Origin of the sequence: Pseudomonas sp. CFBP 13711, assembly GCF_014842265.1 — a bacterium.
GTDB lineage: Bacteria > Pseudomonadota > Gammaproteobacteria > Pseudomonadales > Pseudomonadaceae > Aquipseudomonas.
On sequence record NZ_JACYVI010000012.1, the window covers coordinates 1 to 115343 of the forward strand.

The following is a 115343-nucleotide window of genomic DNA, read 5'->3' on the forward strand; positions in this document are numbered from 1 at the left end:
ATTGGCAAGCATCGAGGAAGAGGCATCGAGGCAGCACGTGGCATAAAAAGTATGCGATTGCATACCAAAGTGGGGGTGTTACAGCACCCCCACCCCGCCAGACCGGAAAACGCAAAATGCAAGAGCTCTGGAAGATCGTCGGAAAGGATGGAGTGGAGCTGATCCAGATCACGTTTGAAGAGTCGCGCATCAACGTCCGGTACGGACCCGCAACAGGCTTCATGACGCGCTCAGAAGAGCCGGCAGAGGCCGCCATCAAAATCCCGAACCGGGAAACCGCAGAAGCGCTGGCACTGATCCTACGAAATACAACGCACCAGGTGTTCAAAAACGCCAAGGTAATCAGGGCCTAAAAGCGTCTCCGCCTTCGCTACGAACAGGGGCTTGCCCCTGCGGCCGGAGGCCTACCCATCGCAGCCTCAAGGAAATTGCCTCCGGGACCAACCACCGAGTGGCCTTGCGGGATTGGTCCGTTGCGGTAAAGCGGGTGATCAATGGAGGGCGTGGCGGCGGAGCTGAAAATTAGCCTAGTCCCGAGAAATTAGGTAACGGCATTTTGGTTACCAGAAAGGCGACGAGCGGTGTATTTATAGTAACGTTACCAGTATCTTATTATTGGTAACGTTACTATAATAGATCCATGGAAACCAAACATGGAGACGCCGAAATGATCGACCACACCGACAAACAAACACAACAAATCAACTTCGAAGCAAAGCGCGGCCGTGGTCGTCCGAAGACCGGCACCGCGATGACGCCTGCAGAAAAGCAAAGGGCTTACCGAGAGAGAAATAAAGGTAACGTTACTGATAGGTCGGGAGAGATAGAAGCGCTAAAGAAGGAAATCGAGGAGTTGAAAATCGCCCTGGGGAAGGAGGTGGTAGCGCGGAAAAAAGCAGAGGAGAAAATATTATTGGTAACGGAAAAGGGGGAAGAAGAACAGGGCAAAAAATACTGGCTGCAGCAGCGTCAGAAAGGAGAAAGGAAGTGGGTATACGTGAACAAAGAGTGCGGATTTACAGAGCAAAAGATAGCGAATGCGTGCATGAAGCATCTTGAGGAGTGCACCACAGTGGAGGGTCAATCGGCGTGGGAGTTCAGGGTTGTGAAAGGATAAAGCCTCGCATAATGAACGTTACATTAAATCCTTGCCGGGAGGCTGCGCAATTGTCCCGGCTGCGGAATAAACGTAACGTTACAGATATTATGCGTAACTGGATATTACTGTGCTGGGGCGGTGTGACGGAGAATCGAATGTGCCGCCTCTTGAATCCACTGTCCCTGGTCTTTCTGCATGCGGCCTGACTAGCGACGTCAACGCTTACCCTCGACTTCGGCGTTTCATCGATTGCCAGGTTCCCGGCCGTATTCATCACGATTACTGTTCGCTGCCGCTGCCCACCCTGCAAGGTCGGAATTTGAATTCACACGGGCACTTGATAAGCGTCACAACTGCCTGGCACCCGAATAACCGCCGGTGCTCGCATCAAGTGAGCGCCGATGTCTAACCGGCGCCGATGACTCGCGCCGCAGATCGCATCACAGGCTCGGCCCCTAGGACCTATCACAACGCGGTCCAACAACACATGCCTGATCACCCGGATTTAAAGAGCGAACCCGCGATACCCAGTCACAACAGGCCCAGCCGTCCCCAGCCAAAACCCAGGACAGCCCGCACGGTAAGCCAACGAAACCACTTAACCTAAGGCAGTCTAAAGTCGAACATTTAAGCTCGATTACGGCCGAGTATTCCCTGAAAGCCCCGTAATACTGGCCCTGCAGCCCATATACGCGAGACTGACAACGCCCGTACAGTCAGCAATACCGCCGCATTCACGCGCCAAAACTGGCCTAAACCTCGCAAAACCGCAGCCCAATTCAGAAACAACCAGCCCAATGACCTGAGATGCCCAAATCAGCCCACAAAAGCCAGAGAGATCCAGGCACCCCGACTAACACACCCCAACCCACAAATGCAATATCCGATAACTGTCAGACCCGGATATTGCATATGCACGTCACCTGCAGGATCATGCCGGCACCTCCCGCACTCACAGCCAGCGAATTCCATGCCCGCGCCGTCGTCACCCCATCCGCTGTTTGAAACCTACGCGAAGTTCGGTGAGCTGAACTTCAGTTCCTTAAAGGAAGAGCTTCCGGCGATCCGGGATTACCTGGAGCAATTCCCTGCTGAAACCCAGGCGATCGAAGGCTACCGCGCCGTGCGCAGCTTTCTCAAGTCCTACGCCGGCAACGAATCCACGTTCAATTCCTACCGGACCCACGTCGAGCGGCTGCTGCTGTGGACGATGCTCAAATCCAGAACGCCCCTCCTCGCCATGCGCCGCACCCAGGCTGAAAACTTTATGGAATTCTGCCTGGCGCCCGATCCGGCATGGGTCGGTCCGGTGGTCAAATCCCGCTTCACCCGCCTCGGTGCGCGCAAAAAAACCGCAACGGACACCTACGTGCTCAACCCTGATTGGCGGCCCTTCAGCCAAACCGTCGCCAAGGAAGAACGCAAGCGCGCGCAGGAAGAAAACCGGCCCGCTCTTCAGGACACGTATCGGCTGGCCCAAGGCTCTATCGCGCAGATCTTCGCGGTGTGCGGCAGCTTCTTTCAGCACGCGATCGATGAGGGTTTCTGCGAGCAGAACCCGTTTCGCGCGGTAAAACAAAAGAGCAAATACAAAGAGCGCAACACCGATAACCAGGACACGCGCATCCTGACCTCGCTGCAGTGGGATTTCGTGTTGGAGACCGCCGAGTTGCTGGCGGCCGAGGACGCTAAGTACGAGCGCACGCTGTTTATCGTGGCAACGATATTCGCCATGTACCTCCGCGTTTCCGATCTGGTGGGCCGCGATAACTGGAAGCCGACCATGGGCGATCTGCGCAAGGACGGCGCCGGGAACTGGTGGTATCACGTGGTGGGCAAAGGCAATAAAGCCGGCAAGATCAGCGTGCGTGACGATTATGTCGAGAATTACCTCAAGCGCTGGCGCCTGCACCAAGGCCTGTCACCCCTGCCCGGCTTCCGTGAAAGCACGCCGCTGATTGCCACTCAGCGTGGACGCGCCGGGTTGTCCGACCGGCATATCCGCGTCCTGCTGCAGGAAGTATTCGACCGCGCGTTGCAGCGCATGCAGGCCGAGCACTGGCCGGATGAAGACGTCGGTCGCCTGCGCGCGGCGTCCTTGCACTGGCTGCGCCACACCTCGGCGACCTTCGATGCGCCGCACCGCGACATGAAGGATCTGCAGGTCGATCTGCGGCACAACAGCCTCAGCACGACACAGAACGTCTACTACAACTCCGAGGATGAAAAGCGGGCGTATTCGGTCAAGCGTCTGCCCATGAAAGAGCGATCGTGATCGGTCATTCCCTGGGCAGATGCTGAAGGTCAGCGGTCAGGCTAACTGTTGAGGATTGCCTGATGAATATGCTCCAGCGGCATGATCCGCTGGGCAGCGTTGAGCTTGATGGCCTCCTTGGGCATGCCGAACACCACGCAGCTCGCTTCATCCTGGGCCACGGTGGCGCCGCCGGCGTCGAGCATCTCCTTGAGACCGCGCGCGCCGTCATCGCCCATGCCGGTCATGATGATCCCGGTAGCGTTCTTGCCGGCGAACTTGGCCACCGACCGAAACAGCACATCCACTGAAGGTCGATGCCGGTTCACCTGCGGGCCGTCAATCACCTGGGCGTGATAATAAGCGCCACTGCGATTGACCATCAGGTGCTTGCCACCGGGCGCGATCAAGGCCAAGCCTGGGAGGATTCGATCGTTGTTCCGCGCTTCGCGCACCTCGATCGCACAGATGCTGTTGAGGCGCTCGGCAAACGAGGCGGTGAACTTCTCTGGCATGTGCTGCACGATCACAATGCCCGGACACACCCTCGGCAGCGCCTTGAGCACCGCTTCCAGCGCCTGGGTTCCGCCCGTGGAGGTGCCGATGGCGACGATGCGCTCAGTGGTCTGCGCCATGGCGTGGCCACTGGCGGCAGGCAGGATTGCATCTGCAGTCAACTTACCGGCCGGAACTGGCAACGGCGCCGGGCTGGCGCTGCGCTTTCCCAGGTTCCTGACGTTGGAGTTGGCGGCAGCGCGTATCGCGGCCACCAGCTCGGCCGCCGATTCGATCAGGAAATTTTTCAACCCGGTCGTGGGTTTGGTGATGATTTCCACTGCGCCTGCCGACAACGCCTGCAGGGAGGTTTCCGCGCCTTTTTGGGTCAGCGAGGAACAGATGACCACCGGCGTCGGCCGCTCGCTCATGATTTTCTTGAGAAAGGTGATCCCGTCCATCCGCGGCATTTCCACGTCCAGCACGATCACATCGGGCCATTCCCGGGCGAGCTTGTCCATGGCGAAAATCGGGTCGGACGCGGCACCCATCACGTGGATATCCGGCGTGTCGCTGAGAATGGCCATCAGCACCTGACGCACCACGGCCGAGTCATCGACCAGCAGTACGCTGATTTTTTTGGTAGGCATCTTGTTGAAGTGTTCCCATTGGTTGGTGCCGAACCCAGACGTTGCCGTTCCACACGTCGAACATGATCGTGCGGTGACCGGTGCTGCCCATGTCCTGAGCAGTCAGGTGCAGGTGGTAACGCTCGGCCAGGGCCAGCGCCGCGCGAATATTCATACTGGCGACGTCCTGCGTGCGCGGGTCGCGCGGCTGATCGGGAAACATTCTGCCGCCGCCGAACAGCTTGATTTGGTAGTCCTGGACGTGAGTCCCATTGGCGAGGGCATGTTGAAGCAGCAACTCCAGCGCCTCGTCGCCATATCGGCCGTCCAGCGGCTGATCGTGACGCAGGCGCCCTGGCAGCATGAAGTGACACATGCCGCCGATCAGCCGTTGCGGGTGCCAGAACGTGATCGCCACGCAGGAACCGAGCAGTGTGCGCAAGCGCGTCGGGCGCGTCGCGAAACTGACCTGACCCGGGACCAATACCACTTCGGCGGCACCGACGGGCATTTTCATGGCTTGCGGTAAATCGATGGCGCCACCAGCTTCAGGGTGTCATTCACACCGTGGAGGCTTTCCGAGTGACTGATGATCAAGTAGCCACCGGGCTTGAGTAGCGGCAGCATGCGTGCGACGACCTGGGCCTTGGTCGGCTGGTCGAAGTAAATCATCACATTGCGCAGGAAGATCACCTCGAATTCACCGAGCGCCGGCAGCGCTTCGTTGAGGTTGACCTGGACAAAATTGACGCGGCTACGCAGGGTTTTGTCGATCAGGAAGGTGCCCTCCTGGCGCCCGATGCCCTTCAGGCAGTACTTGACCAGCAGCGGCTGAGGCAACGTCTCGGCACGCCCCATGGCGTAATGGCCGCTGCGCGCCTTCGCCAGCACTTGAGTACTGATGTCCGAACCCACCACTTCCCAAGGCGTGGTACCCAGACCTTCCGCCAAGGTCATCGCCAGGCTGTAAGGCTCCTCGCCCGACGAACTGGCCGCGCTCCATACCCGAAACACCTTGCCCGGCGCAGCCTTGGGCAGCACCTGCTGACGCAAAAAGTCGAAGTGCTTGGGCTCGCGAAAGAAATAGGTTTCGTTGGTGGTCAGCAAATCCAGGGCAACTTGCAGCTCGCCCTTGCGCTGGTCATTCATGATCAGCTTGAAATACTCGCCATAACTCTGCAGCTCGTAATGCTTGAGGCGCTTGAACAGGCGCCCTGCCACCAGCGCTTTCTTGGCGGGCGACAGGTTGATGCCGGCCGCGCGGTACAGCCAGCTCTGGAACTGACCGAACTCACGGTCATCAATGGAAGCGGTGTCTGCCATGTTCGGGCCTCAACGCGGGTCGAGATCAAGGGACGGTGCCTGACCGGCTTCGGCAAGGCTGGACATCTCATCGATGGACAGCACGTTGTCCACGTCCAGCACAATCACGAACTTGCCATCGACCTTGGCCATGCCGTCAATGAAATCCGATCGAATCCGTGCGCCGAAGCTGGGCGGCGGCTCGATCTGTGTGGACGGAATCTCTTGCACGGCAGACACGGTGTCGACCAGCAAACCGATGTCCTGCGCCTGCCCCTCCTCGGTGCTCGCCTCAATGATGATGACGCAGGAGCGTCGAGTGATCGCGGAGTTCGCCCGGCCGAAGCGCGCCGACAGGTCGACCACCGGCACCACCGCACCGCGCAGGTTGATCACCCCGCGCACGAAGGCGGGCATCATGGGCACCACGGTCAGGCTGCCGTATTCGATAATTTCCTTGATCCCCAGAATGCCGATGGCAAACATCTCGCCGCCGAGCATGAAGGTCAGGTACTGCGCGTCCTCATCCACCGCAACTGCGGTTTGCCGAGTGGTCGTCACTGCGCCCATGTCGTTCTCCCTGTAGGCCCGCATCGATTGGTGTGATCAGAAGCGGGTGAATTCCGATTCGTCCGGGGCACTGGCCATGCTGTACGCGAACGCTTTGCGCGGCGGCTGCGGTTTGACCCGAGGCGGCTGATGGCCCGGCTTGCTGCCGGAGTTGTCCACGTTGTTGCTTTGAGCGGCGGGCCGTGGTGTTGAATCCAGCACGAAGAAACTCATGGCCTGTTGCAGCTGTTCGGCCTGGCTGCTCATCTCTTCGGCAGTGGCGGCCAGTTCCTCGCTGCTCGACGCGTTCTGCTGGGTCACTTGGTTGAGCTGGGTCATCGCCGTGTTGATCTGCGCGACACCGGCGGCCTGCTCTTCGGAGGCCGCGCTGATTTCCTGCACCAGGTCGCTGGTCTTGTTGATGGACGGCACCATTTCACCAAGCAACTTGCCGGCCTTCTCGGCCATGTCCACGCTGCTGGAAGACAGCTCGCCGATTTCCTGGGCAGCCACCTGACTGCGTTCGGCCAGTTTGCGCACTTCGGCCGCGACTACCGCGAAGCCTTTGCCATGCTCACCGGCCCGAGCGGCCTCGATGGCGGCGTTGAGGGCCAACAGGTTGGTCTGGTAGGCGATGTCATCGATGATGCTGATGCGCTGGGCGATTTTTTTCATCGCCACGACGGTCTGTTGCACCGAATCGCCGCCTTCGGTGGCTTCCTTGGCCGCTTTGCTCGCCATGCCATCGGTCACTTTGGCGTTTTCAGTGTTCTGGTTGATGCTGGCGCTCATCTGCTCGATCGAGGCACTGGTTTCCTCGACACTGGCCGCCTGTTCACTGGTCGCCTGGCTCATCGATTGAGCGGTGGCGCTGACCTGCTCGGACGCGCTGGCCAGGTTGTCGGCGGCGTTGCGCACTTCACCGATGATGTGTCCCAGCTTGCCGACCATGTTGCGCATGGCGTTGAGCACCATGCCGGTTTCATCCTTCGTCCCCGGTGCGATAGGTGCACTGAGATTGCCTTCGGCCAACTGCTCGGCGGCGGTGGCGGCTTGTCTCAGCGGACGCGAAATGATCCGCGCGATAAACACGGCCAGGCCCAGGCCGATCAATAACGCCGCCACCAGCGCCACGATGATCGCCAGGCGGGCGCTTTCATACAGCGCCGAGCCCTTGTCACCGGCAGCCGTTGCGCCGCCGTCATTGAGCTCGACCATTTTTTGCAGGCGGTTGGTCACATCATCAAAGCGAGTTTTGGACTCGCCCCTCAGCAAGACGCGTGCCCGGTCTTCTTGATTCTGCCGAGACAGTTCGAGCACCTGATTGCTGGTTGCCAGGTAGGCGGCCCATGCGCTTTTCGCAGCGGCCAGAAGCTGACGATCTTCGTCGTTCGACAGCAACTGCTCATAGGTGCCCACGCGGGTTTCGAACTGCTGGCGGGACTCGGCGGCTTCCCGCTCAGCCTGGGCCTTCTCTTCAGCGACGTCGGTCGTTATGGAGCGGTACTCTTTCAAGCGATAGTTGGCGGCAAAAAAACGCATGCCTGCCGCTGCACGCATGGAAGGCATCCAGTTACCCCGGATGTCCTGGGCCGCCTGGTTGACGGCCCCCAGCTGATGGATGGCAAAGACGCCCATCGCCGCGGTGAGTGCCAGGACCACCAGGAATGAGCTGATCAACTTGGTGGATATTTTGAGATCGTAAAACCATTTCATCGTGGAGCCTCCAGGGTGTTGCGAATACGTCAGCGGGCGACGACGGTTGGCGAATAAGCCGCCTGGGTCGTGCGGGCTTCCAGTTGTACGATTTGGTTGAGCAATGCCGGTATGTCGAGGATCAGCGCCACCGCCCCGCTGCCCAATATGGTGGAGCCGCTGATGCCGCGCAGTGCGCCAAACAACTTGCCCAACGGTTTGATCACGGTCTGGAACTCACCGAGCAGGTCATCGACGACCAGCCCGGCCTTGTGCTCGGCGTAGCGGACTACCACCACATTCTGGCGTCGGCCGGCGCTGCCTTCGTGGCTGAAGTGCTCGCGCAGGTCTACCAGCGGCAACACCTCGCCACGCAAATCCAGGTAACCCTGGTCGCGGCTCGACTGGCGCTGGTATTCGTCCAGTTCGATGCATTCCTGAACCATGTCCAGCGGAATCACGTAGGTGGATGTATCGATGCCGACCAGAAACCCGTTGATGATCGCCAGAGTCAGCGGCAAGCGAATGCGCACCACGGTGCCCTCGCCCGGGCGACTGTCCAGATCGACAGTGCCGCGCAGCAAGGTGATGTTGCGCTTGACCACGTCCATGCCCACGCCACGGCCCGACAGATTGGTCACCGCCTCGGCGGTCGAGAAACCCGGTTCGAAGATCAGGTTGTAGATCTCCTGATCAGAGAGCACCGCGCCGCTGGCCACCAGGCCGCGCTCTTGAGCTTTCTCCAGGATTCGTTCGCGGTTGAGTCCGTTGCCGTCGTCGGCGATTTCGATGACGATGCTGCCCGAGTCGTGGTAGGCGTTGAGGCTCAGATGGCCCTTCCCCGCCTTGCCGGCAGCGCGCCGGGCCTCGGCGCTTTCGATGCCGTGGTCCATGGCGTTGCGCAGCAGGTGCATCAACGGGTCGCCGATTTTCTCGACAACGGTCTTGTCCAGTTCGGTTTCTGCACCGCTGATGGTCAGCTCGATGTCCTTGCCCAGCTCCTGGCTGATGTCGCGCACCACGCGGCGGAAGCGGTTGAACGTGTCGCCAATGGGGATCATGCGCAGGTGCAGTGCGCCATCGAGAATCTCCTCCACCAGTCCCGATACCGTCGAGGTCGCCTCTTGCAGAGGGTCGTTCTGACAGGAACGTGCCAACAGGCTGGCACCGGCGCTCGCGATCACCAGTTCGCCGACCAGGTTAATCAGCTCGTCAAGCTTGTCCGCATTGACGCGCACGTAGTTGCCGTCCCGGGCTTTCGGCTCACTGGCCGCCGGTAGCCGCTGCACCGAAGCCGTCAATGGGCCCTGCTCCACCTGAGCAACCAACTCGCTGCCGACGGACACCGCACCGATTGACGCCTCATCGATGGCCTCGATGCGCACTTCACAGTCGTCACGCACAAAGTCGAAGACTTCGTTGAGGGTGGCGTGGCTGGCGGTCGAGCGCAGGTCGATCTCGAAACCCAAATAGCAGCTTTCCGGGTCCCAGCTGTCCAGTGCCGGAATAGTGTCGGTGAGAGTCGTGACCTGCGTGATCTGCCCCAAGGTTTCCAGGTAGCGCAGGAACGACAGCGGGTCCATGCCATTGCGAAACACGTCCACACCGAAGCGCAGGGAGATATGCCAGAGCACCTCGGCTGACGTGTCGGCAGAGCCGGTTTCGGTGTTTTGAACGCCGGTGTCGGGGTTACTGTGCGGGGCCTGATAGGTGCTCAACGCCTCGCGCAATGCCGCTTCACGCTCCAGGGCCGCCGGCTGGAGCGTTTCGCCACGGCTGGCGACGACATTGATCAACTCCAGCATATGATCGCCGCACTTGAGCAGCACCGCGATCAGCCCGGTGTCGACTGCCACACTGCCGTCGCGCAGACGGTCGAGTACGTCCTCGACGATGTGCGTGAAGCTGACGACGGGGTTCAGGCCGAACAGACCGGCGGAACCCTTGATGGTGTGCGCGGCACGAAAAATCGCGCCGATGGCATCCTGGTCAGCAGGCTCGGTTTCCAACTGCAGCAGGGATTGCTCCATCACCTGCAGCAGTTCGTGCGCCTCGACAATGAATGTCTGCAATGCCTGGTCGAGATTGATGCTCACCTGGACCTTCCTTGTCTATCAATGAACGTGCAATGAACGTGGCGGGGACTGGTGTGGCGGGCGCTGGCTATGAGGCCGCTTTGCGGCACAGCTCAAGGGCCTGCGTGACCGCCACGCTCTGGCCGGTGACGCTTAACGCCGTGCCAGTGCTGTCGGCTTCACGCTGGATGACCGCGAGCAACTGCAGCCCCGCTCCATCCATTTCTGTGACCTGCGAGAGGTCGAGCTTCAGGCGTGGCGCCTCACCCATCTGCGGCAATAGCGCGCCCGCCAGCTCGGCGACGGAGTAGATCGTCAGCTCTCCGTCAATACTGACGCAGGTGCTGTCGTCGAGTGTTTCGATGGTGATCGGCATCGCAGCCTCCCTCGCGCAAGGATTCAGGGCAGGATCAGTTTCGACACCGCTGCCAGCATCTGCGCGGGCTGGAACGGTTTGACCACCCACGCCTTTGCACCCGCCGCCTGGCCCTCGGCCTTCTTCGACTCCTGGGATTCGGTGGTCAGCATGATGATCGGGGTGAACTTGTAGCTGGCCAGCTTCTTGACCTCCTTGACGAAGGTGATGCCGTCCATGTTGGGCATGTTCACGTCGCTGATGATCAGGTGCACTTTCTGCCCGGTGAGCTTGCCCAGCGCATCCTTGCCGTCGCACGCCTCGATCACGTCGTAACCGGCGCTTTTCAGGGCAATGCCTACCACTTGCCGCACGCTGCTGGAGTCGTCGACCACTAATACATTCTTCGCCATGAGGGGCTCCTAAAAGAAGGTGATGTCTTGAGAGTTCTGCTGCACAGGCGTCTCGCCACGGTGGGTGCGCCGCTGCTCGTCAGTGGCGTAGGTAGCGTCCATGCGTGCCAGCCACTGGCGGGCATCAATGGACGTCGCCTGATCCGGGGCTTCGCTGGCCTGGAGCAGGTGGCCATGCAAGTCGTCCATGTTGTCGCGCACGTGGCTGAGGATCTGGCTCACACGGTCCTGGAATTGCAGGTCGACCAGCACCTCGGTCATCTCGTCACCAATGCCCCGGCTTTCCTGCTTGAGCAGGTCCGCGGATTCGGCCAGGCGGCCGGTGGTGTTATGAAAACGCTCGAGCACGACTTGGATGCTGTTTTCTGACGCGGCCACCGATTGACTGTCCTGATCGGCGCTGCTGGAGGCGGCGTGCACCAATTGGGTGATGCCGTTATTGATGATGTCGACCTTGGCCGACATCTGCTGGCCGGTCTCGCTGGATTTGCTCGACAGGCTGCGCACCGCGTCGGCCACCACGGCAAAGCCGCGACCGGCTTCACCCGCACGGGCCGCTTCAATGGCCGCGTTGAGTGCCAGCAGGTTGGTCTGCGCGGCAATCGCCGCCACATCGGCGGCCATGGTGCGCAGTTCGCCGGTATACGCGGTGAGGCCGCGCACCTGGGCCAGGGTCTGGTCACGGCTGGTTTGAGCGGCCTTGAGCGAGTTGATCACCTGGCTCAAATCGCTTTCGCTGAGGGACAGCACTTCAAGCGCCCCGTCCGCGGTTTGCCCATCGAGTTCGCCGGCAGCGCGCTGGGAAGCCTGAACCGTTTCCTGCAACCGCGCTGCGATTCCGATGAAGCGATTGGTCAGATTCACAATCGCTTCTTCGGTCTGATACCGAGAGCTTTCCACTTGCCGGGCCCAGATCGGCATGGCGCCCAGCAATACCTCATCGAGTTGTACCCGCGAGGTCATGCCGTTGCTCGCCGCGTCTGCCTCTGACTGATCCGCTTGTGCTCGGGCAGTGGCTCGCAGCACCACGTCACGTTGGGAAACAGCACTCCACACCCCCGCGCCGAGGCCGACCAGAACCAGTGCCGCGCACGCGATGAGGTTAGGGAGAGAGGTCGACTGGAACAGTATCCAGGCGACGGCGGGCACGACCGGAACGAGGGTGAACCCGAGAAAGCGCCGAGAGCGGAGAACGGAAATGGGGCTGGATTGACGCTGGGTCATGGGTTCGATCCTTGAACAATGTTGCGTATGTAACTGACATCACGGTTATCTGCCCAGCGCGTCACAACTTGAGTCACCCCCCCTGCCTTCCGTCTGGTTTATGACTGTCGCGTGACCGGCTCGGCGACTTCACGGTAATTGATCACCTCATCCGTTGAACCTGCTGCATCTGCCTGACCGCCAGGCCTAGACCAAGGCCGCAGCTTTATCGAGTTCATGGTTGAGCGGTTTGGTTGAGGCCCCTTTTTTCAATTCAGGTGCCTTTGGATTCATATACTGAAATGTGCTCGACAATCGCTGCCAATGCCTCTGCCGGGGAATCAAGTGCGGTGTCTACGGTGAAGGGATCTGTATCCCAAGGCTCATAGTCATGGTTCATAACGGATTGCCAGGCAGGAGGCGTCAGCCCCAGGATATCGACCTGCCGGGTCTCCACCCTGCGCCGATGCTCCGTCATGTCGGAACAGATGACCTGAACATTCATCAGTGGCGCGCCAGAGCGAGAGGATACGTCGGTCCACGCTCTCCGGCTCTCCATCACGGGATTCACACAGTCGACAACCACCGTGCTGCCCAAACCAAGGTTGCTGGCCGCCAACTCGTAGGCGATCTGATAACCCGTGCGGCCCACATCCCGCGCAAATTCCGGCGAATCACGAAGGGCTTGTTCAATCGTATCGATGCGCACATAGACGGCACCCAGCGTCGCGGCCAGACCCTTGGCGAGGGTTGTCTTACCGGTGCCGGGCAAACCACTGAAGACGATGAGCATCTTAGACTCCCCATAGGATGTACTGAAAAAGCAGGCTAATTTACTCATATGAGGGATGCCAGCGCCGCCAGTGGTGTTCAAGATCAAATAAATCAGACCCTTTGAAGACAACATTTTGAGTTGAACCACCCATGCACATCCGCGCCGTTTTGTTCGACCTCGACAACACGCTGGTCCATCGCCGGCAAAGCATCGATGCCTACGCGGAAGTGTTTGTGCGCGAGTATGCATCGCACCTTGGCAGCCATGATCTTGCGCTGATCGCCGACCTGATTGCAGCTCAGGACAACGGCGGTTATCTATCAGCGGACAGTCCTCACCCCACTATCAGAATGGCTGTCGCATCAGCGCTGGTTGAACGCCTGCAATGGCGGCTACCGGTGGACGTGGCAGAGCTGGCAGCGCATTGGGTCGAGCTGTTGCCGGCGCAAACCGTCGAGATGCCGGGCGCTTGGACGCTGATCGACACGCTGCTGGGACACGGCATCACCGTCGGTATCATTTCCAACGGCACCCAGCGATCACGCGAGCGCACAGTCGCTCGCCTCCCCTTTGCACGGCACGTCACGCATCTGGTGAGCTCCGAGGCAGCAGGCTGTCGAAAACCCGATCCGAGGATTTTTCTGCAGGCGGCTCAACTGCTGGGGCTCGATGCGGGCGAATGCATGTACGTGGGCGATCATCCGATCAACGACGTCAAAGGCGCTGAATCCGCTGGCATGAAGGCAGTGTGGTTAAGCGGGTTTCACCCCTGGCCGCAGTCGGAAGCGGCGCCCGTCACTACCGTGGATGCATTGGTGGATGTTCTGCCGCTGCTTGAGCAGGCAAACAGCGGCGGTAGATTCACCCGCGCAGACCCGTCCTGATCGGTTTTTTTTCAAACAGAGCTCGCTGCCAAAGCTGCCCCACCCAGGAACTCCACATGACACTGACTGCCTCCGGCCTCATCGATCTCGCCCTCTCCAACCCGATCAACGCCCAACTGGTCGAGCGGCTGCCATCGCTGGGGCTCAACCAGACCCTGCTCACCGCAGGCTGCCTGTTTCAGGCGGTCTGGAATCGGCTATCCAACCGTCCCGCCGAATGGGGCGTGAATGATTACGACGTGTTCTATTTCGATGAGGACCTCTCATGGGAGGCAGAGAACCGCGTCATTGTGGCGGCGCAGGCGCTCTTTGAGGACTTGGACGTCAAAGTGGAGCTGCGCAATCAGGCGCGCGTGCACCTGTGGTTCGCAGACCGGTTTGGCTATGACTACCCGCCGCTCCAGTCCGCGAAAGAAGGCATTGACCGCTTCCTCATCTGCTCGACCTGCGTCGGACTGCACATCGACACGGGCGAGCTCTACGCGCCCCATGGCCTGGATGAGCTCGAACCGGGAATTTTGCGTATGAACCCGAACTTCCCGCAACCGGCGCAGTTCCGCAAAAAGGCGCAGGACTATCAGGCTCGCTGGGACTGGTTGCGCGTTATTGAGTCCGGGCCAGATTCCGGTCTCTAAAACGGTTCTGGTGACCCACGCCAGCGCATTGAATTGACGCCAGACTTGAGTAAAGCAAACCCCTTTAAAAAGGATGGCGTCAAATTACCGACTGCCAAGCGACACCTAAATCAACACGACGCCTAAAGGCGTCATATTCCCGACGAAATGCATCTCTGCCGCATTGCCTTCTGCCATCACCTCCCCTCAAAATCGCCGCACACCCGCTGTCCCGCGCCGTGATTTGCCAAAAGGAATGAGAGCAATGAAGAGCATCTTTGTGGTTGTAATGACTATGTGTTCCGGTGGGGAAGGATGTCTGGACGAGAGCCAGCCGACGGCGTATTCGACCCGAGCAGAATGCATGGAGAGCGTTGCCGTGATGCCGACCAGAAAGGGCATCAAATACCGCTGTTCATCGGTGCCCCAGGTGCTGATTACCCAGCAGCGCCGCGCGACCCAGAATCACCTGGTGACCAACTCCGCCGAAGCGTCTGTCCGCCCTTGAGCGACAACGCCGGGTCAGGGATAGACCCGGCCCGGCGCAGTGCATTTACATAGCCGGCTGACTCAGCCCGCCGCTACCACTGTGATTTCCACCAGCAAATCCGGCGCTGCCAGGCGTGATTCCACGGTGGCCCGCGCGGGTGCGTGCCCCTCCGGCGCCCAAGCGTCCCACACTTCATTCATGCCGGCGAAATTCGCCGCGATGTCCGACAGCCAGACCTGCGCGGTAAGAATCCGCGTCTTGTCCAGGCCGGCCTTGGCCAAGTAGTTGTCGATCTTCTCCAGCACTTGCGCCGTTTGCCCCTTGATGTCCAACGTGCGATCCGTTGCGGTCTGGCCGCCGAGGAAGGTAAAGCCGTTGCACTGCACGACGCGGCTCATGCGTTGGTTGGTTTCGATGCGATTAATTTCCAGCATGTGAACTCCTGATGGGAGGGAGGGTGTTAAGGGTTTATCGAACGACTAAATGGGCGCCGCTTGAAATATCGAACTGTGGCGTTTTACAACGGGCGTCATCAAACCGGCCGATGTCGAACGCCTCCAGCGAAATGTCCGAATGCTCGCCGAGGATCTGCTGCGCCAGGCGCTTGCCGGTGCCGGGGCCCATCTGGAAACCGCTGCCGCAGAATCCGAACGAATAACTGAGATGGCTGGCCTTGCGGCTCGCGCCGATCACCGGCAAATCATCCGCGGTAAACGCTTCGACGCCGGCCCAGACGCGATTGACACCCAGGTGCTTGAGGTGAGGAAACAGGTCGGTGACGGTCCTCGCGCTGATGCCAAGGCGGGCCAGGTCCACTTCGCCGTGGCGCGCCGGGAAATCCACGCTGCCAATCAGTTTGCCGCCGATCACCACCGTGCCATTGGCGAACTGCTTGAATGACAGCGAGCGACCGGTTGCCCCCAGCACCGGCGCGCAAAACGGCGCGACGCGGTGGGTGACCATCAGCATCAAGCCTTCGGGGTGGGCCGGCACCGATTCGCCGACTTGTTCGGCCAACTCCCGCGCCCAGGCCCCGGCGGTGATCACCAGATGCCCGGCGCTGAACACCCCGGCGGGCGTGGTGACCTGCCACTCACTGCCGCGTTGCTCGATGCGTTGGGCCGATGTCGTTTCAAGCACCTTCACCCCGAGCTTTTCCGCCGCCAGCCGAAAGCTCGTCACCGTTCTGTAGGGAATGGCATAGCCGTCATCCTTGACCCAGATGCCACCCACCACATGCCGTGCCACCGTAGGGATGATCTCGAACACCTGCTGAGCGTCGATCAGCACTTCATGGGTGAAACCCAGGCGCTGCAAGCGGTTGACCCGCTGTCGGCATTCGTCGAGTTCGGCGGCGGTTTCTGCGAGTTTGAGCTGGCCGCTGGGTACGAAGCCGCCGTCATCACCCAGCGTCTGCGCCAGGTCGTGCCAAAGGGCGCGGGACAACAGCGCCAGGGGGATTTCCGCATCGTGACGGCCGAGGGTGCGCACCCCGCCGGCGTTGACCCCGGACGCATGGCGGCCGCAGTAATCAGCCTCCAGCACTGTGACCTCGACGCCGCGCTGAGCCAGGTGCAACGCAGTGCTCAGACCGTGAATGCCGCCGCCTATCACCAGCACGTCGCTGTGCCTTGCCCGCGCCTCACTCACCGGCCAGCTCTCCCAACGTGATGGGCTTGATCGGCGGGCGAATGCGGTAGTAACCGACTTCTGCCGCCGACACGCCGCGGGCCTTGGCGATCACTTCGGTGACCGTCAGCCCGCACATCCGCCCCTGACAAGGCCCCATGCCACAGCGGCCGAAGGATTTGGCCTGATTGGGGCCGGCGCAGCCCAGGGCGACGAATTTGCGCACGTCGCCCGCCGTGACTTCCTCGCAGCGGCAGACGATGACCTCATCGGCGGGGATGCGGTTCGCTTCCTTCGGCTGATAGAGCGCATCGAGAAACGGCCGAATGCGCAGGTTTAACGCGAGCTTTTCACGCAGCGGCCCTGCCCGTTCATCACGCTGACCTGTATCGAACCTGCCCAGCCGTTGCGCAATGCCCAGCGCCGCCAACTCACCCTGCAGGGCCGCGGCCTGGGCACCGCCAATGCCGGCGCCGTCACCGGCGACGAACATCCCCGGCACGTCCAGCTCACCCCACGGGTCGACCACCGGGCTGAAGCACAACTGATCGACGTCCCAGACATGGCGTGCGCGCAACGACTGACTGAATTGGATGTTCGGGACTACGCCCTGATGCAACAGCACGCAACGCGCGTCGATCCGCTGAGCCTTGCCGGCCACGGTGAAGGTCAACGCCGTGGCGGCGTCCTCACCCTCGATCGCCAATTGCTCGGCGCCGGTGTGGTGCGGGATGCGGGCGCTGCGCAGGCTGCGCATCAACTCCAGGCCCTTGCGCAAATACGGCCAGGCACGCAACGCCGCGAACAGATAACGCCGCGCCCGCCAGTAATCTTCCGGCCGCGTGGTGTCGACCAAGGCCTTGATCGGCACGCCCGCGCGCAGGTATTGCCAGCCGAGCAGGTACAGCAGCGGGCCACAGCCGGCCAGCACCACCGGCTCGGTCGGGGCCAGACCTGCGCTTTTCAGCAGAATCTGCGCGGCGCCTGCGCTCATGACACCGGGCAAGGTCCAGCCCGGAATGGGAAACGGCCGCTCCATGGCGCCGGTGGCGAGCAACACGGCCCTGGCCTGAAGCGTGTGCAAGCGTCCGTCGCGCAGGTAGCTGACCTGATGATCCCGGGTCACCTGCCAGACCGCCGCGCCTTTTTCATAACGCACCGATGACGACGCCAGGGCCTGGGCCAGCACGTTGCCATGGGCGTAATCCGCGCCGAGGAGATCCCTCCGCGACAGTGGCGCGAGGGTAATGCCGCGATAAATCTGACCGCCCGGACTGCCCTGCTCGTCGAGCAACACTACCTGCAAACCGAACCCGGCCAGGGCCACCGCGCCTGCCATGCCGGCGGCACCTGCGCCCACGACGACCACGTCCACAGCGTCCACGACGCCGCCAAAAAGATCATTCATGACTGCACCTCGACGGTCTGCACACTGGCGGTTTGCACATCGGCGTTCTGCACATCGCCGGGCTGGAAAATCAGGTCCCGCGCGCCTTCCTGGGAGCGGATGCGCATGCCGTCCGCCACTTCGATCAGGCAGCTCTGGCGGTTGGGCACGCCGTCGATGTCCACCAGGCACTCGAAGCACACGCCCATCATGCAATACGGCGCCCGAGGCGATTCGCTCACCGGCGTCGCGCGAAAACGGTTGATGCCGGACATCAACAGCGCCGCCGCCACACTGATGCCCGCCGGCACCTCGAGGGTTTGATCGTTGAAGCTGAGGCTGACAGTCCGCGTCGACCTGACTTCACTCATGACCGGTTGAAACAGCGGATCAGTGCGCATGGGAAAACACCTTGTCAGTCAGGAAACGCTCGCCGGCGAATGCGCCGAGCTCGTCAGGCATGGCACCGCCCATGACCCACGGCGCGATGCGCAGGGCGTGGGCGGCGGCCAGGGTCACGCCGCTGTGGCAAGTCACCACGAAGGCGCCCGGGTGGCTGGCCGATTGCTGATAAATGGGAAATCCATCGGGGCTCAAAACGCGCAGCGCCGCCCAGGCCCGAATCAGCCGCACCTCACGCAGCAATGGAAAGGTCGCGACACCGCGCCGGGCGATGGCTTCAAGCACGTGGGTGGAGGTGCTGTCGTCGAACCCCACCTCTTCCATTGAGTCGCCCAATTGCACGGTGCCTTCGTCGGTCTGCCGAACGTGGACCGTCGGGTGATCAAGAAACGGCCGGACCCGCTCGCTGACCAGCACTTGGCCGCGGTTCGGCGCCACTGGCGCATGCAAACCCACTTGGCGGGCCAGCCCCGGATTGCCCAGCCCGGCCGCCAGCACCACCCGTGGCGCGAGGAAGCGTTGAGTGCCGGCAGTGACGCAAAACTCACCGGTTGCACCGTCGATGCGATCCACCTGAATGCCGCCGTAAAGCCGCGCGCCTTTGGCCTGGGCCGAGGTGTGCAGCGCGCGTAGCAGTTTCAGCGGATTGACGTGACCGTCCTGGGGCGTGTAACTGGCGCCCACCACGGACGGGCCGATCAAGGGCAAGCGCGCCTTGAGGTCGGCGGCGTCGAGCATCTGAAAGGGATAGTCGCCGAGGGCGTCCTGCAGTGTTTGCAGACGCGATTGCCGCTCGATCAGCTCCTCGTCGCTGAAGCACATATGGAAACCGCCCGGCTGCCTGAGCTGCACGTCCACCCCGCTGTCGGCCATCAGCGCCCGGGCGAAGTCCGGCCAGCAGCTTGCCGAAGAACGCGTCCAGCGCGAATAGTCCGGCAAATCGTGGCCCTTGCCCTGAACCCAGACCAGCCCGAAATTGCCCCGCGAGGCGCGAAACGCATCGTCACCCTGGTCCAGCACCACGGTGTCGGCGCCGCTGCGGGCCAGGCCGTAAGCGACTGCCGTTCCGACCAGCCCGCCGCCGATGACGATCACGTCCGAGTGAATGACGCTCTGTGTGCCCTGGCTCATTTGCCTTCTCCAATCAAGACCCGGTCCAATCCGACCATTCGGTCCAATATCAGCATCAGCAGCAAGGTGCCGACGATCAGCACCGTCGACACCGCCGTGATCAACGGGTCGATGGTCTGGGAAATCTGGTTGTACATCGCCACCGGCAGCGTCGTAGTACCGGGGGTGGCGACGAACACGGTCATGGTCAGTTCGTCGAAGCTCTGGATGAACGCGAGCATCCAGCCGCCGACCACACCGGTGCGAATCCGCGGCAGCACCACCCGGTAAAACGCCGTCCAGCGGCTGGCACCGAGGGACAGCGCGGCGTGCTCGATGTCCCGCTCAAGGCCGATGGTCGAGGCCAGCGTCAGGCGCAGCGCATAGGGCAGCACGACAATCACGTGGGTCAGGGTCAGCGCCCAGAACGAGCCGCCGATCTGCGCCAGGGAAAAGAAGCGCAGGAACGCGATGCCGAGCACCACCGAGGGAATCATCAGCGGCGACAGCAGAAACCCGGTCACCGCACCCCGGCCGGGAAAGTCATAACGGCTGATGGCCAGTGCCGCAGGAATCGCCAGCAGCGCGGCAATGGTCGCCGACGCCAGGCCGAGTTTGATCGACAGCGCGAAGGCGTCGAGCATGTCCTGGTTGTCCGCCAGCGCCCGGAACCAGCGCAGCGACAGGCCTTCGGTGGGCAGCGACAGGTAGCCCTTGCTGGTGAACGCCATGGCCATCACCACCACCAGCGGCGCGACGATGAAGGTGACAAACAGGGCATGGAACAGCAGCGAGAAAAATCCGTTCTTGTGCATGGTCGGCTACTCGAAGACTTGCTTGAACCGGCGCTCGGCCAGTTTGCTGCAACCCAGAATGATGATCAGATTCGCCAGCAGCAGAAGCATCGCGATGGCCGCGCCGAGGGGCCAGTTGAGGGTGCCGAGGAATTCGTCGTACGCTGCTGTCGCCACCACTTTCAGGCGCCGGCCGCCGATGATCGCCGGGGTGGCGAAGGCCGACGCGGCCAGGGCAAAGACGATGATCGAGCCGGACAGCACGCCGGGCATGATCTGCGGCAGGATGATCCGGCGGAACACCGTCAGCCGCGACGCGCCGAGGGACAGGCCCGCCCACTCCACTTGAAGGTCCAGCCGTTGCAGGGTGGCCCAGACCGCAATGACCATGAACGGCACCAGCACGTGGGTCAGGGCAATGACCACGCCGACCTGGGTAAACAGCATTTTCACTGGTTGGTCAGTGATGCCCAGGGCTTGCAGGGCATCGTTGATCAGGCCGTTGTTGCCCAGCAGAATCGCCCAGCCCAGGGTCCGCACCACCACGGAAATCAGCAGCGGTCCCAACACCACCAGCAGGAACAGCGAACGCCAGCGCGGCGCCATGCGCGCAATGATGATGGTTTCCGGAATGCCCAACAGCACGCACAACACCGTGACCGCCAGGGCCATGCCGCCGGTGCGCAGGAAGATCTCGTGGAAGTAATCGTCCTTGAACACTTCGAGGTAATTACCAAGGCTGTAGCTCGGCACCACGCCGTCCGTGTCGCTGAACAGGTTCAATGACAGCACGGCGGTCAGCAGCAAGGGCGCCAGCAACAGCGCGATGAACACCAGCAATGCCGGCCCGCTCAGCAGCCACGGTGCCACGCCCACCCGTTCGGCGTCATACCTGGCCATGGGTGACCTCCCGGTCCAGCAGGCGCAGGTCGTCATCCGACCAGTCCAGCCCGACCTCACTGCCCTCCTCCGGCGGCGGTGTGCCGAGGTTTGGCAGGGTCATGTGCACCAGGCCCAGGCGACTTTCCACCGCCATCAGCCACAGATTGCCGAGGAACACCCGCAGCCTGACGCGCCCGGAAAACCGCCCGCTGCCCAGCGCCACCAGACGGATTTTCTCCGGGCGGATGTAGACGTTGACGTCATTGCCCAGCGCGCGGTCTTCGTGGGGCACATGCATTAGCGTGTCGTGGACTTGCACGTGACAGCATCGGTCGTTGCGCAATTGCACGGCACCGGCGAAGGCATTGGTCTTGCCGAGGAAGGCCGACGCGAAGGGCGAATGCGGCCGCTCGTAGGCTTCGAAGGGCGTGTCGATCTGCACGATGCGGCCCTTCTGCATCACTGCGATGCGGTCGCTCATGGTCATGGCTTCGACCTGATCGTGGGTCACCAGAATGGTGGTGATGCCCAGCTCGCGCTGAATCGCCCGCAGTTCGATGTGCATCTCTTCGCGCAGCTTGGCGTCGAGGTTGGACATCGGCTCGTCGAGCAGCAGCAGGTTCGGACGGATCGCCAGTGCGCGGGCAATCGCCACACGCTGGCGCTGACCGCCTGACAGGGCTTTCGGGTAACGCTCACCGAGGCCCGCGAGGCGCACCAGATCCAGCGCTTCGTCGACGCGCTTGCCGCGCTCGGCCCTGGGCACGCCGCGCATTTCCAGGCCGAAGCTGATGTTCTGCGCCACGGTCATGTGCGGAAACAGCGCATAACTCTGAAAGACGATGCCCAGCCCGCGCTGCTCGGGCCGCACGTGGGTGATGTCGCGGCCGTCGAGGACGATCCGGCCTTCGGTGGGCTGCACAAAGCCGGCGATGGATTGCAGCGTGGTGGTCTTGCCGCAACCGGACGGGCCGAGCAAGGCGATGAACTCGCCGTGCCGGACTTCCAGGTTCAAACCGTCAATGGCCCTGAACGTGCCGTAGGTCTTGACGATGCCTTCAAGGGTGAGAAATGCCATGGGCGTGCCACGCAGGCGGACCTGCGTCTCCAGAAGGGTGCTCGGGAAGATCGGCGGTTACGTCGATCAGCGACTGTCGATCAGCGAAAGGGATCGGTAGATCGACCGCTATCGCTCGACGGTGCGGTTCCAGCGCGTGGTCCACTCGCTGCGCTGCTGATTGATGGTTTCCCAATCGACCTTGATCAGCGCGTTGACCTTCTCCGGCCCGTACGGCATGCGCGCGGCGACGTCATCCGGCAGCTTGACGGTCTGGTTCACCGGCGCAAAACCATTCTCCCGCGCCTGGATTTCCTGCACTTCAGGTGACAGCACGTACTGAATGAACGCCTGGGCCAGTTCGGATTGCGCGTTGGGGGTCACGCTGCACGCGGCGACCTGCAGTGCGATGCCGCCTTCCTTCGGGTAAATGAATTTGAGCGGGAAGCCGGTGCCCTGCAACGCCACGGCCCGACCGCTGCCGTACACCGCCATGACGATGTCGCCGTTCTGCATCATGCCGTCCATCTCGCCCGGCGCCGACACCCATGCCAGCACGTTGGGGCCGATTTCATCCTTGAGCGCCTTGAAGCCGGGGTCGATGTTTTTCTCGCCGCCGCCCCTCAGACGGGCCATTTCCACCAGCGTGTGCAGGCCGTAGGTGTTGGTCACCGGCGGCATGCCGAGCAGTTGCTTGAAACGCGGGTCGGTGAGGTTTTCCCAGGAATCCGGTGCCGCCCAGCCGCGCTTCTTGAACGCGTCTTCGTTGTAGCCGATACCGGTGGCCACCACGCCAATCCCCGTGGCTTCAGGGCTCAGCCGCGCCAACGGATAAAGGTCCTTGTAGATCGGCGCGTCGCTGAGCTTTTCGCACAGGCGCATCTGCAACGCCTGGTACATCGGGCCGTCGTCCATCATCGCGACGTTGATCTGCTGACGGCCCTTCTGCGCCTGCAGCTTGGCCAGGGTCTCCGTGGAGTTGCCGGCGACGTAGACGACTTTGACGTTGTGCTGTTTTTCGAAAGCCGGGATGACGCGGTTCTTGTACATCTGCTCGGTAGAGCCGCCGACCCCGGCCACGTACAGCGTGGTCTCGGCGAAGGCCGGCGTGCTGCCCATTGCTGCGAGCGTCAGGGCAAGGGCCACGGCACTGCGATGGAAGGGACGAAACGGTCGTGCTGCTGAGGGAAGGTCAAGGCTATTCACAGACTATCTCCGAAGTGCGTGGGGCAGATCGAACAATGCGTCAGTCGCTTCGGCGTGAACCGAGGCCGTGCATGCAGCGTGCATGCTCCCGGCGAATCCATCGCGGGGTGGCGCATCTTCATGTGCGCTATGGGTGGCTGGTTCGAGTATTGCGACGGCCCCTCCATATGGTCAAATACGGATATCCGCCTTAGTTATTCATATCTGATATGGAGCGCGCCGTGAACCTGAGACAGATCGAAGCCTTCCGCAGCGTCATGCGCCTGGGTTCCATGACCGCTGCGGCGGAGGTGCTGTTTACCTCGCAACCCAACATCAGCCGGCTGATTGCCCAGCTGGAACTGATCACCGGGCTGACCCTGTTCAAGCGAGCGGGCGTCAGGCTGATTCCGACCCAGGAGGGTCAGGCGTTTTTTCAAGAGGTCGAACGAGCCTACGTCGGGCTGGACAGCCTCAAGCTCTCGGCGAAGAACATCCGTAACCTGGGCACGGGGCGCCTGCGGGTGGCGGCGGTGCCTTCGACCGGGCTGAGCATGATTCCCCGAGTGCTGAAGGCGTTTACCGAGTCGCGACCGGAGCTGACGGTTTCCCTGCACGTGAACTCTTCGCCCACCGTCGAGCAATGGGTGAAGTCCCAGTTCTGCGACGTGGGGATTGTGGTGCACCCCGGCGATGTCGACAGTCAGCAGATCGAGTTGCTCAGTGAAGTGGCGGCGGTGTGCGTGCTGCCGGCGGCTCATCCATTGGCGAGCCGGAAAGAGATCACCTTTACCGACCTGGAGGGAGAGACCTTTGTTTCGCTCTGCCACGGCGACGGCACCCGTGCGCTGGTCGATGGCCTGTTCGAGCAGGCGGGCGTGGAACGGGTCATGACCGTGGAGGCGCAGTACAGCGCGATCAATTGCGAGATGGTGGCGCTGGGCATGGGCATCACCCTCGCCCACCCCCTGGTGGCCCGGGATTATCGCCATCGCGACATCGTCATCCGCCCGTTCGTGCCGCAGATCCTCTTCCCCACCTACGTCATGTGGGCCCCGGCCCAGACGCGGACAAAATTGTCCGAAGAGTTCGTTGATACGCTGAAAGCGTTCTACCGGGACATCGTTTTTTAGGGCTGAAGGGGATGCTGCTGAATATTAGTTTTGTAGGACCGGCTTCAGCCGGGAAGACGCTAGTGTGAGCGGCACATATTCAGCGGTGTGACATCCGGCGCCTTTCCGGCTAAAGCCAGTCCTACAGGGTGACCGCATATCCCTAGTAGGACCGGCTTCAGCCGGGAAGNCACGCTGTCACCCAACGTGGTACCGAGCGAGCCGTGCCCGCCGGCCGAGATGACGACGTACTGCTTGCCGTCGCTGCCCAGGTAGGTCGAAGGCGTCGCCTGGCCGCCCGCTGGCAGCTCCTTCTCCCAGAGCACGTCACCGGTGTTGATGTCGTACGCGCGGATGAAGTTGTCCGCCGTGGCGCCATGGAACACCACGCCGCCCGCCGTCACCAGCGGACCGCCGTGGGCGACCATGCCCATCGGGAAGCCGATGGGGAAGCGGCCCGGCAGGAAGCTGGTCTTGAGGTTTTGGGTGGTGCCGGTGCGGCGCATCCACTCGGTTTTGCCGGTGGTCAGGTCAACCCCGACCATGCGGCCCCACGGCGGCGCGATGCACGGCACGCCCAGCGCCGAGGCGAACTGCTTGATGCGAATCGCGTAGTCACCGTTGAAGTTCTCGTTCCAGTACGGCGTGCCGTCCTGGGTGAACAGCCGTTTCTCGGCGGTTTCCGGGGTGCGCTTGATCAGGTGATAGGTGTAGGCCAGACGCACCGGCGCGGCGATCAGAATCTGCCGATCCGGGTCGACCGCCACCGAGCCCCAGTTGAACGCCCCGATGTTGCCCGGAAAGATCAGCGACCCCTGCTCGGTACTCGGCGTCCATGGATTGCCGTCGTAGCGCAGCGTGTTATAGGTCGTGCGGCAGGACATCTGATCGAACGGCGTCAGGCCCCACATCGATTTTTCGCTCAGCGGTTCCGGGATGAAGTTGATCTTCGACACCGGCTGGGTCGGCGCGAAATGCTCGCCCGGCACGCCGCCCTGGGTCGACACCTTGACCTGATCGACCGGGAAAATAGGTTCGCCGGTCAGCCGGTTCAGCACAAAGATGTTGCCCACTTTGGTCGGCAGGATCAGCGCCGGTTGCTGGCTGCCCGCCTTGCCCACGTCCATCAGGGTCGGCTGCGACGGGTTATCACGGTCCCACAGGTCGTTGTTCGAGGACTGGAATTTCCACTTGAACGCACCGGTGTTCAGGTCCAAGGCCACCAGCGTGTCGCGGAATTTTTCCGTGTTGCTGTTCGGGTCGCGGTTGATGCCGAGCTCGTCCGGCGAGGCGTTGCCGAACGGCACAAACACCAGACCGTTCTTCATATCGGCGCTCAGGGTGCCCCACGCCACGGGTGTGTCCTGCGGGTAGGTCTGGTCGGCCGCGATGGGCTGGGTCATGGCCGGGTTGGCCGGATCGAAATTCCACACCAGTTGGCCGGTCACGGCGTTGTAGGCGCGGATCACCCCCGACGGGTTGCCGTCGTTGTAGCCGTTGTCCATCACCGAACCGCCGACGATGACCAGATCACCGGCAATCAGCGGCGCGGCGGTCTGCATCAGCGCGTGGGGACGGATCTCGCCCATGTTGGCGCTGAGGTCAACCACGCCGTTGTTGCCGAAATCGCTGCACAGTTTGCCGCTGTCGGCGTCGAGGGCTACCAGCTTCGCGTCAGTCGTGGCGGTGAGGATGCGTTTGGCGCACTGGCTCGGCGAGGCCTTGGCCGCAGCCGTTGCGGCCGGGGCGTAGTAACTGACCCCACGGCAGGTCTGATGCTGCTGCAGGTAGGAGCGGTTTTTCTCCGGCGCCCACTTCCAGTCCAGCTTGCCGGTTTCAGGGTTCAGCGCGTGCACTTCGTTGTGCGCCGTGCAGACATAGACCCGGTTGTTGACCTTCAGCGGCGTGGCTTCGAAGGTGTACTCGCCGGCGTCTTTGGCGGCATCGCGCAGATCGCCGGTATGGTATTCCCACGCCACGGACAGCTTCTTCACGTTACCGGCATTGATCTGGTCAAGGCTGGAGAAACGCTGACCGTCGTTGGTGCCGCCGTAGGCGACCCAATCGTTAGCGGCTTCGCCCGTGCTGCGCGCTGCCTGCGGGGTGTCGATCTTGCCCGCCACCGGGTACGGGTCGTAGAACATCACCGCCAGCACGATCAGCATCATCACGCCCACGGTGCCACCCAGAAACGGGTGAAAGCGGCGCGTGTCGCCCGGGTTCTGCGCCTTGTACAGCGGACGCACCACCCACGGCAGCGTCAGCCACAGACCCAGCAGCGCGAACAGGTCACCGCGCGGGATCCACTGCCATTTGTCGAAGCCGACCTCGTAGACGATCCAGATCAGAATCCCCCACATCAGCAGCGCATACACCGTCAGCGCCGCTTTCCTTTTCAGGATCAGCAGCACCGCCGAAGCCAATACCGCGAGGGCAATCATCGAGTACGCCGCCGAGCCGCCGGCGGCCACCAGTTGCGCCCCCATGTACAACAGGGCAATGGCGAAAATCGCCATCACCACCCCAGTCACTCTCAAGATCATTGTTGGTTTTCCGTGTTGGGGCCGGTGATGGCTCCGTGTGGGAAGTGGGCGAAAGCGGGACGTCCGAGCCGTCCGTTCGCAAGCGTTCCTGCGCATATTAGCGCCCACACTGCGCACCCCGGAAAACTTTGTTACAGCTGCGCGAGCGTCTAGCGCAGGGCTTGTGGCGCGCCTGAGCCGTTTAATAACTGCATCTGCTGACGATAATCGTCGGTGACCTGGCGTGCCTGGCTGCTGCTGTTGATGACCCGCGGCGTGATCAACACCAGCAACTCGGTGCGGTCCTTTGACTTGCTGCGATTGCCGAACAGCCAGCCCAGTCCGGGCACCCGGCCCAAGTACGGCACCGCGCTGACGCTCTCGCTGTTGTCCTGCTTGATCAGCCCGCCGAGCAACACGGTCTGCCCGCTTTGCGCAGCGACCTGGGTCGACACCGAGCGCGTGGAGATGCGCGGGTTGCCGTTCACCGTCACGGTGTCGTCGGCATCGCTGACCTGCTGCTGGATGTCCATGTACACCAGACCGCCCGGGTTGATGCGCGGGACGACGTTGAGTATCACACCGGTCTGCAAATACTCGACGCTGCTCAGAGTGGTGTCCGAGGTGCCGGTGTTGACGGTGGTCTGGCTGATGGGGATGTTGTCGCCGACCTGAATCTGCGCGCTTTCGTTGTTCATCACCACCAGCGACGGCGCCGACAGCACCTGGGTGCGGCCGTTGGTTTCCAGCGCGTGAATCGCCACTTGCAGGTTGGTGCTGACAAAGGAATAGAACAGCGAATCGGTCGAACCCAGACCGGCACCGCCTCCCCCCAGCGCACCCTGACTGCCGGCAGTGTTGGCGACCGTGGTGCTGGTGGAATTGCCGGCCAGGCGTCCGAGGTACCACTGAACCCCCTGATCGAGCTCGCCGGTCAGCTTGACCTCGAGAATCCGCGTTTCGATCTGCACTTGCAGCGGCGCATTGTCCAGACGTTTGATCGCCGCTTCGATCTCTTTCCACTGCGCAGGACGCGTGCGCACCAGCAGTTGGTTGCTGCTTTTCTGCGCCGAGATGCGGGTGGTCGAGTCCAGGCCTCTCTGCCCGTTGCCCGAGGTGGCAGTGGCCGATAACGTGCTGTCGTCGGAACCGCTGTCGATGCCGGTGTCCGCGTCTTGCTCCTGCTCGTCGTCTGAGGTCGCTGTGTTCTGAGTCCCGCCCTGGGACATGCCGCCTTGGCCATTGCTGTTCAAACCGGCGCTGCCACTCAATCCGCTACCTGAACCCAGACCGCCAGACGTGCCCCCCGTCAACGACGACATCGAGCGCGTGCGCAAACCCGGCGCGACCTTCGCAGCGCTCTCCTTTTGTACCGCGCCCGTGCCGTAGATCTGCTTGAGGTATTTCGCCAGGTCGGTGGCCTTCATGTTGCGCACGTCGTACACGTACAGCTGCGGCTCGTTGCCGCCGCCCTCATCGATGGTGCGAATCCAGGTGCCCACTTCGTTCAGGTACTCGGGCTGGGAAGAAAACGCCACGACCGAGTTGGTCCGCTCGATCGGCAGAAAACGCACCATCCCCGCCAACGGCATGCCGCTGTCCGGCCCGAACAGCTTCTGCAGCTCCGGCATCAGCTCGCTGACCGAGGCCCGTTGCAGGCCGAACACGCCGACCGACATGCCCTTGAGCCAGTCGACGTCGAAGGTGTCGATGGTCTGCTGATAGTTCGCCAGCTCCTCAGCGGTGCCCGCCAGGCTCAGCACATTGCGCGCAGGGTCCACCAGCAGGAACGCGTTCTCCCGGGCGAACGGCTTGAGCAGCTTCTGCATCTCGGTGGCGGAGATGTAGCGCAGCGGGAACAGCCGCGCCGACAACCCGGCAGAGGGCTGGGCCACGGCCATTTCCGGCACCAGCTTGCCGGCAATCGCCTGGCTGGCCGGAAGGATGACGTAGCGATTGCCCTGGCGAATCATCGCGTTGTCGGTCCACGACAGCAGGGTCTCCAGAATCGACAGCGCCTGCTGCGGATTGACCGGCCGGGACGTGGAGAAACTCACTTCGCCCTTTACCCCTTGGGCAATGGTGTAGCTCTCGTGAAGCATGTCGCCGAGGATGCTGTTGACCACCGCTTCGATGGGCTGGTTGGCGAAATTGAAGACGATGTCGCCTTCCGCCGCGCGAGGCGTTGCGGCTGTCGGCGCCGGTGTTTTCACGAAGCGCTGGGTGCCCCTGATGATTTGCCGGGTGCCGGTGCTTGCGGTTGAACTGTCCGCCGCATTGGTCTGTGGCTGGACGGCCATCTGCTCGCTGCGTGGATCGATCGGCCGACGCTGGCTTCCGGTTCCGTCCAGCGCCTCGCGCAGCATGCCGTTGTCCGGCTCAAGGGTCGTCGGCGCGGTGGTGCAGCCGCTCAAGGCAACGGCCGCCGCCAGGCACAGCAAGGGCGAGCGCAGCGTCGCGACGGGTTTGGTGCTGCGGGCACGGCGCAGGGAAGGATTACGGGGCAGGTTCATGGAGGTCTTCACGGGAAAGGGAAAGCGGTGGTGAGTTCGACGGCGCAGGCAATCGCAGGCGCCGGACAGTGAGGGTTTCGGTGCGCTCGCCGAGGCTAAACGTGGCGCTCGTCGGGCTGATGGCGCGCAGGGTCCAGCCGTTGGGCAACGGCCCGTTGAGGCGGACTTTCAGCGCCGGGCCGGTGGCCGGTTTGATGAATGCCAGCTGCACCGTGCCGTCGAGCAGCACGCCGGTCAGGGTCAGCCCGCTCAGGCTGGACGCTGTCTGATTGGCTGGCTGTTGCAGGTCCGGGCGGCGGTCGACGCTGAACAGCGGGGTTTGCCAGGCGTTGGCCAGACTCGGCAATGCCACGGGCGCTAACACCGGCGTTTTTGCTGCGACCGCCGGGCGATGAGCCGGTTCGGCGGGCAGCCAGTCCGCCGACTGCCAGGTGCCGTTGAGCACCAGAGCGATCAGCACCAGCAGGACAAGGGCGACGGCCATCAGCGCGCGCTCGGCCGTTATCGGGGATCGCATCATGGGGCGGCCTGCGCGGCGTCGGGTTGATCGGCAGTTGCCTTGGCCGCAACCGGCTGCAAATAGCCGCGAATCAGCAGTTGCACCGCCAGCCGCCCTGCCCCGCCTTTGCCCGGCGCACTGCTCGCGCGGCGCACGCTCATGTGATCGATGAACAGCAACGGCCGCTGATACTCCAGCCCGTGCAACACCGCCATCAGCGGCTCGATGGCGCATTCCAGGGTGACGCTGACCTTGACCTGGCGAAACGGCTCGCTGCCGTCCTGCTCCGGGGTGATCGGCATCCGTTGAGTGAGCGTGCAGCCGGCGCCGTTCGCGCCTTGGGCGGTGATGACGTCAGCGACGTGCTGCATGAGATCGGCGGCTACGGCGCTGAGGTCTTCGCCAGTCAACAGGCTCGCGCTGCTGGCCGGGTCCTGCGCGGCCGTTTCCAGCGCTGCGTTCAGGCTTTCGCGCTGCTGCAGCACGCCGGCGTAGCGCTGCTGTTGCGACTTGAGCTGCTCGGTCTCTTCGGCCATGTCCCGCAGCGGTGCGGCGAACCAGCTGTCAATCAACAGCCAGTAGCCTGCGCCGATCACCAGCGCGAGGACGATCAAGGCAGCGCCGCGACGTTCACGGGGTGTCAGTGTTCGGCCCATCGGTGGCCTCCTGATGCAGGCGTGCGTGCAGGGCAAAGCGTTCTTTGCCGCTGGCGGCGTCGGGCTGGATCACGCCCTGAAACTGCGGGTTTTCCAGGCTGCGGCAGTCTTTCAAACGGCTGATCAGCGCACTGGCACGCACGCTCTGGCCGGAAAACGACACGTCGTCAGCGTCGATTTCGAGCTGCTCCAGCCAGGTGTCGTCGGGCAGGCAGGCGGTCAGTTCACTCATCAGCGCGGCCATGGTCGGGCGCGCAGCCTTGTGCCGGTTCAGGTAATCGGCGGCGCCGAGGGTGTTGGTCAGTTGCTGACGCAGTTGCTGGACCTGCGCCACCTCGGCTTTCTGGGCTTGCACCGTGGCGCGCATGTCTTGCAGCCGTTGCTGACGATCGTGCAGCCACAGGCCCATCAGCGTCACGAGCAGCACGGCGCATGACCCGGCAAGCACACGACGTCGGCCCACGCCCCCGCGCGGGTTCACCGGACGCGCGGCGTCGGGCAGCAGGTCGATGCCCAGCGGCGTGCCGTCCTCTGCGCAGACGTCCACCCGTCGCGGCATCAAGCCGAGGGCGGTGCAGTCCGCCAGAATCGCGTTCAGGCGCTCGCGGAGGATGGCGATCAAGGTGACTTGCAACCACCCGGCGCTGCGGCCGTCCTGGCGCACCACATAAAGCAACTGGTCGCGGGGATACGGCGTGTATTTGTCCAGCTCATAGCCGACCACGGCGGTGAGATCCCGCGACGCCGCCGTCGGCAATTGCAGGCGATGAATCATCACCAAGGGGGTCGGCAGCATCAACACTTGCCGGGCGCCGGCCTGCACTTCGGGGCCGGGCATCGTGATCGGCCAGCGATGGGTCTGCACGGGTACCTGGGCGCTGAAGCGATGACGCAAACGCGCCGGCACGCAGCCGCGCAATTCCGCCAGCCACAGCTGCCAGACACGTTGCGCCACGCTGCCCTGCCAGCGCCGTTCAACAGTGGCCAGGTATGCCCGAAGCGGCCCAGGGACTGAAAAGAGTGAATTCATTCTTGCCAACGCAGCACCCGATAAGGCTGAGCGTTACCCTCCGATGGGGACAGTAGAACGGTGGTCTGAAGCCGGGCGACAACGCCATCCGGCAGTTGCGCCTGACTGTCGATGCTCAGCACGCTGCCAGGGTCGGTGCCCGTGGCTGTCTCTTGCGGCAGATTCAAAGCGCTGCGCAGCAACGCCGAGGCGAATGCGGCGTCCGGCCGCGACAGCCCGCTCCACAGCGTCACCTCCGGGGCCATGCGCTGGTAAAGGCGTTGGGTCATACCCGGGACCTGGCGCAGTTCCTCGATAACCCGCAACGGCGCAGCGCTGCCGTCGCGACGCGCCTGCAGCGCCCGGCCCAGGCGGGTCGCGTCGTCGCGATCGGCGCCGCAGGCCTGGGCGACCCGGGTGATGTCCTCGTTGCTGGCCGCATTCAGATCGAGCTTGCCGCGCTCGCTGCTGACGCTGACCACCATCCGCGCGTCGTCGAAGGCCAGCGGCACGGTGCGGCCGTCGGCGATCCAGCGCGGTCGGTGATTCAGGTCCAGCAACGACTGCAACGCCAGGTTCATCCCGGCCTGGGCCGCCAGCAGCGCCTGGGTGTGCTGCCGCTGCCATAACGCTTGTCGGGTTTCCAGCTGCACCCAGCCGGCCAGACCGCCGAGCAACAGGCTCAGCGTCGCCACTGCCCAAAGCACCAGCAACAAGGCCACGCCGCGCTGCCGATTCATTGCGTGGCTCCTGCAGATGCCACAGCGCCGGACGCCCCGCCGGACAGGTCCAGCCGCAGGGCGATGACTTCGCTGGGCCAGTTCACCGGGCCATCCATCTGCACGTCGACGCGCACGGCGCGGGGCAAACGGTTGGGCCACGGCCACTCAGCCAGCCAGCCGGTCGCCTCACCTTTTGGCGTCATGCCGCGATAGCTCAACGACAAACTGTTCACCCCGTGAAGCAACACCTGGGGCTCACCCCACGCGCGCAATACGTTGTCCTGGACCTGGGCGAAGGCGATCTGCAAGCGACGGTCCGCTTCCGGCCCGGACATCTCCAGGGTGTGCAGCTGAATGCCGCCGCCCAGGTTGCCCGGCAAGGTCGCGGCAAACTGCATGCGTTGCGCCGAACCCACAAAGAGCCCTGCGCCGGAATGGTCGTTTTCCGCCAGATCCAGCGGCAGCGCCTGGCTGATGGCCTGACGCAAAAAGCCCTGGGCCGCCCGCCGCTCATCCAGCCGTGAGGTGTAATGATCGGCCTTCACCATCGCCCGATTCGCCCCCACCAGCGCGCCGCCGACCAGTGTCAGCAGCACCGCCAGCAGGCTCAGTACGATCATGATTTCCAGCAGGGTAAAACCCGCTTGTCGTCTGCTCACTGGGCGCCCGCCCTGGAAGGACTGACCAGCCGCAGGGTGCTGAACCGCGCCTCACGCCGGCCTTCGCTGACGATCACATTCACCCGCAACATTCGCGGCTGGCCGGCGTCGGTGGGCAACGCCCAGACGTTCATTGCCCATTCAATGCCATCGTCCATCACGCCGTTGCTCAGCCCCGGTTGCAACACGCCGACGGCCTGATCATCCAGCACCGAACGCGCTGCCTGGCTGAGCCGGTCCTCGCGATCAACCTGCTGTAACGAGCGAGCGCTCTGCCCGAACGCCATCAGCAGCACGCCACTGCACAGGGCCATGACCACCAGCGCGGCGAGCATTTCCAGCAGGGTGAAACCAGCCTGACCGTTGCGAGCCTTCATGGCAGAGCACGGCTCTTGACGCTGCCGGTGAGCCAGCCGATGTCGATGCGCCAGCGCCGCTCACCCTGGAACACCAGCAGATTGCCGCCGCTGGAACTGCCATCCGGGTAGAACGCGACAGCTGCATTCAGATCCGCCGCCGTGTTCAGCTGCACGCCCACTTCAGCCGGCCATTGCTGGGGCCGTTTGCCGGGGGCCTGAAAGGTGCGGCGGTCGAGATCAAATGAAGTCTCCCGAGGCTGCCCGCTGATGATCGCCGCGCTGCGGGTCGTGCGCAGGGCCTGAACCATTTGCCCGAGCAACTGGCGGTCCGCGGCCTGCTGCAACCCCTTGTGCAAGCCAAACCCGACCACGCCGATGCCGATGCTCATCAAGACGATGACCACCAGCATCTCCAGCAGGGTAAAACCGCGGCTTGCCACAGGCGCGTTCATGCTCGCCGATTACTCCCAGTTGCCCAGGTCGGCGTTGTAGCCTTCGCCGCCGGGCTGGCCGTCCTGACCATAGAAAATCAGGTCGAACGGGCCGTGCTGACCCGGAAAGCGATAGCCGAAGGCGTGACCGAAGGGGTCTTTGAGGTCCGACGGCTTGGCGTACGGCCCGGCCCAGCCTGAGGCGTTGGCCGGTTTTTCGACCAGTTGCTGCAGGGTTTTCGGCGGCGAACCCAGGTCCAGGCCGTAGCTTTCGATCTTCATGCTCAGGCTCGCCAACTGCGCCTTGCCGGCGCCGTACTTGCCCTTGTCGACGTTGCCGCCGACCTGACGCACAACGATGGTCGCGACGATGCCCAGCAGCACGATGACCGCGAGCATCTCCAGCAGGGTGAAGCCGCGCTGGCGGCGGGTGACAGCGGTGAACGGCGTGGGGCGCATCGGTCTGGTTCTCTGATTGAAAGGATTCGGGTTTCAGATATTGCTGGTCAGGCTCATCAGCGGCAGCATGATGGCCAGCATGATCACCGCCACCAGCACCGCCATGACCACGGTCAGGCTCGGCACCAGCGCGGCGAGCATGCGGTCGATGCCGCGTTTGGCCTCGACGTCGAACACGTCGGCCACCTTCAGCAACATGGTGTCCAGTTCGCCGGCCTGTTCGCCGACCTCGATCATTTGCAGGGCCAGGTCCGGCAGCAGCGGTTGCTCGCCGAACGCACTGGCCAGCGTGCCGCCGCCTTTCACCGACTCACTGGCCTGCTCGACCTGTTGCTGCAGCGCGCGGTTGCTGCAGACTTGCCGGGCGATGACCAGCGCCTGCAACAGCGCCACGCCGTTGTTCAGCAAGGTGCCGAGGGTGCGCGCCAGCCGGGCCGCTTCGATGCGCTGCAGCAACGGGCCAATCACCCCCATGCGCAGCAGACGCCGGTCACGTCGCAACCGTCGTTGGGGATCGCGGGCGCGCAAGGCGATGACCCAGACCAGCGCAATAGTGCCGGCCAGCAGCATCAGCCCGAAGTCACTGAGGAACTGCCCGAGCCAGAGAATCGCCTGTGTGATGAAGGGAATCGGCACGCCGAGGTCGCGAAAGATCGGCACGAATTGCGGCACGACGTACGCGAGCAGCAGCGCCAGGGAACCGAGCACGCCGACCACCAGAAATGCCGGGTAGATCAGCGCGTTGATCACTTCGCCGCGCAACATCTGGCTGCGTTCCAGGTATTCGCTGAGCTGGCGCAGGGTGTTTTCCAGCGCGCCGCCGGCTTCACCTGCGCGGACCATGCTGATGTACAGCGGCGAAAACTGCCGGCCCTCTTCTTCCAGCGCCACGGACAGCGGCTTGCCGGCCTTGACCTGTTCGCGAATGCGCTCGATCAGTGCGCGGGTCTGAATCTGGTTGCGGGACTGGCCGGGTTGGCGCAGCAGAATGGTCAGCGAGCGTTCCAGCGGCTGGCCGGCGCCGAGCAGGGTCGCCAGTTGCTGGGTGAAGCTCATCAGCGCGGCGCCGCTCAAGGTTCCGCGACCGAGGGCCTGACGCAGCCCGCCAAGACTTGACGGGTCGATCTGCAAGACCATCAAGCCGCGCTTGTGCAGCAGGGCGACGGCCGCGTCACGGTCGGCGGCGTCCAGCAGGCCATTGTGTTCAGCGCCCTGGCCGTCCAGCGCGCGGTATTTGAACGGCGTCATGTCATTCGCCTCGGGTCACGCGCAGGACTTCTTCCAGCGAGGTAATCCCCGCCACCGCCTGACGCAGACCTTCCTCATGCAGCGTGCGCAATCCGGCGCGCCGTGCGGCCTGCTCCAGGGTCGAGGCATCGGCGCGGCTCATCAGCAGGCTGCGCAGTTCTTCGTTCATAACCAGCAATTCAGTGATTGCACTGCGGCCGCGATAACCGCCGCCGGGCGCATCGCTGCGCGGGCGGTACAAAAGAATCGGACGCGCGTCGGTGAAGCGCTCCAGCTCGTGTTCGTCGATCAGCGCCTGGGGGGCTTCGAAGGCCTCGCGGGTGAGCGGATCGAGGCGGCGCACCAGGCGCTGGGCGAGAATGCCGTTGACCGTGGAGGCGATGAGGTAGCTCTCGACGCCCATGTCCAGCAAGCGGGTGATACTTGCCGCCGCGCTGTTGGTGTGCAACGTCGACAGCACCAGGTGCCCGGTCAGCGAAGACTGAATGGCGATGCGGCAGGTTTCCAGATCGCGCATTTCACCGATCATGATCACGTCCGGGTCCTGGCGGACGATGGAGCGCAGCGCCCCAGCGAAGTCCAGACCGATGGCCGGCTTGACCTGGATCTGGTTGATCCCTTCGAGCTGGTATTCCACCGGGTCTTCGACGGTGATGATCTTGCGCTCGGCGGTGTTGAGCCGCGACAGCGCGGTGTACAGCGTGGTGGTTTTGCCGGAGCCAGTCGGCCCGGTCACCAGCAGAATGCCGTGGGGCCGCTCGAGCACCGTTAAAAAGGCATCCAGCCGCTCGCCGTCGAACCCGAGGCTTGGGAAATCGAAATTGATGGTCTGCCGATCAAGCAGACGCATCACGACTGACTCGCCAAAGCTGGTAGGCACCGTGCTCACCCGCAGGTCCAGCTCCTTGCCCTGAATCCGCAGCATGATCCGCCCGTCCTGGGGCAAGCGCCGTTCGGCGATGTCGAGGCGCGCCATGATTTTCAGCCGGGAGATCACCGCTGCCGAAGAACTGGACGGCGGCGCTTCGGCTTCGTGGAGCACGCCGTCGATGCGATAACGCACTTTCAGCTGGCTCTCGAACGGCTCGATGTGAATGTCGGAGGCCCGCTGCTCGACGGCACGCTGCAGGATCAGGTTGACCAGCCGAATCACCGGCGCTTCCGACGCCAGGTCCTTGAGGTGTTCGATGTCTTCGGGCGAGCCGTTGTGGTCGTCGAGGGATTCGATCAGCGTGCCGATGGCGCTGCGGCCCTGGCCGTAATAGCGCTCGATCAGGGTGTCAACGTCATTGCGCGAACCGATCGACAGCCACACCGGCACCTGGCAGCAATAGGCGATGGCTTCGAAGGTGTATTGCTCGCATGGGTTTGCGGAGGCGACGTGCAGACCGTCTTCGCGCCACGCCAGGGGCACCACCTGGAAATGCCGCATGAAGCGCTCGGTCAGGGCCGGCAAGGGATCAAGCATGTCGGCCGCCGCGTCGAGCGTCAGGAGTGGCGTCTGCAGCAGCGCCGCCCAGGCCCGGGCCATCTCGGTTTCCGAGACCAGCCCCAGGCGGGTCAGTAAAGCCAGCAGCCCGGCCCCTTCGGATTCGGCCATCAAGCGCCGCGCCCGCTCCAGATCAGCAGCCTTCAGCCCGGCGTTCGCCGACAGCCAGGCGCAGACCTGCTCGGCGTCCGGAATCTGCAACTGTCTGGCGTCGAGCGGGTTTAGGGGCATGGCGGTTATGGGTCTGGATGATGGATTAACTAATGAATACGGCGGCCATTTAATAACGCCCACGCGTTATAAGCCGTGAATGATTCATCCAACGGCTTTCAATCGGCCTGCGTTTAACTTGGGTACTTTTTAGTTGAATATAAATAAACGACTGAATGCTATTAACCGCCATAGCTGGCGACTGTGTATCGGCAACTAAGGCGGCTAGGCAGTCATCTGAATGGTCGAGGATTACTCAGCGCGGAGAGAGCTTATCAGCAAGCTAAACCTAATAGCAATTAGGTTTTCTACATAGCAATATAAATCATGTTTATTCGTGATTATTAGCAATGAATCGCCAACTATGTCTCTTAAATGAGAGATTTATTGCGGTAAATTGTGATTCTTAGTCTGCCACTTAGCACTCTGCCCTGCCCGGGAACCCTCCTGAACGCGCCTTTTCGATCACCGCTCGTCTAATTTAAAAATATTCTTGCAAACCCTGAACTAATCAGTAGATTCCGCAGACTTAACGTTCGTCCTGTTCTCACGGGGCGGGTTTGCGCGTTCCTATATTTTCCACACCCCATCAATCGAGAAACAATCGATGAATAGACCCATGCTGTCTGTTTGCAGCGTCGTGCTTTTCGGCGCCTGCAGTTTTGCTGCTGTTGCGGCGGACTCCACGACCACTCAAACGACGAACTCGGCAGAAACACTTCGCGTAAATGTTGAGAAACAGCGCGATCAGTTGTCCGGCGTCGACAAAGTGGCCGTTCCGACCACCCAAACCTCTTCCGCCATGCTCGATGCGCCGGTCGACACCGGTGACGCGCCGGTTCTGGTGCAGAAGCCATGACCGACCCACGCACCCCGCCGTCCGGCCACCGTCAGCGACCAGTGAGCGCATTCCCGATGTCAGCTTTCAAACACACCCTGGCCTTGAGCCTGCTGTCCCTTGGCGTGCTGCAAGCCAACCTGGCACTGGCGGCGGTCACGCCCGCCACCGGCAACGCCGTGGAAGCCCGGGTCAGTTCGATCCTCGACAACATGAATCAATCCGAGAAGATCAACTTCACCCGCGTCAACGACGGCCACATGATCCCGTCTTTGCTCAAATGGGGCATCAAAGGCACCGTCGCCTATGACTCCTCCATGGGCGTGCACGTCAACAACGCCACCTTTGGCGCGCAGTACCCGTCGCAGTCCGCCCTCGCGGCGACCTGGAGCATCAACCGCGCCAAGGAATTCGGTCTGGCGATTGCCTACGAGACGCGGATCTCCGGCGGTCAGCAAATGCTCTCCCCCGGCGTCAACCTGTACCGCACGCCGTACAACGGGCGCTCGGCGGAATACGCCAGCGGTGAAGACCCGTTCATCGGCGCCGTACTGGCGCCGGCCGTGGTCAACGGCATTCAGGCTCAGGGCATTCAGGCGAGCGGCAAGCACTACCTGGCCAACGAACAGGAAGCCAACCGTCAGGCCGTCAACGTGGTGGTTGACGAGCGCACCCTGCGCGAGCTGTACCTGCCGGGCTTCGAGTCGATGGTGAAGAACGCCAACGTCGCGTCGATCATGTGTGGCTTCAACAAGATCAACGGCGATTACGCCTGTGAAAACCATCACCTGATCACTGACGTGCTCAAGGGTGAATGGGGTTATCAGGGCACCGTGATCAGTGACTTCAACGCAATCCATGACGCGTTCAAAGGCGCCTGGGCCGGCACCGATATCGACATGCCGTCGGGCCTGCAATTCACCGAAGCCAACCTGATGCCGTATGTGTGGAGCGGCCAGCTGAGCCAGAACGTCATCGACGACAAGGTCAAACGCAACCTGCGCGCCATCGTCAGCTATGACTTCCAGGAAAACCTCAACACCGCCAAGACTCTGGACCACCCCGAGTACGGCCAGCGCGCATCGCTGAACACGGCGCGTGAGTCGATCGTGCTGCTGCGCAACGAGAACACGGCGGCCGGCAAGCCGCTGCTGCCGCTGGCGCGCGACGCGAAGATCGCGGTCATCGGTGACTGGGCCTATCAGGCGCCTGCGTCGCCGTTCGGCACCGCCAACTCACCGCCCAACAGCTACGTCACCGAGCTGAGCGGTCTGCAGCAACTGGCGTCCAGCAGCACCAACGTCACCTACCTGTCCGAGCTGAGCCTGAACCCTAAAGCCTCGGCCTGGTTTCAGCCTGCGGTTGGCAGCAATAACGTCAACAACGCCGGCGTGAAGGCAGAGTACTTCTCCAACACCAGCTTCTCCGGCAGTCCGGCCGTGACCCGCGTCGAACCTGGCGTGAACCTCAACTGGACCACCGGCACCAACGAAACCAACGCCGGCACCACCGCGGTGTCCGGTTTCAGCCCGACCCCGGGCGCGTTTTCGGCGCGTTACACGGCCACCATCAAGCCGACCGTTTCCGGCGCCCAAGTGTTCAAGGTCCGTGCGGACGGCCCGTACAAACTCTGGGTCAATGATGAGCTGGTCCTGCAGAGCGACGGTGCGCCGTACTCTGCCGACGTGGTCAACGCGCTGACGACATCGGGCAAAACCGCCGCACTGGTGGCTGGCAAGTCGTACTCGGTGAAGCTTGAGTACCAACGCATTCAGGGCAACTTCATCCCGGCACTGGGTGGCGTGACTGGCGTGCAGATGAGCTGGGCCGCGCTGCGTCCACCGAAGGACCTGTCGAAGTACGACGCGGTCGTCATCGCAACAGGTTCCAACTACGAGCACGAAGGCGAAGGTTCCGACCACGGTTTCGAGCTGCCTGACCAGCAAGCAGAGCTGATCAGCTTCGTCACCAAAGCCAACCCCAACACCATCGTGGTCATGCACGGCGGCGGTTCGATGGACATGCAGCCGTGGGCCAACAAGGTCGGCGCGTCGCTGCAAGCCTGGTTCCCGGGTCAGCAAGGCGGCCAGGCCCTGGCCGAGATTCTGTTCGGCAAGGTCAACCCGTCGGGCAAGCTGCCGATCACCATCGACAAGAAGATCGAGGACAACCCGAGCTACGCGTCGTACCCGGATCCGGCAGCCTACCGTGGCGACAATGCGCTGACCGAAATGACCTACAGCGAAGGCCTGTACATGGGTTATCGCGGTTATGACAAGAAGCACGCCAAGCCGCTGTACCCGTTCGGCTACGGCCTGTCCTACACCACGTTCGGTTACAGCGACCTGAAGCTGTCGACCAACGTCATGGCGCCGGGCAGCACCGTCGATGTCACTTTCAAAGTGACCAACACCGGTGACAAGGCCGGGTTCGAAGTGGCCCAGCTGTACGTCCACCCGAACAACCCGGCGGTCGACCGTCCCGAGAAGGAGCTGAAGGGCTTCACCAAGGTTTACCTGCAACCGGGTGAAAGCAAGACGGTAAGCATCCCGATCGACTCGCGCTCCCTGGCGTACTACGTCGAGAAGACCGACAGCTGGGATGTCGACGCCGGCAAGTTCAAGATCCTCGTAGGGCCGGACTCCGAAGACCTGCCGCTGGATCGCACCTTGATCACGCTGTTCCCGGAACACCTGACCACCCGCGACAGCAACCCGCTGCCGATGCCACTGCGCAAGGCTGTGCAGGTCAGCGCTTCGCAAACCTACTGAGTGGGTAACCCGGTCGGGTTTCCGGTCGGGATTCAAACAGTCACTTCAAGCTCAGGGACGAGCTTGAAGGTCGGCTTTCAAACGGCGCAGATAGCCCTCGAACACGGCCATCACGTCGACATCTTCCGGGGCCCTGAGCCACTGGATCTGCACACCGTCCATGACCGAAAAAATCTCCTGAGCGAGCGCCTTCACGTCGATGTCCGAGCGCACCTCTCCCGCCTCGATCAACGCCTGCAGATGCCCCCGCGCATGTTCGTGGGTGATGTGAAAGCGCGTCTTGTACCAGTCGAAGGCCGGATGGGCCTCTGACAGGCTTTCCGTGTTGAGCACCATCGCCGCCTGGCATTCGGCCGCGTCCTGGACGCTGAAGCTCATGCTCATCCGCACGAATTTGATGAACCCCTCCAGCGTCATCTCCATGGTCAGTTCACTGAACCGCGACACCACCCGCTGATCCCGACGCTCCAGTAGCGCATTGAGCAGCGCTTCCTTGTTCGGAAAGTGATGCAGCAGGCCGACGGTGGTGATACCGGCGAGCTGCGCGACGTCCTTCATCGACGCACTGGAATAACCATTGCGGGCGAAGATCAGCGTCGCCGCATCGAGCAAGGCAGCGCGACGCATTTCACCCTTGGGCGCACGGCGGCGTTTCGGCGAGGCCACCTCGGGCGAGTCATTCCCTGATTCGTCGTCTGTCATAACACCTTGTCTCGTTGATTCGGATAAAGCCTGACAGAGCCCGGCATTGGCCTGCTCACGCCACGGCCTGGGCAGCGCCCCGGCGCTGAAAAAACCGTCTGGCGGTCAGGGACGCGATTGTAATCGAAGTCACGGCGATCAATGCGTTACCGGTCAGCATGGCCGGGAACGCACCGGCCGCGCCGAACAGGTGAATCCCGCCGAGCACGAACGGCACCGTCCCCAGGGTCGCCCGCAGCCAGGCGAACAGTGCCACCAGCCATGGGCGGCCCAGGGTGACGAACATCGCGATGGCGACGAAATCCAGCCCGATCAGCGCCCACAGCCCGCCGCCGACGTGGCAGAACGCAAGAAAGATCGCCCGACCGGTGCCTTCCAGCTGATAGGTGTCCGCCAGCGGATTCGCCTCCAGCAACAGCACGGCCCAGACCAACAGACCGTAGACGATCACCAACTTGCGACTGAAGCCAATGGCCTTGGCCACACGGGCGTGTCGATGGGCGCCGATGTTCTGCCCCAGCACCGGCGCGAGGGCGCTGGGCAGGGAAAAGAACACGCAGTAGGCGAACTGCATGACCCGGTCCATCACCGACATGGCCGCCAGCGCCGACGTGCCATAGGCGCCGATCGACGAAACCAGATAGGTCAGGCCCACGGGCGTCGCCAGATTGCCGACCATCGCCGGCAAACCGACCTGCATGACCTTGCGCGTGTGCAGACGCAGCAGTCGCCAGCGGATGGAAAACGGCATCGCCAGGCGCGTCCGCAGCCAGTGAATGCCCAGGCCCAGGGACACCAGCGCCGACAGCGCATAGGAAATCCCCGCGCCCTCAAGCCCGAGGCCAAAACCGAAGATGAACAGTGGATCGGCCAGGGCCAGTGTCGCCGCGCCCGAAAGCACCACGCACAGGGCGCGGCGGCTGTCGCCGCCGGTTCGCAGGATCTGCGCCGCCATTTGCATGGCCGATTGCAGCACGCTGAACGGCAGGGTCAGCCAGATGAAAATCCGCGCGGCTTCGTAGGTGCTGGCGTCCGCGCCGAGCCAGCGAGTAAGCGGCACCAACAGCGCCAGTTGCAACGCCGCCGCCGCGCCCGACGCGATCACCACCATCAGCATCAAGTGAGTGACCAGCCGCGAAGACGCTTTCGAGGCGCGATGACCGATCCGCTCCGACAACACCGTGGCGGCGGCGATGATCAGGCCGCTGGAGACGGCGCTGTTGAGGAAGATCAGCACCTTCGCCACCCCGGTCGCCGCGAGCAGCATCGGATCGTGGAGCATCGACACGTAGAGCAGCGTGAAAATGTCCACCAGAAACACCGCGAGCAGGCTCAACGCGCTGGTGCTCGACATCACCATGACGTGCCGGGCCACCGAGCCTTCGGTGAAAACAGCGCGCGGGTGAGTCATGAACACTCCAGAAATGAACAGTGGCCGGGTGCGGCAGCGGGTGTGATTAAAGAGGTGCTGCCGGGACAGCGCGGGCACTTTATACGTTTGTATCCGCCGCTGCCGCACTTCTCGCATCCAGCAGCGCGTGGAAGTCCGACGTGGTTAGCGGATGACTCAGAAAATACCCCTGACCTTCCTCGCACTGCACTGCCTTCAGCAATGCCAGATGCTCGGCGGTTTCAATGCCCTCGGCCGTGACCGTGAGTGAAAGCGCCCGGCCCAGCCCGACAATGGCCTGCACGATGGAGCGGTCGCCTTCGCTTTCACTGAGGCGGGTCAGGAAGCTGCGATCGATCTTCAGCCCGTCGAAGGGGAACGTGCGCAGGTAACTCAACGACGAATACCCGGTGCCAAAGTCATCCATGGCGATGCGCACGCCCAACTGCTTCAGCGTCTGCATGACATCGAGCGCCCCCACGGCGTCCTCGATCATCACCCCTTCGGTGATCTCCAGTTCGACCCGCGACGGCTCGATCCCGGTGGCCTTGAGGGCGAACTGAATGCGCGCCGGCAGGTTGCCGCGCTTGAATTCGGCAGGCGACAGGTTGATGGAAATGAACAGGTGTTTCGGCCAGCGCGCGGCTTCAGCGCATGCCTGGGTCATGACCCAGTCGCTCAGGGGGATGATCAGCCCGCTTTCTTCGGCGATGGGAATGAAGGTGTCCGGCGGAATCAGACCGCGCTGGGGATGCTGCCAACGCACCAGCGCTTCGGCGCCGACCATCTTGCCATCGGAAATGCGAAAGCGTGGCTGGAAATGCAGACGCAGTTCGTTGTGTTTGATCGCATAGCGCAGGTCGCTCTCAAGACGCCTGCGCTCGATGATTTTGGCGTTCATGTCGCCGGCATAAAACCGCCAGGTGCCGCGACCGCTGGCCTTGGCCTCATACAGCGCGATATCGGCGTAGCGCAGCAGCTCGGCCGCCTCGCGTGCGTCGGTGGGTGCCATGGCGATGCCGATGCTGGCGCTGACGAATATTTCCTGGTCGTCGATCTGCACCGGGCGTTCGATGGACTCGATCAGTCGCCGGCACAGCGATTCGACTTCGTCCTGGGTCTGGGCGTCGCTGAGGATCAGCACGAATTCGTCGCCGCCCACCCGCGCGACCAGATCGCCATGGCGCACGCAATCGGACAGCCGACTGGACACGTCATTGAGCACGCGGTCGCCGGCGGCGTGGCCGAGCAGGTCGTTCACCGGTTTGAAGCGGTCCAGGTCGATGCTCAGCATCACCAGCGGCTGGTCAAGGGTCGGCAACGCTTTCAGTTTCCCGTCCAGAAACTCCTGCAAGCGGACCCGATTGGGCAGCCCGGTCAGGGCGTCGTGCTGGGAGAGAAATTCGATGCGTCGACGGGCTTCCACCTCTTCGGTGACATCGGTGGCCGTGCCACGGAATCCACCCGCCGTCATAGAACGCGCTGACAGGCGACTGATGCGCTCGCGGCCGCAGGTCTCCAGGTAGCGGCACTGAATGGTGATGTCAGGGCGACGGTTGGGGATCGCCAGCCACTGGGTCACCTGGCCGAGCTCGGTCTGCAGCAGGTCGTCCATCAGTGCCCCGATCCACTGCGAGCGGTGCAGGCCGGTGACGCTTTCGAAACGGTCAGAGAGGTAGGTGAACCGCCCTACGCTGTCGATTTCCCAGACCCAGTCCGAGCTGGCTTCGACCACGTCACGAAAGCGCGCTTCACTGGTGGCGAGGGCGCTTTCGCTTTTTTGCAGGGACGCGTAACTGTCATCAAGGGAGCGCGCGGCGGCGGTGGTGCGACGCAGGATGGCCCAGGTCATCAGGCACACCAGCGCGGCGGCCAGCCCGATCAGCGGCAAACCGAGGGCCAGCAAACGCTGGCCAGGCTTGGGTGGTGTCCAGTGCAAGGCGCCGGCGACGCCGCCCTCGCCCAGCGGAAAGATCGAGACCTGATCGCGCTCGTCGGCCGTTGCAACGTGCAACCCCTCTACGCCGTATTCCTTGCCCAGAACGGCCAGCTTGGCGTCGTCCAGCACATCGACGAAGATCAACACCGAGGGCGTCCGGCCATCAGGCACGACGCTTGGATCGGTGCCGGGGGTGATGGCGGCTGCAGCGACCAGCGCGGGTGTGCCGTTCAAGTCAATGAAAGCGGTAACCGGGGTTTCTGTCTCGGCGCCCTCCCGGGCCTTGGCCAGCAACGCGTCCTTGGCAGGGCCCAGCCACGGCTCGGCATCGACCTTTTCCAGTTGCCCTTCGACCACGGCATACACCGTGCGGCCGGTGTCATCGATGACGAACACGCCCTGGAATCCGAAATCGCTGAATAGCGTCGGCCCGATGTTCTGACGGACAAAAGCCCAGTCGGGGTCGACACTCAGGTGCAGGTAACGGTAGGCATCGCCCCAGAACGCATAATCCTTGGTCGTGACGGTCAGCGTTTTTTGCAGCGAGCGCACCGCCTTGTCGGTGTAGAAAGCGCTCTCGATCTCCTCGGTGTGATCGAGGTCATGGGCGAGGAACGCCAACAGGTAAGCGGCCAGCAGAAACACGCCTGCCAGCAGGAACACAAATTTGAACAACGAGCCCCGCGCCAAAGCAACGGTCGAGGGGCTGGCGGATTTGATGACATCGGGGGTGGGCTGGTTTGGCATGGTTTTCCGCAAGCTGAAGACCGGCAGGTCGCTTACGTCTGTATCGGCGGCGGTGTGGCAATGATGAGCTGCACCTGAGCACGCAGGCTGTCGTTGTCTTCGGTCAAAGCAGCTATCTGCTGGTTGGCGTGCGCTAATTGCTCATTGGCCAGTGCCACTGCTTTCGCCAGAGATTTACTGTCCACTTTTATCGCCGCCAACTGCTCCTGCAGCTGCTCACGGGCGCCGTCGGCTTTCGCGGTGGCCATCTGCGCCTCGCGGAGATCGGTGGCGAGGCGCTGGGTCTGGTCATGCTGATCGGCCAGCGCCCGGGCCTGCTGACGCATTTCGCCGAGCAAGCGTTCGTTGTCGCGGTTCAGGCGCGTGGATTCATCCTGCTTGATGACCAGTGTCTCCTGAAGTTTTCGCTGTTCAAGCTGAATCTGCTGAAGCTGGGCTTCGTGGCGACGCTGATCCTGCTCGCGTTGTTCCTTGATGGCCTCGCGGTAATGCTCCAGCGCCGCGCGGGCGTGCACATGCTTTTCTTCGAGGGACTGGATCTGCAGGTCTTTGTCCTGCACCCGCCGTTCAAGGTCCTGGCACTGCTGGCTCAGACCGGCATTGCGCGTCAGTTCCGACTGCCAGGAAGAATGGGTGGTTTGCAGCTGGGCGCCCTGCTCGGTCAACGCGGCGTGCTGGGATTCGCACTGGTGCCGGGCTGATTTCAGCTCCAGCTCAAGGGCCTCCAGTCGGGCCTCCCAGGCTATCCGCTGACGATCGAAGTCCGCCTGGGCCTGGGCGACGACCTCCTCGCCCTCCTCCGTCAGCCGATCAAGCAAGCTTTCAACCAATGATTTGAGCTCTTCGCCCATGCGCTCTCGGGACGACGCTTCGGCCGGCGCTCGGGTGTCCAGCTCTTTGAGATAGCGGGCAATGGTGGTTTTCGAACCGGTGTTGCCCAGTTCCACGCGCACCGCGTCGATGCTGGGGTAAGCGCCCTTGCTCAGCAATGCCTGTCGGGCCCGCTCCACTACCGCCTTGTTAATGCCACCGCGTGCCATGCCATCTCCTACAATTTCGTACCGTGTTACGTAACACGCTATTACAGGTCACGATACCAGTTAAAACGTTGTGTGGAAATGTTTCTGCCAGGAGCCGATAATAGTGCTTTATCGCTTTTCAGACGCTGACGTCGCGATTTGAGCCAGCAAAGCGCCCGTGTCACGCCGATCGAGGGATGTATGGAAAAGGCAGATCGATACCTGTCAGCAGGAACCCGCGCCAACACGCGCCGCAGCTACCGGGCGGCGATCGAACATTACGAAGTGGTCTGGGGCGGTTACCTGCCCACCACGGGCGACGGTATCGTGCGCTACCTCGCGGAGTACGCCGACAAACACGCCATCAGTACGCTGAAGCAGCGTCTGGCCGCGCTGGCCCAGTGGCACGTCACCCAGGGGTTTCCGGACCCGACTAAAACGCCCACGGTGCGACAGCTGCTCAAAGGCATCCGCGTCGTCCACCCGGCGCAAGCCAAACAGGCGGCGCCGCTGCTGTTGCGTCACCTCGAGCAAGCGGTGACGTGGCTGGAGAACGAGGCCGATGCCGCCTGGGCACGCGGCGACCACAAGTCATTGATGCGTCACCGACGCTCTATCGCTCTGGTGCTGATCGGCTTCTGGCGAGGGTTCCGCGGCGATGAGCTGGCCAGACTGGACGTCGGCAACACCCAGGCCCAGGCGGGCGAAGGCATCAGCTTTTATCTGCCTTACACCAAAGGCGACCGTCAGCATGAGGGCACCACGTTTCGCACCCCCGCGCTGAAGACGCTCTGCCCGGTCAATGCCTATATCAACTGGATTACCGTGGCCGGCCTGACCCACGGTCCGGTGTTCCGCCGGATTGATCGTTGGGGCAACCTGTCCATGGAAGCCATCAATTCCCACAGCCTGGTGCCGATGTTGCGGCGCATCTTTAAAGACGCCGGGTTGCCTGATGACCTCTACAGCAGTCACTCAATGCGCCGAGGATTTGCAACTTGGGCGTCCGGTAACGGCTGGGATATTAAAAGCCTGATGAATTACGTCGGCTGGAAAGACATTAAATCGGCGCTGCGTTATGTAGACCCGACCACCTCGTTTGGCGGCCTGGCATTGAAGCCTGCTTTGAATACCGCTTTGCAGCCTGCAGCCCTGGCCGAAACGTGACGGCCGTTGATGTTGTAAAGCGGCCTGCGCCATTTGAACTGCCAGCTTTGCAGTCAAGGCAGGAAAGAAGGCAGAAAAGTTTGCTGTTAGTACTGGCATCCATGCACCCACTCGCACTACAGTGTCCACGGTCACACCAGTCACCACCGTGCGCTCCAATGTTCGCCAGTGCTAACGCCGCACGTCAGTATCAACAAACCGAAACATGGAGTTCCAATGTCTAAACTTGCTGAATACCGCCAACTCGAACGTCACCTTGCCGATCAGCTCGCGGCCCTTGAGGCCATGAAAGGCGATAAAGGCCTGGAACAGGAAATCGAATTCGAAGGCAAATTGCGTACGCTGCTCGGCGAATACAATAAGAGCCTGAAAGATATTATTTCGATTCTGGATCACCCTACCGGATCCAAACAGGGCAAGAACGCTACTGCCCCCGAGAAGACCACTCGCAAAGCCCGCGCCGTTAAAGTCTACAAAAACCCGCACACCGGTGAAGTCGTCGAAACCAAAGGCGGCAATCACAAGACCTTGAAAGAATGGAAAGCCGAACACGGTTCCGACACCGTCGAATCCTGGGTTTCCTGATGGGTCTGTGAACGGGGGGATAGGTGATTAACCTTCGCTCCGTTGCCGATCTCCCGATGCCCGTGCCCGTCGCGCGGCATCGGTGATTCGATCATTGTTCTCTTGTTAGTCTGCAATTGCCAATCGCGCAATTGAATCGTTTTAACCTCTTCGCCTCACACGTCAGCCCGGCATTCGTCAGGGCTCCCTCACTGCTGTCTGCCGGAGTACTCCCGTGAAGAATATAGTTGCTGGCGTGCTGAATGTTTCATATCGCGACATGGGCCCAGGCGATGGGCCGGTTGTGGTATTGCTCCACGGATTTCCCTATGACATTCACGCGTACGACGACGTGTCGACGCAGCTTGTCCAGGCCGGCTGCCGCTGCATCGTGCCTTATCTGAGGGGATACGGCCCTACCCGTTTTATAGATTCAGCCACGCCCCGCTCGGGCGAACAGGCCGCATTGGGCGCTGACCTGCTGGCACTGCTGGATGCGTTGAATATCCCGAAAGCCCTTCTCGCTGGCTATGACTGGGGCGGACGCGCGGCGTGTGTGGTGGCTGCGCTGTGGCCGGAACGGGTGACCGGGCTGGTCAGTTGCGACCCGGGCTACAACATTCAGGACATCGCTGCAGCCAACACACCGGCGTCACCCGAAACCGAGCGACGGCTCTGGTATCAGTACTACCTGCACGGTGAGCGCGGACGCGCCGGCCTTGCAGCCAATCGAAATGGGTTCTGCCACTTGCTCTGGAAATTATGGTCACCAACGTGGCAATTTGCAGAATCCACGTTCACTGAAAGTGCGCAGTCATTTGATAACCCGGACTTTATCGACGTGGTCGTGCATTCTTATCGACACCGCTATGGGCTGGCGGCGGGCGATCCTGCCTGCGCGGCGATTCAGGAGAAGCTCGCGCAGAAGCCCCTGATCACAGTACCGACGGTGATTCTGGCGGGAGCAGACGATGGCGTCTCATCGAAACGCGGGGACAGTGCTGCGGTACGGGGCTTTGCAGGCGCAGTCCGGCGGCAGGTAATAGCGAAAGTGGGCCACAATGTGCCGCAAGAGGCACCGAAAGAGTTTGCTGATTCGATATTAAGCCTGGTGAAAAATCACTGAGCACCGGTCACTGTCAGACCGCCGCTCGTTCAGGATTGCTCGGCATTGCTTAGTTCAACAGCCGACTTGGCGGCTTCCACTTCATCTTCGAAATACAATACGGCGCCCTCGTCATCTTTGACACGGAAGACAGCAGTTGCGCCCGACTGCCTGTGTTCGAGGGGGATGTCTTCACCTTCCAGTCTGACAACGGCCACGGCCATGATGATTCTCCTGCGGTCAGCACTGACAGCAAACGCAGCCGCTCACGCTGGAACTGGCTTGCGTCGTTTATCAGCTTGAATATTCAAGGGCCCCACTCGTCACGCGCGGTATTCAGCGTAGAACCGGGGTTGCGGGTGGATGCGTGGAGAGCTGAACAGTTGTGCACTTTGGGATGTGACGGGGAGCGGACGGTATTCAAGATCAATCAACCGAACCCCATTGATATAGGGTTGCCCACACGGCAATGCACCAAAGGCGGTGGCCAGCACAATCTGCTCGGGATCAAACAACACGATGGTTTCCGCGCTGACGGCGTCCATGTAAAGCGAATAGGGGCAGGAAGCGTCGGGACAAACTTGATGACGAAGTTCGTTCAACACACGTAAGCGGCGGTAGACGACGGTGCCTTCACCCAACGATTTGCTGTACCAGGTATTCATTGCACTGCCCATCTCAATAAGCGTTATCAGTATCGACCCTGGGCTGAATCGATTCGTTCAACGGCAATAACGATGGACTGCGAGAACCTTACAGGCGGGCTTAGCGGCGGGCTTGAAACAGGGTGTGAATCTTGCCGATGACCTGGTCGATATCAAATGGCTTTTCAATCACTTCATCAAACAGGTCTGGCCGCTCGGCCCCCATGTACGCCTGGGCGCCACTCATGAGCATAATAGGCGTCGACATGTGCACGTCCCGAGACTTGATCGTCTCGGCAAGTTCCAGACCGGTCATGCCGGGCATCATGAAATCGGTGATGATCAAGTCGGGGCGCTCGCGATCAAGAATCTCCAGTGCCTTGCGCCCGCTTCCGGCCACCACAGTCTGAAAGCCCTCGTCCTCCAGCGCGAAGCTGAGGATATCGGCAATCAGGTATTCATCATCGATGATCAGAATGGTTGGCATCAGAGGGCCATTTCCCGGCGGGCCCACGATGTCGCGAGGGTCAGGCACCTGGTCAGGTAACTCAATGGTTCTGGCCATCCCCACGTTGCGAATCGCATATCTCAGACCTTCTTCATGGTGATTCCAGCGTTGCTCATCACGACTTCAAGTGGCGAGGGATCGTAGGCGTTGTCTCTGATCTTCAGAATAGAAACCTGGCGTTGAAGTTCAGTCCGATGCTGAACGAACTGGACGAGCAGCAGGTTATCGACCACGCCGGAGACGTCAGGCGCCGGGATGCTCGTTTGATCGTCGAACAACCGATGCGCTTCCCAGGAAGCCATAACCGTGACGCCGCGCGCGCGAAGCTCGCCGAGCACGGTTTCGAGAACGTCCGGCACCCGACGCTGATCGGTGGCCGCCCGACTCAGGGCATTGAGACTGTCGATGAAGACGCGCTTGATCTGCAGCCGCTCCACCCTGTCAAGCAGGTCGTAACACACCCGGTCGATTAGCCCTGCCGATGCCGGTGTCCAGACGACGTGCAGCGCGCCCGATGCCTGCAGCGCCGTGAAGTCCACGCCCAGAGAACGCGCTTTGGTCATCGCCCGTTGCGGAGATTCATGAAAGCCGAAGTACAGCCCCGGCTCCTGCGCAGAGCACTGGCTCAGAAACTGGATGCCCAGAGACGTCTTCCCGGCGCCTGAAGGGCCCATGATCAGCGTCACTGACGACCGGACCAGACCGCCACCGATGTGTGAGTCCAGCCCGCCAATGCCGCTGCTCAGGAGGGTGTGAGGGTGTTCGGGCATGGCACCGGTTCGGGTGAGCATGCATTCAAGACGCGGGTAAATGGAAATGCCCTGGTCGTTGATCTCGAATTCATGGGCGCCGGGGATCGCGCCGCTGCCCCGGGTCTTGCGCATTTTGATCCGGCGCACCGTACGGGAGCCGACCATGTCTTCGCCCATCTCGATCACACCGTCAACCATGGTGTGCTCGGGACTGCCATCGTCGAGTTGCGAGCTGGTGAGAAACAGCACCGTGCAGCCGGCGAAAGCGGCATGGCCCTGCAGCTCGGAGATGAATTGCTTGGTGTCCAGCGGCGTCTCTGCCTTGGAGCGTGCGTTGAGCAGCCCGTCCAGGATCAGCAGGCTGGAATGCTGACGACTGATCTCGCGGCGCAGCAACTTGACGACCTCGTCGAGACCGTCGTTCTCCAGCGTGTCGAAGGCGCTGACAAACTGGATGCTCTGGCCCACCGCCTGGCGATCGAAAAAGCTCAGCGTCGAGAGGAAATGAAACAGCCGGTCGTGAGGCTCGGCCAGCAGTGTGGCGAACAGCACGCGGCCGTTCTGCCGGACGTGATTGAACCCCAACTGGTTGGCAAGGATCGTCTTGCCCGACCCCGGGCGTCCCTGAATGATGTATGACGCGCCCGCCACGAGGCCTCCTTTGAGCAGTGCGTCGAAGCCCTTGATCCCGCTTTCAAGGCGTTTTAGCTGATTCAAATCTGCTCCCTCTCCTGATGTGCATCAGGCCTGAAAATACGCATTGCCCACGCGCGAAAGGCAATACAGTGGCGGGTAATCGCGGATCAGTCCAGCCCGTCGCACTGTTGCGGGTGACGGGGCATGCCGGGGCTGCGCCGGGATCCAACTCTACCCCCTGATCGGGGACAAAAAAAAGCCCGCTTTCGCGGGCAAAATCGATGGAGTCGTAGCGGATCAGGCAGCCCGGCCAGCGGACGCTTCTATTGCATCTAACTTAGAAGCCACGGGCCTTAATGGAGTCTTTCAACCCCTTTTACGGACTTCGGCAACAGTCCGGCTTTGAATTGCTGAACAAACAACGCGGTTCTGAATCCACGCCCCAGCGTTGCAGCTTCTGCTTCGAAGCGGGTCACACAGGATGTGAAGTCCAGCTGAGCGTTGTCGTTGAACAACTCGCTGGCTTCATTGGGCGTCGAATCTTCCAATAACTTGTTCATCAGAATCTCCATGTCGTATGTGGTCTTGATCACATCGCCGGGAGAGCCGCTACGTATCGGCCCTCCCCTTATCGCGCTACTCAGCTTTACCCTGAGCCAGACCCGAACCAAGGTCGGCGCCGGTCATCGGGTCCGCTTCCAGATCAGACTTCAGACGCTCCTTCATCATCGTCAGGGTGACCGAGTCGTCCTCGCTCAACGTGACCGAAGCGGTACCGTCACCACCATCGACTGCCGGCTTTGGATTCTCGACGTATTCGAAATCTGCGTCGCTGTTCCACGGGCCACGTACGTTCGGCTCGCCGTTGGACATGCTGAAGTAAGTGCGGGAGAACTCCGGCATGCCTGGCAACTTGCCTTGCGGGAAGTTCGGCTGAATCGAGTGCAGCGCTTTCTCGAAGGAGATCTGATGCGCGATTTCGCGGGTCATCAGGAAGCCCAGGGCGTCCTTGATGCCTGGATCGGTGGTCACGTTCATCAGGCGCTCGTAGACGATCTTCGCACGTGCTTCAGCAGCGATGTTCGAACGGAAGTCCGCCGTCGGTTCACCAATGGTGTCGATGTAGGCTGCGGTCCATGGCACACCGGCCGAGTTGACCAGCGGAGCACCACCGCCGTACAGCAGGCTGGTGATGTGCGAGTCATTGCCGGCGCCGTTGATGTCACGGTACAGCTCGCCCTCGGCTTGCACGCCTTCGGCGAGTTTGCCTTTGGCGCCCTTGTTGAGCATCACGATGATCGAGCCAATGATTTCAAGGTGGCTCAGTTCCTCGGTGGCGATGTCCAGCAACAGATCCTTGCGACCTGGATCTTCCTCAGCCAACGCTTGGGTGAAATAACGAGTGGCCGCAGCCAACTCGCCCTGGGCGCCGCCGAACTGCTCCAGCAGCAAGTTGGCCAGGCCCGGATTAGGCTCGGCGACGCGAACCGTGTATTGAAGACGTTTATTGTGCAGGAACATAGTCTTACTCCCTTCTCAGGCTAATTTCGTATCAGGGTTTTTAACGACAAGTTCAGCTTTCTATTGCGGTGATCTGTCAACTAAGCAGACCGCACAGATATAAAGAGACATCGCTGAAGATGTAATTCAGGAAAGCGGAAATAGACCCGACCAATGGTTTCGCGCTGAAAGTTTATAACGGTTGATAATGTGCCGACGGGCGGTTTCTCATTTCATTCGAGCTCAGATAACTACTGAAAGGCGACCACAATAGGTCTAGATCGGCGGGGCGTCACAAGGATCGACGGCATTGCGCCGTCGATCTCCCTGAATTGTTCTAGCGAGGCCCGTTGGTGACCCGCGCAGGTTGTTTCAGCTGGTAACGGCACCCTTTGGGCCACTGGCGATAAGCGCCGCACCACAGGCGGTTTTCATGCCGTCTAATGCGACGGGAATTCCGTCGACTGTGTAAGTGCTGCTCCCTTCGGCGATGGGGAAAATGCCTTTGCATAATGGGCAACTGACGTTGTGTCCCACCCCGGCGATGGGCTTGCCGTTCAGGTCGGTCTGCGGAATGGCCTGAAGCACGACGCCGCCGTGAGTGGTGAGGTCGCCTAGGCAGATGATGTCTTTCATGTTTTGAGGCTCGTTGTTGGTTTTAGTGATTGATGCTTTGATTGCGGTGATTCTGGATTTAGTTGTTTGGCTCTACCCGTCGTATTTCTGTCGCTATTAAGTTTAGAGAAATGACTTACTGACGAGTGGGCTGTATCGGGCGATAGTTGTTGCACTGGCCTGAGCTGCTCGTGGAGTTGCAACTAAGAACGCGTCTGGAACTTTGAATGCCGATACAGTATTACCAACTTCCATAAGGGATGCCGTGTTGATCTATCCAGGCTTGTGCCGCTGGATTGGGTGCACGGTAAAACAGCCCTTTTCCGTCCTGGTTGGGGCCAAGCGGCTCGACTTTAGCTTGATAGCGGCCCACTTCTTTGAAGCTCAGGCAAGATCCGCCTAGCCAAACTTTTACAATCCCGCCGGGTGCCATGCCGAGTGTGATCGTCTCTCGATAGTCTGTTTTCCATTGCTGATTCCACTGGCAGAGAACACGCTCCGGTCTAACCATCTCTTCACGGACCCACTGCGGTATCCGGATACTGATTTTGTAAGCTTGAGGCTCTACGAGTGATTGCCAACGCAGAAGGAGTTGGTCTGGTAAGTCGACGTTACTTATGGGTTTCCCGCCAGATGTGCCCTTGTGCCAACCCTCGGGCTTACGCGTGTAACCGGCGACGCCGGCATGCACGTTGAAAAAAACGTATCCCCGCTGATCGAGCACATCGACGCTTTCCACCCACACTTCCATATGCCTCGGCGCGGCTAAGCCTACATACCACGCCGGATAAGGCAGCTTGACAGGTGGAGGCACTGAGCCTCCCTTTGCACAAGCACTCAGGCTGATTAGCAATCCCGCTGCAAACACCAGACGTCTCATTCTGGATAGCCTGGTTGCGGACGGTTGAGATGCACATTCCTACGATTCAGCGGTGCTGGCTTGCTAAGTAAGAAGAGGCCTAGTGGAGTCCAGTGCGCGGACAGGTGGATGTACCGCGCTCGTAGCAACGCCTCTTCCTCAGATTCAAGTCGTACCAGCCGGTCCGTCATCACCCGCTGCAAAATTCGCTTGGCGATAGGCAGGAGCTCATCCGGTAACTTGAAGCGTTTATCCGTCTCGGTAATAACGTCGAATGGCACCCCATGACGCACGCCCATCTCACGCATGACACGCAATGCAATGAGGCTCAGTTCGCCATGCACCGGGCGTTCGAGTAGCACTGTTATCCAGTAGTCCTGTAGGACAGGCTCGGCTTTGCCGCGAGGGTTAGTTGCTGCAGGCCACGCCTTGACCGTAATAAGGCCCTCGCGGGCGACGCCTGATTCGCGTAATACTTTGGCGTCCGCCTCGGCAAGGCCCCACGCGGTATGGGATTCAACCCTTTGGCCGGTCGGAACGCTGGCCTTGCGGGGTCGTGTCATCCACAACTTTTCTCGCGCGCGTGGGGGATAACCCCCACCAACATCGGAGTGAGCGCCCGGCAGGCCTATCTGAAGGTGCGTGTGGTGCACTTGATTAAGAGAAAAGTCGGCGCGGTACTCGTCGAGCGCCTGAAGCTGGATAACCTGCCGCGCGCAGTCGGGTGGCAGGTAGAGATTAACGCCACGATTGATGTCATCGCCGGGACTAAAGTCGCCGCGCCAAGGCGTTGAGATGGCCGCGACCGTATCGAACAGACCGACGAAATTGATGCACACATCAGCGGCCGAATCGAAGCTTCTCAGCAGCCCCGCCAGGCCACCCCGAAGCAGTTCGTTGAATAGCCCGCGACCTGGTTTAAGGACTTCATTAGCGCAATGCCGTGCAGCGGCAGCGCCACGGCTGAAGCCAAAAATGTCGAATTCGATACTATGGATAACAATGCCGGGATTAGTTTCGTGGAAACTACTCAATTGCTTTGCAACCAGATCGGGAACCTGCTTTACCCTCGCTACTACGCCAGTTTCGCCTTGGCCAAGGCCCTGCCCGATCAAGATGGCATCCTTGCCACCGCTGCGGGTGCCTATACCGTCTACGTACGCCTTGATGTACGCGGTTTTGGCTTTAGCCGAAATACCATCCACCGCGTTGTCCGGGTACAGCTGATACAAATACGCCACATTACTCGGCGCATTCCCGTAACTGTTATTCGGCGCGCTGTTAAACGCGCTGCCGTCAAACTCCCCAAACCCATACTGCTTGCACGTCGCCGCAATACTCTCCAGCTCTTCACGGCTGAAACTGTCCAGATCCGATTGTCGGCATTGTGCGGTCGCCGCCGCATTACTCTGATTATTCCCCGTCCCATCAAAGAACAGCCCGATGCGCAGGGTGATGCCATCGGTGATTTTCTCTTCCTCTTCTTCCTCCTCAAGTGGCTCGGGCTGTTCAACCGGCGCAGCATTTTTAATCATGCTCCGTTCGTAGTGAATGTTGCCGCCGCTGAAGCTGGGCCAGAACTCGTGCAGTTCAGGCGGGATATCCAACAGTGGTGGCAAGGCCGGAAGTTCAACCTCCTGCGCGGCTTTCGGTCTGAAGTCGAAGTGCGCGGCTTTGATGAGATAGTCGCCCGCGGTGCCGGACTCGATGCTGCACCGCTCAATGGCGAGGTAGCTGCCGCCAGCATTGAGGACGATCCGCTTCTTCGCCGTGATGTGAATTTCATCTTCGGTGCTGGTGATGTTTATGCCCTGCCGAGCCAGCAGTTCCAGACGATCGTTTTGCGCCTGGATGCTCACCGGGCCTTCGTTGGAAATCAGCTTGAGGCCGATCTTGCGAACGAACAGGCTCAGGCCCTGGCCGATACCCATGAACATTTTTTTGACCACGCTGATATCGGCGTGGCCGCCAGCGTTGAGCATCAGGTTGTCTTGCGCGGCGAGTTGCAGGTGCTTGCCGCTGGTCAGGGCAATGCCGTCCGGAGCGCTGAGCAGCAACACCAAGGATTTGAGCGCGTCCAGATCCTGTTTGAGCAGATCGAGTTGAGCTAGGACGTCTGCTGTGTCTGCCTGGCTAAGGGCGGCATCCGCCGAGATCTTTTCCATCTGATCGCCGGCATTTTGCAAGCGACCCACTGCAGCACTCATGTCGAGCTGTTTACCCTGCGCTTTGGTCTGCCCATCCGCACTGATAAACACCCCACGCCCCGCCCGAATCGCGCCCCAGCCATCGGTGCGCAATTCAAAGCCTTCGCCGCGCTTATCCTTCTCGCTGTCGACCAGATGCCCAAGGTTCAGCTGGCTCTTGCCGCTGTGCTCGGTGCTGAGTTTGATGTGTTCCTTGCCGCGATCGTCTTCCATGCGCAGCTTGTTGTTCGCCGGGGTGCGCAGCACGTTGCGTTTGTAATCGCTGCGCAGCAGCGTCACATGGTCGGGATGGCGACTGTCATGAAGCGCGTGAGCGATATAGGGTCGATCCGGGTCGCCCTGCTCAAAGGCAATAGCCACTTCGGTCCCGCAGATCAGCGGCAGGTGCAGGCCGTGGGTATCCCCCGCGTAAGGCCGAGCCAACCTGAGCCAGAGACTTTCCTCACCCAACTTCCAGCTGTCGCGGTCAAACAAAAAGCTGACCTTGTAGCGGCCTTCGCTGTCGATGTGGCTATACGGATCGTTGGCCAGCGAACTGGTCACGCGCGCCGGAACAGTGCCCGCTATCTCAGGTTTGGCCAGCAGCGGCGGCCGAAAACACACACTTTCCGAATACGGAATCGCCTCAAAACTCAGCTCAAAACTGCGATCCCGCGCAGCGCGCAGCTTCAGTCGTGTAATCACCGCCCCCGGTTCAAACGCCTGAGGCGCCCCACCGGAAATCGCCAGCACCTGCGCCAATCCCAACGAAGCACTGCTGCTTATACCGCTCAGGCGCGTCTGATCATTCAGATACCGCTCATGCCGCAACCGGGCATAAAAAAACCCGCTTTCCCCGAGCAGATCCTCGTCCTGATCCAGTTTGTCGCCCAATACCCGGTACGGCTCCGCATAGTGATACGCCTCGCCATAAGTCGTCGCATCACCACGCGTCTGGTCCACATCCCCATCCAGCCACGCACTGGCATCCCGATGGTGATAAGCACGAAAGTGAACGCTCTGCTCCACAACCCCATGACTGACCTGCAGCCCCCAAACCCCATCCTGGCCGCTGCTGCCCAACCCGGACTGCGGCCGAAACGGCAAGCTCACCCGCGGCCGAACGTAATGCCGCTGGTCATCATGAAACTCAACGACCGCAATACCCAATCGCTCATCGTTGGTGAAGCGATACCAGATCCCCACCTCCGCCAACAGCCGCGAAATAAACGCCAGATCACTCTCACCGTACTGCATCACCTGCTCACGCGTCGGATAGTCCCGCACCAGCGTGAACAGAAAATCCTGCCCCTCAAAGTCATGCCGCGACCGCAAGATACTCTCGACAATCTCCGGCACCGACTGATGCTGATAAATCCGGAACTGCCGCCCTCGACCCAGCAACGCCAGGCGCGGCTGCAAAGTAATCTCGTATCTGGCTTCGTCAGCAGAACAGGAAAGCCGCTTGAAACCCGTCACTACACCATGCAGCGTTCGCAACGGTTCAACGGACGGGACCGGCAAACCACAAACCGCCACTGGCAACGTATGCGCCGCCGCATGCAGACTGAACTGCGCGTCCCGCCCCAACACACGTTCAGCCCCGATGTCCTGCTCAACCGAAGTAAATTCCACGCGATACACAAACGGCTGACTCAGCCGCTCCTCGCCCTCAAACGCAAGTACATCGAGCGCTACAGGAAAGCGATGAACAACAAGCTTATGGCGACTGTGATCGAAGAAAGGTGGCAATACGGTGATCATGAATGAGCGTCCCTGGCAGGATTAAGCGCCCCTGACCGGTCTGCAGAAAACCGGATCAACTCGTCCATGAGAGAGGGCTGAAGCGGGCGAAGATGAGGCATTTCAAAGTGTGACTCCAGAGGGGGAGACACGAAGGAGACGGTTCCAGCGGCATTTACGGAGTAATCCTACAAACCGCAAATCGACAGCAAACCCAGGCCGCCATTCTCTGGCACAATCCCCTCTTTTTTCGAGCAGGACAGGCCAGAACATGGATCTGAATAACGTTTTTCAGCGCTTGAACACCGGCAGCAAGAAGTGGAGCCAGTACCCCGAAGACGTGCTGCCGATGTGGGTGGCGGACATGGATTTTCCGGTGGCAGCGCCCATTGTGCAGGCGCTGAAGAACCGTCTGGAGCATCCGCTGCTGGGCTATTCCGTGCCCCAGCAAGCGTTGCGGGAAACCTTGGTCAAGCATCTCGCCAACCGCTACGGCTGGCAGATCGAGGCGCAGGATCTGGTGTTTCTGCCCGGGGTCGAGCCTGGGGTAAACATGGCGCTCCACGCGCTGGTTTCGCCATCCAGCGCGGTGCTGGTGCAGACGCCCAACTACTCACCGCTGCTGCACGCGCCGGCCAACTGGAAACTGCCGCGCATCGATCTGCCCTTCCATGCTGACGCCCAGGGTGAATACCCCACCGACGTCGCGGCACTGGAACGCGCGCTGCCTGACCATGGCGCGCTGCTGCTGAGCAATCCCCACAACCCGCTGGGCAAGGTCCTCGAACGCGACGAATTGCTGGCCATCGGCGAAGCCTGCGTGCGGCGCGATGCACTGATCATTTCCGATGAGATCCACGCCGACCTGCTGTTCGACGGCCGTCAGCACACGCCGATCGCTTCCCTGAGCCCGGAGATCGCGGCGCGCAGCGTGACGCTGATGTCGGCGAGCAAGGCCTGGAACATCGCCGGTCTGAAAACAGCGTTCGCCGTGGTGCAGAACCCCGAGCTGCGCCAGCGTTTCAATGCCGGGCGGCTGGGGCTGGTGGACAGCGTCAACGCCCTGGGCCTGGAAGCCACCGAAGTGGCCTATCGCGAAGGCGGCCCGTGGCTGGAACAGGTCATGGCGTACCTGCAGGACAACCGCAATTACCTGGCCGAGGCCATCAAAACCCGCTTCCCCGGTATTACGATGAACCTGCCCCAGAGCACCTATCTGGCGTGGCTGGATTGCTCGGGCCTGGGGCTCGAAAGCCCGCAGCAATTCTTCCTTGAGCACGCCAAGGTTGCGCTGAGCGACGGCCTGGAATTCGGCGAGGACTGTGGCCAGTTCGTGCGTCTGAACTTTGGCTGCCCGCGGCCGATGCTGGAAGAAGGCCTGGCGCGTATGGAACGCAGCCTGCGCAACGCCTGACGCCTTCCCGGCTAAAGCCGGTCCTGCATGGCCGTGCTTAGAAGTATTTCAGCCAGGCGATGTCCCGGCGTCGCGCCTTGAGCGCCGCGAACCAGCTCACTGCCGGCAACAGCACGACAGTGAGCACCGCGGCGCAACCCCACAGGCCCAGTACCGAGGTAAACCCGAAGTATTGGCCCTGGGTGTTACCCCAGATCGCGACCGCGCCGACATAAAGCATCTTCAGCACGTACAAGTGCAGCAGATAGAAAAACATCGGCGCGGCGCCAAATGTCACCAGCGGTCGCAGCCATGGCCTTCCCTCCTGCCGCTCAAGCCAGGCCAGCACCAGCAAGCCGATGCCCAGGGTCAGGCTGATGAACAACAGCGACGGCGGGTATTTGGTGACGTTGAGGACGCTCATCAGCGTGTGGGCCATGGTGTCACCCTCCACCCACGGCTTCTCCCCATAGCCGTTGATGCCGCGCAGGGCGAGAAACAGCGTCAGTGCGCCAAACCCCCAGGCGATCAGGTTGATCTCGCGCTTCTCCGCATTCGCGTCGCGGCCAAACCACGGCCCCGCGGCGTAACCCACGGCGATCACGCCGATCCACGGCAGCAGTGGGTACGAGGTGCGCAAGCGCACACTGTCGCCGACCTCGATCCAGCCGCGGTCATGCAGAATCGCCCACGGAATGTGCATCGCCGAGCCCACGGCAAAATGCACGTTGTCCAGCAGATTATGCCCGGCGATGATCGCCAGCCCCAGCGCCGCCAGCACACCGCGCGGCAATACCACCATCGCCGACAGCGCAATCATGCTCAGGCCAATTGCCCAGATGACCTGCAGGTAAACCACCGTCGGTGGAAACTGGAACGTCCAGGCGAAATTCACCAGGGTCAGTTCCAGCACGATCAACACCAGCCCCCGCTTGAACAGAAAGCCCGCCACCGCGCCCTTGCCCGCATGCCGTTCGCCGTACAGCCAGGCGGAAAGCCCGGTCAGGAACACGAACAGCGGTGCGCAGAAATGCGCGAGGGTGCGGCTGATGAACAGATCGACGCTGGTGTGAGCGACATCCATCGGGTCGCTGACCTGGTGGTGCAGAAAGAACGTCTCGCGGACGTGGTCCAGCAACATGAAGAGGATGATCAGCCCACGCAGGGCATCGATCGATTGCAGGCGGCCGGGGTGGGCGATGGACGTGGCGGGAGATTGCAGAGGGACAGACAGGGTTTGCATACGCAGTGGACTCTCGAAGCGCGATAACCGACAGGCCCATGTCAGGCCTGTAAAAAACGAGTTATAACATAACACTTCAAGGTGTCCTGCGCGCAACCAAAATCACGCGCAGGGTGTGGCCCGAACCCACCACAATGCCTCGTCACCGGTCATGGGCACCCTGCCCCGTCCGGTGACTCGGCTGTCGCGCAGATCAATAGCCGAGCGACAACCCCGTGCTGCGACGCGGATCGTTGGCGCCGTAGAAACGGTTATTACCCACTGGCTTCCCACCGAGCAAAGGCGCGCCAACGAGAATGGCGGCCAGATGATTGGCGTCCTGAGGTCCGGCAAACTTGTGGCCCCAGCTTTCCAGGATCTTTTGGGTGTCGGGGCTGACGGCGAAGGTTTCCAGGTTGGTGGTTTCCGGCATCCACTGTTGGTGGAAGCGTGGCGCATCGACTGCTTCCTGAATATTCATGCCGTAGTCGATGACGTTGAGCATGGTCAGCAAGGTGGCGGTGATGATACGGCTGCCCCCCGGCGTACCGACGACCATCACCGTCTTGCCGTCCTTGGTGACGATGGTCGGGCTCATCGACGACAACGGCGATTTGCCCGGGGCGATGGCGTTGGCTTCGCCCTGAATCAGGCCGTACATGTTCGGCACGCCGACCTTGGAGGTGAAGTCGTCCATCTCGTCGTTGAGGATCACGCCGGTGCTGCTCGCCATCACCCCAGCGCCAAACCAGTCGTTGAGGGTGTAGGTGACGGACACCGCGTTGCCCCATTTGTCGACGATGGAATAGTGCGTGGTGTTGTTGCCTTCGTGAGGCGCGACGCCGGGTTTGATGTTCTGGGAGATCCCGGCTTTCTGCGGTTCGATGGCGGCCCGCAGCTTGGCGGCATAGTCGCGGTCGAGCAGATGGCTGATCGGGTTTTTGACGAAGTCCGGGTCGCCCAAGTAGCTGTTGCGGTCGACGTAGGCATGACGCATGGCTTCAATCTGGTAATGCAGGCCCTGGGCGGAGTGATACCCCAATTCCTGCATCGGGTAGCCTTCGAGGATGTTCATGATCTCGCAGATGACCACGCCGCCGGAGCTCGGTGGCGGCGCCGAGACCACGTGGTAGCCGCGGTAATCACACTCGATCGGCGCCAGTTCGCGGGTCGCGTACTTGTCCAGATCCGCCTGGGTGATGATGCCCTTCCCCGCCTGGCTGGAATCGACGATGGCCTTGGCCACCCAGCCCTTGTAGAAACCGTCGCTGCCTTTGGCGGAGATTTCCTTGAGGGTTTTGGCGAGGTCTTTCTGCACCAGGGTGTCGCCGACTTGAAGCGGCTGGCCCTTGTTCAGGAAGATCGTGCCGAGGTCTTTGGCGTCGGCCTTGAACTCGTCGGTGGCGGTGCCGAGCAGGTCAACGTCTCCCTGCTCCAGGGCGAAGCCGTTTTCAGCGAGCTTGATCGCCGGGGCAATGACTTCGGCGCGTTTCTTGGTGCCGTATTTGCTCAGCGCCATTTCCATCCCGGACACCGTGCCGGGCACGCCGACGGCCAGGTGACCCTTGGAACTCAGGTCCGGCACGACGTTGCCGTCCTTGTCCAGGTACATGTTGGCGGTGGCCGCCAGCGGCGCTTTTTCGCGGAAGTCGAGAAAGGTCTTGCGCCCGTCTGCCAGGTGGATGGTCATGAAACCGCCCCCGCCCAGGTTGCCGGCGGCGGGATAGACCACGGCCAGCGCATAGCCCACGGCGACTGCCGCATCGACTGCGTTGCCGCCCGACTTGAGCACGTCAACGCCCACGTGGGTGGCCAGGTGTTGTGCGGTGACGACCATGCCGTTTTCAGCGGCAGCCGGGGCCACGGAAGCGGCGTGAGCGCAGGGCAGACCTAGGATCAGCGCTGTCGCAACGAGGGACTGGGCGAAGGGTTCGAACTTCATGGTCGGTTTCTCTTTTTCTTGTGATGGGGGGACAGCGTGGGCAGAGGGTGCCCCGCACTAAACTAGCGCATGGAGGGAAAGTTGCCAGTGAGCGTTAAAAACCCGGCAGGGTGAATGCCGGGCTCGGTGCGTGTGTAGGCGGACGGCAGCGCTGAGTCTGCTTCAGAACCAGCGATCGTTGCGCTTGCGGCCCTTGGTTAGGGACGGGAGGATCAGTCCCAGCAACAGGCCCGCGCCGGCGATGCTGCCGCCGTAGACCATGTAGCGCATGAGCACCTGATTGTTCTCGTCACCCAGTTTCGCCTGGGTGGTGCGCAAGTCGGACTGCGCGCTGGCCAACTGCGCGTTCAGGTCCTTGGTGCGGGCCTCAAGCTCGTCGACCAGTTTCTTGCGCGACTCCAGGGTTTCCTGCATGCCCTGAACCTTGGTCTTCCAGTCGTCGTCGATGGTCTTCAGTTGCGCGCTGAGGTCCGCGGCTTTCTGCGCCAGTTGCGGCAAGCGCTCGGCTTGCCCCGGCACGTCCTGCAGGTCAGCGGTGGGAATCCAGACGTCGCCGCCGGCGCTGCCGCGCACCTGGCTGTAGTCGCCCTGGGTATTGATGAGCTCGACTTTCTGCCCGGATTTCAGCGTGCCGACGATGCGATAACCGTCGGTGGGGCCACTGCGCACGTAAGTGCTGAGTGTGTCGCTGACCCAGCGGTCCTTGCTCTGCGTTTCGGCGTGGACCAACGGGCTGGCAACGGCAACGGACAACAGCGAGGTCAGCAGGCCGGCGTTGAGCAAACGGCGTCGAACGCCCGGCACAGGGGTAAAGCGAAGGGAGACATCGGAGGGAGAAATTGGCATGGATAATCTTCGACAAATTGAAAAGAAGGCCGGTGGGCGGGCCGCATGCAAGGGAATCACGCCTGGTCGGACAGCGACGAACAACGCGCTGCAACTGCTGGAATAGGCATCTGGCGCGGGCGAAATTCAGCCGGACGTCGAAGGCCGTGGCCCCAGCGTACTGCGCGCGCAGTGGTCAACAGACCATTCAAAAGATGTCAGGTTCAGTGGCGAGGGATGACATTCGTCCGGGAAAGGTCCCACAACCTTTGTCGGCAGGGCAGAAACGACTGTGGGAGCGAGCCCGCTGGCGAATGCTTCATCAGGCGATCAGGTCGACTGATAGAACGCTATTCGCGAGCACGCCCGCTCCCACAGGTTCACAACAGTGTGGCGGAGGAAATCAACCCTCCTGCTGCAGCTGCTCCACGGTCGGCTTGAGGATCACTACACCCAGCGGTGGCAGATTCAAGGGCAGCGAGAACGCCTGGCCATGGCTCTTGATGTCGTCGGTGCGCACGCCACCGCCGTTGCCGAAGTTGGAACCGGCATAGATCCCCGCGTCGCTGTTGAACAGCTCGGCCCACTTGCCGCTGAACGGCACTCCGACACGATAGCCTTCGCGCGGCACCGGTGTCAGGTTGGCGACCACCAGCAACGGCTCGCCCTCCTTGCTCCAGCGCAGGTAGGCATAGACGCTGTTACCGGCGTCGTCACCGATTACCCACTGGAAACCCTGTGGCTGGCAGTCCTGCTCGTACAACGCCTTTTCCGTCCGGTACAGGCGGTTCAGGTCGCTGACCAGCGAGTGCACGCCCTTGTGCTCGGCGTACTGCAGGAAATGCCAGTCCAGTTCGGTGTCGTGGTTCCACTCGCGCCACTGGGCAAACTCGCAGCCCATGAACAGCAGCTTCTTGCCCGGGTGGGTCCACATGAACGACAGGTACGCGCGCAGGTTGGCGAATTTCTGCCAGCGGTCGCCAGGCATCTTGTCGATCAAGGAATGCTTGCCGTGCACCACTTCATCGTGGGAAATCGGCAGCACAAACCGCTCGGACCAGGCATAGACCAGACCAAAACTCAGCTGAGAATGGTGATGCTGGCGATGGATAGGGTCCTGCTCGATGTACTTGAGCGTGTCGTGCATCCAGCCCATGTTCCACTTGTACGAAAAGCCCAGACCGCCCTGTTGAGTGGGCTGCGAAACCCCCGGCCAGGACGTCGATTCCTCGGCAATGACCAGCGCGCCCGGCGCTTCGATCGCAACCACGTCGTTAAGGTGGCGGAGGAAGTCGATGGCTTCCAGGTTTTCGCGGCCGCCGTAACGGTTCGGGACCCATTCTCCGGCGTTGCGGGAATAGTCGCGATACAGCATGGACGCCACCGCATCGACGCGCAGCGCATCAACGTGGAAGTTCTTCAGCCAATGAATACCGGAGGCAATCATGAAACCGTGGACTTCAGTGCGCCCCAAGTTATAGATCAGGGTGTTCCAGTCCTGATGGAAACCTTCATGGGGGTTGGCGTATTCGTACAGTGCAGTCCCGTCGAATTGAGCCAGACCGTGTGCATCGGTCGGAAAGTGTGCCGGCACCCAATCAAGAATCACGCCGATGTCGTTACGGTGGCAGGCATCCACGAAGGCGGCGAAGTCTTCCGGTGTGCCGTAGCGCGCGCTCGGTGCGAACTGCGACAACACCTGATAACCCCATGAGCCGCCGAACGGGTGCTCCATGATCGGCATCAATTCGATGTGGGTGAAACCCAGGTCCTTGATGTAAGGAATCAGGTTTTCAGCCAGCTCGCGCCAGTCGTACGGGCGATCCGGCTCGTCATCGCCGCCGTGGTGCCACTGCCACGAGCCGGCGTGCAGCTCGTAGATCGACAGCGGCTGATGAATGTCATGCTTTTCGCCCCGGGACTGCATCCAGTCGTGGTCCTGCCACTCGAACGTCAGCGGTGCAGCGACTTTCGACGCGGTTGCCGGCGGCAGCTGGGTGGCCAGGGCCATCGGGTCAGCTTTCAGCGGCAGAACGCCGTGCTGGCCGAGGATTTCGTACTTGTACGCTTCGCCCGGGCCGATGCGCGGGATGAAAATTTCCCACACGCCGGTCGGATGACGCAGGCGCATCGGGTGACGACGGCCATCCCAGCTATTGAAATCGCCCACCACGGACACTCGGCGGGCATTCGGTGCCCATACCGAGAAACGCACGCCGTCGACGCCATCAACATTCTTGACCTGTGCGCCCAGAGCGCTGCTCAGGTCGCGGTGGTTGCCCTCGGCGAAGAGGTACAAGTCCATTTCGCCCAACTGCTCGCCAAAGCTATAAGGGTCTTCGGTGATTTGCTCGCCGGTGGCCCACGAGATTTTCAGCAGATAGGGTTCGCGAACCGCAAAGTGGCCGGCAAAGAAGCCCGGTTTGTCGGACATGCTCAGCTCGCCGAGGTCACGTTCGCCGTCGCGCGAGAGCACGCGCACGGCCAGGGCATTGGGCAGATAGGCGCGGATCACCTGGCCTTCAGCGCCATCGCTGTGGGGGCCAAGCATCGAGAACGGGTCGCGGTGCTCCGCGCGGATCAGCGCGTCCAGGTCGACGGCGCTGGGCAATATTGCGTGGTTGCCGTTACCGAATTGGTCAGAGGCACTCATTTTCATTCTCCATCAGACAGGTCGAGAAGCCCGCGCAAGCCTTGAAGCGGAACCGACAACCATGTCGGCCGATTCTCGGCCTCGTAGGCCACTTCATAAGCGGCTTTTTCCAGAGTGAACAGCGCCAGCGCGGCCGCTTCACCCTTGGCATCTTTCCAGTCGTGACCCACTTCGACGGTGGCCTTGCGATAGCCGTCGAGGAAGGCCTCGCGCGCCTGCTTCAAATACGTCTCGGCCACTTGCTGGCGGGCGGTTTCAGCCTGCACCGACGTGTCGGCACTTTGCGCGTTGCGCAGGGCCATCGCCGCAGCGTAGTCGAACGAGCGCAGTACGCCGCTGACATCTTTGAACGGGCTGTATTTGGCCCTACGTTCCTGCAGCGGACGCGCGGGCTCGCCTTCGAAGTCGATCAGGTAGGCATCGCCCTTCACCACCAGCATCTGGCCGAGGTGCAGGTCGCCGTGCACGCGCATTCTCAGGCCGCCGACTGACTGCTTGGCCAGGGTCTTCACTTGGGCCAGCAGCGCTTTGCGTTTGCCCAGCAGTTCAGTGATGAGCTGCTGATCCTGGGCCTCTAGGGAGTCGCGGTGCTGTTCAAGCAGCTGCAAGGCACGCTCGATCTGCGCCGAAACGCTCTTCGCCGAGGCCTCGCTGTCCTTGACGCTGGTGACTTCGGTCTTGAAGTCCGGGTTATCCGTCGGGGCGCCGAGGATCACGTGCATCTCGCCCAGACGCTGGCCCAGCAGGCCGGCGAAGTCTTTCAGCTCGATCAGCGCATTGGCTTGCTGCTCCAGCGCCGACTGACCGTGGGCCATGTGATCGCGCACAGCGCGTTCGAGGTTGTTCTGGGTCCATTCCCACGCATCGCCCTGATTGCTCAGGTAACCCTGGGCGATCATCAGCAGGTTTTTCTCGCCCTGCCCGTCCACGCGCACGACTGCGCCCAACAGCGGCGAGATGTGCGGGTAGCCGGCTTCGGTGAGGTATGCGCCCATTTCCAGCTCGGGGTGAGTACCGGCCGCGACACGGCGAATCATTTTCAGCACCAGCTTCTTGCCGACCACCACCGAGCTGTTGGACTGCTCGGCCGAAAGGTAACGCACCTCGGCGTCTTCGTTCAGGCCCAGCGGCGCCAGTTGCGACGTGCTCTGGAACTGCAGCTCACCGTCCGGCGTCGCCAGCACGGTGTTGTCCTGCATGCCTTTGATGACGTTGCGAATGAACGGCTCGAGGGTAAACGCATCAGTGATCAAGCCGACCTGACGACCACGACGCACGCGGGACAGGGCCAACTGTTGCGGCAAGGCGCTGCTGATGTCGTCTTCTGGCAACAGGCCGAACGGCAACTGGTAGCGCACCGTTTCGCCACCGGAGGTGACTTCGATTTCGCTCAGCAACGCCGGCCGCACCGTGGAGCCGAAGCGCACGGCGTAGGCGATGTGGATGCTGTCGATCGCCGTGCCTTTGCCGGCGAACCAGCGGCGCTTCGGCAGATAGACCGACAGCGACTGCTGCTCCATGGTCTGGCGCAGGGGTTCTTCGAGCAATTCTTCCAGGCGCTGCTTGAGCACCAGGGTCGGGAAGTCCGGCATGCTCTGAGCCGGTTCAACGTGCCAGCTGGGCATTTGATTCTCCGCGGCCAGCAAGAACCAGTAGAAGCCGTACGGCGGCAACGTCAGCAGGTAATTGAGCTGGCCAATAGGTGGAAAGGCGCTGCCGCCGAGCATCTCGACCGGAACCGTCCCGGCGTATGGCGCGAGTTCAAGCTCGGCGGCCTGGGAGGCGGCCGAGACGTTGGCGACGCAAAGGATGATTTCGGTCTTGCCGTCCGGCCCGGTGTATTCGCGGGTATAGGCCAGGATGCGGCGGTTGCTCGGCGAGAGCATTTTCAGGGTGCCGCGGCCGAAGGCTTTCTGCTGCCTGCGCACGGCGAGCATGCGCCGGGTCCAGTTCAGCAGCGAGTGCGGGTCGTGATCCTGCGCTTCGACGTTGACCGACTGATAACCGTACAACGGGTCCATGATCGGCGGCAGCACCAGGCTCGCCGGGTTGGCGCGGGAAAAGCCGCCGTTACGGTCGATGGACCACTGCATCGGCGTGCGCACACCGTCGCGGTCGCCGAGGTAGATGTTGTCACCCATGCCGATTTCGTCGCCGTAGTACAGGGTCGGCGTGCCGGGCATGGACAGCAACATGCTGTTGAGCAGTTCAACGCGGCGGCGGTCACGTTCCAGCAACGGCGCCAGGCGACGACGAATGCCCAGGTTGATCCGCGCGCGACGGTCCGAGGCGTAGTAATTCCACAGATAATCACGCTCGCGGTCGGTGACCATTTCCAGCGTCAGTTCATCGTGGTTGCGCAGGAAGATCGCCCACTGGCAGTTCTCCGGGATTTCCGGTGTCTGGCGCAGGATGTCGGTGATCGGGAAACGGTCTTCCTGGGCCACCGCCATGTACATGCGCGGCATTAGCGGGAAGTGGAACGCCATGTGGCATTCGTCGCCGTCCTTGCCCTTGCGATCACCGAAGTACAGCTGAGTGTCTTCCGGCCACTGGTTGGCTTCGGCCAGCAGCATGCGGTCGGGGTAGTTGGCGTCGATTTCGGCACGGATCTGCTTGAGGACCTGATGGGTCTCTGGCAGGTTTTCATTGTTGGTGCCGTCACGCTCGATCAGGTACGGAATCGCGTCCAGACGCAGGCCGTCGATGCCCATGTCCAGCCAGTAGCGCATGACCTCGATCACCGCCTTCATGACCTGCGGATTGTCGAAGTTGAGGTCCGGCTGGTGGGAATAGAAACGGTGCCAGAAGTACTGCTCCGCGACCGGGTCCCAGGTCCAGTTGGACTTCTCGGTGTCGAGAAAGATGATCCGGGTGCCGTCGTACTTCTGCGGGTCATCGGACCAGACGTAGAAATCCCGCGCCTTGGAGCCCTTCTTGGCATGCCGCGCGCGCTGGAACCATGCGTGCTGGTCCGAGGTGTGGTTGATGACCAGCTCGGTGATCACCCGCAAGCCACGGTTGTGCGCCTCGGCGATGAACTTCTTCGCGTCGGCCATGGTGCCGTAGTCGCTGTGCACGCCACGGTACTCGGAGATGTCATAGCCATCGTCGCGGCGTGGCGACGGGTAGAAGGGCAGCAGCCAGATGGTGTTGACGCCCAGCTGGGCAATGTAGTCGAGCTTGGCGATCAGGCCGGGGAAGTCACCGATGCCATCGTCGTTGGAATCGAAAAACGACTTCACGTGGACCTGGTAAATCACCGCATCCTTGTACCAGAGCGGGTCTTCGATAAAGGCAGCGTTGCGGGGTTTCTTTGCCATGACCACATCCTTTGAATTATTGGTTTGTGGCTTTGATGCGCCAGATACCGAACGGCTGGTACGAAGGGTCCAGGCGCATGAACTGGTACTTGCCATACCAGGTCCAGGAATGCCCGGTCATCAAGTCTTCGCCCAGGGTGGCGGCATCGTCCGGCAGGCCCATTTCCCACAGCGGCAGCTCGAACGTCGCTTCCTGCACGTTGCGCGGATCGAGGTTCACGGCGACCAGAATGAAATTGCTGCCATCCGCCGTGCGCTTGCCGAAGTACAGGATGTTGTCGTTGTACGCGGCGTAGATCTTCAGGCCCAGGTGCGTCTGCAGCGCCGGGTTCTGGCGACGGATGCGGTTGAGCTGGGCGATCTCGGCAATGATATTGCCAGGCGCGGTGAAGTCACGGGGACGGATCTCGTACTTCTCCGAGTCCAGGTATTCCTCCTTGCCCGGTACCGGCGCCGATTCACACAGCTCGAAGCCCGAATACATGCCCCACAGACCCGAACCCATGGTCGCCAGCGCCGCACGGATGAGGAAGCCCGGACGACCCGAGTCATGCAGGAACGGCGGGTTGATGTCCGGCGTGTTGACGAAGAAGTTCGGGCGGTAGCACTCGCGCCATGGCGACTCGTTGAGCTGAGTGAGGTACTCGCTCAACTCGGCCTTGGTGTTGCGCCAGGTGAAATAGGTGTAGCTCTGGGAATAACCGACCTTGCCCAGGCGCGCCATCATCGCCGGCTTGGTGAACGCCTCGGCGAGGAACATGACTTCAGGGTGCTTACTGCGCACGTCGGCAATCATCCACTGCCAGAACGGCAGCGGCTTGGTGTGCGGATTGTCGACGCGGAAGATCTTCACGCCCTCCTTCACCCAGCCGAGGATCACGTCACGCAGCTCGGCCCACAGGCCCGGAATCGCGTCCGGCGCATAGAAATCGACGTTGACGATGTCCTGGTATTTCTTCGGCGGGTTTTCCGCGTAACGGATGGTGCCGTCCGGACGCCACGAGAACCAGCCCGGGTGTTCCTTGAGCCACAGGTGGTCCTGGGAGCACTGGATGGCGAAATCGAGGGCGATTTCCAGGCCATGCTCGGCTGCCGCGGCGACCAGCTCGCGGAAGTCCTCGCGGGTGCCCAGCTGCGGGTGGATGGCGTCATGTCCGCCTTCAGCGCTGCCGATGGCGTACGGGCTGCCCACATCATCGGGCCCTGCGGTGAGGGAGTTGTTCGGGCCTTTGCGGTGAGCGCGACCGATCGGGTGGATCGGCGGGAAGTAGAGCACGTCGAAGCCCATGTCACGGATCATCGGCAGGCGCGAGTGGACGTCCTTGAAGGTGCCGTGACGCTCTTTGTCGTCGGTGATCGAACGTGGAAACAGTTCGTACCAACTGGCGAACTGGGCCAGCTCTCGTTCGACGTCCAGCGGGAATTCCAGGCTGCGGCTCAAGAACGCGTGGTTGTCGGCCTTGGCCATGACGCTGGCGGCGTCACTGCTCAGCAGCAGCGCCACCTTGGCCTCGTTTTCAGTCGCCTCGCCGAAGCGCGTGATCAACGTGTCGAGTTGCCCACGTACCTCCAGCTTGCTGCGCTCGGCGGCGTGCACCAGGTGCAGGCGCCCTTCTTCCAGCTCCAAATCGATGGTCACGCCGGCGGCGTATTTCTTTTCCAGCTCGTAGCGGTAGCTGCCGAACTGATCGATCCAGGCTTCAAGGCGATAGACATAGCGGGTGAAGGTCGGCGGGGTGAATTCGCCGATCCAGCTGTCATTGCCCAGCTCGCGCATGGGCACCGATTGCCATTCTTCGTCGTCGATGGCCCGGTAGACGATACGTACGGCCATCTTGTCGTGGCCGTCCGCGTAGATTTTGCTGGTGACCGTGACCGGCTGACCGACAACGGCCTTGGCCGCCAGCTGACCGTTATCGATCACCGGCTGGGTGTCCTCGATCACGATCCGCGGCAGCTGCAAGGCTTGGGTCAGTGGGATAGGGTGGATAGAGTGGAGAACATCGTTGGCCAGGGAATCCGGGCCGTACGGCTGATCAGCAGTATCATTCATCGAGCATCACTCCTCACGCCCAGGGACGCCCACCGTGGGGCGCCCATTGCTTCAGCGTCTTTGTCCATAACATAAGAGAGAGCCACGGGATCAACGCATCCGGACGTGGCAGCATAGGTTCCGAACGCCAGCCTCGGGCAAAAGTTCAAACAGCTTGCATGACGTTTGATCAAGTCACCCCAGGGATAATGGCAGGCCATGGGCTCCGGCGTAACGGGGTATCCAGGCGGATTGAGTGAATCATTGCCAGGGCGCTGCGGTCGACATGTGTGCGTGCTGACGGGTGTGCTGCAACGTCACCTGACACGCCCTCTCGACGAACCCAAGGAAGCGAAGACCATGAGCATTCCCGTTCCCGCAGAAACGCCCGATCCGAACATCGACGACCCCGAGCTGCCGGTGCCCAAGCCCGAGGAGCCACCTTCCCCGCTGATGCCTCCGGTGATCGAACCGCCGGTGGGTGACCCGCCAAGCGGCGAGCCCCCGGCGATTCTGGATGACACGTTTCCTGAGTAATTCCTTGGCCCAACGCGGTGTTGTGGGACCGGCTTTAGCCGGGAAGCTTCTAGAGGGCTAGCCGCTATGTTGAGGGTGCGCCAACTGGCTTCTTCCCGGCTAAAGCCGGTCCCACTATTAATCGAGCGTCACACCCTCAATACCCCGGAATAACCGCCGGACTAAGGCTCCTGTGCATCGCCACCCGTCCTGCGGGCAGGGTCGTGTGCACGTTCTTCCGCCGACTCAACCCGCCTGACGATCATGGGCATCAGGCTAAAGATGCCCAGTGCCAGCACCGTACTCAAGACTGCCGTCATCTCCCTGCCCATCCCGGCCGCGATACCAATGGCCGCGGTCATCCACAAACCGGCCGCCGTGGTCAGGCCTTTCACCTGAGTGGCATTGAGCGCATCACCCTTGAGGATGGTCCCGGCGCCGAGAAAGCCGATCCCCGCCACAATGCCCTGCACCACCCGGCTCAAAGCAGCGTCGTCGGCACCGGCCATGCGCGGCACCAGCACAAACAGCGCGGCCCCCATGCACACCAGCATGTGCGTTCGAACCCCGGCCGCCTTGCCCTTGTGTTCCCGCTCGAAACCCAGAATCCCGCCCAGCAGCGCCGCGATGACCAGGCGTATGGTCACGCGGGTGATCTGCCCGGCATCGGTGATATCAGAGAACTCGGCCTGCAGTGTGTCCACCACTTCTTCCCACCAGGCATTCATCAGCGCATTCCCTTCGGTTAACGTCAGTGCGGTATGGACCGCAGCGCGGGGCGAGAGTGCGGGAGGTGGATACCGAAGAGGTACGCCTGATCCGGTGGTTGTCAGCCGATCTGCATCTGTACTAATCCGCAGACCGAGGGCATATTCCGCTCCTGCAGCCGGGTCCTCCACCCTGCCCCAGTCGCTTGTGTATGGCGGCTGCACCCCAGAAGCCACTCAGCACGAGCCCGCCATGAAGCGCTATGAAAAGTTTGCTGACGACATTGCCGAGCTGATCCGGTCCGGGGTGCTGGCTGCAGGGCAACGGGTGCCTTCAGTGCGCTACGCCAGCCAGACCCACGGCATCAGCCCGTCTACGGTGTTCCAGGCGTACTACTTGCTGGAACGTCGAGGCCTGATCCGGGCACGCCCGCGCTCCGGCTATTTCGTCAACGACAGTGTCCGCCTGCAGGGTCTGGGCGGTGAGGTTTCAGAGCACGATGCGCGCCCGGCGCCACAGGTGAGCGAGTCCACCGAAGTCGACGTCAGCGATCTGGTGTTCTCGGTTCTCGAATCCATCAAGGACCCGAACACCGTACCCTTCGGCTCCGCCTTCCCCAGCGCCGGGCTGTTCCCGTTGCAGCGCCTGGCCCGTTCCCTCGCCAGCGCCACCCGCGACATGGACCCGCGCATGGTGGTCAGCGACCTGTCGCCCGGCAATCCGGCCCTGCGCCGGCAAATCGCGCTGCGGTACATGGTCGCCGGGCAAATGCTGCCCATGGACGAGCTGCTGATCACCAACGGCGCCCTCGAAGCGCTGAATCTGTGCCTGCAAGCGGTGACCGAGCCCGGCGATCTGGTGGCCATCGAGGCGCCGGCGTTCTACGCCTGCCTGCAGGTGCTCGAACGGCTGAAGCTCAAGGCGGTGGAAATTCCGGTGCACCCGCAACAGGGCATTGACCTGGCAGTGCTTGAACAGGCGCTCGAGCGCTACCCGATCAGAGCCTGCTGGAGCATGACCAGTTTTCAGAATCCCACCGGCGCGACGGTGCCTGAAGCGCGCAAACGGGAACTGGTGGAATTGCTGCGCAAGCACGAGGTGCCGCTGATCGAGGATGACGTCTATGCCGAGTTGTATTACGGCCAGCACGCGCCGAAACCGGCGAAGGCATTCGACACTGAAGGGCTGGTGCTGCATTGCGGCTCGTTCGCAAAAAGCCTGGCGCCCGGTTATCGGGTGGGTTGGGTGGCTGCCGGGCGTTACGCGCAGAAGGTCGAGCGGCTGAAAATCATGACCTCGCTGTGCGCCTCGATGCCGGCCCAGGCCGCCATCGCCGATTACCTGCAACACGGCGGTTACGACCGCCACCTGCGCAAGCTGCGCCACAGCCTGGAAGATCAGCAGCGCGCGATGCTCGGCGCCATCGCCCGGTACTTTCCGGCGCAGACCCGCGTCAGCCAGCCCACCGGCGGATACTTCCTGTGGGTTGAGCTGCCGGAACCGATCGATTCACTGAAAGTGTTTCAGGCCGCCCTCGCCCAGGGCATCAGCATCGCCCCCGGCCCGATGTTCTCGCCAACGCGGCGGTTCAAGCATTTCATCCGCCTGAACTACGGCAGCCCGTGGGGTGAGACGGCCGAACGGGCGATGGAGACGCTGGGGAAGATCATTCGCTCGATGATGGGTTAGCCGGCCTTGGATATGGCCGCATAGCCGTCAGCGCCCGCCGCCCAGATCAATGAACGAGCCCGTCGAATACGAGGCCTTGTCGGACAGCAGCCACAGGATCGCCTCCGCCACTTCATCGGCCAGTCCGCCGCGGCCCATGGGAATGGTCGGTTCCAGCTTGCTCACGCGATGGGGGTCACCGCTCAAGGCGTGGAATTCGGTGAAGATGTAACCGGGACGCACGGCATTGACCCGCACGCCCTCGCCCGCCACTTCCTTGGCCAGCCCGACGGTGAAGGTGTCCAGCGCGCCCTTCGACGCCGCGTAGTCGACGTATTCGCCGGGTGACCCGAGCCGTGCGGCAACGGACGACACGTTGACGATGCTGCCACCGCGTCCGCCGTGGCGGGGCAACATGCGCAGCAGTGCGTGCTTGCTGCACAGCATCGGCCCGACCACGTTGCTCATCATGATCTTCAGCAGCCGAAACTCCGACATGGTGTCCAGCCGCGACGCCTCGCCCACCGTGCCGGCGTTGTTGACCAGCGCGGTGATCCGCCCCATCTCCGAATCGATCCGCGCAAACAGACGAATGATCTCGTCTTCGTTGCTGACATCGGCCTGCACCGCGATGGCATGACCGCCCGTCTCGCGAATCTGCCCGCACAGCCGCTCGGCGGAGGCGTGATCGGACAGATAGTTGATGCACACGCGATAACCCTGCGCTGCTGCCAGAACCGCCGTGGCGGCCCCGATACCCCGGGAGCCGCCGGTGATGAGGAGATTTTTATCCATAAATGTTCCCGTTCGATCAATGCGTGGAGGTGGGGTGGGCATTAACACTCAATCCGTGATTTCGCTGACACGACGCCGCGCGGCTTCGATGTCTGCCATGAACCGCTCGGCCGGCAGCGGATAACCCAGCAGGTAACCCTGCAGCGAGTCGCAACCAAGGCGCGTGAGGAATTTCTGCTGGCTGGCGGTCTCGACACCCTCGGCGACGATGCGCAGGTTCAGAGCCTGGCCCAGCGCGACGATGGCCGACACAATGGCCGCGTCGTCGCTGTCGTGCTCCAGATCGCGGACGAAACCGCGGTCGATCTTCAATTCGTTGGCCGGCAGGCGTTTGAGGTACATCAGGCTGGAATAGCCGGTGCCGAAGTCGTCGATGGACAGGTCGACGTGCATGTCCGAGAGCTTCTGCAGCACGGTCATGCTCGCATCGGCGTCGCTCATGGCAGTGGTTTCGGTGATTTCCAGGGTCAGGCAGTTGGCCGGCAGACCGTGGGTGGCCAGCGCGTGCGCGACGGTCTCGACCAACCCGACATGGCTGAACTGCAACGCCGACAGGTTCACCGCAATGCGCCAGTGGGTAAAGCCGCTGTCGTACCAGCGCTTCATCTGCCGGCAGGCCTCGTGCAGCACCCACTCGCCAATGGGGATGATCAGGCCGGTTTTTTCGGCAAGGCCAATGAATTTGTCCGGCATCAGCAACCCGAGCTGCGGGTGATTCCAGCGCACCAGCGCTTCGGCGCCGATGGGCTCCTGGGTACCGGCGGAGAATTTCGGCTGGTAATGCAGGCAGAACTGCCCTTTACGCAGCGCAAGGCGCAGGTCCTGCAACAGCTGCAGCTGATTGCGCGCGTTGGTGTTCATCGACGCATCGAAAAAGCTGTAGCCGTTCTTGCCGGCATTCTTGGCGTGGTACATGGCGGCGTCGGCGTTCATCAGCAGTTCCTGCTGGGTGCGGCCGTTGCCGGGGTACAGGCTGATGCCGATGCTCACCGTCACCTGCAGATCATGTTCCTGCACGCTGAACGGCTGGCTCACCAGGGAAACCTGACGCGAGGCCACGCTGACCGCTTCTTCGCCATCGTCGAGCTCGACCAGCAGCACGAACTCGTCGCCGCCGATGCGCGCCAGGGTGTCGTGGCGATGGAAGTTTTCCCGCATGCGCACAGCTACCGCGCGCAACAGTTGATCGCCGACGTGGTGACCGAACGCGTCGTTCACCGGTTTGAAGCCGTCCAGATCCAGAAACATCAGGGCGAACATGCCGCCCTGGGCGTCGACCTTGCGCATGGCCTGATCGATGCGATCCGCCAGCAGGATGCGGTTGGGCAGCCCGGTGAGGTTGTCGTGCAGGGCCAGCTGGGTCAGCTCGCGGTTGGCTTCTTTCAGCGACAGCGACAACTGAGCGGTACGCGCTTCCAGCCGCGCATCGAGCACGGAGGTCAGCAGCGTGATGCCCAGCACCGCAAGACTGGTGACCAGCACCAGCTTGTCCAGGCCGTTAGTGTGCAGACCGTTGAGTGTCGCGCCGCAGAAACTGCCGTCGGGGAAGTTCGCCGCGCTCATGCCGGTGAAATGCATGCCGAGGATGGCGAAGCCCATGATCACCGCCGCACCGGCGCGGGCCAGCCGAACGTAAGGCGTCTGGCGGCGCAGACGCACGGCAATGGCCAGCGCTACGGCCGAAGCGCTGACGGCGATCAACAGCGAAAGGCCGAACAGGCCGGGGTCGTAATCGATGCCCGGCTGCATGCGCATCGCCGCCATGCCGGTGTAGTGCATGGCGCTGGTGCCAAGCCCCATGACCACTGCGCCAAACAGGAGATGCGGCAGCGGCACACGGTCGTGACTGACCAGCCACAGGGCGAAGCCTGAGGAAAAGATCGCGATGATCAGCGAGAGCACCGTCAGCGGGATGTCGTACGCCAGCTGGATCGGCAGGTTGAACGCGAGCATGCCGATGAAGTGCATCGACCAGATGCCGACGCCCATGGACAGCGCACCACCGCCCATCCACAGCCCGCGGGCCCGCCCACTGGCCGAGGCGATGCGCCCGGCCAGATCAAGGGTGGTATAGGACGCGAGTATCGCGACCAGAAACGAAATCAAAACCAGCGAATAGGTGTAATGGCCGATCAACATGGGCTGGCTCTTGGCTCAACGGAGTGCGGCCTTTCAGCCCTGATCAATTCGGCGGCGATTGTACCGAAATTCCCGTAAAAGTCCCGTCACTCCGTCGTAAAGATGGCACATCGCTATTTAGCTGTAATCAACGATCGGAAACTTCCGCGCCGGGTGTCAGTCCGGTCGCGGCGTCCCAACCGCCGCCCAATGCCGCAATCAACTGGGCGCTGGCGACCAACCGGCTTTCCAGTACGTTCAGCACGCTGCGTTCGTTACTCAAGGCGGTGGTCTGCACGTTGACCACGTCCAGGTAGCCAATCAGCCCGGCCTTGTACTGGTTGTTGGTCAGACGCAAAGAATCACGCGCCGATTGCAGCGCCTCATCGCGCACCCCGGCTTCCTCCTCATACACGCGCAACTGGGCCATGTAGTCCTCGACTTCCTTGAAGCCGGCGAGCACGGTCTGGCGGTACTGGGCGACGGTCTGGTCGTAGACCGCCTCGGTGCGGTCTACTTCGGCAGCGCGCTGACCGCCGTCGAACAGGGTCATCGCCAGTTGCGGGCCCACCGACCAGAAACGATTGGGCAGGGAAATCCAGTTGCTGACGGTGCTGCTGCTGTAACCGCCGCTCATGCTCAGGGTCAGGTCCGGGTAATAGGCGGCCTTGGCCAAGCCGATATTGGCGTTGGCGGTCATGACCGAACGCTCGGCGGCGGCAATATCAGGGCGGCGTTCAAGCAACTGTGACGGCAGCTGCGCCGGGATCTGCGGTACCGCCGGAATAGAGGTGGTCGCCGCGAGGCTGAAATCCGCTGGCGCCTGGCCCATCAGCACGGCAATCGCGTTTTCGAACTGGGCACGCTGCCATTGCAGGTCGATGAGGTCAGCCTGGGTGCTCTTGAGCTGCGTCTGGGCCTGGGCGGTAGCGTCGCGGCCGGAAATCCCGGCGCGGTACTGGTTCTGGGTCATGGTCAACGAGCGCTGGTAGGCGTCGACGGTCGCTTCGAGCAAACGCTTCTGCTCGTCGATCACCCGTAGCTGCAGGTAGCTCTGCACCAATTGCGATTGCAGGCTCAGGCGCATCGACGCCAGATCGGCAAGGCTCGCCTGGGCGCTGGCCTTGTCGGCTTCCAGGCCGCGACGCAACTTGCCCCACACGTCGGCTTCCCAACTGACGCCCAACTGCGCGTTGTAGGTGTCACGAATGCCACTGCTGGAACTGCTCAGGCTCGAACTGCTGCTGCCGGTGCCCTGGCTCGAGCGGTTCTTGCTGGTGGTCAGGTCCAGCGTCGGGAAGAACGCGCCCCGCGCACTGCGCACCAGAGCGGTGGCCTGCCGGTATTGGGCCTCGTACTGCGCCACGGTCTGGTTGGACGTGTTGAGTTTTTCCACCAGCGCGTTGAGCTGGGCGTCGCCGTAGATTTCCCACCATGCGCCGCGGGCCATCGCATCGCTCGGGTTGGCCTGGGTCCAGCCTACGGCCTGCTTGAAGTGCGCCGGGGTCGGCATGTCCGGCGTTTTGTAATCCGGGCCGACGGCACAGGCACTGAGCAGCAGCGCACAAAGGGCGACGCCGAACGTCCTGGGAAACGGCAACGTCCGCTGTGGGCCAGGGGCTTTCATCGAGTCGTTCATAGCGGAGTGTCCAGGGCAGCATCCGTCTGCACACCGCGCCATTGGTTGAAACGATGGCGCAGACGGTCGAGATAAAGGTAAACCACGGGCGTGGTGTACAGCGTGAGGATCTGACTGAGGATCAGGCCGCCTATGATGGTCAGGCCCAGCGGCCGGCGCATTTCCGCGCCTTCGGCACTGCTCAGCAATAACGGCACGGCGCCGAGAATCGCCGCCAGGGTGGTCATCAGAATCGGACGCAGACGTTGCAGGCAGGCATTGCGAATTGACTCCACCGGGGTCATGCCGTTCTGACGTTCGAGCTGCAAGGCGAGGTCGATCATCAGGATCGCGTTCTTCTTCACCACGCCGATCAGCAAAAACAGCCCCAGCAATGAAATCAGGCTGAATTGCCCGCCGGTGAGGTAGATGCTCAGCAGCGCGCCGACGCCTGCGGAGGGCAGCGTCGAGAGGATGGTCAGCGGGTGAATGTAGCTTTCGTAAAGAATGCCCAGCACCAGGTACACCGCCACCAGCGCGCCGAGAATCATCCACGGCTGGCTCTTCTGGGTGGCGGCAAAGGCGTCGGAGGTCCCGGCCATCTTGGCGATCACGTCCTCAGGCAGGCCCACCGCGGCGACGGCGCGTTCGATGGCGGCGTTGGCCTGATCGAGGGTGACGCCATCGGCCAGGTCGAAGGAGATGTTTTCCGAGGCGAACTGGCCGTCGTGGCTGACCCGGTCGTCTTCCAGGCTGCGCTCGTAACGGGCGATGGTCGACAGCGGCACCCGTGCACCATCGGCCGTGATCACCTGGACCTGCTCCAGCGTTGTCGGATCAAGGGCGTATTTCGGATTGACCTCCATGACCACCTGATACTGGTTCAGCGGGTCATAGATGGTCGACACCTGGCGCTGGCTGTAGGCGTTGTTCAGCACCTTGGTGACCATGTTCATGTCGATGCCCAGACGCTTGGCCGCATCGCGGTCGACGATCAATGTCACCTGCTGGGTGCCGCCGCCGTCGTTGGCGTCGATGGCGGTCAGCTCCTTGAGCGACTTAAGGGCGGCGACGATCTTCGGGTACCACAGGCGCAGGGTTTCCAGGTCGCCGCTTTGCAGGATGTACTGGTACTGCGAGGTGGTCTGCTCGCGGCCGCCGCCCAATTGCAGGTCCTGATCGGGTTGCAGGAACAGGCGCCCGCCCGGCACCAGCGGCATTTCCTTGCGCAGTCGCTCGACCACTTCCATGGCGCCGATGTTGCGCTCCTTGATCGGCTTCAGGCGCACGATGATGAACGCGTTGCCGGTGCCGCCGTTGCCGCCGATGAAGCCCGCGACGCTCTCCACGGCCGGGTCCTTGAGGATCGCCGAGCGGAACGTGTCCATCTTCGGCTGCATCACCGAGAACGACAGGCCGTCGTCGCCGCGCACAAAACCCATCAGCTGGCCGGTGTCCTGCTGCGGCAGAAAGGTCTTTGGCACCACGACGTACAAAGCGATGTTGCCGACGATGGTCAACAGCAGCGTCAGCAGGGTCAGGCGCCGATGACGCAGCACCCAGCGCAGGCTGCGGTCGTAGCCGGCGACCATGCGGTCGTTGACCCGCTGGCTCCAGCGCTGCAAGCGATTTTCCGTGCCCGGCACGTGGGGCTTGAGCCAGCGCGCGCAGAGCATCGGCGTCAGGGTCAGCGAGACCACCAGCGAAACGACGATGGACACCGACAAGGTGATGGAAAACTCGCGGAACAGGCTCTCCACCAGCCCGCCCATGAACAGGATCGAAACAAACACCGCCACCAGCGAGACGTTCATCGACAGCAGGGTGAAGCCCACCTCCTTGGCGCCCAGGTAGGCCGCTTCCATGGGCGGCACACCTTCGTCGATGTGCCGGGAGATGTTTTCCAGCACCACGATGGCATCGTCGACCACCAGCCCGGTGGCGAGAATCAGGGCCATCAGCGACAGATTGTTCAGTGAGAAACCGTACAGGTACATGATCGCGAAGGTGCCGACCAGCGACACCGGCACCGCGAGAGTCGGGATCAGCGACGCGCGGAAATTCCCCAGGAACAGGAACACCACCAGAATCACCAGCACCACGGCAATCAGCAGCGTCATTTCCGCTTCGTGCAGCGTGGCCTTGATCACCGGCGAGCGGTCCATGGCCAGGTCAAGCTTGACGCTGGCCGGGAGCACCGCCTGCAACGCCGGCAACTGGGCCTTGATCGCCGCCACGGTTTCGATGATGTTGGCGCCGGCCTGACGGTTGATTACCAATAGCACCGCGGCCTTGTCGTTGAAGAAGCCGCTGTTGTAGCGGTCTTCCACCGAATCCTTGACCTTGGCCACATCCTTGAGCCGCAATGCCGCGCCGTTGGCGTAATGGATGATCAGCGATTCGTAATCCTTGGCCTTCTCCAGCTGGTCGTTGGCCTGCACCTGCCAGTTGTGCTCGCTGTTCTCCACCGAGCCTTTTGGCCGGCGCACGTTGGCATTGGAGATGGTCGTGCGCACTTCATCCAGCGACACGCCGTACTGCGACAGCAGCTTGGGCTCCAGCTCAACGCGCACGGCAGGCAGCGAACTGCCGCCGATCTGCACCTCGCCGACGCCGTTCACCTGGGACAGGCTCTGGGACAGGATCGTCGACGCCATGTCGTACAGCTCGCCCTTCTCCAGCACGTCGGAGGTCAGTGACAGGACCATGATCGGCGCCTGGGACGGGTTGACCTTCTTGTAGGTCGGCATGCTGCGCATCCCGCTGGGCAGCAGGTTGCGTGCGGCGTTGATGGCCGCCTGCACTTCCCGCGCAGCACCGTTGATGTCGCGGTCCATGTCGAACTGCAGAATGATCCGCGTCGAGCCCTGACTCGAACGGCTGCTCATGGTGTTAACCCCGGCAATCACCCCGAGGGAGCGCTCCAGCGGCGTCGCCACGCTCGACGCCATGATTTCCGGACTGGCGCCGGGCAGCGAGGCGCTGACCACGATCACAGGAAAATCCATATTCGGCAGCGGCGACACCGGCAGCAGACCGAAGCTCATCCCGCCCAGCAGCATAATCGCCAGGCTCAGGAGCATGGTCGCCACAGGGCGTTTGATGAAGGGCCCGGAGAGGTTCATGGGGGGGAGCTCCAGGCGACAAGCTTCAAGCGGCAAGTGAACGCACCAGCCCCGGCCTGCGCGTTGCTGCTTCTGGCTTGAGGCTTAAAGCTTGAAGCTTGCAGCTGGCCGGTCATACCGCCACCTCGGTTTTCTCGTTGCGCTGGAACCGGCGCCCCAGCCGATCAAAGTACAAATAGATGACCGGCGTGGTAAACAGCGTCAGGACCTGGCTGACCAGCAGACCGCCGACCATCACCAGGCCCAGGGGCTGGCGCAGTTCGGCGCCCGAGCCTGAAGCGAACATCAGCGGAATGGCGCCGAACAGTGCCGCCAGAGTGGTCATGAGAATGGGGCGGAAGCGCAGGAGTGCCGCTTCGTAGATGGCGGTCTGCGGGTCGATGCCGCGGTTGCGTTCGGCGTCGAGGGCGAAGTCGATCATCATGATCGCGTTTTTCTTGACGATGCCGATCAGCAGGATGATGCCGATGATGGCAATCATGCCCAGGTCGTTGCCGCTGATGAGCAGCGCCAACAGCGCACCGATGGCCGCCGACGGCAGGGTCGACAGGATGGTGATCGGGTGGATGTAGCTCTCATAGAGCACGCCCAGCACGATGTACATGGTGATCACCGCCGCCAGCACCAGCAGCAATGTGCTGGACAGCGACGCCTGAAACGCTTCGGCCGCACCCTGGAATTCCGTCTGCACGCCGATCGGCATACCGATGTCTTTCTGCACCTGCTCGATGACTTCCACGGCCTTGCCCAGCGCGACACCGGGCGCCAGGTTGAACGACATCATCACCGCCGGAAACTGGCCGATGTGGGCAATTGCCAGCTGCGCCTGACGCTGTTCGACCCGAGCCAGACTGGACAGCTTGACCTGCCCGCCGTCGGTGGTCTTGACGTGAATCTGCTCCAGCGCCTCGGGCCCCAGTTCACTGCGCGAGTCCGCCTGCAGCACCACGCGGTACTGGCTGGCCTGGGTGTAGATGGTGGAAATCTGCCGCTGGCCGAACGCGTCATACAGCGCGTCGGTGATGTTGGCGACGGTCACGCCCAGCCGACTGGCGGCATCGCGATCGATGTTGAGGAAGACCTGCAAACCCTTGTCCTGCAAGTCGCTGGCGACATCGGTCAGTTCCGGGCGCTGCACCAGCGCCTCCACCAGTTTGCCGCTCCACAGATTGAGCAGATCGGCGTCCGGCGAGGACATGCTGAACTGGTACTGGGTGCGACTGACCCGGTCTTCGATGGTCAGGTCCTGCACCGGCTGCATGAACAGGCGAATGTCGGACAGCTGATCAACCTCGGGCTGCAAGCGCTGGATCACCTCGGACGCGGTGACATCCCGCTCGCCGTGGGACTTGAGGTTGATCAGCATGCGGCCGCTGTTGAGGGTCGCGTTGTCGCCGTCGACGCCGATGTAGGACGACAGACTGGCGACTGCAGGGTCCTTGAGGATGATTTTCGCCAGGGCCTGTTGGCGCTGACTCATGGAAGCGAACGACACCGATTGCGGCGCTTCGGAAATGCCCTGAATGACGCCGGTGTTCTGCACCGGGAAAAAGCCCTTGGGCACGGCCAGATACAGCAACACCGTAATCCCGAGGGTAGCGACGGCAACCAGCAGGGTCAGCGGCTGATGCTTGAGCACCCACTGCAACTTGCGCCCGTAGGCGGCCACCAGCCAGTCGATCCAGGCGCCGCTGGCCCGGTAAAAACGGCCCTGCTCTTCTTCCTTCGGCTCACGCTTGAGCAAGCGCGCGCACATCATCGGCGTCAGGGTGAGTGACACCACCAGGGAAATCAGGATCGCCACGGCCAGGGTGATGGCGAACTCGCGGAACAGCCGCCCGACCACATCGGCCATGAACAACAGCGGAATGAGCACGGCAATCAGCGAGATGGTCAGCGAGATCAGCGTGAAACCGATCTGCCGCGCGCCCTTGAGCGCGGCCTGCAACGGCGTCTCGCCCTCCTCCAGGTGCCGGGAAATGTTCTCCAGCATGACGATGGCGTCGTCCACCACGAAACCGGTGGCAATGGTCATCGCCATCAACGTGAGGTTGTTGACCGAGAAGCCGGCCAGGTACATCACGCCAAACGTACCGATCAGCGACAGCGGCACGGCCACCGAGGGAATGATCGTCGCGCTGAACCGCCGCAGGAATAGAAAGGTGACCAGCACCACCAGCACGATGGAAATCAGCAACTCGTGCTGCACGTCGCTGACCGAGGCGCGGATGGTCTGCGTGCGGTCGGTGAGCACGGTGACTTCCAGTCCGGCGGGCAGATTTTCGGTGATGCTGGGCAGCAGGGCCTTGATCCGATCGACCACGTCGATGACGTTGGCGCCCGGCTGACGCTGGATGTTCAGCAGCACGGCCTGGTTCTCATTGGCCCAGGCAGCGAGGCGATCGTTTTCAGCGCCGTCGACGATCTCGGCGACGTCCTTGAGCCGTAACGGGCCGCCGTTGTTGTACGCCAGAATCAGGTTGGCGTACTCCTCGGGGGACTTGAGCTGGTCATTGGCGTCGAGCATCGACACCCGCGTCGGGCCGTCGAAGTTACCCTTGGGCGTATTGACGTTGGAGGCGCTGACCAGCGTGCGCACGTCCGCCAGATTCAGGCCGTTGGCCGCCAGCGCGTCGGCGTTGACCTTGATCCGCACGGCCTGACGCTGACCGCCGGCAATGGTGACCATGCCCACTCCGCTGATCTGCGCAATCTTCTGCGCCATGCGCGTGTCGACCAGATCATTGAGTTTGGGCAGCAGCATGGTTTTCGAGGTGATTGCCAGGGTCAGCACCGGCGTGTCGGCCGGGTTGACCTTGTTGTACGTCGGCGGCGCCGGCAGGTCGTTCGGCAGCAGGTTGGTCGCACCGTTGATCGCCGCCTGCACTTCCTGCTCGGCCACGTCCATGTTGATCTCGAGGCTGAAACGCAGGGTGATGACCGAGGCGCCGCCGGAGCTGGTCGAGGCCATTTGCGTCAGGCCCGGCATCTGCCCGAACTGCCGTTCAAGGGGCGCGGTCACCGCACTGGTCATCACTTGCGGACTGGCGCCCGGGTACAGCGTCATCACCCGGATGGTCGGGTAATCCACCTGCGGCAATGCCGATACCGGCAGCAGCGTGTACGCGATCAGACCGGCCAGCACGATGGCGAGCATGCTCAGCGTGGTGGCGACCGGCCGGAGGATGAACAGCCGTGACAGGTTCATACGTCGCCTTTCTTCGCCGGCTCGGCACCCGCAGACTCACCGGGCTCCTTGGACGGCTTGCCCTGCAACTGCTGCCCCGGCGTGGCCGGTACGTCCTTGCTGTCATTGACCACGTCCACGGCGCTGCCGTCTTTCAGGCGGTCGGTGCCCTCAAGCACCACGCGGTCACCGGCCACCAGACCTTCGGTGATGACTGTGGAGGTCTCGTCGCTGGCACCGGTTTTAAGCGAGCGGATGCGCACGGTCTTGTCGCCGTCCATCACGTACACGAAGGTGCCGTTAACCCCGAACTGAACCGCCGCCGAAGGCACCAGCACCACGTTTTTCAGCGTGTTGGCCAGCAGCCGCGCGTTGACGAACTGATTGGGAAACAGCGCTTCATTGTCGTTATCGAAGCGCGCCTTGAATTTCAGCGTGCCGGTGGTGATGTCGATCTGGTTGTCGATGCTGGCGAGCACGCCCGTGGCCTGCAGCTTAAGGTCCCCGCGGTCCCACGCTTCCACCGGCAGCTTGCCGCCGCTGCGATAACGGCTGAGTACTTCGGCGAGGTCTTTTTCCGGCAGGGTGAAGTTGACCGTGATCGGCTTGGTCTGGGTGATCACCACCAACGGGTTGGTGTCATTGGCCGCCACCAGATTGCCGACGTCCAGCTGGCGCAGGCCGATGCGGCCCGAGATCGGCGCACGAATCTGCGAGAACTCCAGGTTGAGTTTGGCGTCGCCCACCGCCGCCTGATTGGTCTTGATCGTGCCCTGATACTGGCCCACCAGGGATTCGGCAGTGTCCAGGGTTTGCTTGGCGATGCTGTCTTCTTTGTACAGGCCCCGATAACGCTGTACGTCGAGTTGAGCATTCTTGAGCAGCGCCTGATTCTGCATCAGCGTGCCTTCGGCCTGCTGTAGGGCGATCTGATAGCTGCGCGGGTCGATCACCGCCAGCAGATCACCGGCCTTGACCTGTTGGCCTTCCTGAAAATTGATCTTCATCAATTCGCCCGCCACACGGCTGCGCACGTTGATCGTGTTCAGCGCCGTCACGGTGCCGAGGGCTTTGTAATAGATGGGGAAATCACCGGTGGTCGCTGCTGCCACCCGCACCGGTACCGGAACGGTCGAACCGCCGAACCCGGGCCGCTTGGCCACCGCTTTGCCGCCGCGGCTTGCGCTGGCCTGGGCCTGGTCGCTTTTCTGCGCCGTGGCATTCGGTTGCGACGCGGATCCCGGCCAGAAGCGCCAGCACAGGCCAGCGACGATCAACAGAACCAGCAGGCTTATCAGCCAGCGACGGGAATTACGGGGGGCAGACGATTGCATGAATAAATCAACCAGTGTGCGCGTGAGCGTCTTCGGGAGGCTGAACAATAAGCACAGACAGCGGACAGGCAAAGGGCCTTTACCGGCAATTTACCTGGTGCTTACTTTGGATAAGGTGCTGATGTACCAATAAAAACGGCCTGATTGAGTCAGGCCGCTTGTATGTTGCGGGATGTTACCGCGCCCGCTGGTGGCAATAAGCCGCCTGCGAGCTTACTTCAATACCGCCAGTGCTGCGTCGTAGTTCGGCTCCTGACCGATCTCCGGTACCAGCTCGCTGTGCAACACAACGTCGTTTTCGTCCAGCACGACCACGGCACGGGTGGTCAGCCCCACCATCGGCCCGTCGGCGATGGCAACGCCGTAGTCCTGCATGAACTGCGCGCCGCGCATGGTCGACAGGTTCTTCACGTTTTCCAGACCTTCGGCGCCGCAGAAACGTGCCTGGGCGAACGGCAGGTCGGCGGAGATGCACAGCACGACGGCGTTGTTCAGCTCGTTGGCCTGGGCGTTGAATTTGCGGATGGAGGTGGCGCAGGTCGGTGTGTCGACGCTCGGGAAAATGTTCAGCACCTTGCGCTTGCCGGCGAAGGTTTCCAGCGTGGCGTCGGACAGATCGCCCGCTACCAGTTTGAAGGCCGGCGCCTTGCTGCCGACTTTCGGCAGTTCGCCGCTGATCTGTACCGGGGAGCCTCTACGAGTCACTTGTGGCATGAGCTGAGTCCTTGTTTGAGTGGCATGCGAAGGCGGAAGTTAACCATGAAAAACCGCGGCAACCTACCGCCAGAAACGATTTTGTTGTCAGGAAACGCGGTGCATTACCGGTTTGTCCATCAGCCCCGGACGCGAGCACACGTCCACCACCCAGTCGACGAATACCCTCACCCGCCGTGAGGTCTGCCGGTGTGCCGGGTACAGCGCGGTCAAAGACAATAGTGGTTGTTCGACATCGCCCAGCACTTCGATCAGCTCGCCACGACGCAATAATTCGGCAACGTGGTAATACGGCGTCTGCACCAGTCCGTAACCCGCGCTGCACGCGGCGAGGTAGCCATCGGCGCTGTTGGTCGCCAGGGCTTTGGGCAGGTCCGGCGCCTGGGTCCGGCCGTCGATGACGAACTCCAGCCCGTAGCGCTTGTTGGTGGTCGAAGAAAAGTATTCGATGATCTGGTGATGCTGCAGATCGGCCAGTGATTGCGGCGTGCCCCTTCGCTGCAGATAGCCCGGACTGGCGCACACCACCTGGCGCATCTGAGCGAGCGGCCGGGCCACCAGTGAATGATCGAGGGGCTGCCCGCCACGGATCACGCAATCGTAGCCCTCCCTGATCAAATCCACCGGGCGATCGTTCATGCCTACTTCCATTTCCAGCCGGGGGTAACGTTCGGTGAACTCCGGCAACAGCGGCATGATAATCAGCCGACCGATGCCAGACGGCATGTCGACGCGCAGCACCCCTTCCGGGTCTTTGGCCACCGAGGAGAACACCGATTCGGCGGCTTCCAGCGCGTTCAGTACATTCACGCAGCGTTGGTAATAGGCCTGACCGTCCGGCGTTGGCGTCACCTGTCGCGTGGTGCGCATCAACAATTGCACGCCCAGTTCCGCCTCCAGTTGCTTGATCAGAATGGTCACCGAGGCGCGCGGCATGTGCAGGCTGTCGGCGGCTTTGGCGAAACCGCCCAGCTCGACGATGCGCGTGAAGGCTCGCATCGCATTGAATTTATCCATAACTCGTCACATGTCCGCTGAGGGATTGTTTAGAAATAACCAATAGTGAAAGCACTTTTAGCCGGTTTATCCCGACGCTGTCGAGGCGCAAGAATGGCGGTCCTCTTGATCGACAAGGCATTCATCATGCAAACGCGTCAACTTGGCAAAAATGGACCACAGGTCTCGGCCCTGGGTTTGGGCTGCATGGGCATGACCGACTTTTACACCACAGGCGGCAATCCCGATGAAGCGATCGCCACCCTTCACCGGGCGCTTGAGATGGGCGTCACCCTGCTCGACACCGCCGACATGTACGGCCCCCACACCAACGAAGAACTGTTGGGCAAAGCGCTGGCGGGCAAGCGGGATCAGCCGTTCATCGCCAGCAAGTTCGGCATCGTGCGTACACCGGGCGACGCCGGCGCGCGCGGGGTCAATGGCAGTCCCGAGTACATCCGCGCCGCGATCGATGGCACGTTGCAGCGGTTGAAAATCGACACCCTGGATCTGTATTACCAGCACCGCATCGATCCGGGCGTGGCAATCGAAGAGTCCGTTGGCGCCATGGCTGAGCTGGTCAAGGCCGGCAAGGTGCGCTTTCTCGGCTTGAGCGAAGCGTCGGCCAGCACCCTCGAACGCGCTCACAAGGTTCACCCTATTGCCGCCTTGCAGACCGAATACTCCCTGTGGAGCCGCGATCCGGAAGAAAACGGCGTGCTGGACACTTGCCGCCGTCTGGGTATCGCGTTTGTCCCGTACAGCCCGTTGGGCCGAGGTTTTCTGACGGGCGCCCTGAAAAGCCCGGACGACTTCGCCGCCGATGACTACCGCCGCAGCAGCCCGAGGTTTCAGGGCGAAAACTTCGCCAAAAACCTGCTGCTGGTGCAGAAGGTCGAGCAACTGGGGGCAGAAAAAGGCATCACTGCCGGCCAGCTGGCGTTGGCCTGGGTGCTCGCCCAGGGCAATGACGTGATTCCGATTCCCGGCACCAAGCAGCGCAAATACCTGGAGGAGAACGTCGCTGCGCTGGACGTGACACTCAGTGCGGCGGAATTACAGGCGCTGAAGGATCTGTTCCCTGTGAACGCGGTCGCAGGCGGCCGTTATCCGGACGCGGCGATGAAACTCGTCAACGGCTGAGGCGGGTTGTTCGGCGGCCGCTCATCCTTTGCGGTGTAATGCGTTAGACCGGCTTGTTGGCGGCTGCACTCCGCTGCTGGCAAGCCGGTTCCCTCCCCATCCGCCTCGTCCGATCAAAAATCTCGCTTATAGAAAATATCCAGCGAACTCGCAACGCCACCCGCGACCTCCAGATACACCTTCTTGCTCAACAGATAGCGCAAGGTCAGCGTATTGGCCGGTTCAAACACCCCCACGCCATAACGCAGGCTGAGCTTGTCGGTGATCTTGCCGCTGGCGACCACCGCCGTCTTGACGCCGCTGCCGGAGGTGTCCAGGTCGAAATCCTGAATCCCCAGCCCGGACGCCAGTTTGCCCGCCGTCGAGGAACCGCCAGCCAGACCCAACGCCAGCGCCGCCTGGGCGACCATGTTGCTGTCCTCACCGTTGGTGCTCAGCGGACGGCCCAGTACCAGATAGGACAGCGCCTGTTCCTGACTCATGGACGGTTCCGAGAACACCGTGGTGGTCGGTTGCTCGGCGCTGCCGCTCAGTCGAATGCCGGCAATCACGTCGTCGGTCTGGCGAATGGCTTCGATGTCCAGATACGGCTGATCCACAGGCCCTGCGAACAACAGGCGCGCCTTGCGAATGGTCAGGCGCTGGCCGTAGGCCCGGTAGCGGCCATCGTTGAGATTGAGCTCTCCGCGGGTGTCCATGTTGTCGCCGATGTGCACGTGCCCGACGAGATTGGCGGTCAGGCCAAAGCCGGTAAAACTCAGGGTTTCCTGCCCTACTTCGACGTTCACGTCCATGGCGATGGCCAGCGGGGTTTTGCCCTGTTTGGTCTGCTGGCCGACGATCACCGTGTCATCGGACACTTTAACGGTCGAGGGCGGCAGCTGCCGCACGGTGATCTCGCCTTTCGGAATCAGCACTTTGCCCGACACTGCCAGCCGGTCACCCTGCAAGGTGATCTTCAGGTCCGGCGCGGCTTCCAGCTTGGCGTACGGCTCAACCGTGATGGGCAGGCGCGTGCCTTTCACCGCAACGTCGACATCCAGCGCATCGGCCCAGGCCACATGCCCGCCGATACTGCCCTGACCCGCCACGCCGCTGCTCCATTTGCCGGTCAAATCCACACGTTCGCCGGCAATCAGGGCTTGAACGTTGAGTTTTTCAAAGCTCACAGGCACTTCCGGCCCCGACACCTCACCGTCGGCGAGCGCCACAGTGCCGTTAATCTGCGGCGCCATCAGGCTGCCCGAAATCCGGCCGCTGCCGTTGAGCTTGCCGTTGAGTTTCTCAATCATCGGGACAAAAGGCCGGCCCACTGAAATATCCAGGCCGCTAAGGGTGAAATCGCCGGTCACTGGTTTGTTTTTGGCGATTGGATCGATGCTCAGTCGGGCCAGCAGTTCGCCGAGCTTGCCGCCGCGGAAATCGAGGCTGGTGTCGACTTTCTTCGGGGTCAGGCTGCTGGTCAGCTTCAGCGTGCCGTAGGGGAAGTCCAGCCATTGGTTCTTGTCCTTGACCCGCAGCGTCCCGCCGCTGGCGTCGATAACCACCTGACCATTGGGGCCGGCAGCGGGAACGTCCAGCTGGATGTCGGCATTGAGCGCGCCCTTCCAGGCAAAATCCTTGGGCAGCCACTGCGCCAGGCTTTCCAGCGGGAAGCGCTTGAGGTGATAGCGCAGGCGCGGTTCCGGCATCAGACGCTGATCTTCGCCGCACAGACTCGCAGGCCCCGAGACCCAGCAATGGGCACCGAAGTTGACCTTGCCGTCGGCCAGACGCTCCAGTTTGGCCGGCTGTTGCAGCTTCCAGTCCTGCCCGCCGCTCTGGATGTCACCGCTGGCCAGACGCCCGCGCCAGTTGCCTTTGTCCAGGTTGCCGTCCAGCGCGAGGGCCAGTTTGAGCAACGGTCCCTGTAGGTCGAGTTTCACCTGCTGACGATTGATGTCGCCCTGACCGTTGACAGTTAAAGCGCCCAATGCGGTATCGCCGGCTTGAATGCCGGATGTCTTCAGATCAAGGGTTGCGCGCTGGGCGTTGTCGAGCTTGGCCGCCAACGTAAGGGCTTGCAGCTTGTTCGCCTCAAAGGCCAGTTGAGTGCCCTGCAACGCCAATTGCCCCTGGGGCGCCTGCACGGTGCCGGCGACATCAAGGCGGCCTTTCATCTGCCCTTGTAGCCCGGGCCACAGTTGACCCAGCCGCGGGAGGTTGATGTCCAGCTGTGCGGCGATTTTCTGCTGCAGGCTGCCCGTGCCCTGAATCCGGTTATCGCCCAGGCGGATGTCCAGGGCGTTGAGATTCCATTTATTGTCGGCCCCATCGGCCTTGGCTTGCAGGACCGCAGGTTGGCCGCGCAGACGCCCTTTCAGATCCAGGTCGGCATTCAGGTTCAATTGCTCGTTACGCAACGACCCTTTGCTGCGCAGCGGACCTGCCAGGGCGCCCGGCAACTCCGCGACCCAATAAGCGGGATCGATGGCGCTGAGATCCAGCGCCGTGTCCCAGGCGATGCCGTCGGCAAATTGCAGGTTCAGGTGACCGCTGGCCTTACCCTGCCCGGCTGCCAGTTCAAGCTGGGGCAGAAAGATCTGCTGCAGATCGCCGCTAAACGGGCTTTCCAGAGTGAAAGGACCGGCCGGCCCTTTGAAGTCCCCAGCGAAATGGCCGAGGTATTTGCCGTCGGTGTAGGACACTTCGCCGGTGAACGTATGAACGCTGACCTGCGGCTCATCGATCAGCGGGTACAGGCGATGCCAGGGGAAATCGAGCCAGTCGATTTTGGCGTCGGCGCGCAGGCCCTGTTGCCAATCCAGCTTGCCGCTGGCCTTGAGGCGCTGATTGTCACGGGCAGTCAGGTCCAGCGCCGCAATGTCCGCGCCCTTGGCGTCGACACGCCCTTGTAGCGCCAGTGCCACCGGACCTTTTTCAGCGGGAAGGCTGGCGCTGCCGGTGATGGCATAGCCCTGAGAAAGGTCGCCCTTGGCGTTGAGAACCAACTGATTGAGCTGCAGCGTGTCCGGTAAATCGGCACTCGGTTTGAACGCGTCGCTGGTGATGGCGATGGTTGCCGGCAGGTTTTCCACCAACGGCTGCAACTCACCGATCAGATGAGCGTCGATATACCCCTTGCTCTGCGCATTCAGCGTCAACGTATTGAGCAGATCGCCCTGAATGCTCAGCGCCAGTGACAACGGCTGACCGCTGATGTCCGGCAGCTTCAGCTGCCCCTCGGCGGTTAGCGGCCAGTCGCCCTCGGGTTTGAGCAGCCCCGACAGGTCGAGGGCGATGTCGTCACGACCGGCGTGCAGCGAATCGATCTTCAACCCTTCGGCAGTCCAGTGCGCCGCCAGTTGCACGTCGCGAACCTGTTCGGTGCCGTCCAGGTGCAGACTGCCGATCTGCACGCGACCCAGCTGCAAGGCCAGCGGCAGCTTGAGATCCGGCAGTTTGATGGGGCCGCTGCTGGCTTCGTCGGTCGAAGGCGGAAATTGCAGCCTGATGTCGCCCGTCTGCAGGTTGTCGATGCACAGCGTCATGCGCGCCAGGCACGCCGGTGACCAGTCGAACACCGGCGCGTCAATGTCGACTGTGCTCTGGCCTTGCTGCCAGATCAGGTGATCCGCCTGCCATGCGCCGCCCAGCCGACCGGAAAACCCTTCGACCGACAGGCCCGGCACCAGACCGAGCGCCCAACGGCTGCCGCTTTGGGTGCCGAGAAGGAGAGTCATCGTCAGCACCACGAGGATGACTAACGACAGCAGCGTGATCGCCGTGATTGCGACGGTGCGTTTCAACAAATCCCTATTCGTCACAGTTCAGGTCCCATCGAGAAGTGCAGACGAATACCGCCGTCTTCATCCAGTGCGTGGGCGAGGTCCAGGCGCAGCGGCCCGACCGGAGACACCCAGCGCACGCCGATGCCGACGCCGGTCTTGAGGCTCGGCAGGTCCAGGGTATTAAACGAGTTGCCCTGATCGACAAACGCCGCCACGCGCCACTTTTCGGCAATCGAGTACTGGTACTCGGCGCTGCCGGCGATCATGTAGCGGCCGCCGATCTTGTCGCCGTCGGAGTTTTCCGGGGACAGCGATTGATAGTCATAACCGCGCACGCTCTGGTCACCACCGGCAAAGAAACGCAGCGAAGGCGGGATCGATTTGTAGCCATTGGTGGCACTGCCGCCGACCTGCACCCGCCCGAGAAAGCGGTGGTTCTGCGCCACGGTGGTCAGCCCTTTGAGCATGACCGTGCCGTGCAAGAGGTTGGCATCCGAGCCCAGTCCTTCCTTGGCGACCTGAGTATCGAACTGCAGCCGGTAGCCATTGTGCGGGTCGATGCGGTTATCGCTGCGCAGGTATGAATAGCTGACGCCGGGCATGAGCAAGGTGCTGAGGCCTTCATCGTTGCCCAGTCGGTATTCTTCGCGCTGCCATTTCAGCGAGATCACCCGTTCCCAGCCGCTGGGCAATTTGCTGTGCCACTCGGGGCCGACGGTCAGGAGCTTGCTGAGGCTGTCGGTGTCGGCGATTTCTTCATATTGATAGCCGCCGGCGAATCGCAGTTTGTCGGTCAGAGGCGGGTCCAGCGGGATGTCGTAGAACAGGCCGACATTCTGCCGTGGCGCAGAAATTTCGGCTTCAGCGCCATAGCTGTGACCCTGGGGATTGACCCAGTGGCGCGTCCAGTTGGCTTTTACCCGAGGGCCAACGTCGGTGGAATAGCCGACGCCCAGCCCCATGGTCCGCGGCTTGCGGGTTTGCAGCTGGACGTCCACCGGAATGACCTGAGCCTGGGCGTCGGTGGGCGATGCGTTGACCCGCACGCCTTCGAAATAGCCGCTCGACTGCATGGCCTGATTGAGTTCGGCGATCAGTTCGGAGTCGTAGGGGGTGTCTTGTTTGAACGGCACCATGCGCCGCAGCAGGTCCTCATCGAACGGCGCGTCGCCGCTGAAGGTGACTTTGCCAAGGGAGAAACGCGGCCCGCTGTCGTAGACCAGTTCAATGTCGGCGACACCGGCACGGGGGTCAACGGACAGGCGCTGGGTCACGAACCGGCCATTGAAGAAGCCATAGCGCGCGGCCTGGGTTTCGATCAGGTGTTTGGCGTCCTCGTAGACACCATGGTTGAGCACAGCGCCGGGTTTCAGGGCGTCACCCTTTGGGACCCGAAAGCTTTTCAGCTGGGAGGCCTGCCCGGTCACGCGGATGGACACATTGCGCAGGTGGACGGGCTCACCCGCCTCCACCTTCAGCAGCAGTTGCAGGTTGTTGTCGACATGGCGGACTTCGCTGTCAATCTGCGCCTGATAATAGCCAAGGGCCTGAGCGGCCTTCTGCGCCTGCTCGACGGCCCCCACGCTGAAACGTTCGAGGGCTGGCTCGTCGCGCTCGCCGAGGCTGCCTACATACCCTTCGATGTTGGATTTGAGCGCGGCATTGGACGGCTTGATCCGGACCTCCAGCTGCGCATCGGCGAATGCCGCGCAGCTGGACAACATCAAGAGAAAGCCACTGGTGTATCGATGGGGAAACTTCATAGGCGCGAATGCTACACGAGCGACGCGGGCTGCTGGAACCCGCTCAAATGGGGAAGCTTGCGTAGCTCAAACCACAGAGCCCAATGAAACCTGGGGATTTGGGCGGAAAAATATGCGTTCTCGGACGGGTCCTACTTCCACTTCGCCGATTTCTTGATAACCGTGTCGATCGTAAAAATCCAGATAATGGCCATTTCCCGTGTCGAGGACGATGCCTTCCGAGTTTTTGTCCTGCCCACACCACTCATGCAACGCCAGAAGCAACTGCTCACCATAATGCCGGCCCTGAAAATCAGGATGGACGCCGAGCAGCGGCAGCACATGAACCGCTTCCGACGGCGCACAGGCCAGCACGTCATGGTAATACTCCAGGTAGCGCTGGGTCCCGCGCAGGCCGGTGCTTATCAACATGCGAATCCGCCAGGCCCAGCTTTCGGTGATGCCCAGTCGCCGCTGGGGAGGCGCAATCAGCGCAACGCCCACCAGACGGTCCGCGACGAACAGCCCCAACGCCGGCAAGTCCTGAAGAAAGTGCTGTTTGACCAACGCACGGATGGTCGCCTTGACCCGGTGGTCATAGCCGGAGCGGCCGGATTCGAACAGGTACGCGAAACTCGGCTCCTGACGGTAAGCGAGGTACAGCAACGTGCGGGTTTCGCGGGAATAGCCGCTGTCGAGCTGACGGATTTGCGCCGTTTCGCCAGGCAGTTCAGGCATGGTGTTCGTCCTTTTGATGAGCCCGGGGCGGTCGCTCGGGTGGCTGTCTTCAAGGCTTCGAGTCGCCACCCGCAAGCGCAGTTCCCACGACTTGGCCGTCGTTCAGAAATGCACGCCCCCCCGGTTCCAATGCAGCCGAGCGAACCGGGCGCTGGCCGTCACCGGGCAGGTCGGCTAGCATCGCCGTTTGTATTTGCAAGGAGCTGCCAGGAGCGCCGCCCATGAAACTTGTGTCTTTTAATATCAACGGCCTTCGCGCCCGACCGCATCAACTGGCGGCGTTGATCGAGAAACATCAGCCCGACGTCATTGGCTTGCAGGAAACCAAGGTCTCCGACGAGCAATTCCCTCAGGCCGATATCGAAGCGCTGGGCTACCACGTGCATTTCCACGGGCAGAAAGGCCATTACGGCGTCGCCCTGCTCTCCCGTCAGCCGCCGTTGTCTATTCACAAGGGCTTCGACAACGACGACGAAGACGCCCAGCGCCGCTTCATCTGGGGCACATTCGCCGATCGCAACGGTAATCCGGTGACGGTCATGAACGGCTATTTCCCACAGGGCGAAAGCCGTGATCACCCGACCAAATTCCCGGCGAAGCTGCGCTTCTACGCAGATCTGCAGAACCTGCTGGAAACGAAATTCAGCAATGACCAGCCGCTGGTGGTGATGGGCGACGTCAACATCTCTCCGGAAGACAGCGACATCGGCATCGGCGCCGACAACGCCAAGCGCTGGCTGAAAACCGGCAAGTGCAGCTTCCTGCCGGAGGAGCGCGAGTGGCTCGCCAAACTCAAGAACTGGGGCCTGGTGGACAGCTTCCGCCACCTGTACCCGGAAGTGGTCGATCAATTCAGCTGGTTCGATTACCGCAGTCGCGGTTTTGAAGACGAGCCCAAGCGCGGCCTGCGCATCGACCTGATCCTCGCGTCCCACGGCCTGCAACCGCGCATCAAGGGAGCGGGCGTGGATTATCACTTGCGCTCCATGGACAAACCGTCCGACCACGCGCCGATCTGGCTTGAGCTGGAATAACCGAACTATTAAATGATGAGCCGCATGGCGCCCTGCCTGCGGCTTGCTCCTCCAACGCGCACGACCCCGCGATCTGTCATCTGGCCGTCATCCGCCTGTCTTATTCTCCGGCCACCTCAGCTCATATAAAGATGCCGCACATGCTGCGCACTCGCGTTTTTCTTGTCCTCTCTTCACTCCTTGCCGCCGCCCTCCCGGTCAGCGCAGGCGCCGCTACGCTTCCGGCGCCGACTGACGGCTCGCCCGCCTTGCGCATTCAGGGCTCGAACACGATTGGCGCGCAGCTGGGGCCGGCGCTGGTCAAAGGCTTGCTCGCGCAGCAAGGCGCGCAATCGATACAGGAACAACCGGGCGCGCGCCCTAACGAACTGCGCATTACCGCGCAATTGCCGTCGGGCCAGAACGTCAGCATAGACATTGCTGCCCACGGATCGAGCACCGGGTTTGCGGCGCTGAAGGACGGGTTGGCCGATGTGGCGGCATCCTCAAGACCGATCAAGAACAACGAGGCTATCGAGCTGGCGGCCCTGGGCGATCTGCGCAGTCATGAGGCCGAGCAGGTCATCGCCATCGACGGCGTCGCAGTGATTCTTCACCCCGGCAACCCGCTGCGGGAGCTGAGCACGGCGGAACTGGCGAAAATCTTTTCCGGCGAGATCCACGACTGGGAGCAACTGGGTGCTCCGGCCGGGGCTATCCATTTATACGCACGGGATCAACAGTCCGGCACGTTCGACACCTTCAACGAGCTGGTGCTGGCCAAGTCCGCCAAGACGCTGTCGAAGGAGGCCAGGCGCTTCGAGTCCAGTGAGGAACTGTCCGACCAGGTCAGTCAGGACCGTCAGGGCATCGGCTTCATCGGCCTGCCCTATATTCGCCAGGCAAAGGCCGTGGCGATCATCGACGGTGAGTCAAAACCGATGCTGCCCACGGTCAGCTTGATTGCCACCGAAGACTATCCGCTGTCGCGCCGCCTGTATTTCTACCTGCCGCCGGACTCGAGGCAGCGCTGGGCCAAGGCGCTGGTGCGGTTCGCCCAGAGTCCCCAGGGCCAGTCTATCGTCGCGCAGAACGGGTTTGTGGCGCAGACGGTTCAGGCGGTGAAAGTGCGGGCGACGGCACAGATGCCGCTGGAATATCAGAATCTGGCGCGGGAGGCCGAGCGGCTGTCGGTGAATTTTCGTTTCGCCCAGGGCAGCGCGACGCTGGACACCAAGGCGATGCTCGATCTCAAGCGCGTGGTCGAGTACCTGAAGGCCCATGACAAGCTGGATCAGAAGGTGACGCTGGCGGGATTTGGCGACGCCAAGAGCGATCCGGCGCGGGCGCAATTGCTGTCAAAACTGCGCGCCATGGCGGTGCGCCGGGAGCTGCTGAAACATCAGGTGGTGCTGCGTGACGTGCGCGGGTTTGGCGACGAAATGCCGGTGGCGGCCAATGAAGGCGATGAAGGCCGGATCAAGAACCGCCGGGTCGAGGTTTGGGTCGAGTGAGGCGGCTCAGCCGCCCGCATCCGTGCCAGCAACCTACGGGTTGCTGGTGACGCCGTGGTCGATCACCGATGCTCGCCGCGCATCAACTCCTTCGGCACATATTTGCCGATCTCAAACTTCCCAATGGCCGCGCGGTGCACTTCGTCCGGACCATCGGCCAGGCGCAGGGTGCGCTGCATGGCGTACATATAGGCCAACGGGAAATCGCCGGACACCCCCGCACCGCCGTGCATCTGAATTGCCCGGTCGATCACCCGCAGGGCGACGTTTGGGGCGACCACCTTGATTTGCGCGATCTCGCTTTTTGCGACCTTGTTCCCCACGGTGTCCATCATGTAGGCGGCCTTCAGGGTCAGCAGGCGCGCCATGTCGATTTCCATGCGCGAGTCGGCGATCTTGTCGATGTTGCCCCCCAGTCGCGCCAATGGCCGTCCAAACGCGGTGCGCTGAACCGAGCGTTTGCACATCAATTCCAGCGCGCGTTCCGCCATGCCGACCGAACGCATGCAGTGGTGAATCCTGCCCGGGCCCAGACGACCCTGGGCGATTTCGAACCCGCGTCCGTCACCCAGCAGGACGTTTTCGTACGGCACGCGTACATTTTCAAACAGCACTTCGGCGTGACCGTGGGGCGCATCGTCGTAGCCGAACACCGGCAGCGGCCGGACGATCTTCACCCCCGCCGCGTCAGTCGGTACCAGAATCATCGAATGCTGCTGGTGACGCGGGCCGTCCGGGTTGCTCAGGCCCATGAAGACCATGATCTTGCAGCGCGGGTCACAGGCGCCGGAGGTCCACCACTTGCGTCCGTTGATGACCCACTCATCGCCATCGCGTACGGCGGTCGCGGCCATGTTGGTGGCATCCGAAGAGGCCACGTCGGGTTCGGTCATCGCAAACGCCGAGCGGATCTCGCCGCGCAGCAAGGGTTCCAGCCATCGCTCTTTTTGCGCGTCATTGGCATAGCGCACCAGCACTTCCATATTGCCGGTGTCCGGCGCGGAACAGTTGAACGGCTCCGGGCCCAGCAGCGAGCGGCCCATGATCTCCGCCAGCGGCGCGTACTCGAGGTTCGACAGCCCTGCCCCCAGTTCGGATTCCGGCAGGAACAGGTTCCACAGCCCCTCGGCTTTCGCCTTCGCCTTGAGCTCCTCCATGATCGCCGTCGGCTGCCAGCGATCGCCTTCGGCCACTTGACGCTCGAACACCGGCTCGGCCGGGTACACGTAGGTGTCCATGAAGGCGGTCACGCGCTCGCGCAGTGCCTGAACCTTGGGGGAGTAAGCGAAATCCATGGGGCTGCTGCCTTCTGTGAGGTGTTGTCAGGTCGTGATCCGATACTAGAACAGCGCCCCCCATTTATCTAACCTATTCTCGGCGTGTATAAACATTCATAACCGATATATGATTCGGCGCATTCCAAACAACAAGAACTGCACGAGGCGCACAGCAATGAACCTGAGCAAGGTCGATCTCAATCTCTTTATTGTGTTTGACGCCATCTACACCGAAGCCAACCTGACCCGCGCCGGCCAGATCGTCGGCATCACCCAGCCTGCCGTGTCCAACGCCCTGTCGCGCCTTCGCGAAACCTTCAACGATCCGCTGTTCGTGCGCACGGCCCAGGGCATGGTGCCCACGCCCATGGCGCAGAACATCATCGGCCCGGTGCGCAATGCCCTGTCATTGCTGCGGGTGTCGGTGCAGGAGAGCCGGATCTTCAATCCGCTGCAGGCCAACAAGAACTACCGCATCAGCATGACCGACCTCACCGAGGCGGTGATCCTGCCCGCGCTGTTCCAGCGGCTGCGGCGTCTGGCGCCGGCCGTGACCATTGAAAGCTTTCTGTCCAAACGCCGGGAGACGACCAAGGAACTCGCGGCCGGCCGGCTGGACTTCGCGGTGGACGCGCCGTTGAACACCGACCCGCAGGTGCGCCACGTCAAGCTGATGGAAGACCACTACGTGTGCGCCATGCGCCGCGGCCATCCGCTGGCGAACAAGGACGCCATCAGCCTGGATGACTACCTTGGCGTTGCGCACATTCATATTTCCAGCCGACGCAGTGGCTTGGGTTACGTGGATCTGGCTTTGGGCAAAATGGGCATTCAGCGCAAGGTCGCGTTGCGTTCGCAGCATTACCTGATGGCCTCGCAAGTGCTGCAGCAGACCGACATGGTCATGACCGTTCCCGAGCGCTTCGCCCGGCGCAATGACCTGCATTTCGTGTATCTGCCGGTGAACGACGTGCCAACCGTGGAGACGCACCTGTATTGGCATGAAAGCACCGACCAGGACCCGGCGAACCGCTGGATGCGCGAGCAGATTATCGAGCTCTGCCAACTCGTTACCGCGCAGGAACGCAAGTTGGGCAAAACCCTTGAAGCAGCGGTGAAGTAAGCGTTCAGCGGCGCATGCGGTCTTCGTAGGACCGGCTTTAGCCGGGAAGAGGCCTGCGTGGGCGCCATCAAATTCGCGGTGTGGCTGCTGACGCGGTCTCTGTAGGACCGGCTTTAGCCGGGAAGAGGCCCGTGTGAACACCATCAATTGTGCGGTGCGGCTGCTGGCCCTTTCCCGGCTAAAGCCGGTCCTACATTCAAACCGCGGTCCTACGATTGGCAAAAGGTACTCCCGCGCTTGATAACCCCCTTGACGTTAACGTAAAGCCCAACTTACGTTACGCCCATGCCTTCCGTATCGAGCACTGCCATGACCGCTACCACCTACAGCATCTCCGACCTCGCCCGCGAGCTGGACATCACCACCCGCACCATCCGTTTCTACGAAGAACAAGGCATGCTCAGCCCCGAACGCCGCGGGCAGGAGCGTATTTACTCCCCCCGTGACAAGGTCACCCTCAAGCTGATTCTGCGCGGCAAGCGCATCGGGTTTTCCCTGGCCGAGTGCCGCGACCTCATCGGTCTGTACGACCCCACTGGGGGCAATCACAAACAGTTGAGCACCATGCTCGAGAAAATCGCCGAGCGTCGCGCTCAACTCGATCAGCAGCTCCTGGACATTCAGCAGATGCAGCTGGAGCTCGACACCGCTGAAGAACGCTGCAAAGCCGCGCTGGAAATGTCCAGCTGATTCAACCAGATAACCCAATCACCTAAAGTCAAACCTCTCAGGAACGATGCCGATATGTCTCTCCCTCAGCGTGTGCGTCTGGTCGAAGTCGGCCCTCGGGATGGTCTGCAGAACGAATCCCGCCCCGTCAGCGTCAGCGACAAACTGCAGCTGGTGCATGACTTGGCCGACGCCGGTGTCAGCTATATCGAAGCGGGCAGTTTCGTTTCGCCGAAATGGGTGCCCCAGATGGCCGGCTCCGCCGAACTGTTCGCCGGCATCCAGCGCAAGGACGGCGTGACCTACGCCGCACTGGCGCCTAACTTGCGGGGGTTCGAAGACGCCCTTGCTGCTGGCGTGAAAGAAGTGGCCGTATTCGCCGCCGCATCGGAATCGTTCTCCCAACGCAACATCAACTGCTCGATCAGCGAAAGCCTGGACCGCTTCCTGCCGATCATGGAAGCCGCGCGCCTGCACGGCATCAGCGTTCGCGGCTACGTGTCCTGCGTGCTTGGTTGCCCCTATGAAGGGGACATTGCGCCGAAGCAAGTGGCGGCAGTCGCCAACGAGCTGTTCGCCATGGGCTGCTACGAGGTGTCCCTTGGCGACACCATCGGCACCGGCACGCCGGGGGCCACTCGCACGCTGTTCGACGTCGTGGCCGGGCAGATCCCCCGCGGCAAACTGGCCGGGCATTTCCACGACACCTATGGCCAGGCGCTGGCCAATATTTACGCCAGCCTGCTGGAAGGCATTCAGGTGTTTGACAGTTCCGTGGCCGGCCTCGGCGGGTGCCCCTACGCCAAAGGCGCCACCGGCAACGTGGCCAGCGAGGACGTGGTTTACCTGCTGAACGGCCTCGGCATCGAGACCGGTATCGATCTGGACACACTCATCAACGCCGGTCAGCGCATCAGCGACACCCTCGGACGGGCGAACGGCTCGCGGGTGGCGAGAGCACGTCTGTCGGCCTGATGTGCGACAAGTTGTCACACAGTGTTACCCTGCCCGCCATCGCGTTCAGGGAAACGGGTAACACGGAAACACCTGGCGACAGATTCAGCAGTGAATCCAGGCTGGTGAAGTCCGCAAAACCACGAAAACCGGGACCTTTCTAAAGTTGGCATGGCTTCTGCTATGTCTTACGTACAACAAAAATAACAAATGCAATAACCCAATAAAAACAAGACGTATCGGCTCTGACATAACAAGAACAACACGGACAGAGACGCAGCTAACTGATTTTTTTGGAGTGGATCGCTCTACTTGAGGCCCTGGCCTCACGACCGTACTGAGAACAATAAAACTGCGTTCAGGCAGCTACCAGTCGAGTCGGATCGAAAGATCGAAGCGGATCAGCGCTCAAAAAAATACGTTTGCTCTTGGCCCCGTTTGGGGGTCGCTCAGAAAAGCAAAAGAGGCTGGCTGACAAAAACAACAACAGGCCACCTAACAATAAAAACGAGCATGCAATCGAACTTGAAGGGGAGCCCAGGCTCCCCTTCGTGCTATCCGGCATTTGTAAACCTCTCCCCCTTCCATTATTCCCCGGGCCAATGCCTCGTTCCCGTTGACATCAACATGACGGCAGGCTTACGTTAACGTAAAGGTGCACATCATCTTCCCCCCCCTGACAGCCCTCCAATAACAACATGGGATGCAGTTCATGAATTACCCCACGCTCAACTTCGGCCTCGGCGAAACCCTCGACATGCTGCGCGATCAGGTGCGCGCCTTCGTCGCTGCCGAGCTTGCCCCGCGCGCTGCACAGATCGACAAAGACAACCTCTTCCCCGCCGACATGTGGCGCAAGTTCGGCGACATGGGGCTGCTGGGCATCACCGTCGATGAGCAATACGGCGGCGCGGGCCTCGGCTATCTGGCCCATGTCATCGCCATGGAAGAAATCAGCCGGGGCTCCGCCTCCGCGGCGTTGTCCTACGGTGCCCACTCCAATCTTTGCGTCAACCAGATCAATCGCAACGGCACGCCCGAACAGAAAGCCCGCTACCTGCCCAAACTGATCAGCGGCGAGCACGTCGGTGCCTTGGCGATGAGCGAACCCAACGCCGGTTCCGACGTGGTCTCAATGAAGCTGCGCGCCGACCGACGGGGCGACCGCTTCGTCCTCAATGGCAGCAAGACCTGGATCACCAACGGCCCTGACGCCAACACTTACGTGATCTACGCCAAGACCGACCTGGAAAAAGGTGCCCATGGCATCAGCGCGTTCATCGTCGAGCGCGACTGGCACGGCTTCTCGCGGGGCAACAAGTTCGACAAGCTCGGCATGCGCGGCTCCAACACCTGCGAACTGTTCTTCGATGACGTCGAGGTGCCGGAAGAAAACCTGCTCGGTGCGCTGAACGGTGGCGTGAAGGTGCTGATGAGCGGCCTGGATTACGAGCGTGTCGTGCTCTCGGGCGGGCCGGTCGGGATCATGCAGGCGTGCATGGACGTGGTGCTGCCCTACATTCACGACCGCAAACAGTTTGGCCAGAGCATCGGCGAGTTCCAGCTGATTCAGGGCAAGGTCGCCGATATGTACACCCAGCTTAACGCCAGCCGCGCCTACCTGTACGCCGTGGCCCAGGCCTGCGAGCGCGGCGAGACCACGCGCAAGGACGCCGCCGGGGTGATCCTTTACTCCGCCGAACGGGCGACACAGTTTGCCCTCGACACCATCCAGATTCTCGGCGGCAACGGCTACATCAATGAATTCCCGGCCGGACGACTGCTGCGCGACGCCAAACTCTACGAGATCGGCGCCGGCACCAGCGAGATCCGCCGCATGCTGATCGGGCGTGAGCTGTTCAACGAAACCCGCTGACCGCGCCGGAGGCCCCATGACCACTCTGCACACCCAGATCAACCCGCGTTCGCCGGAATTCGCTGCCAACAGCGACGCCATGCGCACGCAGCTCGATGCGTTGCACAGCCTGCTCGACCACGTCCAGCGCGGCGGCGGTGCCAAGGCGCAGGAACGCCATACCTCCCGGGGCAAATTGCTGCCGCGGGAGCGGATCAATCGCCTGCTCGACCTCGATTCGCCCTTCCTCGAACTCAGCCAGATCGCCGCCCATGACGTGTACGGCGAAGACGTCCCGGCTGCAGGGCTGATCGCCGGCATTGGCCGGGTCGAAGGCGTCGAATGCATGATCATCGCCAACGACGCGACGGTGAAAGGCGGCACGTATTACCCGCTGACCGTGAAAAAACACCTGCGCGCCCAGACCATCGCCCAGCAGAACCGCCTGCCGTGCATCTACCTGGTGGACTCCGGCGGCGCCAACCTGCCGCGCCAGGACGAGGTGTTCCCGGACCGCGAGCACTTCGGCAGGATCTTTTTCAACCAGGCCAACATGAGCGCCGAGGGCATCGCCCAGATCGCGGTGGTCATGGGCTCCTGCACTGCCGGCGGCGCCTATGTGCCGGCCATGGCCGACGAAACCATCATGGTCCGCGAGCAGGCGACGATCTTTCTCGCCGGGCCGCCGCTGGTGAAAGCCGCCACGGGCGAAGTGGTCAGCGCCGAAGACCTCGGCGGCGCCGACGTGCACTGCAAGGTTTCGGGGGTGGCCGATCACTACGCCGACAGCGACGACCATGCGCTGGCCCTGGCACGACGCTGCGTGGCCAACCTGAACTGGCGCAAGCTCGGCCAGTTGCAGACCCGCCCGCCCCAGGCGCCGCTGTATGCCGATGACGAGCTGTACGGCGTGATCCCGGCGGACGCCAAGCAGCCGTTCGACGTGCGCGAAGTCATCGCGCGGCTGGTGGACGGTTCGGTGTTCGATGAATTCAAGGCGCTGTTCGGGACCATGCTGGTCTGCGGCTTCGCCCATCTGCATGGCTACCCGATCGCCATCCTCGCCAACAACGGCATCCTCTTCGCCGAAGCCGCGCAGAAAGGCGCGCACTTCATCGAACTGGCCTGCCAGCGCGGCATTCCGCTGTTGTTTCTGCAGAACATCACCGGCTTCATGGTTGGCCAGAAGTACGAGGCCGGCGGCATCGCCAAGCACGGCGCCAAGCTGGTCACCGCCGTCGCCTGCGCGAAAGTGCCGAAGTTCACGGTGATCATCGGCGGCAGCTTCGGCGCGGGTAACTACGGCATGTGCGGCCGCGCCTACGACCCGCGCTTTCTGTGGATGTGGCCCAACGCGCGGATCGGCGTCATGGGCGGAGAACAGGCCGCCGGCGTGCTGGTCCAGGTCAAGCGCGAGCAGGCCGAACGCAGCGGCCAGACCTTCAGCGCCGAGGAGGAAGCCGCGTTGCGCCAGCCGATCCTCGATCAGTACGAGCATCAGGGGCACCCCTGGTACTCCAGCGCCCGGCTGTGGGACGACGGTGTCATCGACCCCGCCCAGACCCGCGACATTCTCGGCCTGGCCATCAGCGCCTCGCTCAACGCCGCCATCGAACCGACCCGCTTCGGCGTGTTCCGGATGTGACCCGAGAGAATCGCCCCATGAATGATTTTGCCACCCTCGACATCGCCCTCGACCCACGAGGGTTCGCCACGCTCTGGCTCAACCGGCCGGAGAAAAACAACGCCTTCAACGCGCAGATGATTCGCGAGCTGATCATCGCCCTGGATCAGCTGCAGCGGGACGACAGCCTGCGTTTTCTGCTGGTGCGCGGACGCGGCCGGCACTTCAGCGCCGGCGCCGACTTGGCCTGGATGCAGGAGTCGGCCAACCTCGATTACAACACCAACCTGGGCGACGCCCGGGAGCTGGGCGAGTTGATGTACAACCTCGCCAAGTTCAAGGCGCCGACCCTCGCCGTGGTGCAAGGCGCTGCTTATGGCGGCGCACTGGGCCTGATCAGTTGTTGCGACATGGCCATCGGCGCCGACGACGCACAGTTCTGTCTGTCGGAAGTGAAGATCGGCCTGGCCCCGGCGGTGATCAGCCCGTTCGTGGTGCAAGCCATCGGCGAACGTCACGCGCGACGCTATGCCTTGACCGCCGAACGTTTCGACGGCACCCGGGCGCGGGAAATCGGCCTGCTGGCCGAGTGTTACCCCGCCGCCGAGCTGGAACAGCACCTGGAACACTGGATCGCCAACCTGCTGCTCAACAGCCCCCAGGCCATGCGCGTCAGCAAAGACCTGCTGCGCGAAGTCGCCGACGGTGAGCTGACCCCTGCCCTGCGCCGTTATTGCGAGAACGCCATTGCGCGCATTCGCGTCAGCGCCGAAGGCCAGGAGGGTCTGCGCGCGTTTCTGCAAAAGCGCGAACCGGCCTGGCGCGGCGAACCCGGCACGCTGTCTCAAACACCACAAGCCCTGCGTGCCCCACAAGGAGAGTCGCACTGATGAGCGCCCCCCACACACAACCGCTGAATTCGGTGCTGATCGCCAACCGGGGTGAAATCGCCTGCCGGGTCATGCGCACGGCCAAGGCCATGGGCCTGACCACCGTCGCCGTGCACAGCGCCACGGACAGCAACGCGCGGCACGTCCGTGAGGCTGACATCGCGGTGAACCTCGGCGGCAGCAAGGCCAGCGAGAGTTACCTGCAGATCGACAAGCTGATTGCGGCCGCCAAAGCCAGCGGCGCCCAGGCCATCCACCCCGGTTATGGGTTTCTCTCGGAAAACGCAGGCTTTGCCCGCGCCGTGGAACAGGCCGGCCTGATCTTCCTCGGCCCGCCCGCCTCGGCCATTGACGCCATGGGCAGCAAATCGGCGGCCAAAGCGCTGATGGAAACCGCTGGCGTGCCGCTGGTGCCCGGCTATCACGACGATGCGCAAGACGCCGCAACCTTCCGCGAAGCGTCCGCCCGCATCGGTTATCCGGTGCTGCTCAAGGCCACGGCTGGCGGTGGCGGCAAGGGCATGAAGGTGGTTGAGCGCGACGAGGACTTGGCCGAAGCGCTGGCCTCGGCGCAACGTGAGGCGCAGTCGTCGTTCGGCGATTCGCGCATGCTCGTCGAAAAGTACGTGCTCAAGCCGCGCCACGTGGAGATTCAAGTATTCGCTGACCAGCACGGCCACTGCCTGTACCTCAACGAGCGCGACTGCTCGATCCAACGCCGTCACCAGAAAGTCGTCGAGGAAGCTCCCGCACCGGGCTTGACACCGCAGATGCGTCAGGCCATGGGCGAAGCGGCTGTGCGCGCGGCGCAGGCGATCGGCTACGTCGGCGCCGGGACAGTCGAGTTTCTGCTGGACGCCCGTGGCGACTTCTTTTTCATGGAAATGAACACGCGCCTGCAAGTCGAGCACCCGGTGACCGAGGCGATCACCGGGCTGGACCTGGTGGCCTGGCAGATTCGCGTGGCCCAGGGCGAGCCGCTGCCGATCACCCAGGCCGAGGTGCCGCTGAACGGCCATGCGATTGAAGTGCGGCTGTATGCGGAAGATCCGGCCAACGACTTTTTGCCTGCCACCGGGACGCTGACGCTGTATCGCGAATCGTCGCCAGGGCCGGGACGTCGCGTGGACAGCGGTGTGGCGGAAGGTGACGAGGTTTCGCCGTTCTACGACCCGATGCTCGGCAAACTGATTGCCTGGGGGGAGACCCGCGAACAAGCGCGTTTGCGGCTGCTGGCGATGTTGGACGAATTCGCCATCGGCGGCCTGCGCACCAATCTTGCGTTTCTGCGCCGGATCATCGCGCACCCGGCTTTCGCTGAAGCGGAACTGGACACCGGGTTTATCCCTCGCTATCAGGAGGAGCTGCTGCCAGCGGCTGAGGGTTTGACGGAAGCGTTCTGGCAACTGGCGGCGCGGGCGTACCTGAGCACCGCGCCAGTGGCGGTCAGAACCGACGACGCCCATTCACCCTGGTCAACCACCAACGGCCTGCGCCTCGGCGGTCCTGGCGAAGTGACGTTGCACCTGGCGTGTGGCGCCGAAACCCGGAGCATCGTGCTGCGTGGTGACTCGCAGCAAGGCGTTCGACTAGACGGCGAGCGCCTGTTGATCGAGCGGGACGGCGTGCGTCACCAGACGATTGCAATCCGTCGGGCCGACACGCTTTACCTGCAATGGCAGGGCGACGTACACGCCATTCAACAGGTTGACCCGATTGCCGAAGTGGATTCCAGCCACGGGCACCAGGGCGGCCTCACCGCGCCCATGAATGGCAGCATCGTTCGGGTGTTGGTCAGCGTGGGCGAACAGGTGCAAGTCGGTACACCGCTGGTGGTCCTGGAAGCGATGAAAATGGAACACAGCATCCGCGCAAACACGGCGGGCACCGTCGCAGCGCTCTATTGCACCGAAGGCGAGATGGTCAATGAAGGGACAGTGCTGGTGGAGTTGGCCGCTGAATAAATGTCAAAACCCCGGTGGGATCGGGCGTGAACGCGAATGTAGGACCGGCTTTAGCCGGGAAGACGTCAGGTGGCGCACCGCAAAATCGATGGCGTTCACAATGGCCCCTTCCCGGCTAAAGCCGATCCTACTAAGCGATGCATCCAGTTCGATCAGAGAAGGCCTGAACGACCTCCTCCCATTCGTCACGCCGCTACTTCATACAACTTCAGCACTTCAACCTCGCCACTGACCAAACTCTGGCGCATACGCGCCGCCTGCAGAGCCGCTGCCTTCATCGCGCTTTCCTTGACGTGACCATAACCGCGAATGCGTTCCGGAAGCCGCGCCAGACTCAGCGCGGTATGGCGGTTGCTCGCACTGAGGTGGCCAAGGATCAGTTCGATGTCGCCGACATAGGCATCAATCAACTCACGCTCCTGCCGACGCTCGACGCTGCGGCCGAACGGATCGAGCACTGTGCCGCGCAGGAATTTGAACCGTGCCAGGACGTCGAAGGCCTTCAACATCCACGGCCCGAAACTGCGTTTGCGCGGGGTGCCGTTGTTCGGGTCGCGCTTGGCCAGCCAGGACGGCGCCAGGTGAAACTCGATGCGGTAATCGCCTTCGAACTGCGCTTCAAGCTGACGGGTGAAGTCGCCATTGCTGTACAGCCGCGCCACTTCGTACTCGTCCTTGTAGGCCAGGAGCTTGAAGTAATTAAACGCCACCGCCTCGGTCAACGCAGGCGGCTGGCCGGGGAACAGCCGCGCTTCGGCATCCCGCACCCGATTCACCAGCGTCAGGTAACGCTCGCTCAACGCGCCGTTCTGATAGGCGATCAAACCATGGACGTTGCGTGTGACGCGCTCCTCAAGGGTCAGGTGTTCGGGGTCCGGCGCTGGCTGGGTCTGCGGATTGGCGGCTGCTTGCACTGCCGGCAGGTCAAACGCCGCACGACGCCCCCACAGGAACGCTTGCTGATTCAGGTTGACCGCCACGCCATTCAGCTCAATTGCCTTTTCAATCGCTGCAGAGGTCAACGGAATCAACCCCAGTTGGAAGGCATAACCCAGCATAAAGAGGTTGCTGGCAATGCTGTCGCCCATCAGTTTGGTCGCCAGGTCCGTCGCCTGCACAAAGTGCGTTTTCTCGGCGCCGACGGCTTCGCGGATGGTCTGCATCATCGCTTCAGCCGGGAACTCGGCGTCGGGATTGCGAGTGAATTCAGCGGTCGGCGTCTGCTGACTGTTGATCACCGCATGGGTTTTCGCACTGTTGAGCTTGGCGATCGCATCGGGCCCCGACGCCACCAGCAGGTCGCAACCGAGCAGCAGATGCGCCTCACCGGCGGCGATACGCACGGCGAACAGGTCTTCCTGCCGCGCGGCGATGCGGATGTGGCTGACCACCGGGCCGAACTTCTGTGCCAGACCGGCCTGGTCTAGCACGCTGCAGCCCTTGCCTTCCAGATTCGCCGCATAACCCAGCATCGCGCCAACGGTGGTCACGCCCGTGCCACCCACACCCGGCAGCAGAATGTTGTACGGCTCAGCAAGGCTCGGCAGTGTCGGCTGCGGCAGTTCAGCGAACGCCTGGGCCTGCTTGGGCAACTGTGGCTTGCGCAGCTTGCCGCCATGCACCGTGACAAAGCTCGGGCAGAAGCCTTCGACGCAGCTGAAGTCCTTGTTGCACGCGCTCTGGTCGATTTCGCGCTTGCGCCCTTCCGGGGTTTCCTTCGGCAGCACCGACAGACAGCCCGACTTGACGCCACAATCGCCGCAGCCTTCGCACACGGCCGGGTTGATGATGGCGCGCTTGTCCAGATCCACCATCGTGCCGCGTTTGCGGCGACGGCGTTTCTCAGTGGCGCAGGTCTGGTCGTAGATGATCACCGAGACGCCCTTGAACTCACGCAACTCGCGCTGCACGGCGTCGAGGTCGCTGCGGTGGTGGAAGGTGGTGATCGGCGCGAACTGCTCGCGGCTTGGGTATTTCTCCGGTTCATCCGACACCAGCGCAATGCGCTGCACGCCTTCGTTGAACACCTGGCGGCTCAGTTGATCCACCCGCAGCACTCCATCGATGGGCTGGCCGCCGGTCATGGCAACGGCGTCATTGTAGAGAATCTTGTAGGTGATGTTGACCTTTGAGGCGACCGCCGCTCGCAGCGCCAGGTGCCCGGAGTGGAAGTAGGTGCCGTCACCCAGGTTCTGGAACACGTGGGGGGTTTCGGTGAACGGCGCCTGTCCGATCCAGGTCACGCCCTCGCCGCCCATCTGGGTGAACGTCTCGGTTTCACGGTCCATCCAGATGGTCATGTAATGGCAGCCGATCCCGGCCAGGGCGCGACTGCCCTCCGGCACACGGGTTGAGGTGTTGTGCGGGCAGCCTGAGCAGAAATGCGGGGTGCGCTGGGTGTTGAACAGCGGCGCGGCAAGGGCCTTTTCCTTGTCGGCCAGAAATTGCAGACGCGCCTCAATTTTCGGGCTGCTGTAGATCGGCGCAAGGCGTTTGGCGATGACCCGGGCGATCATCGCCGGCGTCAGCTCGGCCAAGTTGGGCAGCAGCGAACGGCCTTCTTCATCGAACTCACCGACCACGCGAGGACGCTGATCCACCGGCCAGTTGTACAGCTGGCCGGTCAGCTGGTCCTCGATCACGCTGCGTTTTTCCTCGACCACCAGGATTTCATCCAGCCCTTCCGCAAAGCCGTGCACCGACACCGGTTCCAGCGGCCAGCTCATGCCGACCTTGAGCACGCGTATGCCCACCGACGCGCACAGGTCCTCGTCGATACCCAGTTCTTCCAGAGCCTGACGCACATCGAGGTAAGACTTGCCGGTGGTGATGATGCCCAGACGCGGCTTCGGCGAATCAATCACCACCTTGTTCAAGTTGTTGGCCCGGGCGAACGCACGGGCGGCGTAGATTTTGTAGGTGTTGAGGCGCGCTTCCTGAGCGAGGGGCGGGTCGGGCCAGCGAATGTGCAGGCCGCCTTCGGGAATCTGGAAGTCTTCGGGGATTTGCGTCTGGATGCGCAGCGGATCGACTTCGACCACGGCCGAGGAATCGACGTTTTCGGCGATGGTCTTCATCGCCACCCAGCACCCGCTGTAGCGCGAAAGCTCCCAGCCGATGATGCCGTAATCGAGGATTTCCTGGACGTTGCTGGGGTTCAGCACCGGAATCATCGAAGCGATGAAGGCGTGTTCGCTCTGATGCGCGATGGTCGAGGATTTGCAGCCATGGTCGTCGCCGGCGAGGATCAGCACGCCGCCCTTTTCGGCAACGCCCGCCGAGTTGCCGTGCTTGAACACGTCGCCGCAGCGGTCAACGCCCGGGCCTTTGCCGTACCAGAGGGCGAAGACGCCGTCGTATTTGCCGTGGGGGAACAGATTGACTTGCTGACTGCCCCAGACCGCCGTCGCGGCGAGCTCTTCGTTGACGCCGGGCTGGAAATGAATGGCGTTCTGCTGGAGATATTCCTTGGCGTCCCACAGGCTCTTATCGAGGTTGCCCAACGGCGAGCCGCGATAGCCCGAGATGAACCCGGCGGTGTTGAGCCCGCGGGCTTCGTCGCGCTGCTTCTGCAGCATCGGCAGGCGGGTCAGCGCCTGGGTTCCGGTCAGGTACAGATTGCCGGTTGCGAGTCGGTACTTATCGTCCAGACGAATATCAGCCAGGGACATTCAGGCACTCCTTTATTTTTATTAGTGCGTTTTGAATGCGGCGCCAGCGGCATTTTACAGCCTTGCCAGCGCCTCGCCGCCAGGACGGTTCAGCCCAACGGTCACAGACAAAATATTGCCTGCCCGGTACAGGCTTTTTCTTCCTAAATCGGCGCGAATCTGCTCATATCGTGCATGCCCGTTCCCGTTCAAGAATAAAAAAGGGTCAATTCATGCAGGTCAAGCTCAGCCCCATCGATCGCAAGATCCTCCGTCTGTTGCAACACGACGCCAATCTCTCCGCCGCCGAGATCGCCGAGCGTGTCGAACTCTCGCAATCGCCCTGTTGGCGGCGCATCAATCGCCTGGAAGAAGAAGGCATCATCGAGCGCAAGGTCGCCTTGCTCAACCCGGCCAAGCTCGGGCTGACCATGACCGTGTTCGTCGACGTCAAGCTGTCCGGGCACGGGCGCAAGTACCTGACGGAGTTCGAGGAGGCGATCACCGGATTTCGCGAAGTGCTGGAGTGCTACACCATGGCCGGGGACATGGATTTCTTGCTCAAAGTCGTCGTGCAGGACATCGCCAGCTACGAGCGTTTTCTGCGCGACCACCTGCTGCAAAGCCCCCATGTGCAGGAGGCGCATTCGAACATAGCGATGAGTGTGGTGAAGCGCACGACAGAATTGCCGATTGACTGAGCTGCCGGGTGACTAAGGCGGAGGCAAAGATCGCCCACGCAGAAAAACTCTTTTCACCGGCGGGCGGAAAAAGCATTGACTCTCAAATGGGAATGATTATTATTGAGCGCAACCGGTCGCGAGACTGGTTGGTAACCCAGAAGCCTTAGGTCGGCTTCCGGATTATCTCCTCATCAGGCTAATCACGGTTTTTGACCCGGCTTATGGCCGGGTCTTTTTTTTATGCCCTTTTCGGGTCTGGGTTCGGTCGGGTGTTGCGTCTTCAGGCTAATGAAGAGGGTTCGACAGTGATCTGCCTTTTCGATGGCGCGCATCATAGCAAATGGATCGAGCGATGGGCCGTTGCAGCTGTCAAAAACTGACACATTCAGTAAAAACCTCCACATTCACGACGTTGTTTTCCGCGACCGCCGCTATTCAAACAGTGAGCAAGACGCCATGACTCAGCTCCTCGACTCGTTGATGACCGCCTCCCCCGTGTCGCCCTCCCCGGGCCCGAGCGCCGAAACTGATCTTTACCGACGCCGCCTTCAGCGGCTGCCGCGCAGGGTGCTGCAGGTTTTCCTGCTGAGCCGTCTCGACGCCCTTTCCTACACTGATATCGCCCGCCTGCTTGACGTGGACGCTCGCACCGTCGAACGCTGCATGACGGTTGCGCTTGAGCACTGCGTCAGCGAGCCCGCCGAACATGACCCGTCCCGTGCGATTCTGCTTCAGGCCCTGGGCTGGTACGTGCACCTGCAGAGCCCCCAGGCCACGGCGAGTCAGCGCATCGAGTTTCGTCACTGGCTCGACGCCGATCCCCGGCACCTGGCGGCGTTTCAGAACAGCGAGCAGTTCTGGCGCACGTTGCATGCACCCGCCGCGGTCCTCGGCGCCAGTGGCTGGCATCGGCACAAACCGCGGGTCTATTTCGGCTGGTTGCTGGTGACGATGTTGCTGTGCGGCCTGCTGGTCACCGCCGAAGCCTATAGCTGAAGCCGCCCCTGACTCTTTGGCGAACTATTCTGTCGCCGTCCCCCTAGCGGTTGCGTGTAAAGTAATTGTCATAACAGCCCAGCGAGGCAATCAGGTATGGCCTGCTTGCCTCTCCGATGGCTTCGTAATGGCAGATCATGCAACCAGGACGCTCCCGTGACTCAAACCGCCCTTTCCATTTCCGCCGATTTTGACAGCGGCAACATCGTCGTGCTCGACGCCAGTGATCCCAAAGCCGTGCAACTGGCGATTCGCCCCGACACCCGCAGCGCGCATTTCCAATGGTTCCATTTCAAGGTTGACGGCCTGCAGATCGGTGAGCCCCACGGCTTCAGCCTGACCAACGCCGGCGAGTCGAGCTATAACCGCGCCTGGACCAGCTACAACGCAGTGGCCTCCTACGATCAGAACACCTGGTTCCGCGTGCCTAGCCAGTTCGACGGCAAAGCGCTGAACTTCGAGCTGACGCCCAGCGAATCCCAGGTGTGGTTCGCCTACTTCGAACCCTACAGCCGCGAGCGCCACGACTGGCTGGTGGGTCAGGCGCTGAACCAGGCCGGCACCCAGTTGATCGCCACCGGCAAGAGCGTCGAAGGCCGTGATATTCCGCTGCTGCGAAAGGGCGACGGCGCGGCGGGCAAGCGCAACATCTGGATCATCGCGCAACAGCACCCCGGCGAGCACATGGCCGAGTGGTTCATGGAAGGCATTATCGAGC

General features: G+C 62.0%; 91 protein-coding genes and 2 pseudogenes (1 of these 93 running past the window's edge). 28 read left to right on the forward strand and 65 right to left on the reverse strand.

The genetic code is table 11. The features are described 5' to 3' along the window. The 3 genes from IFT47_RS20525 to IFT47_RS20535 form a co-directional block, all read left to right on the forward strand. Nucleotides 1-353, forward strand: a 353-nt coding sequence (locus tag IFT47_RS20525; RefSeq protein WP_244657582.1) for a hypothetical protein, incomplete at its 5' end; no start/stop codon positions are given. Nucleotides 354-667: 314 nt separating this feature from the next. Then, nucleotides 668-1117 (forward strand): hypothetical protein, encoded by a 450-nt coding sequence (locus IFT47_RS20530; protein WP_192173838.1) that lies wholly within the window; start codon nt 668-670, stop codon nt 1115-1117. 952 nt (nt 1118-2069) lie between these two features. Beyond that, nucleotides 2070-3374: a tyrosine-type recombinase/integrase gene (locus IFT47_RS20535; RefSeq protein ID WP_192173839.1), complete on the forward strand. Its 1305-nt coding sequence runs from the start codon at nt 2070-2072 to the stop codon at nt 3372-3374. Between the two features lie 41 nt (nt 3375-3415). On the opposite strand, the gene IFT47_RS20540 is transcribed toward IFT47_RS20535, so the two are convergent. The 10 genes from IFT47_RS20540 to IFT47_RS20585 form a co-directional block, all read right to left on the reverse strand. Then, nucleotides 3416-4498, reverse strand: a complete 1083-nt coding sequence (locus tag IFT47_RS20540; RefSeq protein WP_192173840.1) for a protein-glutamate methylesterase/protein-glutamine glutaminase — start codon at nt 4496-4498, stop codon at nt 3416-3418. Next, nucleotides 4461-4994: a chemoreceptor glutamine deamidase CheD gene (gene cheD / locus IFT47_RS20545; RefSeq protein WP_192173841.1), complete on the reverse strand. Its 534-nt coding sequence runs from the start codon at nt 4992-4994 to the stop codon at nt 4461-4463. The genes IFT47_RS20540 and cheD overlap by 38 nt, the downstream gene beginning before the upstream one ends. Continuing rightward, complete coding sequence (locus IFT47_RS20550) at nt 4991-5800, reverse strand: CheR family methyltransferase (RefSeq protein WP_192173842.1); 810 nt, start codon at nt 5798-5800, stop codon at nt 4991-4993. The genes cheD and IFT47_RS20550 overlap by 4 nt, the downstream gene beginning before the upstream one ends. Nucleotides 5801-5809: 9 nt before the next feature. Further along, nucleotides 5810-6349, reverse strand: a complete 540-nt coding sequence (locus IFT47_RS20555) for a chemotaxis protein CheW (RefSeq protein ID WP_192173843.1) — start codon at nt 6347-6349, stop codon at nt 5810-5812. 36 nt (nt 6350-6385) lie between these two features. After that, nucleotides 6386-8044, reverse strand: coding sequence for a methyl-accepting chemotaxis protein (locus IFT47_RS20560; protein ID WP_192173844.1), 1659 nt, complete (start codon nt 8042-8044; stop codon nt 6386-6388). A gap of 29 nt (nt 8045-8073) precedes the next feature. Then, a complete protein-coding gene (locus tag IFT47_RS20565) occupies nt 8074-10119 on the reverse strand; it encodes a chemotaxis protein CheW (RefSeq protein ID WP_192173845.1) in 2046 nt (681 codons plus the stop codon). 67 nt (nt 10120-10186) lie between these two features. After that, nucleotides 10187-10474 carry an STAS domain-containing protein gene (locus tag IFT47_RS20570; RefSeq protein ID WP_192173846.1) on the reverse strand — a complete coding sequence of 96 codons (288 nt, stop codon included), beginning with the start codon at nt 10472-10474 and terminating at the stop codon, nt 10187-10189. A gap of 23 nt (nt 10475-10497) precedes the next feature. Beyond that, nucleotides 10498-10866: a response regulator gene (locus tag IFT47_RS20575; protein ID WP_065990830.1), complete on the reverse strand. Its 369-nt coding sequence runs from the start codon at nt 10864-10866 to the stop codon at nt 10498-10500. Between the two features lie 9 nt (nt 10867-10875). Continuing rightward, nucleotides 10876-12090: a methyl-accepting chemotaxis protein gene (locus IFT47_RS20580; protein WP_192173847.1), complete on the reverse strand. Its 1215-nt coding sequence runs from the start codon at nt 12088-12090 to the stop codon at nt 10876-10878. Between the two features lie 253 nt (nt 12091-12343). Further along, nucleotides 12344-12862 (reverse strand): AAA family ATPase, encoded by a 519-nt coding sequence (locus IFT47_RS20585; protein WP_192173848.1) that lies wholly within the window; start codon nt 12860-12862, stop codon nt 12344-12346. Between the two features lie 131 nt (nt 12863-12993). On the opposite strand from IFT47_RS20585, the gene IFT47_RS20590 reads away from it, so the two are divergent. From IFT47_RS20590 to IFT47_RS20600, 3 genes are all read left to right on the forward strand, one after another. Beyond that, nucleotides 12994-13728: an HAD family hydrolase gene (locus IFT47_RS20590; protein WP_192176539.1), complete on the forward strand. Its 735-nt coding sequence runs from the start codon at nt 12994-12996 to the stop codon at nt 13726-13728. Between the two features lie 56 nt (nt 13729-13784). After that, nucleotides 13785-14363 carry a nucleotidyltransferase family protein gene (locus IFT47_RS20595; RefSeq protein WP_192173850.1) on the forward strand — a complete coding sequence of 193 codons (579 nt, stop codon included), beginning with the start codon at nt 13785-13787 and terminating at the stop codon, nt 14361-14363. 244 nt (nt 14364-14607) lie between these two features. Next, entirely contained in the window at nt 14608-14850 is a 243-nt protein-coding gene (locus IFT47_RS20600; protein ID WP_192173851.1) for a hypothetical protein, read from the forward strand. Nucleotides 14851-14912: 62 nt separating this feature from the next. On the opposite strand, the gene IFT47_RS20605 is transcribed toward IFT47_RS20600, so the two are convergent. The 9 genes from IFT47_RS20605 to IFT47_RS20645 form a co-directional block, all read right to left on the reverse strand. Beyond that, nucleotides 14913-15263, reverse strand: coding sequence for a RidA family protein (locus IFT47_RS20605; RefSeq protein WP_407073248.1), 351 nt, complete (start codon nt 15261-15263; stop codon nt 14913-14915). 37 nt (nt 15264-15300) lie between these two features. Then, nucleotides 15301-16452, reverse strand: coding sequence for an NAD(P)/FAD-dependent oxidoreductase (locus tag IFT47_RS20610; protein ID WP_342345383.1), 1152 nt, complete (start codon nt 16450-16452; stop codon nt 15301-15303). 22 nt (nt 16453-16474) lie between these two features. Next, complete coding sequence (locus tag IFT47_RS20615) at nt 16475-17869, reverse strand: FAD/NAD(P)-dependent oxidoreductase (protein WP_192173853.1); 1395 nt, start codon at nt 17867-17869, stop codon at nt 16475-16477. After that, nucleotides 17866-18249: a (2Fe-2S)-binding protein gene (locus IFT47_RS20620; RefSeq protein WP_192173854.1), complete on the reverse strand. Its 384-nt coding sequence runs from the start codon at nt 18247-18249 to the stop codon at nt 17866-17868. Before IFT47_RS20620 ends, IFT47_RS20615 begins: the two co-directional genes overlap by 4 nt. Next, nucleotides 18239-19381 carry an NAD(P)/FAD-dependent oxidoreductase gene (locus tag IFT47_RS20625; protein WP_192173855.1) on the reverse strand — a complete coding sequence of 381 codons (1143 nt, stop codon included), beginning with the start codon at nt 19379-19381 and terminating at the stop codon, nt 18239-18241. The genes IFT47_RS20620 and IFT47_RS20625 overlap by 11 nt, the downstream gene beginning before the upstream one ends. Then, nucleotides 19378-20175, reverse strand: a complete 798-nt coding sequence (locus tag IFT47_RS20630) for an ABC transporter permease (protein WP_192173856.1) — start codon at nt 20173-20175, stop codon at nt 19378-19380. Before IFT47_RS20630 ends, IFT47_RS20625 begins: the two co-directional genes overlap by 4 nt. Nucleotides 20176-20181: 6 nt before the next feature. Then, nucleotides 20182-21054 carry an ABC transporter permease gene (locus tag IFT47_RS20635; RefSeq protein WP_065990802.1) on the reverse strand — a complete coding sequence of 291 codons (873 nt, stop codon included), beginning with the start codon at nt 21052-21054 and terminating at the stop codon, nt 20182-20184. Continuing rightward, nucleotides 21041-22114: an ABC transporter ATP-binding protein gene (locus tag IFT47_RS20640; protein WP_192173857.1), complete on the reverse strand. Its 1074-nt coding sequence runs from the start codon at nt 22112-22114 to the stop codon at nt 21041-21043. The genes IFT47_RS20635 and IFT47_RS20640 overlap by 14 nt, the downstream gene beginning before the upstream one ends. Nucleotides 22115-22222: 108 nt before the next feature. Beyond that, nucleotides 22223-23299, reverse strand: a complete 1077-nt coding sequence (locus IFT47_RS20645) for an extracellular solute-binding protein (RefSeq protein WP_192173858.1) — start codon at nt 23297-23299, stop codon at nt 22223-22225. A 221-nt stretch (nt 23300-23520) separates the two neighbouring features. Between IFT47_RS20645 and IFT47_RS20650 the strand changes: the two genes are divergently transcribed. Next, entirely contained in the window at nt 23521-24411 is an 891-nt protein-coding gene (locus IFT47_RS20650) for a LysR substrate-binding domain-containing protein (RefSeq protein ID WP_192173859.1), read from the forward strand. A 170-nt stretch (nt 24412-24581) separates the two neighbouring features. On the opposite strand, the pseudogene IFT47_RS20655 reads toward IFT47_RS20650, so the two are convergent. From IFT47_RS20655 to gspE, 12 genes and pseudogenes are all read right to left on the reverse strand, one after another. Further along, a pseudogene (locus IFT47_RS20655) lies at nt 24582-26933 on the reverse strand (membrane-bound PQQ-dependent dehydrogenase, glucose/quinate/shikimate family); the annotation flags it as partial. Nucleotides 26934-27082: 149 nt separating this feature from the next. Beyond that, nucleotides 27083-29425, reverse strand: coding sequence for a type II secretion system secretin GspD (gene gspD, locus IFT47_RS20660; protein ID WP_192173860.1), 2343 nt, complete (start codon nt 29423-29425; stop codon nt 27083-27085). Continuing rightward, complete coding sequence (locus tag IFT47_RS20665) at nt 29409-29945, reverse strand: general secretion pathway protein GspN (protein WP_192173861.1); 537 nt, start codon at nt 29943-29945, stop codon at nt 29409-29411. Before IFT47_RS20665 ends, gspD begins: the two co-directional genes overlap by 17 nt. After that, nucleotides 29942-30580, reverse strand: a complete 639-nt coding sequence (gene gspM, locus IFT47_RS20670; protein WP_192173862.1) for a type II secretion system protein GspM — start codon at nt 30578-30580, stop codon at nt 29942-29944. Before gspM ends, IFT47_RS20665 begins: the two co-directional genes overlap by 4 nt. Then, complete coding sequence (locus tag IFT47_RS20675) at nt 30555-31610, reverse strand: PilN domain-containing protein (RefSeq protein ID WP_192173863.1); 1056 nt, start codon at nt 31608-31610, stop codon at nt 30555-30557. Before IFT47_RS20675 ends, gspM begins: the two co-directional genes overlap by 26 nt. Further along, nucleotides 31607-32329: a general secretion pathway protein GspK gene (locus IFT47_RS20680; protein WP_192173864.1), complete on the reverse strand. Its 723-nt coding sequence runs from the start codon at nt 32327-32329 to the stop codon at nt 31607-31609. Before IFT47_RS20680 ends, IFT47_RS20675 begins: the two co-directional genes overlap by 4 nt. Next, complete coding sequence (locus IFT47_RS20685; protein WP_192173865.1) at nt 32326-32970, reverse strand: prepilin-type N-terminal cleavage/methylation domain-containing protein; 645 nt, start codon at nt 32968-32970, stop codon at nt 32326-32328. Before IFT47_RS20685 ends, IFT47_RS20680 begins: the two co-directional genes overlap by 4 nt. After that, complete coding sequence (locus tag IFT47_RS20690; protein ID WP_192173866.1) at nt 32967-33347, reverse strand: type II secretion system protein; 381 nt, start codon at nt 33345-33347, stop codon at nt 32967-32969. The genes IFT47_RS20685 and IFT47_RS20690 overlap by 4 nt, the downstream gene beginning before the upstream one ends. Beyond that, nucleotides 33344-33781 (reverse strand): GspH/FimT family pseudopilin, encoded by a 438-nt coding sequence (locus IFT47_RS20695; protein ID WP_192173867.1) that lies wholly within the window; start codon nt 33779-33781, stop codon nt 33344-33346. The genes IFT47_RS20690 and IFT47_RS20695 overlap by 4 nt, the downstream gene beginning before the upstream one ends. A gap of 9 nt (nt 33782-33790) precedes the next feature. Further along, a complete protein-coding gene (gene gspG, locus IFT47_RS20700; RefSeq protein WP_192173868.1) occupies nt 33791-34219 on the reverse strand; it encodes a type II secretion system major pseudopilin GspG in 429 nt (142 codons plus the stop codon). Nucleotides 34220-34252: 33 nt separating this feature from the next. Beyond that, nucleotides 34253-35467, reverse strand: coding sequence for a type II secretion system inner membrane protein GspF (gene gspF / locus IFT47_RS20705; protein ID WP_192173869.1), 1215 nt, complete (start codon nt 35465-35467; stop codon nt 34253-34255). Nucleotide 35468: 1 nt separating this feature from the next. Next, complete coding sequence (gene gspE, locus IFT47_RS20710; protein ID WP_192173870.1) at nt 35469-37187, reverse strand: type II secretion system ATPase GspE; 1719 nt, start codon at nt 37185-37187, stop codon at nt 35469-35471. A 598-nt stretch (nt 37188-37785) separates the two neighbouring features. On the opposite strand from gspE, the gene IFT47_RS20715 reads away from it, so the two are divergent. Together IFT47_RS20715 and IFT47_RS20720 are read left to right on the forward strand one after the other, a co-directional pair. Next, the gene (locus tag IFT47_RS20715; protein ID WP_192173871.1) at nt 37786-38025 is read left to right on the forward strand and encodes a hypothetical protein; all 240 of its coding nucleotides are present in this window, start codon (nt 37786-37788) and stop codon (nt 38023-38025) included. A gap of 56 nt (nt 38026-38081) precedes the next feature. After that, complete coding sequence (locus IFT47_RS20720; RefSeq protein WP_192173990.1) at nt 38082-40775, forward strand: beta-glucosidase; 2694 nt, start codon at nt 38082-38084, stop codon at nt 40773-40775. 51 nt (nt 40776-40826) lie between these two features. On the opposite strand, the gene IFT47_RS20725 is transcribed toward IFT47_RS20720, so the two are convergent. The 4 genes from IFT47_RS20725 to IFT47_RS20740 form a co-directional block, all read right to left on the reverse strand. Next, nucleotides 40827-41477 carry a TetR/AcrR family transcriptional regulator gene (locus IFT47_RS20725; protein ID WP_192173872.1) on the reverse strand — a complete coding sequence of 217 codons (651 nt, stop codon included), beginning with the start codon at nt 41475-41477 and terminating at the stop codon, nt 40827-40829. Nucleotides 41478-41532: 55 nt separating this feature from the next. Beyond that, a complete protein-coding gene (locus tag IFT47_RS20730; protein WP_192176541.1) occupies nt 41533-42888 on the reverse strand; it encodes an MATE family efflux transporter in 1356 nt (451 codons plus the stop codon). A gap of 79 nt (nt 42889-42967) precedes the next feature. Next, entirely contained in the window at nt 42968-45553 is a 2586-nt protein-coding gene (locus IFT47_RS20735) for a bifunctional diguanylate cyclase/phosphodiesterase (protein WP_192173874.1), read from the reverse strand. A 32-nt stretch (nt 45554-45585) separates the two neighbouring features. Then, nucleotides 45586-46593, reverse strand: coding sequence for a DNA-binding protein (locus IFT47_RS20740; RefSeq protein WP_192173875.1), 1008 nt, complete (start codon nt 46591-46593; stop codon nt 45586-45588). A gap of 180 nt (nt 46594-46773) precedes the next feature. Here IFT47_RS20740 and IFT47_RS20745 point away from each other — a divergent pair, with 180 nt between their 5' ends. From IFT47_RS20745 to IFT47_RS20755, 3 genes are all read left to right on the forward strand, one after another. After that, the gene (locus IFT47_RS20745) at nt 46774-47739 is read left to right on the forward strand and encodes a tyrosine-type recombinase/integrase (RefSeq protein WP_192173876.1); all 966 of its coding nucleotides are present in this window, start codon (nt 46774-46776) and stop codon (nt 47737-47739) included. 216 nt (nt 47740-47955) lie between these two features. Then, nucleotides 47956-48324 carry a histone-like nucleoid-structuring protein, MvaT/MvaU family gene (locus tag IFT47_RS20750; protein WP_192173877.1) on the forward strand — a complete coding sequence of 123 codons (369 nt, stop codon included), beginning with the start codon at nt 47956-47958 and terminating at the stop codon, nt 48322-48324. A gap of 214 nt (nt 48325-48538) precedes the next feature. Further along, nucleotides 48539-49429: an alpha/beta fold hydrolase gene (locus IFT47_RS20755; RefSeq protein WP_192173878.1), complete on the forward strand. Its 891-nt coding sequence runs from the start codon at nt 48539-48541 to the stop codon at nt 49427-49429. A 29-nt stretch (nt 49430-49458) separates the two neighbouring features. Here the strand turns inward: IFT47_RS20755 and IFT47_RS20760 are convergent, their stop codons facing one another. The 10 genes and pseudogenes from IFT47_RS20760 to IFT47_RS27710 form a co-directional block, all read right to left on the reverse strand. After that, nucleotides 49459-49632 carry a hypothetical protein gene (locus IFT47_RS20760; protein ID WP_192173879.1) on the reverse strand — a complete coding sequence of 58 codons (174 nt, stop codon included), beginning with the start codon at nt 49630-49632 and terminating at the stop codon, nt 49459-49461. Nucleotides 49633-49731: 99 nt separating this feature from the next. Further along, nucleotides 49732-50073, reverse strand: a complete 342-nt coding sequence (locus IFT47_RS20765) for a hypothetical protein (protein WP_192173880.1) — start codon at nt 50071-50073, stop codon at nt 49732-49734. Nucleotides 50074-50173: 100 nt separating this feature from the next. After that, nucleotides 50174-50539 (reverse strand): response regulator, encoded by a 366-nt coding sequence (locus IFT47_RS20770; protein WP_192173881.1) that lies wholly within the window; start codon nt 50537-50539, stop codon nt 50174-50176. Between the two features lie 101 nt (nt 50540-50640). Continuing rightward, nucleotides 50641-52029: an ATPase domain-containing protein gene (locus IFT47_RS20775; protein ID WP_192173882.1), complete on the reverse strand. Its 1389-nt coding sequence runs from the start codon at nt 52027-52029 to the stop codon at nt 50641-50643. A gap of 272 nt (nt 52030-52301) precedes the next feature. Next, on the reverse strand, nt 52302-52508 hold the full coding sequence (locus tag IFT47_RS20780; protein WP_192173883.1) for a hypothetical protein: 207 nt from the start codon (nt 52506-52508) through the stop codon (nt 52302-52304). Nucleotides 52509-52584: 76 nt separating this feature from the next. Beyond that, nucleotides 52585-53469, reverse strand: coding sequence for a manganese catalase family protein (locus tag IFT47_RS20785; protein ID WP_192131726.1), 885 nt, complete (start codon nt 53467-53469; stop codon nt 52585-52587). Nucleotides 53470-53820: 351 nt separating this feature from the next. Beyond that, nucleotides 53821-54084, reverse strand: coding sequence for a PAAR domain-containing protein (locus tag IFT47_RS20790; RefSeq protein ID WP_192173884.1), 264 nt, complete (start codon nt 54082-54084; stop codon nt 53821-53823). Between the two features lie 220 nt (nt 54085-54304). Further along, nucleotides 54305-54943 carry a DUF2931 family protein gene (locus IFT47_RS20795; RefSeq protein WP_192173885.1) on the reverse strand — a complete coding sequence of 213 codons (639 nt, stop codon included), beginning with the start codon at nt 54941-54943 and terminating at the stop codon, nt 54305-54307. After that, nucleotides 54940-56457: a T6SS phospholipase effector Tle1-like catalytic domain-containing protein gene (locus IFT47_RS27705; protein WP_244656010.1), complete on the reverse strand. Its 1518-nt coding sequence runs from the start codon at nt 56455-56457 to the stop codon at nt 54940-54942. The genes IFT47_RS20795 and IFT47_RS27705 overlap by 4 nt, the downstream gene beginning before the upstream one ends. A 72-nt stretch (nt 56458-56529) precedes the next feature. Beyond that, nucleotides 56530-58872, reverse strand: a pseudogene (locus tag IFT47_RS27710) (type VI secretion system Vgr family protein); the annotation flags it as partial. A 250-nt stretch (nt 58873-59122) separates the two neighbouring features. Here IFT47_RS27710 and IFT47_RS20805 point away from each other — a divergent pair. Then, a complete protein-coding gene (locus tag IFT47_RS20805; protein ID WP_192173887.1) occupies nt 59123-60265 on the forward strand; it encodes a MalY/PatB family protein in 1143 nt (380 codons plus the stop codon). A 37-nt stretch (nt 60266-60302) separates the two neighbouring features. On the opposite strand, the gene IFT47_RS20810 is transcribed toward IFT47_RS20805, so the two are convergent. The 6 genes from IFT47_RS20810 to IFT47_RS20835 form a co-directional block, all read right to left on the reverse strand. Continuing rightward, complete coding sequence (locus IFT47_RS20810) at nt 60303-61487, reverse strand: DUF1624 domain-containing protein (RefSeq protein WP_192173888.1); 1185 nt, start codon at nt 61485-61487, stop codon at nt 60303-60305. Nucleotides 61488-61680: 193 nt separating this feature from the next. Then, complete coding sequence (gene ggt, locus IFT47_RS20815) at nt 61681-63408, reverse strand: gamma-glutamyltransferase (protein WP_192173889.1); 1728 nt, start codon at nt 63406-63408, stop codon at nt 61681-61683. A gap of 162 nt (nt 63409-63570) precedes the next feature. Beyond that, the gene (locus IFT47_RS20820) at nt 63571-64254 is read right to left on the reverse strand and encodes a TIGR04211 family SH3 domain-containing protein (protein WP_192173890.1); all 684 of its coding nucleotides are present in this window, start codon (nt 64252-64254) and stop codon (nt 63571-63573) included. 382 nt (nt 64255-64636) lie between these two features. Further along, a complete protein-coding gene (gene glgB, locus IFT47_RS20825) occupies nt 64637-66886 on the reverse strand; it encodes a 1,4-alpha-glucan branching protein GlgB (protein ID WP_192173891.1) in 2250 nt (749 codons plus the stop codon). A gap of 2 nt (nt 66887-66888) precedes the next feature. After that, nucleotides 66889-70209 (reverse strand): maltose alpha-D-glucosyltransferase, encoded by a 3321-nt coding sequence (treS, locus tag IFT47_RS20830; protein WP_192173892.1) that lies wholly within the window; start codon nt 70207-70209, stop codon nt 66889-66891. Nucleotides 70210-70225: 16 nt separating this feature from the next. After that, the gene (locus tag IFT47_RS20835) at nt 70226-72262 is read right to left on the reverse strand and encodes an alpha-1,4-glucan--maltose-1-phosphate maltosyltransferase (RefSeq protein WP_192173893.1); all 2037 of its coding nucleotides are present in this window, start codon (nt 72260-72262) and stop codon (nt 70226-70228) included. A gap of 339 nt (nt 72263-72601) precedes the next feature. Here IFT47_RS20835 and IFT47_RS20840 point away from each other — a divergent pair, with 339 nt between their 5' ends. Continuing rightward, nucleotides 72602-72778, forward strand: a complete 177-nt coding sequence (locus IFT47_RS20840) for a hypothetical protein (protein ID WP_163022162.1) — start codon at nt 72602-72604, stop codon at nt 72776-72778. Between the two features lie 161 nt (nt 72779-72939). On the opposite strand, the gene IFT47_RS20845 is transcribed toward IFT47_RS20840, so the two are convergent. Further along, nucleotides 72940-73485: an MgtC/SapB family protein gene (locus tag IFT47_RS20845; RefSeq protein ID WP_192173894.1), complete on the reverse strand. Its 546-nt coding sequence runs from the start codon at nt 73483-73485 to the stop codon at nt 72940-72942. A gap of 232 nt (nt 73486-73717) precedes the next feature. On the opposite strand from IFT47_RS20845, the gene mapR reads away from it, so the two are divergent. Further along, nucleotides 73718-75154, forward strand: a complete 1437-nt coding sequence (gene mapR / locus IFT47_RS20850; protein WP_192173895.1) for a GntR family transcriptional regulator MpaR — start codon at nt 73718-73720, stop codon at nt 75152-75154. Nucleotides 75155-75181: 27 nt separating this feature from the next. Here the strand turns inward: mapR and IFT47_RS20855 are convergent, their stop codons facing one another. The 8 genes from IFT47_RS20855 to IFT47_RS20890 form a co-directional block, all read right to left on the reverse strand. Further along, on the reverse strand, nt 75182-75928 hold the full coding sequence (locus IFT47_RS20855) for an SDR family oxidoreductase (RefSeq protein ID WP_192173896.1): 747 nt from the start codon (nt 75926-75928) through the stop codon (nt 75182-75184). Between the two features lie 48 nt (nt 75929-75976). Continuing rightward, nucleotides 75977-78067, reverse strand: a complete 2091-nt coding sequence (locus IFT47_RS20860) for a putative bifunctional diguanylate cyclase/phosphodiesterase (protein ID WP_192173897.1) — start codon at nt 78065-78067, stop codon at nt 75977-75979. Nucleotides 78068-78194: 127 nt separating this feature from the next. Continuing rightward, on the reverse strand, nt 78195-79673 hold the full coding sequence (locus IFT47_RS20865; RefSeq protein ID WP_192173991.1) for an efflux transporter outer membrane subunit: 1479 nt from the start codon (nt 79671-79673) through the stop codon (nt 78195-78197). A gap of 8 nt (nt 79674-79681) precedes the next feature. Next, nucleotides 79682-82789 carry an efflux RND transporter permease subunit gene (locus tag IFT47_RS20870; protein ID WP_192173898.1) on the reverse strand — a complete coding sequence of 1036 codons (3108 nt, stop codon included), beginning with the start codon at nt 82787-82789 and terminating at the stop codon, nt 79682-79684. A gap of 112 nt (nt 82790-82901) precedes the next feature. After that, nucleotides 82902-85997, reverse strand: coding sequence for an MdtB/MuxB family multidrug efflux RND transporter permease subunit (locus tag IFT47_RS20875; protein ID WP_192173899.1), 3096 nt, complete (start codon nt 85995-85997; stop codon nt 82902-82904). Further along, nucleotides 85994-87310, reverse strand: coding sequence for an MdtA/MuxA family multidrug efflux RND transporter periplasmic adaptor subunit (locus IFT47_RS20880; RefSeq protein WP_192173900.1), 1317 nt, complete (start codon nt 87308-87310; stop codon nt 85994-85996). Before IFT47_RS20880 ends, IFT47_RS20875 begins: the two co-directional genes overlap by 4 nt. Nucleotides 87311-87523: 213 nt before the next feature. Continuing rightward, complete coding sequence (gene tpx, locus IFT47_RS20885) at nt 87524-88024, reverse strand: thiol peroxidase (protein ID WP_192173901.1); 501 nt, start codon at nt 88022-88024, stop codon at nt 87524-87526. An 87-nt stretch (nt 88025-88111) separates the two neighbouring features. After that, entirely contained in the window at nt 88112-89041 is a 930-nt protein-coding gene (locus tag IFT47_RS20890) for a LysR family transcriptional regulator (RefSeq protein ID WP_192173902.1), read from the reverse strand. A gap of 126 nt (nt 89042-89167) precedes the next feature. Between IFT47_RS20890 and IFT47_RS20895 the strand changes: the two genes are divergently transcribed. After that, the gene (locus IFT47_RS20895) at nt 89168-90163 is read left to right on the forward strand and encodes an aldo/keto reductase (RefSeq protein WP_192173903.1); all 996 of its coding nucleotides are present in this window, start codon (nt 89168-89170) and stop codon (nt 90161-90163) included. Between the two features lie 113 nt (nt 90164-90276). On the opposite strand, the gene IFT47_RS20900 is transcribed toward IFT47_RS20895, so the two are convergent. From IFT47_RS20900 to IFT47_RS20910, 3 genes are all read right to left on the reverse strand, one after another. After that, complete coding sequence (locus IFT47_RS20900; protein ID WP_407073249.1) at nt 90277-93933, reverse strand: translocation/assembly module TamB domain-containing protein; 3657 nt, start codon at nt 93931-93933, stop codon at nt 90277-90279. 32 nt (nt 93934-93965) lie between these two features. After that, a complete protein-coding gene (locus IFT47_RS20905) occupies nt 93966-95696 on the reverse strand; it encodes an autotransporter assembly complex protein TamA (RefSeq protein WP_192173904.1) in 1731 nt (576 codons plus the stop codon). A gap of 66 nt (nt 95697-95762) precedes the next feature. Next, a complete protein-coding gene (locus IFT47_RS20910; RefSeq protein WP_192173905.1) occupies nt 95763-96413 on the reverse strand; it encodes a GNAT family N-acetyltransferase in 651 nt (216 codons plus the stop codon). Nucleotides 96414-96634: 221 nt separating this feature from the next. On the opposite strand from IFT47_RS20910, the gene xthA reads away from it, so the two are divergent. Both xthA and IFT47_RS20920 read left to right on the forward strand, forming a co-directional pair. Further along, nucleotides 96635-97447: an exodeoxyribonuclease III gene (gene xthA / locus IFT47_RS20915; RefSeq protein ID WP_192173906.1), complete on the forward strand. Its 813-nt coding sequence runs from the start codon at nt 96635-96637 to the stop codon at nt 97445-97447. A gap of 140 nt (nt 97448-97587) precedes the next feature. Then, nucleotides 97588-98940, forward strand: a complete 1353-nt coding sequence (locus IFT47_RS20920) for a substrate-binding domain-containing protein (RefSeq protein ID WP_192173907.1) — start codon at nt 97588-97590, stop codon at nt 98938-98940. Nucleotides 98941-99002: 62 nt separating this feature from the next. On the opposite strand, the gene IFT47_RS20925 is transcribed toward IFT47_RS20920, so the two are convergent. Then, nucleotides 99003-100235 carry an acyl-CoA dehydrogenase gene (locus tag IFT47_RS20925; RefSeq protein ID WP_192173908.1) on the reverse strand — a complete coding sequence of 411 codons (1233 nt, stop codon included), beginning with the start codon at nt 100233-100235 and terminating at the stop codon, nt 99003-99005. 157 nt (nt 100236-100392) lie between these two features. Between IFT47_RS20925 and IFT47_RS20930 the strand changes: the two genes are divergently transcribed. The 7 genes from IFT47_RS20930 to IFT47_RS20960 all read left to right on the forward strand — a co-directional run bounded on the left by IFT47_RS20930 (nt 100393) and on the right by IFT47_RS20960 (nt 109296). Then, nucleotides 100393-101340, forward strand: a complete 948-nt coding sequence (locus tag IFT47_RS20930) for a LysR family transcriptional regulator (RefSeq protein WP_133775085.1) — start codon at nt 100393-100395, stop codon at nt 101338-101340. 309 nt (nt 101341-101649) lie between these two features. Beyond that, nucleotides 101650-102030 (forward strand): MerR family transcriptional regulator, encoded by a 381-nt coding sequence (locus IFT47_RS20935; protein WP_192173909.1) that lies wholly within the window; start codon nt 101650-101652, stop codon nt 102028-102030. 54 nt (nt 102031-102084) lie between these two features. Then, entirely contained in the window at nt 102085-102984 is a 900-nt protein-coding gene (locus tag IFT47_RS20940; protein ID WP_192173910.1) for a hydroxymethylglutaryl-CoA lyase, read from the forward strand. 691 nt (nt 102985-103675) lie between these two features. Next, nucleotides 103676-104839 carry an isovaleryl-CoA dehydrogenase gene (locus tag IFT47_RS20945; RefSeq protein WP_192173911.1) on the forward strand — a complete coding sequence of 388 codons (1164 nt, stop codon included), beginning with the start codon at nt 103676-103678 and terminating at the stop codon, nt 104837-104839. A gap of 16 nt (nt 104840-104855) precedes the next feature. Further along, nucleotides 104856-106463: a carboxyl transferase domain-containing protein gene (locus tag IFT47_RS20950; protein WP_192173912.1), complete on the forward strand. Its 1608-nt coding sequence runs from the start codon at nt 104856-104858 to the stop codon at nt 106461-106463. Between the two features lie 17 nt (nt 106464-106480). Further along, nucleotides 106481-107332 (forward strand): gamma-carboxygeranoyl-CoA hydratase, encoded by an 852-nt coding sequence (locus IFT47_RS20955; RefSeq protein WP_192173913.1) that lies wholly within the window; start codon nt 106481-106483, stop codon nt 107330-107332. Beyond that, a complete protein-coding gene (locus tag IFT47_RS20960; protein ID WP_192173914.1) occupies nt 107332-109296 on the forward strand; it encodes an acetyl/propionyl/methylcrotonyl-CoA carboxylase subunit alpha in 1965 nt (654 codons plus the stop codon). The genes IFT47_RS20955 and IFT47_RS20960 overlap by 1 nt, the downstream gene beginning before the upstream one ends. A gap of 185 nt (nt 109297-109481) precedes the next feature. Here the strand turns inward: IFT47_RS20960 and IFT47_RS20965 are convergent, their stop codons facing one another. Beyond that, nucleotides 109482-112967, reverse strand: coding sequence for an indolepyruvate ferredoxin oxidoreductase family protein (locus IFT47_RS20965; RefSeq protein ID WP_192173915.1), 3486 nt, complete (start codon nt 112965-112967; stop codon nt 109482-109484). A gap of 212 nt (nt 112968-113179) precedes the next feature. Between IFT47_RS20965 and IFT47_RS20970 the strand changes: the two genes are divergently transcribed. The 3 genes from IFT47_RS20970 to IFT47_RS20980 all read left to right on the forward strand — a co-directional run. Beyond that, complete coding sequence (locus IFT47_RS20970; protein ID WP_065990584.1) at nt 113180-113647, forward strand: Lrp/AsnC family transcriptional regulator; 468 nt, start codon at nt 113180-113182, stop codon at nt 113645-113647. A 438-nt stretch (nt 113648-114085) separates the two neighbouring features. Further along, nucleotides 114086-114625, forward strand: a complete 540-nt coding sequence (locus tag IFT47_RS20975; protein WP_192173916.1) for a DUF4880 domain-containing protein — start codon at nt 114086-114088, stop codon at nt 114623-114625. 96 nt (nt 114626-114721) lie between these two features. Further along, a protein-coding gene (locus IFT47_RS20980; protein ID WP_192173917.1) for a M14 family metallopeptidase crosses the window boundary here: on the forward strand, nt 114722-115343 show its 5' portion. Its footprint extends 581 nt past the window's final position; the window shows 622 of its 1203 coding nt (coding positions 1-622); the start codon lies at nt 114722-114724; the stop codon falls past the right edge of the window.

What these genes read in the sequence shown, in the direction of transcription:
- cheD (WP_192173841.1), bottom strand. Translation starts at nt 4,994, where the DNA reads ATGAAAATGCCCGTCGGTGCCGCCGAAGTGGTATTGGTCCCGGGTCAG.
- IFT47_RS20920 (WP_192173907.1), top strand. Translation starts at nt 97,588, where the DNA reads ATGCTGCGCACTCGCGTTTTTCTTGTCCTCTCTTCACTCCTTGCCGCC.
- ggt (WP_192173889.1), bottom strand. Translation starts at nt 63,408, where the DNA reads ATGAAGTTCGAACCCTTCGCCCAGTCCCTCGTTGCGACAGCGCTGATC.
- IFT47_RS20765 (WP_192173880.1), bottom strand. Translation starts at nt 50,073, where the DNA reads ATGAATACCTGGTACAGCAAATCGTTGGGTGAAGGCACCGTCGTCTAC.
- IFT47_RS20630 (WP_192173856.1), bottom strand. Translation starts at nt 20,175, where the DNA reads ATGCACAAGAACGGATTTTTCTCGCTGCTGTTCCATGCCCTGTTTGTC.
- IFT47_RS20940 (WP_192173910.1), top strand. Translation starts at nt 102,085, where the DNA reads ATGTCTCTCCCTCAGCGTGTGCGTCTGGTCGAAGTCGGCCCTCGGGAT.
- IFT47_RS20790 (WP_192173884.1), bottom strand. Translation starts at nt 54,084, where the DNA reads ATGAAAGACATCATCTGCCTAGGCGACCTCACCACTCACGGCGGCGTC.
- IFT47_RS20680 (WP_192173864.1), bottom strand. Translation starts at nt 32,329, where the DNA reads ATGAATCGGCAGCGCGGCGTGGCCTTGTTGCTGGTGCTTTGGGCAGTG.
- tpx (WP_192173901.1), bottom strand. Translation starts at nt 88,024, where the DNA reads ATGCCACAAGTGACTCGTAGAGGCTCCCCGGTACAGATCAGCGGCGAA.
- IFT47_RS20840 (WP_163022162.1), top strand. Translation starts at nt 72,602, where the DNA reads ATGAGCATTCCCGTTCCCGCAGAAACGCCCGATCCGAACATCGACGAC.
- IFT47_RS20835 (WP_192173893.1), bottom strand. Translation starts at nt 72,262, where the DNA reads ATGAATGATACTGCTGATCAGCCGTACGGCCCGGATTCCCTGGCCAAC.
- IFT47_RS20740 (WP_192173875.1), bottom strand. Translation starts at nt 46,593, where the DNA reads ATGGCACGCGGTGGCATTAACAAGGCGGTAGTGGAGCGGGCCCGACAG.
- IFT47_RS20865 (WP_192173991.1), bottom strand. Translation starts at nt 79,673, where the DNA reads ATGAAAGCCCCTGGCCCACAGCGGACGTTGCCGTTTCCCAGGACGTTC.
- xthA (WP_192173906.1), top strand. Translation starts at nt 96,635, where the DNA reads ATGAAACTTGTGTCTTTTAATATCAACGGCCTTCGCGCCCGACCGCAT.
- IFT47_RS20930 (WP_133775085.1), top strand. Translation starts at nt 100,393, where the DNA reads ATGAACCTGAGCAAGGTCGATCTCAATCTCTTTATTGTGTTTGACGCC.
- IFT47_RS20805 (WP_192173887.1), top strand. Translation starts at nt 59,123, where the DNA reads ATGGATCTGAATAACGTTTTTCAGCGCTTGAACACCGGCAGCAAGAAG.
- IFT47_RS20905 (WP_192173904.1), bottom strand. Translation starts at nt 95,696, where the DNA reads ATGAAGTTTCCCCATCGATACACCAGTGGCTTTCTCTTGATGTTGTCC.
- glgB (WP_192173891.1), bottom strand. Translation starts at nt 66,886, where the DNA reads ATGAGTGCCTCTGACCAATTCGGTAACGGCAACCACGCAATATTGCCC.
- IFT47_RS20845 (WP_192173894.1), bottom strand. Translation starts at nt 73,485, where the DNA reads ATGAATGCCTGGTGGGAAGAAGTGGTGGACACACTGCAGGCCGAGTTC.
- IFT47_RS20600 (WP_192173851.1), top strand. Translation starts at nt 14,608, where the DNA reads ATGAAGAGCATCTTTGTGGTTGTAATGACTATGTGTTCCGGTGGGGAA.
- IFT47_RS20860 (WP_192173897.1), bottom strand. Translation starts at nt 78,067, where the DNA reads ATGTTGATCGGCCATTACACCTATTCGCTGGTTTTGATTTCGTTTCTG.
- IFT47_RS20745 (WP_192173876.1), top strand. Translation starts at nt 46,774, where the DNA reads ATGGAAAAGGCAGATCGATACCTGTCAGCAGGAACCCGCGCCAACACG.
- IFT47_RS20575 (WP_065990830.1), bottom strand. Translation starts at nt 10,866, where the DNA reads ATGGCGAAGAATGTATTAGTGGTCGACGACTCCAGCAGCGTGCGGCAA.
- IFT47_RS20810 (WP_192173888.1), bottom strand. Translation starts at nt 61,487, where the DNA reads ATGCAAACCCTGTCTGTCCCTCTGCAATCTCCCGCCACGTCCATCGCC.
- IFT47_RS20795 (WP_192173885.1), bottom strand. Translation starts at nt 54,943, where the DNA reads ATGAGACGTCTGGTGTTTGCAGCGGGATTGCTAATCAGCCTGAGTGCT.
- IFT47_RS20895 (WP_192173903.1), top strand. Translation starts at nt 89,168, where the DNA reads ATGCAAACGCGTCAACTTGGCAAAAATGGACCACAGGTCTCGGCCCTG.
- IFT47_RS20785 (WP_192131726.1), bottom strand. Translation starts at nt 53,469, where the DNA reads ATGTTCCTGCACAATAAACGTCTTCAATACACGGTTCGCGTCGCCGAG.
- IFT47_RS20530 (WP_192173838.1), top strand. Translation starts at nt 668, where the DNA reads ATGATCGACCACACCGACAAACAAACACAACAAATCAACTTCGAAGCA.
- IFT47_RS20870 (WP_192173898.1), bottom strand. Translation starts at nt 82,789, where the DNA reads ATGAACCTCTCCGGGCCCTTCATCAAACGCCCTGTGGCGACCATGCTC.
- IFT47_RS20570 (WP_192173846.1), bottom strand. Translation starts at nt 10,474, where the DNA reads ATGCCGATCACCATCGAAACACTCGACGACAGCACCTGCGTCAGTATT.
- IFT47_RS20615 (WP_192173853.1), bottom strand. Translation starts at nt 17,869, where the DNA reads ATGAATGATCTTTTTGGCGGCGTCGTGGACGCTGTGGACGTGGTCGTC.
- IFT47_RS20580 (WP_192173847.1), bottom strand. Translation starts at nt 12,090, where the DNA reads ATGACCCAGCGTCAATCCAGCCCCATTTCCGTTCTCCGCTCTCGGCGC.
- IFT47_RS20665 (WP_192173861.1), bottom strand. Translation starts at nt 29,945, where the DNA reads ATGATGCGATCCCCGATAACGGCCGAGCGCGCGCTGATGGCCGTCGCC.
- IFT47_RS20975 (WP_192173916.1), top strand. Translation starts at nt 114,086, where the DNA reads ATGACTCAGCTCCTCGACTCGTTGATGACCGCCTCCCCCGTGTCGCCC.
- IFT47_RS20760 (WP_192173879.1), bottom strand. Translation starts at nt 49,632, where the DNA reads ATGGCCGTGGCCGTTGTCAGACTGGAAGGTGAAGACATCCCCCTCGAA.
- IFT47_RS20855 (WP_192173896.1), bottom strand. Translation starts at nt 75,928, where the DNA reads ATGGATAAAAATCTCCTCATCACCGGCGGCTCCCGGGGTATCGGGGCC.
- IFT47_RS20675 (WP_192173863.1), bottom strand. Translation starts at nt 31,610, where the DNA reads ATGAATTCACTCTTTTCAGTCCCTGGGCCGCTTCGGGCATACCTGGCC.
- IFT47_RS20695 (WP_192173867.1), bottom strand. Translation starts at nt 33,781, where the DNA reads ATGAACGCGCCTGTGGCAAGCCGCGGTTTTACCCTGCTGGAGATGCTG.
- IFT47_RS20910 (WP_192173905.1), bottom strand. Translation starts at nt 96,413, where the DNA reads ATGCCTGAACTGCCTGGCGAAACGGCGCAAATCCGTCAGCTCGACAGC.
- IFT47_RS20950 (WP_192173912.1), top strand. Translation starts at nt 104,856, where the DNA reads ATGACCACTCTGCACACCCAGATCAACCCGCGTTCGCCGGAATTCGCT.
- IFT47_RS20585 (WP_192173848.1), bottom strand. Translation starts at nt 12,862, where the DNA reads ATGCTCATCGTCTTCAGTGGTTTGCCCGGCACCGGTAAGACAACCCTC.
- IFT47_RS20935 (WP_192173909.1), top strand. Translation starts at nt 101,650, where the DNA reads ATGACCGCTACCACCTACAGCATCTCCGACCTCGCCCGCGAGCTGGAC.
- IFT47_RS20625 (WP_192173855.1), bottom strand. Translation starts at nt 19,381, where the DNA reads ATGAGCCAGGGCACACAGAGCGTCATTCACTCGGACGTGATCGTCATC.
- mapR (WP_192173895.1), top strand. Translation starts at nt 73,718, where the DNA reads ATGAAGCGCTATGAAAAGTTTGCTGACGACATTGCCGAGCTGATCCGG.
- IFT47_RS20720 (WP_192173990.1), top strand. Translation starts at nt 38,082, where the DNA reads ATGTCAGCTTTCAAACACACCCTGGCCTTGAGCCTGCTGTCCCTTGGC.
- IFT47_RS20960 (WP_192173914.1), top strand. Translation starts at nt 107,332, where the DNA reads ATGAGCGCCCCCCACACACAACCGCTGAATTCGGTGCTGATCGCCAAC.
- IFT47_RS20730 (WP_192176541.1), bottom strand. Translation starts at nt 42,888, where the DNA reads ATGACTCACCCGCGCGCTGTTTTCACCGAAGGCTCGGTGGCCCGGCAC.
- IFT47_RS20780 (WP_192173883.1), bottom strand. Translation starts at nt 52,508, where the DNA reads ATGAACAAGTTATTGGAAGATTCGACGCCCAATGAAGCCAGCGAGTTG.
- IFT47_RS20640 (WP_192173857.1), bottom strand. Translation starts at nt 22,114, where the DNA reads ATGGCATTTCTCACCCTTGAAGGCATCGTCAAGACCTACGGCACGTTC.
- IFT47_RS20725 (WP_192173872.1), bottom strand. Translation starts at nt 41,477, where the DNA reads ATGACAGACGACGAATCAGGGAATGACTCGCCCGAGGTGGCCTCGCCG.
- IFT47_RS20735 (WP_192173874.1), bottom strand. Translation starts at nt 45,553, where the DNA reads ATGCCAAACCAGCCCACCCCCGATGTCATCAAATCCGCCAGCCCCTCG.
- IFT47_RS20820 (WP_192173890.1), bottom strand. Translation starts at nt 64,254, where the DNA reads ATGCCAATTTCTCCCTCCGATGTCTCCCTTCGCTTTACCCCTGTGCCG.
- IFT47_RS20595 (WP_192173850.1), top strand. Translation starts at nt 13,785, where the DNA reads ATGACACTGACTGCCTCCGGCCTCATCGATCTCGCCCTCTCCAACCCG.
- IFT47_RS27705 (WP_244656010.1), bottom strand. Translation starts at nt 56,457, where the DNA reads ATGATTAAAAATGCTGCGCCGGTTGAACAGCCCGAGCCACTTGAGGAG.
- IFT47_RS20945 (WP_192173911.1), top strand. Translation starts at nt 103,676, where the DNA reads ATGAATTACCCCACGCTCAACTTCGGCCTCGGCGAAACCCTCGACATG.
- IFT47_RS20965 (WP_192173915.1), bottom strand. Translation starts at nt 112,967, where the DNA reads ATGTCCCTGGCTGATATTCGTCTGGACGATAAGTACCGACTCGCAACC.
- treS (WP_192173892.1), bottom strand. Translation starts at nt 70,209, where the DNA reads ATGGCAAAGAAACCCCGCAACGCTGCCTTTATCGAAGACCCGCTCTGG.
- IFT47_RS20955 (WP_192173913.1), top strand. Translation starts at nt 106,481, where the DNA reads ATGAATGATTTTGCCACCCTCGACATCGCCCTCGACCCACGAGGGTTC.
- IFT47_RS20880 (WP_192173900.1), bottom strand. Translation starts at nt 87,310, where the DNA reads ATGCAATCGTCTGCCCCCCGTAATTCCCGTCGCTGGCTGATAAGCCTG.
- gspF (WP_192173869.1), bottom strand. Translation starts at nt 35,467, where the DNA reads ATGACGCCGTTCAAATACCGCGCGCTGGACGGCCAGGGCGCTGAACAC.
- IFT47_RS20690 (WP_192173866.1), bottom strand. Translation starts at nt 33,347, where the DNA reads ATGAAGGCTCGCAACGGTCAGGCTGGTTTCACCCTGCTGGAAATGCTC.
- IFT47_RS20550 (WP_192173842.1), bottom strand. Translation starts at nt 5,800, where the DNA reads ATGGCAGACACCGCTTCCATTGATGACCGTGAGTTCGGTCAGTTCCAG.
- IFT47_RS20715 (WP_192173871.1), top strand. Translation starts at nt 37,786, where the DNA reads ATGCTGTCTGTTTGCAGCGTCGTGCTTTTCGGCGCCTGCAGTTTTGCT.
- gspD (WP_192173860.1), bottom strand. Translation starts at nt 29,425, where the DNA reads ATGAACCTGCCCCGTAATCCTTCCCTGCGCCGTGCCCGCAGCACCAAA.
- gspE (WP_192173870.1), bottom strand. Translation starts at nt 37,187, where the DNA reads ATGCCCCTAAACCCGCTCGACGCCAGACAGTTGCAGATTCCGGACGCC.
- IFT47_RS20925 (WP_192173908.1), bottom strand. Translation starts at nt 100,235, where the DNA reads ATGGATTTCGCTTACTCCCCCAAGGTTCAGGCACTGCGCGAGCGCGTG.
- IFT47_RS20635 (WP_065990802.1), bottom strand. Translation starts at nt 21,054, where the DNA reads ATGGCCAGGTATGACGCCGAACGGGTGGGCGTGGCACCGTGGCTGCTG.
- gspG (WP_192173868.1), bottom strand. Translation starts at nt 34,219, where the DNA reads ATGCGCCCCACGCCGTTCACCGCTGTCACCCGCCGCCAGCGCGGCTTC.
- IFT47_RS20770 (WP_192173881.1), bottom strand. Translation starts at nt 50,539, where the DNA reads ATGCCAACCATTCTGATCATCGATGATGAATACCTGATTGCCGATATC.
- IFT47_RS20540 (WP_192173840.1), bottom strand. Translation starts at nt 4,498, where the DNA reads ATGCCTACCAAAAAAATCAGCGTACTGCTGGTCGATGACTCGGCCGTG.
- IFT47_RS20535 (WP_192173839.1), top strand. Translation starts at nt 2,070, where the DNA reads ATGCCCGCGCCGTCGTCACCCCATCCGCTGTTTGAAACCTACGCGAAG.
- IFT47_RS20620 (WP_192173854.1), bottom strand. Translation starts at nt 18,249, where the DNA reads ATGCGCACTGATCCGCTGTTTCAACCGGTCATGAGTGAAGTCAGGTCG.
- gspM (WP_192173862.1), bottom strand. Translation starts at nt 30,580, where the DNA reads ATGGGCCGAACACTGACACCCCGTGAACGTCGCGGCGCTGCCTTGATC.
- IFT47_RS20590 (WP_192176539.1), top strand. Translation starts at nt 12,994, where the DNA reads ATGCACATCCGCGCCGTTTTGTTCGACCTCGACAACACGCTGGTCCAT.
- IFT47_RS20875 (WP_192173899.1), bottom strand. Translation starts at nt 85,997, where the DNA reads ATGAACCTGTCACGGCTGTTCATCCTCCGGCCGGTCGCCACCACGCTG.
- IFT47_RS20890 (WP_192173902.1), bottom strand. Translation starts at nt 89,041, where the DNA reads ATGGATAAATTCAATGCGATGCGAGCCTTCACGCGCATCGTCGAGCTG.
- IFT47_RS20750 (WP_192173877.1), top strand. Translation starts at nt 47,956, where the DNA reads ATGTCTAAACTTGCTGAATACCGCCAACTCGAACGTCACCTTGCCGAT.
- IFT47_RS20560 (WP_192173844.1), bottom strand. Translation starts at nt 8,044, where the DNA reads ATGAAATGGTTTTACGATCTCAAAATATCCACCAAGTTGATCAGCTCA.
- IFT47_RS20970 (WP_065990584.1), top strand. Translation starts at nt 113,180, where the DNA reads ATGCAGGTCAAGCTCAGCCCCATCGATCGCAAGATCCTCCGTCTGTTG.
- IFT47_RS20555 (WP_192173843.1), bottom strand. Translation starts at nt 6,349, where the DNA reads ATGGGCGCAGTGACGACCACTCGGCAAACCGCAGTTGCGGTGGATGAG.